This window comes from Pseudomonas defluvii, from assembly GCF_001695625.1.
Lineage (GTDB): Bacteria > Pseudomonadota > Gammaproteobacteria > Pseudomonadales > Pseudomonadaceae > Aquipseudomonas > Aquipseudomonas defluvii.
This window is the reverse complement of record NZ_MBPN01000009.1, coordinates 1-87,805: the sequence shown is the minus strand read 5'-3', so window position 1 is coordinate 87,805 and position 87,805 is coordinate 1. Positions and strand designations below refer to the sequence as shown.

69 protein-coding genes and 1 pseudogene are annotated in these 87,805 nt (G+C 60.7%); 29 read left to right on the top strand and 41 right to left on the bottom strand.

The window, feature by feature from the left end; all coding sequences use genetic code 11:
• Window positions 1-666, top strand: a 666-nt coding sequence (locus EKA13_RS04605; RefSeq protein WP_065758233.1) for a divergent polysaccharide deacetylase family protein, incomplete at its 5' end; no start/stop codon positions are given.
• A gap of 28 nt (window positions 667-694) precedes the next feature.
• Here the strand turns inward: EKA13_RS04605 and EKA13_RS04600 are convergent.
• The 3 genes from EKA13_RS04600 to betT form a co-directional block, all read right to left on the bottom strand.
• The gene (locus EKA13_RS04600) at window positions 695-5,443 is read right to left on the bottom strand and encodes a dermonecrotic toxin domain-containing protein (protein ID WP_065758229.1); all 4,749 of its coding nucleotides are present in this window, start codon (window positions 5,441-5,443) and stop codon (window positions 695-697) included.
• 104 nt (window positions 5,444-5,547) lie between these two features.
• Entirely contained in the window at window positions 5,548-6,288 is a 741-nt protein-coding gene (locus tag EKA13_RS04595; RefSeq protein WP_065758228.1) for a substrate-binding periplasmic protein, read from the bottom strand.
• Between the two features lie 131 nt (window positions 6,289-6,419).
• Window positions 6,420-8,423 carry a choline BCCT transporter BetT gene (gene betT / locus EKA13_RS04590; RefSeq protein WP_065758227.1) on the bottom strand — a complete coding sequence of 668 codons (2,004 nt, stop codon included), beginning with the start codon at window positions 8,421-8,423 and terminating at the stop codon, window positions 6,420-6,422.
• Between the two features lie 423 nt (window positions 8,424-8,846).
• Here betT and betI point away from each other — a divergent pair, with 423 nt between their 5' ends.
• From betI to betA, 3 genes are all read left to right on the top strand, one after another.
• Window positions 8,847-9,512, top strand: coding sequence for a transcriptional regulator BetI (betI, locus tag EKA13_RS04585; RefSeq protein WP_065758226.1), 666 nt, complete (start codon window positions 8,847-8,849; stop codon window positions 9,510-9,512).
• Window positions 9,513-9,541: 29 nt separating this feature from the next.
• Window positions 9,542-11,014, top strand: a complete 1,473-nt coding sequence (gene betB / locus EKA13_RS04580; protein WP_065758225.1) for a betaine-aldehyde dehydrogenase — start codon at window positions 9,542-9,544, stop codon at window positions 11,012-11,014.
• Window positions 11,015-11,092: 78 nt separating this feature from the next.
• Window positions 11,093-12,790, top strand: coding sequence for a choline dehydrogenase (gene betA / locus EKA13_RS04575; RefSeq protein ID WP_065758224.1), 1,698 nt, complete (start codon window positions 11,093-11,095; stop codon window positions 12,788-12,790).
• A gap of 1 nt (window position 12,791) precedes the next feature.
• Here the strand turns inward: betA and EKA13_RS04570 are convergent, their stop codons facing one another.
• Complete coding sequence (locus EKA13_RS04570; RefSeq protein WP_065758223.1) at window positions 12,792-15,008, bottom strand: dermonecrotic toxin domain-containing protein; 2,217 nt, start codon at window positions 15,006-15,008, stop codon at window positions 12,792-12,794.
• 163 nt (window positions 15,009-15,171) lie between these two features.
• Here EKA13_RS04570 and EKA13_RS04565 point away from each other — a divergent pair, with 163 nt between their 5' ends.
• The 4 genes and pseudogenes from EKA13_RS04565 (at window position 15,172) to trxC (ending at window position 22,363) form a co-directional block, all read left to right on the top strand.
• Window positions 15,172-16,914: a potassium/proton antiporter gene (locus EKA13_RS04565; RefSeq protein ID WP_065758222.1), complete on the top strand. Its 1,743-nt coding sequence runs from the start codon at window positions 15,172-15,174 to the stop codon at window positions 16,912-16,914.
• A 40-nt stretch (window positions 16,915-16,954) separates the two neighbouring features.
• Complete coding sequence (gene mscK / locus EKA13_RS04560; RefSeq protein WP_065758221.1) at window positions 16,955-20,302, top strand: mechanosensitive channel MscK; 3,348 nt, start codon at window positions 16,955-16,957, stop codon at window positions 20,300-20,302.
• 58 nt (window positions 20,303-20,360) lie between these two features.
• Complete coding sequence (gene selO / locus EKA13_RS04555; protein WP_065758220.1) at window positions 20,361-21,821, top strand: protein adenylyltransferase SelO; 1,461 nt, start codon at window positions 20,361-20,363, stop codon at window positions 21,819-21,821.
• Between the two features lie 108 nt (window positions 21,822-21,929).
• Window positions 21,930-22,363 (top strand): annotated as a pseudogene (trxC, locus tag EKA13_RS04550) (thioredoxin TrxC).
• Here the strand turns inward: trxC and EKA13_RS04545 are convergent.
• Window positions 22,360-23,133: a ParA family protein gene (locus EKA13_RS04545; RefSeq protein WP_065758219.1), complete on the bottom strand. Its 774-nt coding sequence runs from the start codon at window positions 23,131-23,133 to the stop codon at window positions 22,360-22,362. The pseudogene trxC and the gene EKA13_RS04545 sit on opposite strands and share 4 nt — an antisense overlap.
• Before the next feature lie 53 nt (window positions 23,134-23,186).
• The gene (locus tag EKA13_RS04540) at window positions 23,187-24,089 is read right to left on the bottom strand and encodes a LysR family transcriptional regulator (protein ID WP_065758218.1); all 903 of its coding nucleotides are present in this window, start codon (window positions 24,087-24,089) and stop codon (window positions 23,187-23,189) included.
• 153 nt (window positions 24,090-24,242) lie between these two features.
• Here EKA13_RS04540 and EKA13_RS04535 point away from each other — a divergent pair, with 153 nt between their 5' ends.
• A complete protein-coding gene (locus EKA13_RS04535; protein ID WP_425415159.1) occupies window positions 24,243-25,484 on the top strand; it encodes an MFS transporter in 1,242 nt (413 codons plus the stop codon).
• 122 nt (window positions 25,485-25,606) lie between these two features.
• Here EKA13_RS04535 and EKA13_RS04530 read toward each other — a convergent pair whose 3' ends face one another.
• The 12 genes from EKA13_RS04530 to pilM form a co-directional block, all read right to left on the bottom strand.
• The gene (locus tag EKA13_RS04530) at window positions 25,607-26,695 is read right to left on the bottom strand and encodes an anthrax toxin-like adenylyl cyclase domain-containing protein (protein ID WP_065758216.1); all 1,089 of its coding nucleotides are present in this window, start codon (window positions 26,693-26,695) and stop codon (window positions 25,607-25,609) included.
• 921 nt (window positions 26,696-27,616) lie between these two features.
• Window positions 27,617-27,961 carry a YgiW/YdeI family stress tolerance OB fold protein gene (locus tag EKA13_RS04525; RefSeq protein WP_065758215.1) on the bottom strand — a complete coding sequence of 115 codons (345 nt, stop codon included), beginning with the start codon at window positions 27,959-27,961 and terminating at the stop codon, window positions 27,617-27,619.
• A 109-nt stretch (window positions 27,962-28,070) separates the two neighbouring features.
• Window positions 28,071-29,135, bottom strand: coding sequence for a uroporphyrinogen decarboxylase (hemE, locus tag EKA13_RS04520; RefSeq protein WP_065758214.1), 1,065 nt, complete (start codon window positions 29,133-29,135; stop codon window positions 28,071-28,073).
• Window positions 29,136-29,328: 193 nt separating this feature from the next.
• A complete protein-coding gene (locus EKA13_RS04515; protein ID WP_065758213.1) occupies window positions 29,329-30,747 on the bottom strand; it encodes an FAD-dependent oxidoreductase in 1,419 nt (472 codons plus the stop codon).
• A gap of 32 nt (window positions 30,748-30,779) precedes the next feature.
• Window positions 30,780-35,225, bottom strand: coding sequence for a glutamate synthase large subunit (gltB, locus tag EKA13_RS04510; protein ID WP_065758212.1), 4,446 nt, complete (start codon window positions 35,223-35,225; stop codon window positions 30,780-30,782).
• Window positions 35,226-35,586: 361 nt separating this feature from the next.
• Window positions 35,587-37,230, bottom strand: a complete 1,644-nt coding sequence (locus tag EKA13_RS04500; RefSeq protein WP_065758211.1) for an AAA family ATPase — start codon at window positions 37,228-37,230, stop codon at window positions 35,587-35,589.
• A 16-nt stretch (window positions 37,231-37,246) separates the two neighbouring features.
• Window positions 37,247-38,344: a 3-dehydroquinate synthase gene (aroB, locus tag EKA13_RS04495; RefSeq protein ID WP_065758210.1), complete on the bottom strand. Its 1,098-nt coding sequence runs from the start codon at window positions 38,342-38,344 to the stop codon at window positions 37,247-37,249.
• Between the two features lie 94 nt (window positions 38,345-38,438).
• On the bottom strand, window positions 38,439-38,957 hold the full coding sequence (gene aroK, locus EKA13_RS04490; protein ID WP_065758209.1) for a shikimate kinase AroK: 519 nt from the start codon (window positions 38,955-38,957) through the stop codon (window positions 38,439-38,441).
• A gap of 4 nt (window positions 38,958-38,961) precedes the next feature.
• Entirely contained in the window at window positions 38,962-40,182 is a 1,221-nt protein-coding gene (locus tag EKA13_RS04485; protein ID WP_245704302.1) for a type IV pilus secretin PilQ, read from the bottom strand.
• A gap of 57 nt (window positions 40,183-40,239) precedes the next feature.
• Entirely contained in the window at window positions 40,240-41,181 is a 942-nt protein-coding gene (locus tag EKA13_RS04480; RefSeq protein WP_065758207.1) for a pilus assembly protein PilP, read from the bottom strand.
• Window positions 41,178-41,720, bottom strand: coding sequence for a PilN domain-containing protein (locus EKA13_RS27800; RefSeq protein ID WP_065758206.1), 543 nt, complete (start codon window positions 41,718-41,720; stop codon window positions 41,178-41,180). Before EKA13_RS27800 ends, EKA13_RS04480 begins: the two co-directional genes overlap by 4 nt.
• A complete protein-coding gene (gene pilM, locus EKA13_RS04470; protein ID WP_065758205.1) occupies window positions 41,720-42,643 on the bottom strand; it encodes a type IV pilus biogenesis protein PilM in 924 nt (307 codons plus the stop codon). The genes EKA13_RS27800 and pilM overlap by 1 nt, the downstream gene beginning before the upstream one ends.
• Before the next feature lie 183 nt (window positions 42,644-42,826).
• Here pilM and EKA13_RS04465 point away from each other — a divergent pair, with 183 nt between their 5' ends.
• Window positions 42,827-45,253, top strand: coding sequence for a penicillin-binding protein 1A (locus tag EKA13_RS04465; RefSeq protein ID WP_176717395.1), 2,427 nt, complete (start codon window positions 42,827-42,829; stop codon window positions 45,251-45,253).
• A gap of 325 nt (window positions 45,254-45,578) precedes the next feature.
• On the opposite strand, the gene EKA13_RS04460 is transcribed toward EKA13_RS04465, so the two are convergent.
• The 3 genes from EKA13_RS04460 to rpmE all read right to left on the bottom strand — a co-directional run bounded on the left by EKA13_RS04460 (window position 45,579) and on the right by rpmE (window position 48,067).
• Complete coding sequence (locus EKA13_RS04460; protein ID WP_065758203.1) at window positions 45,579-46,847, bottom strand: malic enzyme-like NAD(P)-binding protein; 1,269 nt, start codon at window positions 46,845-46,847, stop codon at window positions 45,579-45,581.
• Between the two features lie 180 nt (window positions 46,848-47,027).
• Window positions 47,028-47,816 carry a thermonuclease family protein gene (locus tag EKA13_RS04455; protein WP_065758232.1) on the bottom strand — a complete coding sequence of 263 codons (789 nt, stop codon included), beginning with the start codon at window positions 47,814-47,816 and terminating at the stop codon, window positions 47,028-47,030.
• A gap of 35 nt (window positions 47,817-47,851) precedes the next feature.
• Window positions 47,852-48,067, bottom strand: coding sequence for a 50S ribosomal protein L31 (rpmE, locus tag EKA13_RS04450; protein ID WP_065758202.1), 216 nt, complete (start codon window positions 48,065-48,067; stop codon window positions 47,852-47,854).
• Window positions 48,068-48,234: 167 nt separating this feature from the next.
• Here rpmE and EKA13_RS04445 point away from each other — a divergent pair, with 167 nt between their 5' ends.
• From EKA13_RS04445 to EKA13_RS04435, 3 genes are all read left to right on the top strand, one after another.
• Window positions 48,235-50,454 carry a primosomal protein N' gene (locus EKA13_RS04445; RefSeq protein WP_065758201.1) on the top strand — a complete coding sequence of 740 codons (2,220 nt, stop codon included), beginning with the start codon at window positions 48,235-48,237 and terminating at the stop codon, window positions 50,452-50,454.
• Between the two features lie 165 nt (window positions 50,455-50,619).
• Complete coding sequence (gene argS, locus EKA13_RS04440; RefSeq protein ID WP_065758200.1) at window positions 50,620-52,356, top strand: arginine--tRNA ligase; 1,737 nt, start codon at window positions 50,620-50,622, stop codon at window positions 52,354-52,356.
• 1 nt (window position 52,357) lies between these two features.
• Window positions 52,358-53,053, top strand: a complete 696-nt coding sequence (locus EKA13_RS04435; RefSeq protein WP_065758199.1) for an SPOR domain-containing protein — start codon at window positions 52,358-52,360, stop codon at window positions 53,051-53,053.
• Between the two features lie 21 nt (window positions 53,054-53,074).
• Here the strand turns inward: EKA13_RS04435 and EKA13_RS04430 are convergent, their stop codons facing one another.
• Complete coding sequence (locus EKA13_RS04430) at window positions 53,075-53,494, bottom strand: NINE protein (protein ID WP_065758198.1); 420 nt, start codon at window positions 53,492-53,494, stop codon at window positions 53,075-53,077.
• Between the two features lie 155 nt (window positions 53,495-53,649).
• On the opposite strand from EKA13_RS04430, the gene EKA13_RS04425 reads away from it, so the two are divergent.
• The gene (locus EKA13_RS04425) at window positions 53,650-54,273 is read left to right on the top strand and encodes a C40 family peptidase (protein WP_065758197.1); all 624 of its coding nucleotides are present in this window, start codon (window positions 53,650-53,652) and stop codon (window positions 54,271-54,273) included.
• Here the strand turns inward: EKA13_RS04425 and EKA13_RS04420 are convergent.
• The gene (locus tag EKA13_RS04420) at window positions 54,270-55,304 is read right to left on the bottom strand and encodes a type IV pilus twitching motility protein PilT (protein WP_065758196.1); all 1,035 of its coding nucleotides are present in this window, start codon (window positions 55,302-55,304) and stop codon (window positions 54,270-54,272) included. The two genes, EKA13_RS04425 and EKA13_RS04420, sit on opposite strands and share 4 nt — an antisense overlap.
• 65 nt (window positions 55,305-55,369) lie before the next feature.
• Between EKA13_RS04420 and EKA13_RS04415 the strand changes: the two genes are divergently transcribed.
• The 9 genes from EKA13_RS04415 to EKA13_RS04375 all read left to right on the top strand — a co-directional run bounded on the left by EKA13_RS04415 (window position 55,370) and on the right by EKA13_RS04375 (window position 62,030).
• On the top strand, window positions 55,370-56,056 hold the full coding sequence (locus EKA13_RS04415) for a YggS family pyridoxal phosphate-dependent enzyme (protein ID WP_065758195.1): 687 nt from the start codon (window positions 55,370-55,372) through the stop codon (window positions 56,054-56,056).
• A gap of 36 nt (window positions 56,057-56,092) precedes the next feature.
• Window positions 56,093-56,911, top strand: coding sequence for a pyrroline-5-carboxylate reductase (proC, locus tag EKA13_RS04410; protein ID WP_065758194.1), 819 nt, complete (start codon window positions 56,093-56,095; stop codon window positions 56,909-56,911).
• A gap of 10 nt (window positions 56,912-56,921) precedes the next feature.
• Window positions 56,922-57,512: a YggT family protein gene (locus tag EKA13_RS04405; protein ID WP_065758193.1), complete on the top strand. Its 591-nt coding sequence runs from the start codon at window positions 56,922-56,924 to the stop codon at window positions 57,510-57,512.
• A 152-nt stretch (window positions 57,513-57,664) separates the two neighbouring features.
• A complete protein-coding gene (metX, locus tag EKA13_RS04400; RefSeq protein ID WP_065758192.1) occupies window positions 57,665-58,804 on the top strand; it encodes a homoserine O-succinyltransferase MetX in 1,140 nt (379 codons plus the stop codon).
• Between the two features lie 7 nt (window positions 58,805-58,811).
• A complete protein-coding gene (metW, locus tag EKA13_RS04395) occupies window positions 58,812-59,432 on the top strand; it encodes a methionine biosynthesis protein MetW (RefSeq protein ID WP_065758191.1) in 621 nt (206 codons plus the stop codon).
• A gap of 26 nt (window positions 59,433-59,458) precedes the next feature.
• The gene (locus EKA13_RS04390) at window positions 59,459-59,893 is read left to right on the top strand and encodes a DUF4426 domain-containing protein (protein ID WP_065758190.1); all 435 of its coding nucleotides are present in this window, start codon (window positions 59,459-59,461) and stop codon (window positions 59,891-59,893) included.
• Window positions 59,890-60,486 (top strand): RdgB/HAM1 family non-canonical purine NTP pyrophosphatase, encoded by a 597-nt coding sequence (gene rdgB / locus EKA13_RS04385; protein ID WP_065758189.1) that lies wholly within the window; start codon window positions 59,890-59,892, stop codon window positions 60,484-60,486. The genes EKA13_RS04390 and rdgB overlap by 4 nt, the downstream gene beginning before the upstream one ends.
• The gene (gene hemW / locus EKA13_RS04380; RefSeq protein WP_065758188.1) at window positions 60,483-61,697 is read left to right on the top strand and encodes a radical SAM family heme chaperone HemW; all 1,215 of its coding nucleotides are present in this window, start codon (window positions 60,483-60,485) and stop codon (window positions 61,695-61,697) included. The genes rdgB and hemW overlap by 4 nt, the downstream gene beginning before the upstream one ends.
• A gap of 9 nt (window positions 61,698-61,706) precedes the next feature.
• Entirely contained in the window at window positions 61,707-62,030 is a 324-nt protein-coding gene (locus EKA13_RS04375; RefSeq protein ID WP_065758187.1) for a DUF3392 domain-containing protein, read from the top strand.
• 36 nt (window positions 62,031-62,066) lie between these two features.
• Here EKA13_RS04375 and trmB read toward each other — a convergent pair whose 3' ends face one another.
• The 4 genes from trmB to EKA13_RS04355 form a co-directional block, all read right to left on the bottom strand.
• On the bottom strand, window positions 62,067-62,789 hold the full coding sequence (gene trmB, locus EKA13_RS04370; protein WP_065758186.1) for a tRNA (guanosine(46)-N7)-methyltransferase TrmB: 723 nt from the start codon (window positions 62,787-62,789) through the stop codon (window positions 62,067-62,069).
• Between the two features lie 9 nt (window positions 62,790-62,798).
• The gene (locus EKA13_RS04365; RefSeq protein WP_065758185.1) at window positions 62,799-63,593 is read right to left on the bottom strand and encodes a thiazole synthase; all 795 of its coding nucleotides are present in this window, start codon (window positions 63,591-63,593) and stop codon (window positions 62,799-62,801) included.
• A 50-nt stretch (window positions 63,594-63,643) separates the two neighbouring features.
• Window positions 63,644-63,844 carry a sulfur carrier protein ThiS gene (thiS, locus tag EKA13_RS04360; protein WP_065758231.1) on the bottom strand — a complete coding sequence of 67 codons (201 nt, stop codon included), beginning with the start codon at window positions 63,842-63,844 and terminating at the stop codon, window positions 63,644-63,646.
• Window positions 63,845-63,947: 103 nt separating this feature from the next.
• On the bottom strand, window positions 63,948-64,319 hold the full coding sequence (locus tag EKA13_RS04355) for a DUF423 domain-containing protein (RefSeq protein ID WP_065758184.1): 372 nt from the start codon (window positions 64,317-64,319) through the stop codon (window positions 63,948-63,950).
• Between the two features lie 84 nt (window positions 64,320-64,403).
• Between EKA13_RS04355 and mtgA the strand changes: the two genes are divergently transcribed.
• Complete coding sequence (gene mtgA, locus EKA13_RS04350) at window positions 64,404-65,126, top strand: monofunctional biosynthetic peptidoglycan transglycosylase (RefSeq protein ID WP_065758183.1); 723 nt, start codon at window positions 64,404-64,406, stop codon at window positions 65,124-65,126.
• A 149-nt stretch (window positions 65,127-65,275) separates the two neighbouring features.
• Here mtgA and ilvD read toward each other — a convergent pair whose 3' ends face one another.
• Window positions 65,276-67,117, bottom strand: a complete 1,842-nt coding sequence (ilvD, locus tag EKA13_RS04345) for a dihydroxy-acid dehydratase (protein ID WP_065758182.1) — start codon at window positions 67,115-67,117, stop codon at window positions 65,276-65,278.
• 306 nt (window positions 67,118-67,423) lie between these two features.
• Here ilvD and EKA13_RS04340 point away from each other — a divergent pair, with 306 nt between their 5' ends.
• Window positions 67,424-69,106: a DUF4153 domain-containing protein gene (locus EKA13_RS04340; RefSeq protein WP_065758181.1), complete on the top strand. Its 1,683-nt coding sequence runs from the start codon at window positions 67,424-67,426 to the stop codon at window positions 69,104-69,106.
• A 39-nt stretch (window positions 69,107-69,145) separates the two neighbouring features.
• Here the strand turns inward: EKA13_RS04340 and EKA13_RS04335 are convergent, their stop codons facing one another.
• The gene (locus EKA13_RS04335) at window positions 69,146-70,342 is read right to left on the bottom strand and encodes a class I SAM-dependent rRNA methyltransferase (RefSeq protein ID WP_065758180.1); all 1,197 of its coding nucleotides are present in this window, start codon (window positions 70,340-70,342) and stop codon (window positions 69,146-69,148) included.
• A 235-nt stretch (window positions 70,343-70,577) separates the two neighbouring features.
• Between EKA13_RS04335 and EKA13_RS04330 the strand changes: the two genes are divergently transcribed.
• Both EKA13_RS04330 and mutM read left to right on the top strand, forming a co-directional pair.
• Entirely contained in the window at window positions 70,578-71,390 is an 813-nt protein-coding gene (locus EKA13_RS04330; RefSeq protein WP_176717393.1) for an HDOD domain-containing protein, read from the top strand.
• 3 nt (window positions 71,391-71,393) lie between these two features.
• Window positions 71,394-72,206: a bifunctional DNA-formamidopyrimidine glycosylase/DNA-(apurinic or apyrimidinic site) lyase gene (mutM, locus tag EKA13_RS04325; protein WP_065758178.1), complete on the top strand. Its 813-nt coding sequence runs from the start codon at window positions 71,394-71,396 to the stop codon at window positions 72,204-72,206.
• A 6-nt stretch (window positions 72,207-72,212) separates the two neighbouring features.
• Here mutM and ggt read toward each other — a convergent pair whose 3' ends face one another.
• From ggt to EKA13_RS04295, 6 genes are all read right to left on the bottom strand, one after another.
• Window positions 72,213-73,901, bottom strand: coding sequence for a gamma-glutamyltransferase (gene ggt, locus EKA13_RS04320; protein WP_065758177.1), 1,689 nt, complete (start codon window positions 73,899-73,901; stop codon window positions 72,213-72,215).
• Complete coding sequence (locus EKA13_RS04315) at window positions 73,901-74,152, bottom strand: YfhL family 4Fe-4S dicluster ferredoxin (protein WP_065758176.1); 252 nt, start codon at window positions 74,150-74,152, stop codon at window positions 73,901-73,903. Before EKA13_RS04315 ends, ggt begins: the two co-directional genes overlap by 1 nt.
• A 108-nt stretch (window positions 74,153-74,260) precedes the next feature.
• Entirely contained in the window at window positions 74,261-74,740 is a 480-nt protein-coding gene (gene coaD, locus EKA13_RS04310) for a pantetheine-phosphate adenylyltransferase (protein ID WP_065758175.1), read from the bottom strand.
• Window positions 74,741-74,852: 112 nt separating this feature from the next.
• On the bottom strand, window positions 74,853-76,451 hold the full coding sequence (locus tag EKA13_RS04305; RefSeq protein ID WP_065758174.1) for a GMC family oxidoreductase: 1,599 nt from the start codon (window positions 76,449-76,451) through the stop codon (window positions 74,853-74,855).
• 21 nt (window positions 76,452-76,472) lie between these two features.
• The gene (locus EKA13_RS04300) at window positions 76,473-76,964 is read right to left on the bottom strand and encodes a twin-arginine translocation pathway signal protein (protein ID WP_065758230.1); all 492 of its coding nucleotides are present in this window, start codon (window positions 76,962-76,964) and stop codon (window positions 76,473-76,475) included.
• Between the two features lie 59 nt (window positions 76,965-77,023).
• Window positions 77,024-78,460, bottom strand: a complete 1,437-nt coding sequence (locus EKA13_RS04295) for a coniferyl aldehyde dehydrogenase (RefSeq protein ID WP_065758173.1) — start codon at window positions 78,458-78,460, stop codon at window positions 77,024-77,026.
• 154 nt (window positions 78,461-78,614) lie between these two features.
• On the opposite strand from EKA13_RS04295, the gene EKA13_RS04290 reads away from it, so the two are divergent.
• On the top strand, window positions 78,615-79,280 hold the full coding sequence (locus tag EKA13_RS04290) for a TetR/AcrR family transcriptional regulator (protein ID WP_065758172.1): 666 nt from the start codon (window positions 78,615-78,617) through the stop codon (window positions 79,278-79,280).
• Between the two features lie 51 nt (window positions 79,281-79,331).
• Window positions 79,332-80,186, top strand: coding sequence for a sulfurtransferase (locus EKA13_RS04285; protein WP_065758171.1), 855 nt, complete (start codon window positions 79,332-79,334; stop codon window positions 80,184-80,186).
• On the opposite strand, the gene EKA13_RS04280 is transcribed toward EKA13_RS04285, so the two are convergent.
• The 6 genes from EKA13_RS04280 to EKA13_RS04255 all read right to left on the bottom strand — a co-directional run bounded on the left by EKA13_RS04280 (window position 80,183) and on the right by EKA13_RS04255 (window position 87,585).
• Window positions 80,183-81,181, bottom strand: a complete 999-nt coding sequence (locus tag EKA13_RS04280; protein ID WP_065758170.1) for a hydrolase — start codon at window positions 81,179-81,181, stop codon at window positions 80,183-80,185. The two genes, EKA13_RS04285 and EKA13_RS04280, sit on opposite strands and share 4 nt — an antisense overlap.
• 59 nt (window positions 81,182-81,240) lie before the next feature.
• Window positions 81,241-82,683, bottom strand: a complete 1,443-nt coding sequence (locus EKA13_RS04275; protein ID WP_065758169.1) for a M16 family metallopeptidase — start codon at window positions 82,681-82,683, stop codon at window positions 81,241-81,243.
• Window positions 82,676-84,028: a M16 family metallopeptidase gene (locus tag EKA13_RS04270; RefSeq protein ID WP_065758168.1), complete on the bottom strand. Its 1,353-nt coding sequence runs from the start codon at window positions 84,026-84,028 to the stop codon at window positions 82,676-82,678. The genes EKA13_RS04275 and EKA13_RS04270 overlap by 8 nt, the downstream gene beginning before the upstream one ends.
• Window positions 84,029-84,147: 119 nt before the next feature.
• Window positions 84,148-84,741, bottom strand: a complete 594-nt coding sequence (gene rsmD, locus EKA13_RS04265) for a 16S rRNA (guanine(966)-N(2))-methyltransferase RsmD (protein WP_065758167.1) — start codon at window positions 84,739-84,741, stop codon at window positions 84,148-84,150.
• On the bottom strand, window positions 84,741-86,237 hold the full coding sequence (locus EKA13_RS04260; protein ID WP_065758166.1) for a M16 family metallopeptidase: 1,497 nt from the start codon (window positions 86,235-86,237) through the stop codon (window positions 84,741-84,743). Before EKA13_RS04260 ends, rsmD begins: the two co-directional genes overlap by 1 nt.
• Window positions 86,230-87,585: a M16 family metallopeptidase gene (locus EKA13_RS04255; RefSeq protein WP_065758165.1), complete on the bottom strand. Its 1,356-nt coding sequence runs from the start codon at window positions 87,583-87,585 to the stop codon at window positions 86,230-86,232. Before EKA13_RS04255 ends, EKA13_RS04260 begins: the two co-directional genes overlap by 8 nt.
• Between the last annotated feature and the right edge of the window lie 220 nt (window positions 87,586-87,805).

The window sequence follows — 87,805 nt, the reverse complement described above, 5'->3', positions numbered from 1 at the left end:
AACCCGGCACGAGACAGCCGTGTGCTCGCCCTGCCCGGCCCAGTGACACTCGCCGTGATGCCCGACACGCCACATGCCAGCGAGCTTGCTCGCCAGGCTCACCTGGCGGGCAAAACGGTCATTCTGCACATGCCCATGGACCCGGCAACAGGGCCCTATGCCTGGCATCCAGGCATGCCACAGGCTGAACTGATGCGCCGCCTGGACGCCGCCCTGGTCAAGGTGCCCTTCGCGGCGGGCCTGAACAACCACATGGGCAGCCGGATGACCGCAGAGCCCGAGGCCATGGGTTGGCTGATGGATGAACTGCACCAACGCGATCTGTTCTTTGTCGACAGCCGCACCAGCGCCAGGACGGTGGCCGCAGCCAAGGCCCAGGAAAAGGGCCTGGCCAGCGTCTCACGTGATGTGTTTCTGGACGATGTCCGCACCACTGCCGCCATCGCCGCGCAGTTGCAACAGGGCATCGACCTGGCGCACAAACAGGGCTCGGCGGTACTGATTGGCCACCCTTACCCGCAAACACTTGACGTGCTGGAGCGCGAGCTGCCGAAACTGAAAGCCCAGGGCATCACCTGGATTGAAATACACCAGATGATTGCCGAACGCAGCAACCAGGCCATGCCCGGCCATGGCAAACATGGCCGGTACCTGCCCGCCCGCTGAACGCTCCCGCTCGTGCTCCAGGCGACGATCAGTCGAGCTGCAGTATCTTGTCCACGTCAGCCAACGTCACATCGCCCCGGTGGATATTGATAAGGCTTCCGTCATCCCGCGCATTGGCCAACTGATAGCGGCGCCCAAGGTTTCGGTCCTTCCAGGCCTTCAGGTGGCCTTTGACGAACTGCCGACGTGGCGTGGCATTGTCCGGGTAGTGGAGGTGTATTTCCCACAGCGGCTCCAGCTTTTGCGTTCTGATTTCATATTTTTCAATGAAGTCATTGGCATGCCCTTCGACCGGCGTTCGACTCCCTACCCGCGCGATCTGCAGCTTTGCATACTTGTACAGGTACTTCAGGCTCTCGGCCTGTGGCGGGCTCTCCATGTAGAAGGTAATCAAATCCTCGCGGAGGGTATCGGCCGCCTCACGAAGCGCGACGATTTTGCCCAGGTCGCCCTCAGTCAACTGCTCCCCTAGTGCCTCAAGCTGCTGAGCCGCCTCACGGAAATTACGCTCTTCATGCTCAAAAATGTGCTCAAGGCTCTTCAGCGAATCGGTTTTTTTCAGGTAACCACGCAGTTTGCGCAACGCACCTTCACGCCTTTTCAACATGCGATTGGCTTTTTCCCTGGCCAGGCGCAATGCATCAGCAGAGGGCGCACCTTCCTGAGGAGCGGGCAACTCATTGCTGCCTTGCGCCTGCTCAACCACTTCGACCCACTGATCACCATGCTGGTGAAAGCGGCTCAGGCGCTCCCCCGTCACCTTATTACGCTGCTCAACATAGACCTGATCACCCTCGGTCACTTCCTTCCCTACCAGTACGCGCTGGTCATGCGTGGTGATGGTGCGCGATTTGGCGGAAAACTTCGGCGTCGGACGCGGCCTGGCAGGGGTACGGGGTTGATCCAGCTCCTGGGCCCTGATCGCGAGCGCCAAGTCTGTCTCGGCGCTGTGTTTCAAATCCTTCAGCTCCGCCCTGTAGCGCTCCAGCGCGTCGGCACGCACGTTGTCGTACGGGTTTTCCTGAAGAAACTCACAGATCTGTAACGTTGTGTCATAGACTTCAAGGCTACTGTTCAAAATGCTGATTCGATCAGACAGCGAAACGTCCTCCTGCTCCAGGGAGGCATGGGAATACCCTGCACGCTTTAAATCCGAACCGATCAGCAGATGTTCCAGCCACAGGAAGTCATCCGGGTCGGACATCGCAGCCCTGTTCATGACCAACTCGCCAAGGTCGGTCAGGTAGGCAAAGCGAAGCTCTTTCGTGCTGAACAAACGCTCGGCACGCACCTTGGCAACGGCGTCGCTCAACCCCGCCTCAACCAGCAGGCCGTCCAGATGATCGAGTTGCGCCAGGAAGTCCAGGATTTCCTTCTGCTCCTGAATGTTGGTCGTCAAAGCATCGACAAACTGATTGTAATGATCGATTTCAAGCTCACTACGCGGCCATCTGACAACACGCTCACGACTCTCGGCAAGCGTGTCCCAATCGGTGCAAAGGTAAAGCCGTTGGTACAGGGTGGCAGAATCAATGGCCAACTGGGTCAACACCGCGTCAAGGTTCTTGGAGACCCCTGTGCGCGCATAGAACTTCGCGTATTGAGGCTTACCCAAGTCGATAACAATGTCCCTGACTTGCCATTGAATATCCACCATCCGCCGTAGATGCGTGATCTGGTTCTTGTACTGCGCCGCCAGCACATTTTCCCGCTCAAGCTGAAGCGCTTGTACTTTTGCGATGACCCCTTCAAGCACCGTCTTGGCCGGTCCATCAGCGACCTCATGCTTGGCCTTGAAGCCCGCCAGAGTCTTCGCTGCGTTGTCTTTTTCGGCCACCAAACTCCGCGAGGTCTCGATCAGTTTCTCGAAAGCGTCTTTCTCCGTCACGTAGTCTTGCATGGCCTTGCTCATCTGCTCGAGCGTCGCTTCATAATGCGCCTTGTTGGCCTCGGCCAATGCACTGATCTGACGCTTCGGGCCGCCGCCACGCAAGGCCAATCTCAAATCCAGCGCCCATTCATCAGCCGACAGGTGCCGCAACCGCGGGCCACGCTGAAGACGGTAAATGGGGTTGACCACCCAGACCTCCCCTGCCGCCCGGTCGACACGATAGACAGCCCCTGCAACCTTGGCATACAGGTTGTCATCGGTACCATACAGCCCCCGCGCCTCGTCATCCTCGCGATAGCCTCCCAGGTCTGTCATCGGATCCACCTGCCAGCGCCGAAGCTTTTCACGCTGCACTGCGCTCAGGTGGTTCGCGGGGTTGCTCCAGGAAAAATCCAGTGCGGTGCCATTGCCGCCAAGCGTGGCGGTAGTCGAGAACGACTGGTCTTTTTGCACTTTCACCAATGGCACCACATCGCCCTCAAGCCTGCGCGCAGGGCCGGCAATCTCTGGCAAGGCAACAGGCTTGGGCGGCGCGGCCTCACCGGGCGGCGATGAGCGGTGCAACAGGAGCAGGCCCAGATTGAACAGCAAATCAACAATCGCCGCGTCCCGCTGAAACTCATCCCCGCTGCGCAACGCCTTGAAATCCTCGTTCAGACTACTAACCAGTTGAACGACCCAGATAACCACAGCGACAGGACCACGCAGTAGTGGCACTACCGCGCCGAACACCAGCCACGCACCTTTCTTAATCAGTGCCCAACGGCTTTCGGCATTGGACACCGAGTCTCGGTTGGCCAGCTCGACCAACATCCGGGTATTGCCCTCAAAGAGCCGCTCACAGGCCGTTCCCACCACGTCCACCGCAACCAACTGAGCAGGTGCTGACCGTTCCAGCGGCAATAAAGTGTCAATGATCACCCTGGATATGTGCGGCTCGTCGAAACCACCGTTGGCGTAGACTTGACGGGTATCATCACTGAACCAACTGAGGACACTCTCCTGTAACGCTCCCTCTTCCTTGATGGCATCAAACAGCGCCTCAGTGCTGGGGAACTGTAGCAACGGTTGCTCGGTGTCAAGCGGCCGGTACAGCACGCACGGACCTGTTGTCATATCACGGGGAGCAATGACAAAGAAATTGACGACCTCATCCGCGACCTCGCTGTCAGGCTCGCGCTTGAAGGCAAGCGGCCTGATCAACACGGCGGCCTCATCGCCCGTTAAATCATCACTCAGCCCCAGCGTCGCACTCCGCACATAGTTGTAGCCCACTTCACTGAAACCGGCCTGCCCACGGATTTTGGCCTCCAGCGCCACAAGCGGTAAATGCACTTCAAGCTCACGGCAAAACAGCTGTTGTCGATGCTTGAGCTGGGCAGGGTCGCCCAGTAACGCCGCGACGTGCTTGGGGTACACCTCACCGATGTTCACCCGTTGCACCAGTTCATCTATGTACTCAGGCGTCATCCAGGCCATGATCGGCTTGTCGTTCCGATGGCTGATGACCACAGTGCCACTGGGCTTTGAGACCAGATTGCCGATGGCATAGTCGGTAAAGGTCATGGCCTCGTGCCTGATCATGCCAGCTGTACCCAGTTGCCCTTCGGCAATCGCGAACGTCAGTATCAGATCATCCGCAAAGTAGTCGCCGTCCGATGGGTGATCATTCAGTAGCTGATCGCGCAGTGACTGAGCGGTAAAAGCCTTCAAGCTCGGCACATCATAAAGAAATGATTGCCCGCGAGACGTTGCCTGCGCATTGGCCAGCCCCAGCAAAAGGCCCATATAGGCAAACTGATCGGATGCCGAGGCATCACTTAACCAGTCTGGCAGGCTGTCGCTGAGTACGGCCTGTGGCACCACCGTCAGCAGCGCGGTGGGCAGGAAGAACACCGAAGGATCCGTGAGCGCACTAAAGCCTTGCTCCAGCGCCTGCACATCGGCAAATCGACGCGACGCCAACGGCGTCAATGCCTCTAACTGACGATTCAACAGTACACTGGCCTGCACCTCGAACAGGTTTTCTTCAGGCTCATGACAGCTCCAGGTAACCTGAGACACCACGAAACGCTTGGCGACCCACGCATGCAAGGCCTCGGAAAACGCCTCTTCGCGGGTAAACGATTCCACCCGCCCCGAAGGCTGACACCAGAGGAACCTGTCGTGCCCGTCTACCCGAGACTTCAACAGCACGTCACCACTCAGCAAGGCATAGGGACCGGCAGCCCCATCCACATGGATATCAATCAGGTAGGCTTGCGTGCAGTCATTGCCATAGCGCCGCTGTCGACTCATTTTCATCGGTACTTCGACGACTTGGGACAGTGCAGCACGCTCCTCACGCCCTAACTCTGCAGTGGACTGGCTTGCAGTCAAAACGGTCTTGAGCACCTCGCTGAGCCACAGCGTCCGTGGCACCTGTGTGCTGCCCGTCTGCTGCCAGTAATCGACCAAGGCTTGTTGCAAATTGATATGAATCGTCGCCTGCAACTCATTCAGCGACTGAGCCACATCCTCCATGTCCAGACGATTCTTCAGGTCACCCGATTGCATGACTGCGGGGTAGTCATAGCTGAGCCGGTAGGCCTCCTGAGTCTCATTGGCAAATACCAGCGTTTTGCCCTGTGCGAAATGCAGCATGAAGACATCAAGCAGTGACTGGCGCGAATAGAACAGGCGATTCTCACGCCTTTCGGGCACCATCAGGCTGATTTGACTGGCCGAGACCAGGCCGGGGTAGTTCCTGGCGAGGGATGGGTAACGTGCGAAAAGCACCTCAAGCATCCGCCGCTCAAGCACGCTACGCAAGGTAGGGCGCGAGGCGAATTGCAAGGCAACCATCGCCTGAATGTTGATATCACTGGGGTGTAAAGAACCAGACATGCACAACTCCTGTCAGTGCGATAGAACACATACAGGAGCGTAACGTCAGCCTTGTACGGCCGATCAATAACTATCTACCACCAGGCAGAAGCGCCCTTCTCGCCTTACAGATAGCGGGCAAACGTCGCGTCAACAAACCCATCCTCGCGCATCTGCTCCAGTGCCTGCTGAAGCCGACTGACAACTGCGTCCGAAACGCTCGTGTTCAGTGCCAGGTACAACTCTGCACCATTAAAACGCAGCACCGTCTTGAGCTGGTTGATGCCGATCTGGCGGGCCAGGTAGCGACCCGCCGGGTCGCCCGTCGCCCACAGGTCGATCTCCCCCCGGAGCAGCTTCCCGGCATTGTCCTGATCCCGCAGCACGATGGAAGGTCGTAGCCCTTGCTTGCTCAGGTGTTCGGCAATGGCATCGCCCTTGTAGGCGCCTATCCGATAGCCACGAGCGTCTTCCAGGCGTTCCAGGGTGATCGGGCTGCCCTCACGCGCCAGCAGGATCCAGTCATCCGGCCCGATAGGGCCTACCCATTTGAACAGCGCCTCGCGCTCCGGCTGGCGGGCCGTGACAAACACACCGTAGCCTGGCGTATGCAGGGCCAGCTTATAGATACGCTCCCAAGGAAAGCGCAGAGTCATGCTATAGGAGACATCCGCACGCCTGAACATTTCCCGAACGATATCGGCCGCAATGCCTTCGATATTGGCATCCTGAGCGAAGCTCTTGCCGTTCGTGGCCATGTTGTAAGGCGGAAAGTTCTCGGTCAGCAGCACCAATGGCTCGTCTGCACGAGCAACACTGCTGAGCAGGAATACGCTGAAGATCAGAAAAGCAGGAAGCTTGAACATGGCAGGCACCGGGATCCTTGGCGCCTTCAAGAGTGCCGGGCACCTGAGCGGCTGTCCAGCACCGCAGCACACATGAAAAAGAAAGGGCCCTGTTCCTGCGAACAGAGCCCTTGGCTTTCAGCGGATAATGGTCAGCTGTACACCCGACCCAACACCTGGCGATGGCTCTCGAATTGATCGAGTACATCCCGGGTAATCTGCTCCGGCGTGAAGCCCATCAGGTCGTACTCCTGGCTACCGTTATGCAGGTAAACCTCGGCCCGATAGAAGCGTTGCCGTACATCGCTGGCACCGTCAGCCGGCGCTTCGTTTGGCGCGGCCAGGTAGCCATCCAGGCTGACTTCATAGACAAAGGGGTTGCCCTCCTCCATGTCGATCCGCAGGCCCATCGCCGCACGCGACTGGCCCAGGCGGGTCTGCACCTCATAGCCCAGGGTCTTCAGTTGCTCGGCCGCTTCCTTAAGCGCCGGGCTGACCTGCTTGTCCATGAAGCGCTGAACCATGGCCTGGGTCGGCTGAAGGTCCAGTTGGCTCAGGCGCTCGCTGAAGCCGCGACGGCCCCGGGCCGCCAATTCGGCTTGCTCCTGCTCGACCTGAGTGTCCTGTTTCATCGCCTTGAACAGGCCGAACATGAACACCACCAGCACCACGGAGAACGGCAAGCCTGCCAACACCACCATGGTCTGCATGGCTTCAAAATTGCCTGCGAACAGCAGACCGATGGTCACCAGAGTGATGATCGCCGACCAGAGAATACGCAGCCAGTGCGGTGCGTCTTCGTCGACCTGGCCACCCTTGCAAGACAGGTTGGCCATCATGACTGCACCGGAATCGGCCGGGGTCAGGAACAGCACGAAACCGACAAACACGGCCACACCCACGACGATCTTGGCCGCTGGATAGTGCTCCAGCAGTTGATAGATCGACATTGAGGGCTGCTCCAGCGCCGTGCGTCCCAACTCCACCGCGCCCTGGTTGATCACCAGGTCCAGCGCGGTATTGCCGAAGATCGACAGCCAGGCCAAGGTGAAGCCCAACGGAATCAGCAGCACGCCGGCCACCAACTCACGCACGGTACGACCACGGGAAATACGCGCGATGAACATACCCACGAATGGGCCCCAGGAGATCCACCAGGCCCAATAGAACACCGTCCACAGGCCCAACCAGCGCTCCGACTTGGCGCTGTCGCCCTCATAGACGTAGAGGTCGAAGGTCTTCAGGATCACGCCGTTGAGGTAGTCACCCGTGTTCTGTACGAAGCTGTTGAGCAGGTGCAGGGTCGGGCCGTTGAACAGCACGAACAGTAGCAGGCCGCTGAACAGCAGGATGTTCAGGTTGGACAGGCGACGAATACCGTTTTCCACACCCGATACCGCAGCAATGGTGGCCACCGTGCTCATCACCAGAATGACGATCAGCAGGTTGGTCTTGCTATGGTCGATCCCAAACAGGTACTCCAGGCCCGACGATACCTGCATCGAGCCGATACCCAGGTTGGTCACCAGGCCCAGCAGGGTCACGAACATCCCGAAGATATCAACGGTATGACCGGCTGCGCCCTTGACCCAGCGCTCGCCCATCAGCGGGTACAGCGCCGAACGCAGGGCCAGCGGCTGGTTGTGACGATAGGCGAAGTAGGCCACTGACAGACCAACCAACGCGTAGATCGCCCAGCCATGCAGCCCCCAATGCAGGAACGTCAACTGCAGGCTCTGACGGGCCGCTTGCAGGCTGGCCGGAGCGCCCTCTGGCGGGTTGAAGTAGTGATCCAGCGGTTCGGAGGCGCCGAAGTACAGCAGCGAAATACCGATGCCGGAGGAGAACAGCATGCCGGCCCAGGCACCGTAGCTGAAGTCCGGTGTGTCGTCCTTGCCGCCCAGCTTCAACTTGCCGAAGGAGGAAAACGCCAGAACGATGACGAACAGCAGGTAGCCGCCAATCACCAGCATGTAGTACCAACCGAAACTACGCGACAACCAGGCTTGGGCCTGGCCAAGCACACGACCTGCAGTTTCAGGAACCGCGATCAGCAAGGCAGTCAGTACAAGAATCAACAGCGCCGAGGTGAAGAACACCACGCTATTGACCCGGACCCTCTCAACAGGGGTCTTTATCAAAGAGGCAGAACTCATTGCACAGAGGCTCCAGGCAGTGCGAGAAAAAACAACAGAACGACCCGTTACCTGAGCAAATGGTGCAATAGCCACATTGTCTCAGGTGTTATAAAAGCACCTTGGAAAAAACTGTAATCCCGAACGATTGCGTTAAAAAACAGACCGAAAACCCCGACCAGAAGGTTTGCCGCATGGCTGCGTGCCGTTCGGCCGATCTGTTCAATATTCCGCAAAAAACCGTCAACGCCTTGTGTTACGGGGCTTACACGTCATTTTTGGGTGCCAATTTGCGCCAACAGAAGGTCAGAAAAACCTGTCAATGGTGCAGATTGTCGCAGAGCTTATTCTTTGTTGATTGAACGTTCAATCAAAACAAAATAGACTGGCCTTCGCCGAGGCAGCCGCTTGTCGTCTGCCCGCAGGCCTGAGGAGATTTGCAAGATGCCCAAGGTCGGTATGCAACCCATCCGCCGCCAGCAGTTGATCGAAGCCACGTTGATGGCGGTCGATCAGGTCGGCATGGGAGATGCCAGCATTGCGCTGATCGCCCGTTTGGCCGGTGTGTCGAATGGCATCATCAGTCACTACTTTCAGGACAAGAATGGCCTGATCGCAGCGACCATGCGGTACTTGATGAGCGTGCTCACCGAGAGCGTCGCCGCACGTCGGCATGCGCTCAAGGACAACAGCCCGCGCGCCCACCTGCAGGTGATCATCGAAGGCAACTTCGACGCCAGCCAGGTCAACGGCCCGGCAATGAAAACCTGGTTGGCATTCTGGGCAACCAGCATGCACCAGCCGTCTTTGCACAGGTTGCAGCGGATCAACGATCACCGCTTGTATTCCAACCTGTGCTGTCAGTTCCGCCGCGTCCTGCCGTTGCCTGAAGCACGCAGTGCAGCACGCGGGCTGGCAGCCTTGATCGACGGCCTGTGGCTGCGTGGTGCGTTATCCGGAGACGCCTTCGACACCGACCAGGCGCAGCAAATCGCTTACGAATACATGGATCTACAACTGGCAAAACAGACGAGCCCGGACACACACAACCAGGCCTCTGATGCACCGCGCCCGGCGATTGCCACACAGGCAGGAGCGCTGCGCGGATAGCCAAACCACAATGCACTTGCGAGGACACTATGGCCCGTTTCGAACTGCAAAAACTCTACATTGATGGTGGTTATGTCGACGCTGGCGGCGATGCCACCTTCGAAGCCATCAACCCGGCCAACGGCGAAGTCCTCGCCCACGTGCAACGTGCCACCAAAGAAGACGTCGAGCGCGCCGTCGAAAGCGCCGAACGTGGCCAGAAAGTCTGGGCCGCGATGACCGCCATGCAGCGTTCGCGCATCCTGCGTCGTGCCGTCGACATCCTGCGCGAGCGCAACGATGAGCTGGCAGCGCTGGAAACTCTGGACACCGGCAAGTCCTACTCCGAAACCCGCTACGTCGACATCGTGACCGGTGCCGACGTACTCGAATACTACGCCGGCCTGGTACCGGCCATCGAAGGCGAGCAGATCCCGCTGCGCGACAGCTCCTTCGTCTACACCCGCCGCGAACCACTGGGTGTGACCGTCGGTATCGGCGCCTGGAACTACCCGATCCAGATCGCCCTGTGGAAATCCGCCCCGGCCCTGGCCGCTGGTAACGCGATGATCTTCAAGCCCAGTGAAGTCACCTCGCTGACCACACTGAAACTGGCCGAAATCTACACCGAAGCCGGCCTGCCAGACGGCGTGTTCAACGTGCTGACCGGCAGCGGTCGCGAAGTCGGTACCTGGCTGACCGAGCACCCACGCGTTGAAAAAGTATCCTTTACCGGTGGCACCGACACCGGCAAGAAGGTCATGGCCAGTGCTTCGAGCTCCTCGCTCAAGGAAGTCACCATGGAACTGGGCGGCAAGTCGCCACTGATCATCTGCGCCGACGCCGACCTGGATCGCGCCGCCGACATCGCCATGATGGCCAACTTCTACAGCTCCGGTCAGGTCTGCACCAACGGCACCCGCGTGTTCGTGCCTGCCGCTCTGAAAGCCGCCTTTGAAGCCAAGATCGTTGAGCGCGTTGCGCGCATCCGCGTGGGTAACCCGGAAGACGAAAACACCAACTTCGGCCCACTGGTCAGCTTCGCCCACATGGAAAATGTCCTCGGCTACATCGCCAAGGGCAAGGAAGAAGGCGCACGCGTACTGTGCGGTGGCGAACGCCTGACCACCGGTGACTTCGCCAAGGGTGCCTTCGTTGCGCCGACCGTATTCACCGACTGCCGCGACGACATGACCATTGTTCGCGAGGAAATCTTCGGCCCGGTGATGAGCATCCTCACCTACGAAACCGAAGAAGAAGTCATCCGTCGCGCCAATGACACCGACTTCGGCCTGGCCGCGGGTGTCTGCACCAACGACCTGACCCGTGCGCATCGCATCATCCACCAGCTGGAAGCCGGTATCTGCTGGATCAACGCCTGGGGCGAGTCGCCTGCCGAAATGCCGGTCGGCGGTTACAAGCAGTCCGGTGTCGGCCGTGAAAACGGTATCAGCTCGCTGGCTCAGTACACTCGCATCAAGTCGGTACAGGTCGAGCTGGGCAACTACAACTCGGTGTTCTAAGCACCCTTGTAGCCGCGCCCGAGTCGCGAGACCCGGGCGCCATCCGCTCACCTCGTTCACTGCCAAGAGGGTACATTCATGTCCCAAGAATTCGATTACATCATTGTCGGTGCAGGCTCGGCCGGTAACACCCTGGCCACCCGCCTGACCGAAGACGAAGGCGTCACCGTACTGCTGCTTGAAGCCGGCGGCCCGGATTACCGCTACGACTTCCGTACCCAGATGCCTGCCGCCCTGGCCTTCCCGCTGCAGGGTCGCCGCTACAACTGGGCCTACGAGACCGATCCTGAGCCCTACATGGACAACCGTCGCATGGAATGTGGCCGTGGCAAGGGCCTGGGTGGTTCATCGCTGATCAACGGCATGTGCTATATCCGTGGCAACGCCATGGACTATGACGGCTGGGCCAAACTGCCAGGCCTGGAAGACTGGAGCTACCTGGACTGCCTGCCGTATTTCCGTAAAGCGGAAACCCGTGACATCGGCCCGAACGACTACCATGGCGGCGAAGGCCCGGTCCGCGTGACCACGCCAAAGGCGGGCAACAACCCACTGTTCCACGCCATGGTTGAAGCTGGCGTGCAAGCCGGCTACCCGCGCACCGAAGACCTGAACGGCTACCAGCAGGAAGGCTTTGGCCCGATGGACCGTACGGTGACCCCTGAAGGCCGTCGCTCCAGTACCGCACGCGGCTACCTGGACATCGCCAAGAAGCGCTCGACCCTGACCATCGTCACTCATGCCCTGACCGATCGCGTGCTGTTCAACGGCAAACGCGCTATTGGCGTGACCTACCTGCAAGGCGACAGCGAAGAGCGTGTCGAAGCCCGTGCACGCAGGGAAGTCATCGTCTGCAGCGGCGCCATCGCTTCGCCGCAGTTGCTGCAACGCTCCGGTGTCGGCCCGGCCAAACTGCTGCAGAGCCTGGACATTCCGGTGGTCCACGACCTGCCGGGCGTGGGTGAAAACCTGCAAGACCACCTGGAACTGTACCTGCAGTACGCCTGCACCCAGCCGGTCTCGCTGTACCCTTCGCTGCTGTGGTGGAACCAGCCCGCTATCGGTGCCCAGTGGCTGTTTGCCGGAACCGGTATCGGCGCCAGCAACCAGTTCGAGGCTGGTGGCTTCATCCGCACCCGCCCCGAGTTCGAGTGGCCGAACATCCAGTACCACTTCCTGCCGGTCGCGATCAACTACAACGGCAGCAACGGTGTGCAGGAGCACGGCTTCCAGGCCCACATGGGCTCGATGCGTTCGCCAAGCCGTGGGCGCATCCAGGTCAAGTCCAAGGACCCACGCCAACACCCAAGCATCCTGTTCAACTACATGGCAACCGAACAGGACTGGCAGGAGTTCCGCGATGGCATCCGCCTGACCCGTGAGATCATGGCGCAGCCGGCGCTGGACGCATACCGTGGTCGTGAAATCAGCCCGGGTGCGCATGTGCAAACCGACGAAGAGTTGGACACGTTCATTCGCGAGCACGCCGAAACCGCGTTCCACCCGTCCTGCTCGTGCAAGATGGGCACCGACGACATGGCCGTGGTCGATGGCCAGGGTCGCGTACATGGCATGGAAGGCCTGCGCGTGGTCGATGCCTCGATCATGCCGATCATCACTACCGGCAACCTGAACGCCCCAACGATCATGATGGCCGAGAAAATCGCCGACAAGATTCGTGGGCGTCAGCCACTGCCACGCAGCACCGCCAAGTACTACGTGGCCAACGATGCGCCGGTCAAGGGCAAGCCGCTGCGTGAAGTGAAGCAGGCATAAGCTAAGGCTGCGGAAAAAAGCGCTCGACCAGGCTCTGCCCGACGCCCCCCAGGCGTCGGGCATACGCCGCTCGCTGGAACGGCTCCCCGGTACGAAACTCGAACATCGCCTCGTCAGGAGCAACCGACTCAACCCCCTGCAAACGGACTTGAGTGAAGCGAAAATCCGCCCCGACGACCTCGGCAATGTCGAGAATGCGCAGCGGCCGACCCGGCAAGATCAGTGCCTCGGCCTCATGTTCCAGGTCGGAAAAGGCTGCTACGGGCGACGCATAGGCAGGCCCACCAGGCTCCAGAACGAACACCACGGAGCTTTCGTCGAAACGTGCCTGAACGGCACTCCTGTCTTCACGGAACAACTCCCAGAGGGTGTACGGGTTTTCTGTAAACGACGTAAAGTCAGTCGTCAGGAGCACGTCCCCAACCTTCACCTGCCCACGCTTGAGCCATGCACCGGATGTGCCTCTCGCCGCAGACGCAGCGCGATACAGCCGCACCTGATTATCGCAGCCAACCATGCCCAACTCCTTGGATAATGCATGAATCCTGGCCACATTGGCGTCAACCGTGCCTTCCAGCGGCAGGCCGCGCAAGAGGTTGTTGTAGCGCTGCGGCGAATGGCTGTACTGCTTGATGTGACGTGCGCCAAAACCCAGTTCATCGCGGTACACCACATAAGGCTCACCAAACGGATCCAGGTAGTCGCCGCTGGCCGAGACCCGCTCCAGATCGGCTTCAGGCAGGTGCGTCAACAGGCTTCGCTGACGTGCCAACGCCTGATCGGACAGTGCCAGCAATTCATCGGCGGCGGGCCGCATGCAGGCCGTCCAGAACGTAGAGTTGCCGTCAGAGAGCGGCGGTGCCCCCACAGGCTGCGCATCAACCGGGAGCGGCGGCAACGCCACCTGCGGGGCTCGGGTCAATGGTACAGCCTCAGAACCACCCGGTGTACGAACAGCACGCGCTTCACCGTTGAAGGCATCGGCTTCAAGCATCTTGGCATCCAGCAACACAAACAACAGGTCCACAACCGCCAACACCCAACCGCGCCGGCGCTGGCGTATATCGCTCGCGTTGACAGCCTGGTCCAGGTGCAATCCCAGGCTTGCCGCCCCGGCACCGACCGCCGCCAGGGCGAGCGGCCAGCCCAGCGGCGCCAGCGGTGAAACCACACGACTGACAACTCCCAGCCATGCCAGCCATTTGGCCTTGCGCAAGTCACTATTGGCGGTGATTCGTGCCAAGGCAACGGCCTTGAGTTCCTGCTTGGCGGCCTCTCGCAGATGCACAAAGACATCCCCTGCAACGGGCGCGACATCCCAATTGAGCACTCGCTGACCGGCTGATAGACGCTCACACAACACCTTCCCCGCGGCCGGATCAAGGTCAGGAAAGTGTTGCCGAAAACGCTGCCGGCCTGGCTCGTCCGCCACTTGCTCCTTTATCCAAGCATAGAGCTGGTCCTTGCCGGTAAAACGGATCAGGGCAGGCGTCTCGCTGGCCAGGTACAGCAGCAAGGCATTGCTCGGGAGTACCAACCAGAACATATCGCGCGCCACCTGCCCACTGAAGCTGAGGGCGCTGAAGCCGGAGCTCACACCCTCCCCCTGCGACTGGCGCAAGCGCGCGAGCGTTGCCGGGAAGCGGATCGAACCGACTGCCGCACGCAACACCGCCTGTTGCTCGGCGTCGGACAAGCCCTCCTTCTCTCGTGCATGCGCCAATGCTGTCAGAAACTGCGCCCGGGCAAGCAGACAGAAGTTATCGGCATGCTGCGCCCAGAACCGCTCCAGGGTTTGCAGATACACCGACTGCAGGTCGAGCGCCCAGAAGGCCTCCATGACATTTTCAGGTGCCAGACGAACCTCGACACGCTCGTCATAGTGCCCATGGCCAGCGCCCACTCGGTAAAAACCACCGTAGTTGCTGAGCAGGTCGGGATTGAGCTGGTCGTTGAGGGTGAAACGCCGTTGAATCAGCTCGCTCAACGTCATCGACTCGATCGGCGCGCTGTAGTGCGCCCAACCACTGAAGGTTCGGTTGCTGCTGACGGCATTATCAAAGCGGTGCCAGTAGACCTGGTCGGGGTCGAGCCAATAGCCGAGTGCATTTTCGATGATATGGCCTGCGCCAAGCCGGGCCAGGCTATGGATATCGGGATAGGCCACGAGGAAGCCTTGAGCGATGTTCTGCAGAGAAGCGGATGCGAATGACGTCATGATAATTGCCGTATTGGTTGCTGATACGGCATTGCAAACGCTATCAAGCACATCGCGGTGGTAACTATCTAGACAGTTTTCCAAGCGCTCAGGTTAGAATCCTTGGCACGCGACCTGCTTGTTTCTGCACACCTTTCCCGCCGATTGTCCTGGAGTACTGCCTTTGAATGCGACCGCCATCAACAGCCTGTTCTTGATCGGCGCGTTGCTGGTAGGTGCAAGTATTCTGGTCAGCTCACTGTCTTCGCGACTGGGCATCCCCATCCTGGTGATCATCCTCGCCGTAGGCATGGCAGCCGGGGTCGATGGCGGCGGCATCATCTTTGACAACTACCCCACCGCCTACCTCGTCGGCAACCTGGCACTGGCCGTGATTCTGCTCGATGGCGGCCTGCGTACGCGGGTCGCGAGCTTCCGTGTTGCCTTGTGGCCAGCGTTATCGCTCGCGACCGTCGGGGTACTGATTACCACCGGCCTGACCGGCATGATGGCGGCCTGGCTGTTTGACCTGAACCTGATCCAGGGCCTGCTGATCGGCGCCATTGTCGGTTCGACCGACGCTGCTGCGGTGTTCTCCCTGCTGGGCGGCAAGGGCCTGAATGAACGGGTCACCGCCTCGCTGGAAATCGAATCGGGCAGCAACGACCCCATGGCGGTGTTCCTCACCGTGACCCTGATCGACATGCTCGCCAGCGGTCAGACAGGCCTGCACTGGGGCCTGCTCGGGCACCTGGTGCGCGAGTTTGGCATTGGCGCGGTGCTCGGCCTGGGCGGCGGTTGGCTGATGCTGCAACTGGTCAACCGGATCAACCTGGCCGGCGGCCTCTATCCGATCTTGGTGATCAGTGGTGGCCTGCTGGTATTTGCCCTGACCAACGCCCTGCACGGCAGTGGCTTCCTCGCCGTGTACCTCTGCGGCCTGGTACTGGGCAACCGCCCGATCCGCAGCCGCCACGGCATTCTGCACATGCTCGACGGCATGGCCTGGCTGGCACAGATCGGCATGTTCCTGGTGCTGGGGTTGCTGGTCACTCCGCACGACCTGCTGCCAATTGCCCTGCCGGCACTGGGCCTGGCCTTGTGGATGATCCTCTTCGCCCGCCCGCTGTCGGTGCTGGCCGGGTTGCTGCCATTCAAGGCCTTCCATGGCCGCGAAAAGGCTTTTATTTCCTGGGTCGGCCTACGCGGCGCGGTACCGATCATTCTGGCGGTGTTCCCGCTGATGGCCGGGCTGCCCAACGCACAACTGTATTTCAACCTGGCCTTCTTCATCGTCCTGGTCTCGCTGCTGGTGCAAGGCACCAGCCTGCCGTGGGTGGCCAAGCTGCTGAAAGTCACCGTGCCACCTGACCCGGCACCCATCTCCCGCTCTGCACTGGAAGTGCACATCACCAGTGAATGGGAGCTGTTCGTCTACCGTCTGGGTGCTGAAAAATGGTGCATCGGCGCAGCGCTGCGCGAGTTGAAAATGCCTGAGGGTACCCGCATTGCAGCGCTTTTCCGTGGTCAGCAACTGCTCCACCCGTCGGGAAGTACCACCCTGGAGGTGGGTGACCTGCTCTGTGTTATCGGCCATGAACACGATCTCCCGGCCCTGGGCAAGCTGTTCAGCCAGGCACCACAACGTGGTCTGGACCTGCGCTTCTTCGGTGACTTCGTCCTTGAAGGTGACGCAGAACTGGGGGCTGTAGCGGCCCTGTACGGCCTCAAGCTCGACGGTCAGGACCCACACACGCCTCTGAGCCACTTCATCCAACAGAAGGTTGGTGGTGCGCCGGTAGTGGGTGACCAGATCGAATGGAACAACACCTTGTGGACCGTTGCGCTGATGGAGGGGAACAAGATCCTCAAAGTGGGCGTCAAATTTCCCGAAGGAAGTCGCCCCGGCCCGGGCCTGTTCCTCTAAACTCCGCTTTCTTACATCTGCTTGTACGAATTTTCTGCCTATGTCCTTGCGCACGCTTGTCTGCGCAGCCCTGCTGGGGCTGTGCCTTTCTGCAACCTTCGCCTTCGCTGCGGAGCCACCCAACGCTGCCGCTGTTCAGCAAAGTCTCGACAAGATTGCCGAGCGCAAGCTGCCTGAGGCGGAGCAGAAAGCCCTGCGTCAGGTGCTGGAACAAACCCTGGTCTTCCTCAACAGCAAGGATGACAGTGAAAAACGCCTGGCCGCGCTCAAGCAGCAACTCAGCGATGCCCCAAAAAAGACCGGTGAAAACCAGCGCGAACTGGCCAAGCTCAAGAGCAGCAAGGTCATTCCGGTGGCTGAGCGTTATGCCAGCCTTGATGTTCCCCAGTTGGAACAGTTGCTCACCGAACGCACGACCCAACAGAGTGACCTGCAAAAGGCACTCTCCGAAGCCAACAGCCTGACCATTACCTCCCAGACTCGCCCGGAGCGGGCCCAGGCCGAAATCAGCGACAACCAGACACGCAGCCAACAGATCAATACCAGCCTGAAACTGGGCAAAGAAGCCGGGAAGGTGCTGTCGCCAGAACAGCGCAACCAACTCAATGCCGAGCTAGCCGCCCTCAACGCCCTGACCCTGCTACGCCGGCAGGAACTGGCCGGCAACAGCTTGCTGCAAGATCTGGGTAGCAGCCAGCATGACTTGCTGATCGAGCGCGCGGCACGCCTGGAGCAAGAGATTCAGGACCTGCAGACCCTGATCAACCAGAAGCGCCTGGCCCAGTCGCAGCAGACCGTCACCGAACAATCCATCGAGGCGCAGAAAGCCGGGGGCAGCAGTGTTCTGGCCACCGAAAGTGCTGCCAACCTCAAGCTCTCCGACTACCTGCTGCGGAGCACAGACCGGCTCAACCAACTGACTCAGGAAAACCTCAAGACCAAGCAGCAACTTGATGCCCTGACCCAGAGCGATCTGGCGCTGGACGAACAAATCAGTGTGCTCAAGGGCAGCCTGCTGCTGTCCAAGATTCTCTACAAACAGAAACAGTCCCTGCCGCACTTGAAAGTCGACGGTGACCTGGCGGACCAGATTGCCGATATCCGCCTCTACCAGTTTGAGGTCAACCAACAGCGCGAGCAGATCAGCAGCCCGAGTAGCTATGTCGACAAACTGCTGGCCAGCCACCCAGAGGAAAGCGCTACGCCGCAATTGCGCAAGGCGTTGCTTGAAGTCGCGATCACCCGCAGTGACCTGCTTGAACGACTTAACCGTGAACTGAGTGCACTGCTCAACGAATCCATCACCCTGCAACTGAACCAGAAGCAGCTACTGAGCACGGCGCAGAACCTGCGCGCCACCCTCGACGAGCAGATGTTCTGGATCCCCAGCAACAAGCCGCTGGAACTGGAATGGCTACGCAGCGTACCTGAGCGCCTGCAGAAGCAGGTCGTGAGCCTGCCGTGGGCCTCAAGTGTGAGTGAACTGGCTGACGGTCTGGTACAACGCCCGCTGTTGTTCCTGCCGCTGCTGTTGCTGATCGGTGCCCTGCTCTGGCGCCGCAACTACCTGTATGCGCGCCTGAGCAAGGTCCATCGGGATATCGGTCACTTCAAGCGCGATAGTCAGTGGCACACCCCTCAGGCGCTCCTGATCAACGTGCTGCTGGCGCTGCCGATCAGCCTGGCGCTGGCCCTGTGCGGCTTTGCCTTGCAGATCGACGCACGCGGTCAGAATGCCAACCTCGGTGCCGCCCTGCTACAGATTGCCCAAGCCTGGATGGTGTTCTACACCGCGTACCGGATTCTCGCGCCCGCGGGTGTTGCCGAGCTGCATTTTCGCTGGGAGAAACCGCAGGTGGAGTTCCTCCGCAGCTGGATCCGGCGTCTTGGCGCAGTGGTGTTGGCACTGGTGGCCGTGGTGGCGGTCGCCGAGCACCAACCCTCGGCCCTGGCCGACGACGTGCTGGGTATCGGCGTAGTACTGACCTGCTACGCCCTGATGACCTGGTTGCTCAGCCGCCTGCTGCTAAGCAGCCCGAACCATAACCAGGCCTCGCTATTTCGCATGGCCGTGGGGCTGGCCTTCACCGTGTTGCCAATCGCCCTGTTCGTCGCGGTCTGTTTTGGTTACTACTACACCGCGCTGAAGCTCACCGACCGGCTGATAGACACGCTGTATCTGTTGATGCTCTGGCTGGTGATCGAGGCTGCATTCGTCCGTGGCCTGGCAGTTGCCGCACGCCGCCTGGCTTATCAGCGTGCACAGAGTAAACGTCAGGCCGTCAAGGAAGGCCCGGACGGTGAAACGATGATTGAAGAGCCGACCCTGGACATCGAACAGGTCAACCAGCAGTCGCTGCGCCTGATCCGCCTCGCGCTGCTCGGCATCTTCATTGGCGCCCTGTACTGGGTCTGGGCAGACCTGATCAGTGTGTTTGCCTACCTCGACAACATCACCCTCTACGAATACACCAGCGGCACTGGTGCAGCCATGAGCATGGTCCCGATCAGCCTCGGTGACCTGTTGGGTGCACTGGTAATCGTCGGTATCACCTTTGCCCTGGCCAGCAACCTGCCAGGCTTGCTGGAAGTGCTGGTACTGTCGCGGCTGAACCTGGCCCAAGGCAGTGCCTACGCGGCGACCACGCTGTTGTCCTATGCAATTGCCGGGATCGGCTTCGTCACCACGCTGTCGACCCTCGGCGTCAGTTGGGACAAGCTGCAGTGGCTGGTGGCTGCGCTGTCGGTCGGCCTGGGCTTCGGGATGCAAGAAATCTTCGCCAACTTCATCTCGGGGATCATGATCCTGTTCGAACGCCCGGTGCGTATCGGGGACACCATCACCATCGGCAACCTGTCCGGTACCGTGAGCAAGATCCGCATCCGAGCAACCACCATTACCGACTTCGACCGCAAGGACATCATTGTCCCGAACAAGACCTTCATTACCGGGCAACTGATCAACTGGTCGCTGACTGACACCATCACCCGAGTCACGCTCAAGATCGGCGTCGACTATGGCTCGGACCTGGAGCTGGTGCGCAACCTGCTGCTCAAGGCCGCCAACGACAACCCACGCGTGCTCAAGGAGCCGGCCCCGACGGTCTACTTCCTCAATTTTGGCGAAAGCACACTGGACCACGAACTGCGCATGCATGTACGCGACCTCGGTGACCGCAACCCGGCGCTGGATGAGGTCAACCGCGTCATCAACAGCGAGTTCAAGAAAAACAACATCAACATCGCGTACCGCCAACTGGAAATCTACCTGAAAAACATGCAGGGACAGGTGTTCAACATCGCTCCCGCAGAGGATCAGAAGACCGCCGCGCCAATCCCTTTGATCGGCAAGCCGGATGATCTGGCATCAGGTTCCAATCCCGCCTGACTGGACGTCAACGGCCATACCCTTGCAGAATGGTCGGACATTCTCCTGGAGATGGCCGTTGAAAGCCCTCGACGAACTCACCTTCGATAACCGCTTCGCCCGTCTGGGCGATGCGTTCTCCACGTCGGTACTGCCCGAGCCGATTGCCGAGCCACGCCTGGTGGTTGCCAGCGATGCCGCCATGGCCCTGCTCGACCTCGACCCTACCGAGGCCCACTCACCGGTGTTTGCCGAGCTTTTCAGTGGCCATAAACTCTGGGCCGAGGCTGAACCTCGGGCGATGGTTTACTCCGGTCACCAGTTCGGCTCCTACAACCCTCGCCTGGGCGATGGCCGCGGCCTGTTGCTGGGCGAAGTGCGCAATGACGCAGGCGAATATTGGGACCTGCACCTGAAAGGCGCCGGGCAAACGCCCTATTCGCGTATGGGAGATGGTCGTGCGGTTCTGCGCTCTTCGATTCGCGAGTTCCTCGCCTCCGAGGCCCTTCATGCCCTGGGTATCGCCAGCAGCCGAGCGCTGTGCGTAATCGGCTCGAACACGCCTGTGTGGCGCGAAACCCAGGAGCACGCGGCCATGCTGTTGCGCCTGGCACCCAGCCATGTTCGCTTCGGCCACTTCGAATACTTCTACTACACCCGCCAGCCGGAGCAGCAGAAGATCCTCGCCGAGCACGTGCTGAACCACTACTTCCCAGAGTGCCGTGATCAGCCCGAGCCGTATCTGGCGATGTTCCGTAGCATCGTTGAGCGCAACGCCGAACTGATCGCCCATTGGCAAGCCTATGGTTTCTGCCACGGCGTGATGAATACCGACAACATGTCGATCCTGGGCATCACCTTTGATTTCGGCCCCTTTGCATTCCTGGACGATTTCGACGCCCGCTTCGTCTGCAACCACTCGGATGACCAGGGACGCTACAGCTACAGCAATCAAGTGCCGATTGCCCACTGGAACCTCAGCGCCCTGGCCCAGGCCCTGACGCCCTTCATCAGCGTCGAGGCCCTGCGCGAAACCCTTGCGTTGTTCCTGCCGCTGTACGAAGCCCACTACCTGGACCTGATGCGTCGTCGACTCGGCCTGACGCACGCTGAAGACGCCGACAAGGCGCTGATCGAGGGGCTCCTGCAGGTCATGCAACAGGGTGCGGTGGATTACACATTGTTCTTCAGAAAGCTCGGCGACCAGCCCGCAGAAGCGGCGCTGCGTGTGGTTCGCGACGACTTCGTCGACCTCGCCGGTTTTGACCGTTGGTCTGAAGACTACCTGGCACGCATCGCCCGTGAACCGGGCAACAGCGAAAAACGCCGCGCCCGGATGCATGCGGTCAACCCGCTGTACATCCTGCGCAACTACCTGGCCCAACGCGCGATAGAAGCCGCTGAAGCGGGTGACTACAGCGAGGTGCGTCGCCTGCACCAGGTACTCTGCACGCCATTCGACGAACAACCAGGCATGGAGGCGTACGCAGAGCGGCCACCCGAGTGGGGCAAGCATCTGGAGATCAGTTGCTCCTCGTGAGCAACTGCCAACATCAATGAATCAGATGAGAATCACTCGGAGCCGACATTGAAAAAGCTGCGCGTACGCTCCAGATAACCTCTATCGACTCGCTTCCCGGACGCCACCATGACCGACCCGCTGCTGATACCCTGCCCTCATTGCAATGGCCTGAATCGCATCCCGCCGCACGCGTGGGCGACGCCCCGAAGTGCGGACGCTGCAAAGGCGCCGTGCTGCTGAACAAACCGTTTGAATTGAAACAGGGGGACTATGCCAGCCAGATCAAGGGTGATCTGCCACTGCTGGTTGATGTCTGGGCCGACTGGTGCGGCCCGTGTAAATCCTTTGCGCCGATCTTTGAACAGGCGGCCAGCCAGCTAAGCGGGCGCTGTCGCCTGGCCAAGCTCGACAGCGAGGCCAACCCGCAACTGGCTGCGCAGTTGGGTATTCGCTCAATTCCCAGCCTGATCCTGTTCAAAAATGGCCGCGAAGTCGCACGCCAAAGCGGCGCCTTCCCACTCCAGCACTTGCTGGAGTGGCTGCGCAGTCAGGGGATTTAAGCGTTTTCTTCCAGCAGCGAATGCAGTTCAACGAACTGCTGGGTCAACTTGTGCCGTGGTTCCAGATGGATCAACGGCAGGTTGGCCTGATGCGACTCGCGCATCTTCACTGAGCTGTTCAGGTAGACCGGCAGCACCGGCAAGCCTTCAGCCAGCAACTCGTCGAGCATCTGCTGGGGCAGGCTGGCCCGGGCCTGGAACTGGTTGACCACAATGCCCTCGACCTGCAGGTGCTCATTGTGGTCCTCACGCAGTTCCTCGATTTCGGCCAGCAGACCGTATAGGGCCTGGCGCGAGAAGCTGTCGCAGTCGAAGGGAATCAGTACCCGATCGGCTGCAATCAATGCCGATACCGCATAAAAGTTCAGCGCTGGCGGCGTATCGAGATAAATCCGGTCGTAGTCTTCGGACAACTCATCGAGCAACTTACGCAGCTTGTTGATCTTGTGCTTGGCCTCGAGCTTGGGTTGCAGGTCAGCCAACTCCGCAGTAGCGGTGACGACATGAAGGTTGTCGAACGGCGTCTCGTAGATGTCGACCTTGTTCTTCCTGGCAAAGGGGCCGGACGACAATGTCTGCTTGAAGAAATCGGCAATCCCCATGGGGATATCCTCGCCAGTCAGGCCGGTGAGGTACTGGGTCGAGTTGGCCTGGGCATCCAGGTCAATCAACAGGGTTCGGTAGCCTTCACTGGCACTCACCGCCGCCAGGTTGCAAGCAATACTCGACTTACCCACGCCACCTTTCTGATTAAACACCACGCGCCGCATGGAATGACCTCCGTGTATCAGTGAATGACCGAGTATGTGGGCGTGACGGCGGTTTAGCCAGCACCATTGAGCCCTTGGCCCGCCAGCAGCTCGACAAAGGCATGGGCCATGACCGAGGCCGACTCGCGTCGCTGCACCAACCACACAGCGGTAACCGCGTCGGCATCAAGCAGGGTCCGATAGACCACACCGTCAATACGCATGCGCTGAAAAGAGGCCGGCAACACTGACACCCCCAGGCCCGCTGCCACCAAGCCAATAATCGTCATGGCCTCACCCGCCTCCTGGGCAAAGTGCGGGCTGAAGCCCGCCTGCCGTGCCAGGCTCATCAATTGCGCATGCAGGCCACTGCCATAGCTGCGCGGGAAAAATACAAACGGCTCATTGGCCAGCGTCGACAACAACAAGCCACGCTCGCTGCCCTCCGCCAGCGGGTGTGTAGCGCTGAGCACCGCCACCAGAGGTTCACGGAACAACTCCGTGGCGAGCAGGCTCTCCGGCAAGGCCAGCGGGCGCATCAGACCGATCTCGATGGTCTCGTCGAGCAGCGCATCGGCAACATCACGGCTGCTCATTTCCTTGAGGTTCAGGTGCACGGCGGGGAAGCGCTGACGAAAGGCATAAATCGCCTTGGGGATACCCGAATTAATCGGGGCCGAGGTCGTGAAGCCAATTTTCATTTCACCCAGCTCGCCAAGCTGGGCGCGCCGAGCGACATCGGCAGCCTTATCGACCTGAGCCAGCACCTGTCGCGCCTCATCGAGGAACAAGCGGCCGGCTTCACTCAGCTCCACTCGTCGGTTGGTCCGCTCGAACAAACGCGCCCCCAACTCCTGCTCCAGAGCCTGGATCTGCTGGCTCAAGGGTGGCTGGGAGATGCCCAACAGCTGTGCCGCCCGCCCGAAGTGGAGCTCTTCGGCAACTGCAATGAAGTACCGCAAGTGGCGTAATTCCATGACACCCTCAACAGGTCGCAAAACATCTTAAACAGGTCGAACAATATATTGGAAATGATCATTAGCTAGCTATATGCTTTTTTCACTGCCTGACTGGCCGTAGCCCTTCCGAGGTTTACCGTGAAAATTGCTGTTGCTCCCCTCGCCCACGACGTGCCCCCTGCACCCACCACGGACGCAGCCACCACCACTGACCACTGGATCGAAAAGGGCACACCGGCGTTCATGCGCACGGTGCTGGCATTGTTCTGTGGTGGCTTCGCCACCTTCGCGCTGCTGTATTGCGTGCAACCCATGATGCCGCTGCTGTCCCGGGAGTTCTCCATCAATGCGGCGCAGAGCAGCCTGGTGCTGTCGGTGTCGACTGCGCTGCTAGCGTTCGGTCTACTGGTCACCGGGCCTGTTTCAGACCGTATTGGGCGTAAGCCCGTGATGGTTGCAGCGTTGTTCTGCGCTGCACTATGCACAATCGCCAGTGCGCTGATGCCCACCTGGGAAGGGGTTCTGGCGATGCGCGCACTGGTCGGTCTGTCCTTGAGCGGGCTGGCTGCGGTGGCCATGACCTACCTCAGCGAAGAGATCTACCCTCAGCATCTTGGCCTGGCCATGGGCCTGTACATCGGCGGCAATGCCATTGGTGGCATGAGCGGACGCTTGATTACTGGCGTACTGATCGACTTCGTCAGTTGGCACACGGCACTGCTGGCCATCGGTGGGCTGGCACTGATCGCCGCGGTACTGTTCTGGAAAATGCTCCCCGAGTCCCGTAACTTCCGTGCGCGCCCGCTGAATCCTCGCAGCCTGCTGGACGGCTTCACCTTGCACTTTCGCGATGCCGGGCTGCCCTGGCTGTTCCTTGAAGCCTTCCTGCTGATGGGCGCCTTCGTTACCCTCTTCAACTACATCGGCTACCGCCTGCTGGCAGAGCCTTACCACATGAACCAGGCCTTGGTCGGGCTGCTGTCGGTGGTTTACCTGTCGGGCATCTACAGCTCGGCACAAATTGGCGCGCTGGCCGACAAGTTGGGCCGGCGCAAGGTGTTCTGGGCAACCATTGTGCTGATGTTCGGCGGCCTGCTGCTGACCCTGCTCGAACCCCTGCCACTAGTCGTCATCGGCATGCTGATCTTCACCTTCGGCTTCTTCGGCGCACACTCGGTGGCCAGTAGCTGGATCGGCCGCCGTGCCTTCAAGGCCAAGGGCCAGGCTTCGTCGCTGTACCTGTTCAGCTACTACGCCGGCTCCAGTGTCGCCGGCACCGCCGGTGGTGTGTTCTGGCACCAGGGCGGCTGGAACGGCATCGGCCTCTTCATCGGCAGCTTGCTGGTCATTGCCCTGCTGGTGGCACTGCACCTGAGCAAGTTGCCGGCACTGCCAGAAAACGCCAAGGGTTAAGCTACAGTGTGCCCGCGGCAAAATGATAGGAGCCTCCCTGGCACTTACTGCCTCCCCCTTACCGACCTCTCGCACTCCGTCCAGGCCTGTCGCTAAGGTTTTGCTTCAACACTTTTGAAAAATCAAAAACGCCAACGTGGACGAATATCGGCGGCCGAGTTGTTTACCAACTCCTTACCAAACTTATCTTGCGCGAACGCAAGACGCGCCTCACCGCCATACCCTCTAACGCTTAGCCCATTAAAGTCTGCGTCACTCAGATATTTAGTCGCGCAGGCCCCACGCACTGCAGGATTTTGCAGTCGACTCATCCTCGATCCAATATGCGTTCTGACAGCAGCGTTCCAGCGGCTATTGGAATACACATGAAAGCCTCGAATAGCGAGATCCCCAAAGATATCGTGCAAATGACCTCTATTGATCATCCGTGCATTTCCACCCGGGACAAACATCGCCAGCTCTCGATCATTTTCCGGAAATGGGTTGTTCAGTTCAGTACCATGGTTTACGACCGGGTGTTTTCCGCAGCGGGAGTTGATCACACGAATCAAATTCTCCTGAAATCTTGAAAGAACACCCAAGAGGCCTTGATCTGTCACATTAGCGACCGACGCACTGCTGAAGCCGGGCGCTGTATGGTGGGGGCAAATTGCAAAAATGTCATAATCCGCGGTCACCGCAATGACGGCACCCTCATGTTTGTAACCAATGACCATGACAGGCATTTTTTTACCCGCAGGATAGTAATAAACATGGCACCGGCCATCCGCACTTCGCTCACATTCAAAGCGCATCTGCTTTACATTTTTGCGGCTGCTGGCCTGGAATGATCCTCCCATGCCGGCATGGGTAAACAATCCCTTTTTCACGAGTTCTTCGATTCGCGTATACGGGATTATCAACTCAGTTTGACCCACCCCATCTGTGCGCAAAGCGTGTCGCACAGCTTCACGATTCTTAGCTACCTTATCGGGCCCCTCATCGACCACCTTGCTGAGTTCTGAATCGACGCAGATAAAGCCAGACATAGGTCCCCAGTTCGAGCTTTTGGCATGAATATCCAGTTTTTTCGTGCTGTAACCCTCGGCAATCAAACTTGTCGAGTCCTGATTTACGGGACGAACAAAAATGAACGTTGAATATTCACGCGCGAGCGATTGAAAGACATTAATATGGTCACGCGTCATACCACAATCAATTTCTGTAAGCATACTTACCTCTTTGAGCATTAATCGTGCTTAGAAAGCATCTACAATAAAACCAGTCTATTCTTAACTCATGGATCCCCCTTGAACGACGTCATTTAAAGTTGATATCCCCGCCTGACAGGCACACGTATCCCGCAACCCGTAGCCGTTTCCGCGTTACACACAGATTCGGCAGGGCAAATAACGTGACCTGCTACGCGGCGCTTTTTCAGGCTGCAAAAATAAAAGTGCCTATCCGCAAACTTATGCTTAATCACCCGAAAGGGGATGCACAACATTGGCCCGCACGTGAAGCGGGATCTACTTCTGTGTTTCCAACAGGCATCCAACGTTGCGGATCGTGGTGTCTTCAGACATCCGATCAAGGCAATAAAAGAGCATCTTTTTGGCTGGGACAGCCACCAAAGTAATGCATGAGTCAGGCTTAAAGAAAAACACCTGACATAATCAAAGAGAACCCTTTCTTCGCTTGCGAAGACTCAGAGCATCTGTAATATCTCACCTCTGATGTGAAATCTTCTCAGGTAGCGGAAAGCCATTATTCGACATTGATCCGAGCTTATCTGTAGGAAAATTCTCAGACGAGAGCGGATTTACCGTCAGAACCACCTGTTTTTGAGTGGGACAGTTGGATCCATGCATGTAAGAGATATCCCATCCTGAACAGGGTTTACAGATTCATGCTCATGGGCATTTCGCGCCACGCTTTTTACAAGCACAGCCGGGTCTTTGATTCGAGGGCACGCCAGGATCGAGAGGTGATGAAGGCACTGCAGATGGGGGATAAATCTGTGTTGATCTATAACGGGGAGCGGCCCAACTGCCCCTGAAATAAAAAACGCCCGATGCAATGCATCGAGCGTTTTGTGGAAACAGGTGTAAACCTGTATTCAAGAGCAAATGAGGTGCCGTTCCTGCGCAGACTCAGTTCAATACCTCGACCAGATCCACATCGACATCGCGCTTCATCAGGCCCTTGTCGACTTCGCCAGTCAGTTTGACCAGGGTCTTGTCGTTGAAGGCCACTGGCGGCAGGTCTTCGTCGTCGATTTCGACAATGATGTTGCCGGTAGCATCCTTGAACTCGTACTTCTCGTTCTTCAGCTTCTGGGTGATGTGACCTTGCAGCACGGCTGGGGTGTCGTCAGCCGCGTTGTGGGCCTCGGCAACCGTGGCCACCGATTGTGCGCCAGGGCCCGTGTAGCCAGCGGCCAGGGCAGCGGTGCTGAACAGGGGAGCGAGAAGCAGTGCGAGATAGCGGGTGTTCATAAGTGTGATCCAATCTTGGTTTCGATGGGACCAGCATAAGCAGGCACGCTGAATTCAAACTTAATGCAAAACGCCCGGCATTGGCCGGGCGCTTTTTATTCAACAGTGCTTACTGGTGGTACTGCGCCGACAACTCATGAACGGCGTTGATGAAGACACCAGCATGCTCAGGATCGACTTCCGGGGTGATGCCATGGCCGAGGTTGAACACGTGACCGGTGCCATGCCCGTAGCTGGCCAGGATACGCCCCACTTCAGCACGGATGGCTTCAGGCTTGGCGTAGAGTACGGTCGGGTCCATGTTGCCCTGCAGGGCAACCTTGGCGCCGACGCGCTGGCGGGCTTCGCCAATGTCGCAGGTCCAGTCCAGACCAAGGGCGTCGGCGCCAGCATCCGCAATGCTTTCCAGCCACAGGCCGCCATTCTTGGTGAACAGGATGACCGGAACCTTGCGCCCTTCGTGCTCGCGGATCAGGCCACTGACGATCTTGCGCATGTAGGCCAGGGAGAACTCCTGGTAGGCCGCAGCCGACAGGTTGCCACCCCAGGTGTCGAAGATCTGTACGGCTTGTGCTCCGGCGAGGATCTGCCCGTTGAGGTACGAGGTTACAGACTGCGCCAACTTGTCCAGCAACAGGTGCATGGCCTGCGGGTTGTCGTAGAGCATGGCCTTGGTCTTGCGGAAGTCTTTCGACGAGCCGCCTTCGACCATGTAGGTGGCCAGGGTCCATGGGCTGCCGGAGAAGCCGATCAGCGGCACCCGGCCATTGAGCTCACGGCGGATGGTGCTGACCGCATCCATCACGTAGCCCAGGTCCTTCTGCGGATCGGGGATCGGCAAGGCTTCGATGTCAGCCAGGGTGCTGACGACCTTCTTGAAACGCGGGCCTTCGCCGGTTTCAAAGTACAGGCCCTGGCCCATGGCGTCGGGAATGGTGAGGATGTCGGAGAACAGGATCGCCGCGTCCAGTGGATAGCGCTCCAGCGGCTGCAGGGTGACCTCGCAGGCAAACTGCGGGTTCATGCACAGGCTCATGAAATCGCCGGCCTTGGCGCGGCTGGCGCGGTACTCCGGCAGGTAACGGCCAGCCTGGCGCATCATCCATACAGGGGTAACGTCTACGGGTTGCTTGAGCAGGGCGCGCAGAAAACGATCGTTCTTCAAGGCAGTCATGTCGGCATCCGGAAAAAAAGTGGGGGCATTTTCTCAGACACCAACGTAAAAGGCACGGTATGAACCGTGCCTTTTGTCTATCGACCTGCACTAGGTCAATAGATTTTCTAAACTTCATCGCCGGACGAGCTCGCCCCACCACGGTCGCTGTGATGCTGACCCTGTGGGAGCGGGCTCGCCCCGCGATGCTTTTTCAGACGCCCAGGTAGTCCAGGATCCCTTCAGCGGCATTGCGCCCTTCGAAGATCGCAGTCACCACCAGGTCAGACCCACGGACCATATCGCCACCGGCGAAGATCTTCGGGTTGCTGGTCTGGTGCTTGTACGCGCCCTGCTCCGGCGCCACCACACGACCCTGGCTATCGGTCTGGATGCTGAACTGCTCGAACCATGGCGCGGGGCTTGGACGGAAGCCAAAGGCGATCACCACGGCGTCTGCCGGGATGATTTCCTCGGAGCCGGGAATCGGCTCAGGGCTGCGACGGCCACGGGCATCCGGCTCGCCGAGACGGGTCTCGACAACCTTCACGCCCTCAACCTTGTCTTCGCCCACAATGGCGATTGGCTGACGGTTGTAGAGGAATTTCACGCCCTCTTCCTTGGCGTTCTTCACCTCTTTGCGCGAGCCTGGCATGTTGGCTTCGTCACGACGATAGGCGCAGGTTACCGCCTTGGCACCCTGACGGATGGACGTGCGGTTGCAGTCCATCGCCGTGTCACCACCACCCAGCACCACGACCTTCTTGCCTTTCATGTCGACGAAATCTTCCGGCGACTTTTCAAAGCCCAGGTTGCGGTTGACGTTGGCCACCAGGAAGTCCAGCGCATCATGCACGCCCGACAGGTCTTCACCAGGGAAACCGCCTTTCATGTAGGTGTAGGTACCCATGCCCATGAACACGGCATCGTACTCGGCCAGCAGCTGTTCCATGCTGATGTCCTTGCCCACTTCGGTGTTCAGGCGGAACTCGATGCCCATGCCGGTGAAGACTTCGCGACGATTGCTCAACACGGTTTTTTCCAGCTTGAACTCGGGGATACCGAAGGTCAGCAGACCGCCGATTTCCGGGTTCCGGTCGAACACCACCGGGGTTACCCCACCACGCACCAGCACGTCGGCACAGCCCAGGCCAGCCGGACCGGCACCGATGATCGCGACACGCTTGCCGGTCGGCTTGACCTTGGACATGTCCGGGCGCCAGCCCATGGCGAACGCGGTGTCGGTGATGTACTTCTCGACCGAACCGATGGTCACCGCACCAAAACCGTCGTTGAGGGTGCAGGCACCCTCGCACAGGCGGTCCTGCGGGCACACCCGGCCGCAGACTTCCGGCAGGGTGTTGGTCTGGTGCGACAGTTCCGCCGCCGCCAGGATGTTGCCCTCGGACACCAGTTTCAACCAGTTGGGAATGAAGTTGTGCACCGGGCACTTCCATTCGCAGTACGGGTTGCCACAGCCCAGGCAGCGGTGGGCCTGTTCGGCCGACTGCTGGGGTTTGAAGGGTTCGTAGATCTCCACGAACTCTTTCTTGCGTTGACGCAGCAGTTTCTTCTTCGGATCCTTGCGCCCGACCTCGATGAACTGGAAGTCATTACTCAGACGTTCAGCCATGTTTAAACCTCATCAAACTCTTCAGGCGCATATCACTGCGGGTTGGCACGGGTGCTGGACAGCAGGTTCTTCAGGCTCGCAGCCTTCGGCTTGACCAGCCAGAAGCGGCGCACGTAGTCGTCCAGGTTCTCCCAGAGCTCACGTCCCCACTCGCTACCCGTCTCTTCGACATACTCGCCGAGCACGCGCTGCAAGTGGCTGCGGTACGCTTCCATCGCTTCGCCGGTGATCCGCTGGATTTCCACCAGTTCGTGGTTGACCTTGTCAACGAAGCTGTTGTCCTGGTCGAGCACGTAGGCGAAACCACCGGTCATACCAGAACCGAAGTTGTAGCCGGTCTTGCCCAGTACGCAAACGAAACCGCCAGTCATGTATTCGCAGCAGTGGTCGCCAGTACCCTCCACAACCGTGTGGGCGCCGGAGTTACGCACAGCAAAACGCTCGCCGGCAGTACCCGCAGCAAACAGCTTGCCGCCAGTGGCACCATACAGGCAGGTGTTGCCGATGATCGCGCTGTGCTGCGTAGCAAACGGGCTGCCCGCTGGCGGTACGATCACCAGCTTGCCGCCAGTCATGCCTTTGCCGACATAGTCGTTGGCGTCGCCTTCCAGATACATGTTCAGGCCACCTGCGTTCCAGACGCCGAAGCTCTGGCCTGCAGTACCCTTGAAGCGGAAGGTGACAGGCGCCTTGGCCATGCCCTGGTTGCCGTGCAGACGGGCGATCTCGCCGGAAATCCGCGCGCCGATCGAACGGTCGCAGTTGCAGATGTCCAGGTTGAATTCGGCGCCCGCCAGATCCTTGATCGCTGGCAGGGCCATCTCGACCATCTTCTCGGCCAGCACACCCTTGTCGAACGGTGGGTTGCGGTCAACTTGGCAGAACTGCGGCTTGTCGGCCGGTACATGCTCACTGCCCAGCAGCGGGCTGAGGTCCAGGTGCTGCTGCTTGGCAGTTTCGCCCGGGAGCATTTCCAGCAGATCGGTACGCCCGATCAGCTCACCGAGGCTACGCACGCCCAGTTTGGCCAGCCACTCACGGGTTTCTTCGGCGACGTAGGTGAAGAAGTTCACCACCATGTCGACGGTACCGATGTAGTGGTCCTTGCGCAGTTTGTCGTTCTGGGTCGCTACACCAGTGGCGCAGTTGTTCAGGTGACAGATACGCAGATATTTGCAGCCAAGGGCGATCATTGGCGCCGTGCCGAAACCGAAGCTTTCAGCGCCAAGAATGGCGGCCTTGATCACGTCCAGGCCGGTTTTCAGGCCACCGTCGGTCTGCACGCGAACCTTGCCACGCAAATCGTTGCCGCGCAGGGTCTGGTGAGTCTCGGCCAAGCCCAGCTCCCACGGGGCACCGGCGTACTTGATCGAGGTCAGTGGCGAAGCACCAGTACCACCGTCGTAACCGGAGATGGTGATCAGGTCGGCATAGGCCTTGGCCACGCCAGCGGCGATGGTACCGACGCCCGCTTCTGCCACCAGTTTCACCGAAACCAGCGCCTGCGGGTTGACCTGCTTGAGGTCGAAAATCAGCTGCGACAAGTCTTCGATGGAATAGATGTCGTGGTGCGGCGGCGGCGAGATCAGGGTTACGCCAGGTACGGCATAACGCAGCTTGGCGATCAGGCCGTTGACCTTGCCACCTGGCAGTTGCCCACCCTCACCCGGCTTGGCGCCCTGGGCCACCTTGATCTGCAACACTTCAGCGTTGACCAGGTATTCCGGCGTCACGCCGAAACGGCCTGTGGCCACCTGCTTGATCTTGGAGCTCTTGATGGTGCCATAGCGGGCTGGGTCTTCACCGCCCTCACCGGAGTTGGAACGCGCACCCAGGCGGTTCATGGCTTCAGCCAGCGCTTCGTGCGCCTCTGGCGACAGGGCGCCAAGCGAGATACCAGCAGAGTCGAAACGCTTGAGGATCGCTTCCAGTGGCTCGACTTCGTCCAGCGCCAGGGCCTGGTCTGCGACCTTGACCTTCAGCAGGTCGCGGATCATCGACACCGGACGCTTGTCGACCAGCGCGGTGTATTCCTTGAATTTGGCATAGTCGCCCTGCTGCACAGCGGCTTGCAGGGTGTTGACCACATCCGGGTTGTAGGCGTGGTATTCGCCACCGTGAACGAACTTGAGCAAACCGCCTTGCTGGATGGGCTTGCGCGGGCTCCAGGCTTCGGCAGCGAGCAGCTTCTGCTCGTTCTCGATATCAACGAAACGTGCGCCTTTCAGGCGGCTGGCAACGCCACGGAAACTCAGCGCGACCACTTCATCCGACAGGCCAACGGCCTCGAACAACTGGGCGCCGCGGTAAGAAGCAATGGTGGAGATACCCATCTTCGACAGGATCTTCAGCAGCCCCTTGGAGATGCCTTTACGGTAATACTTGAAGACCTCATCCAGGTCACCCAGCACTTCCCCGGTGCGGATCAGGTCGGCCAGCACTTCGTACGCCAGGTACGGGTACACAGCAGACGCGCCGAAACCGATCAGTACCGCAAAGTGATGCGGGTCACGCGCGGTCGCAGTTTCCACCAGGATGTTACTGTCGCAGCGCAGGCCTTGCTCGGTCAGGCGGTGGTGTACGGCACCGACAGCCAGCGATGCATGCACCGGCAGCTTGCCCGGGGCAATATGGCGGTCGCTCAACACCAGTTGAGTCTTGCCACTGCGCACCGCTTCTTCAGCCTGATCGGCAATGTTGCGGACCGCTGCCTCAAGGCCGAGGCTTTCCTCATAGTTGAGGTCGATCAACTGACGCTCGAAACCTGGACGATCCAGGCTCATCAGCGAACGCCACTTGGCGGGCGAAATCACTGGGGAGCTGAGGATCACCCGCGAGGCATGCTCAGGCGATTCCTGGAAGATGTTGCGCTCGGCACCGAGGCAGATTTCCAGGGACATGACGATCGCTTCGCGCAGCGGGTCGATCGGCGGGTTGGTGACCTGGGCAAACTGCTGACGGAAGTAGTCGTACGTCGAACGCACGCGCTGCGACAACACTGCCATCGGCGTGTCGTCACCCATCGAGCCCACAGCTTCCTGGCCTTGCTCACCGAGCGGACGCAGCACTTGGTCACGTTCCTCGAAGGTGACCTGGAACATCTTCATGTACTGCTTGAGCTGGTCAGCATCGTAGCTGGCCACGCCCTGGTCATCGCTCAGGGTTGCCTGGATACGCAGGGCGTTCTGGCGCAGCCAGCGCTTGTACGGGTGACGCGACTTCAGCCGGTTGTCGATGGCGTCGGTGTCGAGGATCTGCCCGGTTTCAGTGTCCACGGCGAAGATCTGGCCCGGGCCGACACGGCCCTTGGCGATCACATCTTCAGGCTTGTAGTCCCACACGCCGATTTCCGACGCCAAGGTGATGTAGCCGTTCTTGGTGGTGACCCAACGGGCTGGACGCAGGCCGTTACGGTCGAGCAGGCATACGGCGTGGCGACCTTCGGTCATGACCACACCGGCTGGGCCATCCCATGGCTCCATATGCATGGAGTTGTACTCATAGAACGCACGCAGGTCAGCGTCCATGGTCTCGACGTTCTGCCACGCTGGCGGAATGATCATCCGCACGCCACGGAACAGGTCGATACCGCCGGTGACCATCAACTCCAGCATGTTGTCCATGCTCGAAGAGTCGGAACCGACGCGGTTGACCAGCGGGCCGAGCTCTTCCAGATCAGGAATCAGTTCGTTGGCGAACTTGGTCCGACGCGCCTGGGCCCAGTTGCGGTTACCCGTAATGGTGTTGATCTCGCCGTTGTGGGCGAGGAAGCGGAATGGCTGAGCCAGCGGCCATTTCGGCAGGGTGTTGGTGGAGAAGCGCTGGTGGAACACGCAGATCGCAGTCTGCAGGCGCTCGTCGCTGAGGTCCGGATAGAAGGCGGCAAGGTCTGCCGGCATCATCAGGCCCTTATAGATGATCGTCTTGTGCGAGAAGCTGCAGATGTAGTGGTCGGTATCGGCAGCGTTGGCCACCGACGAGCGCCGACGCGCACTGAACAGCTTGATGGCGAATTCCTGATCGCTCAGGCCTTCACCGCCGATGAACACCTGCTCGATTTGCGGCAGGCGCTCCAAGGCCAGACGGCCCAGAACGCTGGTATCGATCGGCACCTTGCGCCAGCCCAGCAATTGCAGGCCCGCGGCAAGGATTTCCTTGTCCATGTTGGCGCGTGCCGCCTGCGCCTTGGCATCATCCTGATTGAAGAAGACCATGCCCACGGCGTACTGCTTGGGCAGGTCGCTGCCGAACTGCTCGCGAGCGACGGCTCGCAGGAACTGATCGGGCTTCTGCATCAGCAGACCGCAGCCGTCACCGGTCTTGCCGTCGGCGTTGATCCCACCACGGTGGGTCATGCAGGTCAGGGCCTCGATGGCCGTTTGCAAAAGGTGGTGGCTGGGTTCGCCCGTCATATGGGCGATCAGGCCAAAACCACAGTTATCCTTGAATTCTTCGGGATGGTACAGACCTGTTTTCATAGACACTTTCTCACCAGGTTCGCCTCTCACCAAGGCAAATCTCTTTTTAGTACAACCACTTACCATCCACGCCGAACGAACGCCAGCTTTGCGGGGGCAAAAGGGCAGTCATTGTTGCACAGCGACAAGGTAGCCCACAAATTTGGCGACGAAATCGCGCAAATCTATGTCGCATTTTTGAATGTTTTATAAGCACTGCCGTGATAGCGGCTTCGCTTGAGTCTGAAGCGTTTCAGCCTGGACTGCAATGGCTTTTGGCCGTCAGTCTGGGACAGAAAAGCCTGCCGCGCATGGCGCAGCAGGCTTGACCGAAATTCAGGAGACGCTCAGCAGGTGGCGGGGGTGGTGCCACCGAGCTATTTCAGCGGGTCGCTGCCAGCTCTTGTTGGACGCTGGCAACACTACGAGGCCAAGGTTTACCAGCCTGGACCTTGGCTGGCAAGGCCTTGATTGCAGCAAGTGCGGCATCACGGCTGGCAAAGTTGCCGTAGGTAACGACGAACAGCGGCTTGCCCTGCAGGTTTTTCTTGAAGTAGCGATAGTCGCCACCCTGAGAATTGACATAGGCCTGGGCCGTTGCCTCAGAGCTGGTACCGAGGATCTGGACCACATAGTTGCTCGGCTTTTGCCCGGCGTACCAGTTACCACCGACGGCGGCCTTCGCGACTGGTTTCTCCGCCGGCTTTTCTACCGGTTTCGGCGCCGGCTTGGCTGCGGCGACCTGCACAGGGGCAGGCGCAGGCTTCGCTGCAGGTGCAGGCGCAGGTGCAACCGGCTTGCTGGCAGCGGCGACCGGGGCTTGCTGAGCGTGTGCAGCCGGTTGCACCTGAGTAGACGCTACCGGTTGGGCAGGTGTCGGTGCAGGGCCTGCTGGCACGCCAGCAGGGGGTGCGATGGTCGTCACCGTAGGCGGCTGCAATGCAGTTTCGCCAGCAGGCGTACTTTCATCACCGTCCCCCATGCCCGCCGCTTCAGCCAGCGGACCACGCATCACCGGTTGAGACTGCCCCACCAGTGGCAATGGCATAGGCTGCGAGGAGCCAGCAAATTCGATGGCCGGGCCACCATTGTTGGACTGGGCAGTGCTTGGCTGCCCCTGGCCCAATGGCAGCTGTGCCTGCTCTGCAGGCGCTCCGGGAGGCGTCTGGTCGCCCTTCTTGGGCATCAACACCGCCGCTGCAACGGCGACCACTACCACAGCAGACAACGCCAGTACGTGCTTCTTAGGCATTTTGAACCCCATTGATGGTCGCTTCGCCGTCGTGCGGCTGGCAATCATGGCTTCGATCAAGGCATCCCGGGCAACCTGGTTGATTACGCCAGGCCAACCCTCCGAATGCTCGTGAATATCGGCGATCTGCTCACTGGTCAGCACATTGAGGCCACTTCCGGCACCTTCCAGGCGTTGCTCCAGGTACTCCCGGGTTTCATCCTCGCTGTAAGGCTGCAGCTCAATGATGTGGAAGCGCTCCTGCTCGGCATTCAGCGCATCCAGCCCGGCGATCAGTGACGGCTCACCGAACAGGAACACGTGCGGACGCCCCTCAGGAGTGCCCGCAGCCAGTTCCAGCAAGGCTTGGAGTGCCGACTCGTCGAGTTGTTCCGCATCATCGACCAGCAAATAGACTTCCTGCCCGGTCAGTGCCAACTGCACCACCTGAGCGAGAATCTCTGGAACCTCGGCCTTGGCCAGGTTCAACGACTGGGCGACTTGCCCCAGCACACTGGCGGCATCGCTGGCCCCACGTGCCGAGACCACAATGCTCTGTACGGACTGTTTGTTGGTACTGGCGACCAGGGCTTGGCGCAGCAAGGTCTTGCCGCTGCCCAGTGGCCCGGTGACCACCAGCAATAGTTGACTGTAACGCGCCAGGTGATGGAGCTGGCCCAACACCGGCTTGCGCTGGGCCGGGAAGAATTTGAAACCAGGCACCCGCGCAGCGAAGGGGTCGTGGCTCAACTGGTAATGGCCGAGAAAGGCCTCGTCGGCATGCAAACTAGTCATCGAACTCTTATCAACCTCAAAGCTGGGCCACGATCGCGCGGTAATCCGCGTCCAGCGTGGCCTGAAGAATCTCTCTTGGATAGTCGTCGGTAACCACGGCCTCACCCAACTGGCGCAACAGCACCAGCCGCAGGCGACCGTCGAGTACCTTTTTGTCGACTGCCATATGCTCCATGAAATGCGCCGGGGTCATTTCCTGTGGAGGCACCACCGGCAGGCCTGCGCGTTGAAACAGGCGGATGGCCCGATCTCGGGCCTGCTGACTGATCCAGCCCAGACGCATGGACATTTCCAGCGCCATGACTGTGCCAGCGGCAACGGCTTCACCGTGCAACCAGACACCATAGCCCATGTGAGTCTCGATCGCATGACCGAAGGTATGTCCCAGGTTCAGCGTGGCGCGCACGCCGGACTCACGCTCATCAGCGCCGACCACGGCGGCCTTGGCCGCGCAGGAGCGCTGAATGGCAACGGTAAGCGCGGCTTGATCAAGCCGGCGCAGGGCATCGACATTCGCTTCCAGCCAGCCCAGGAACGGCTCATCGCAGATCAGGCCGTACTTGATGACTTCCGCCAGGCCTGCCGACAGTTCGCGGGCCGGCAGTGTATTCAGGCTGGTGGTATCGATCAGCACTGCATTGGGCTGATAGAACGCACCGACCATGTTCTTGCCCAACGGATGGTTGATACCGGTCTTGCCGCCCACCGAGGAGTCGACCTGCGACAGGAGCGTGGTCGGCACCTGGATGAAATCCACGCCACGCTGGTAGCACGCCGCCGCAAAACCGGCCATATCGCCGATCACACCGCCGCCAAGGGCGATAATGGTGGTCCGACGATCATGACGCGCGGTCAGCAGGGCATCGAAAATCAGCTGCAGGGTTTCCCAGTTCTTGAAGGCTTCGCCATCCGGCAATACCACTGGCAGCACTGAAAAAGCGCCCAATGTACGGGTCAGGCGCTCCAGATAAAGGGGGGCAACGGTCTCGTTGGAAACGATGGCAACCTGCCGACCCGCTATGTGCGGCGCCAGCAACTCGGGCTGATCCAGCAAGCCCTCACCAATGTAGATCGGATAGCTACGTTCACCCAACTCGACCTTAAGTGTCTGCATGTTTCCCCACAATGAACTAGGGCGCGGGAGCAATAGCGCGGCCCGCGCAGTAACGAGGTGCCCTGTCACGGCATGACTGGCCGCCGAGGATAGCCTAACGGGGCGGCAACTTCTCCAGGCGCTCGAGAATATCCAGCACCACCATGCGCGGCGGCCGTTCGTCGGTTTCGACGACCAGATCGGCGATCTCCCGGTACAGCGGATCGCGCAGCTCCAGCAAGGCACGCAAGGTCGCAGCAGGATCGGCGGTACGCAACAACGGTCGATTGCGGTCACGCGCGGTGCGCCCGACTTGCTGTTCAACCGAGGCATGCAGGTAAACCACTCGCCCACCGGCATGCAATGCCCGGCGATTGGCTTCACGCATCACGGCACCACCGCCGGTTGCAAGCACAACGCCATCGGCCTCGCACAGCTCGGCGATCATCGCCTGCTCACGATCACGAAATCCCGGCTCACCTTCCTTGTCGAAGATCCATGGGATATTGGCGCCCGTACGCAGCTCGATTTCCTTATCGGAATCCTTGAACGGCAGACGCAGCTCTTTGGCAAGCAGACGGCCAATGGTGCTTTTGCCAGCACCCATCGGCCCAACAAGTATCAAATTTCGCACAGAATCAACGACTCACAGCAATCGCCTGGTCACTCATGATACGCGGAGTCAGGAAGACCAGCAGCTCAGATTTTTTTTCTTGTACGACATCGCGCTTAAACAGCCGCCCAACATACGGCACATCGCCCAAAAATGGCACCTTATCGACCACTTTACTTTGCACCGTCGAGTACACCCCGCCAATCACGATGGTCTCCCCATCACCCACCTGAACCTTGGCGTTGACCTCATTCTTCCGTATCGGCGGCACCTGAGCCTGGGCATTGAGGTAATCAGGCTCATCCTTGGTCACCTTGACGGCCATCACCACACGGTTGTCCGCCATGATCTGCGGCGTCACTTCAAGCGACAGAGACGCCTCGCGAAAGGTGATCGAGGTGGTGCCATTGGCGCCCGACTCCTGATAAGGCACCTCGGTCCCTTTGAGGATCCGTGCAGTTTCTCGGTCAGCAGTCACCACCTTGGGCTGCGAGATGATCTCCCCGTTACCGGATTTTTCCATCGCAGTGAGCTCAAGGTCCAGCAATTGGCTGTCACGAACCAGCCCCAAGCCGATGCCCGAGCTCGCCCGTTCCGCCCCAAGGTCGACAAAAGGCCGCCCCACCTCACCCGGCCCGTAGAGCGCCACGCCAGCACCCAGGCTCAACTCGCCACCCCAGCGAATGCCAAAGCTTTTCTCGTAGTCGACATTGGCCTCAACGATCCTTGCCTCGATCAGCACCTGACGCACAGGCACGTCCAGTTGCGCGACGAGCTGGCGCAACGCGTCAAGGCGCGCCGAAGTCTGGTTCGCGAGAATCGTGTTGGTGCGTTCATCAATCACGATCGCACCGCGCTCAGCGCCTGCTGCATCCCCTGTGAACAAGCCCAGGTAGAGCTCAGCGATATCTGCCGCCCTGGCATGCGTGACCTGCAACACCTCACGCTGCAATGTCGCCAGACCCGCCAATTCTTCCAGCGGTGCCACCATCAGCACATTACCGTCCAGGCGCCTGCCAAGCCCCTTGCTGCGTAACACCAGGTCCAACGCGTGATCCCAAGGCACGTCCTGCAAGCGCAGGGTGACAGTGCCCTGCACCGCGTCGCTGGTGACCAGATTCAGCTCGGTGAAATCGGCCAGCACCTGCAACACCGAACGCACCTCGACATCCTGAAAGTTCAGCGACAATGGCTCCCCAACATAAGGGCCTGTCGATACAGCCGCACGCAGATCTGTGTCTGCCATGACTAAAAAGAGCACACCAAACACCCAACACCGCTTGCTCATCCATGACCTCCAGTGTCAGCGACCGTCTACTCGGTCTGCCTGCTTCAACACAAGGGTTCGGGGCCGCTCAAGCCAGCCCCTGCCCTCAATGAACACTTGCTCGACAAGCTCCACTTGATGCTCGCTGATGGCCACGACGCGTCCGTGATCAGGCCCCAAGCGATCCTCCAACTGAATACGGTGTATCGAACCCGCCCCTCTTAACAGAGCCACTCTCCCCTGCCGGCCGCGCAGGCTGCCGACCATTTCAAACTGCTCAAGCGCAAGCCGCTCAAGCAGCGTGCGCGACTCAAGTGGCTCAACGGCAGCAAACGGATCTTGTGGCAATGGCGCTGAAGCGTCGGCGATCACCGGCAACAGGGCAGGCTCCAGCGCCTGAGACTGATCACCAGCACGATAGGTACTGGCAAGCAGGCGCAGCTGCAGTTGCCCCGGTGCCTTCGCCTCTGCCGGGGCCAGTTGCAACGACGTCAAGGTGACGATACGGGACAGCCCGGCCAGACCGGCGAGCAAGGCCGTCAGTTGTGGATAAGCGCCTATGGCGTTCAATTCCAGCGGCTGTTCGACAAAATAGGCATGAGGCACCTCATCAAGCAGCTTGAACTGCTCGACCCAAAGCCCGTCGCCCAGCCGCGCGACATCCTCCAGCAACCGTGCAGCATCGCCCTGCTGCAACCGCTGCCTTGCAGACTCAAGACGGTGCTGCAAGGCATCGATCTGCTGGTGATAGCCCTCCGAAAGCGCGGCCTGCACCGACTTTTCGGCAATTTCGCCCCTGAGCGCTACCTCTCGGCCCATGGAGCGCTCAAGATCCAGCAGCCCATCACGTACCTGAACCCCGTAGCCTAACCCTGTCACGGCAGCCAAGGAGGCTGCCAGCAGCGCGGCCTTCGCCCGCCAGGACCAACTGCCCAGCACGCCCCACTCCAAACCGGCAAGCATTGCCAGCCGGCTCATGGCGCAGGCTCCGAATCAGCCAACTGCACGCCCACCAGCAGCTGAAAGGCCACCCCCGTTCCGATCGACTGCACATCCTGCAGCTCAGGCCTCTGCAAGCCCGGTACGGTGCCAAGGTTACGCAGGAAGCGGGCAACCGCTGCACTTGAAGGGGCCAACCCCGAGACGTTCAACTGCGCAGCCTCAAAGAGCAATCCGGTGAGCTGTACACCCTGCGGCACGGCGTAAACCAAACGCTCAAGCACGTCGAATCCCTGGCCCTCCTGCAACACCTCAACGTCCTGTAACTGCTCCAGCAAGGCATCACGTTGCTCTGCCAGATCGGACAGGCGGGCGATCAACTCATCAAGCTGCTCACTGTCTTGTTGCAACCCGGCATTGCGCGCCTCCTGTCCGCTTAGCCGCCGTTCGACCGCACGATCCACCAGGTACACACCTGCGCCCCCCAGCACGAGGGTTGCAACCAGCATTACCTGCAACTGCTTACCCCGTGCCTGGCGCCTGGCCTCGCGCCACGGCAGCAGGTTGACCCGCCGCATCAGTCAAAGCTCCTGCGCGCAAGGCCGCTGGCAATCGCCAGGCAAGGCGCCGCTGCACGCAATGCGCCATCCCGCACACCGGGCATGCCGTCAAAGGGGTCAAGCACCGAGCAGGCAATACCCAACCTCGGCTGCAACTGCTCGGCAAGCGCCGCAATGGCACCAGTACCCACCAACAGCAACTGCTCCGGCATTGATCCGCGGCCACGCTCCAGGCTATCCAGCAACCAGTGGTCGAGCGCACGCACAATGGACTCCAACTGCAGGGCCGCATCCCCGCCCCGTAATTCGTCCCGACGGTGTTCACCGGCCTCGCGCAGATGATGAAAGACAAGATGGTCTGTCTCGACCACTAGCACCGCAGACACCTCACCTGACGCCCGACAGGCAACCCGCTGCAAGGCATGGCTGTCGATATCGACAACCTGTGGGCACAGGCCAGCCAGCGCCAGGACCTCCTCGATCACCTCCAGCGCATCCCAGCGGCATACCGCTACCGCCACATCGAGCGCGCCCGGTGCCTGCGCATTGACACCCATCACTTGAAAGTCGATGGCAGCATCATCGAGCGGGTAAGGGATGCTGCCTGCAAGCTCGTCAGACAAACGGTTAGCCATTTCCGCCTCACCGAGCCCACGCGGCAACGTCACCTCACAACACATGACCGCCGATGCCGGCAGCGACAGTGCGGCATCAACCGCTGTAGCACCACTGCGCCTGAATGCCTGGGCCAACGCCGCTGCGATCACATCAAGCGCCACCATGCGCCCATCGATCACCGCCCCAGCAGCCAGTGGCTCAATCGCCCAGGCGCGCACTGCGCAACCGCCCCCACGACGCTCCAGTTGCACTAGGCGTACGGCAGTAGCGACAATTTCAATACCCAAAAGTGAACCGGCATCCTTGCCGAAACGTCCAAACATTGGCTTTCCCTATTTTTATAGTCACCATCCACCGCGCAGCGCTTGCGCCAGCGGCAATCGAGCACCTTGACAAGAGCTCGCATAACGCGCCGAGGTGAAATTTGCTTATAATGCCCAGCGTTTTTTGACGTCTGCCGGGCCTGTGCTCAACTCACTCCTCTACCTGGACACCCCAAAGCCTTGATACGCCTGCTGAAGTTCTTCTGGTGGTCTTTCGTCGCAGTCATTTGTGCGCTCGTACTCGGTCTGAGCGGCGCGTTTCTGTATCTTAGCCCCAGCTTGCCCTCGGTAGAGGCCCTCAGAAGCATCCAGTTGCAGATCCCCCTGCGGGTCTACAGCAGTGACGGCAAGCTCATCGCCGAGTTTGGCGAAATGCGTCGTTCACCCATCCGTTTTGCCGACATTCCGCCGCATTTCATCCAGGCATTGCTGGCTGCCGAAGACGACAACTTCGCCAATCACTACGGGGTCGACCCGAGCAGCCTGATGCGCGCTGCAACACAATTGATCAAGTCGGGCCACATCCAGAGTGGCGGCAGCACCATCACCATGCAGGTGGCGAAGAACTTCTTCCTGAGCAGCGAGCGCAGCTTCTCGCGCAAGACCAACGAAATTCTCCTGGCCCTGCAGATCGAGCGCGAACTGACCAAAGATGAAATCCTTGAGCTGTACGTGAACAAGATCTACCTGGGTAACCGCGCCTACGGCATTGAAGCCGCAGCCCAGGTTTACTACGGCAAATCGATTCGTGACGTAAGCCTGGCGCAAATGGCGATGATCGCCGGCCTGCCCAAGGCGCCCTCGCGCTTCAACCCGCTGGCCAATCCGGTACGCGCCAAAGAGCGCCGCGACTGGATCCTCGGCCGTATGTACAAGCTTGGCAAAATCGACGAAGCCAGCTACCTGAGCGCGTTGGCTGAGCCGATCAACGCCAGCTACCACGTACCGACCCCCGAAGTGAACGCGCCCTACATTGCCGAGATGGCCCGCGCCGAGATGGTTGGCCGCTACGGCAGCGACGCCTACACAGAAGGTTTCCGGGTGACGGTTACCGTCCCTAGCGACCTCCAGGAAATGGCCAACAATGCCGTACTGGAAGGGCTGCTCGCCTATGACCAACGTCACGGCTACCGCGGACCGGAATCGCGCCTGCCCGGTAAAACCCGAGCGGCATGGCTGCAGGAACTGAACAAGCAACGACCGCTGGGAGGCCTGGAGCCGGCTATCGTGACCCAGGTTGACAAGAGCGGCCTGCATGTCCTGACCCGCACCGGCGAAGAGCTGCCGGTTGCCTGGGACAGCATGAAATGGGCCCGCCCATTCCTCAGCACCAACAGCCAGGGCCGCAGCCCACAACAACCTGCAGATGTTGCCCAGATCGGCGACCTGATCCGGGTGCAACGCCTGAGCAGCGGCATCCTGAAGTTCAGCCAGGTACCCACAGCGCAGAGCGCACTGGTCTCGCTCGACCCCCACAGCGGCGCTATCCGCGCACTGGTCGGCGGGTTCTCCTTCGAGCAGAGCAACTACAACCGCGCCATGCAAGCCAAGCGTCAGCCAGGCTCAAGCTTCAAGCCATTCATCTACAGTGCTGCACTGGATAACGGCTACACCGCCGCCAGCCTGGTCAACGATGCCCCTATCGTGTTTGTCGACGAGTACCTGGACAAGGTCTGGCGCCCGAAGAACGACACCAACACCTTCCTTGGCCCGATCCGCCTGCGTGAGGCACTGTACAAGTCGCGCAACATGGTTTCGATCCGCCTGCTGCAGAGCATGGGCGTCGACACCACGATCGACTACATCACCAAGTTTGGCTTCAACAAACAGGACCTGCCACGCAACCTGTCGCTGGCCCTGGGCACGGCAACCCTGACCCCGATGGAGATCGCCACCGGCTGGAGCACCTTTGCCAACGGCGGCTACAAGATCGCCCCGTACCTGATCGAGCGCATCGAGAGCCGTAACGGCGAAACACTGTTCACTGCCAACCCGGCGCGCGTGCCGCAAGGTAATGAAGACCAGAACGGCATTGCCGCCCCCGAAGCCGGGCCAATCAGCGTCGATACCGCCAACCCTACGACCATGGTGCAAGCGCCAGTGATCGCGCCACGTATAATCGATGGCCGCACCGCGTACATCCTTACCAGCATGCTGGAAGACGTGATCAAGCGTGGCACCGGGCGCAGGGCGATGGTTCTGGGGCGAACCGACCTAGCCGGCAAGACAGGCACCACCAACGAAGCCAAGGATGCCTGGTTCTCTGGCTACAACGCCGACTACACCACCACGGTGTGGACGGGCTTCGACCAGCCCGAGACCCTCGGCCATCGCGAGTATGGCGGCACGGTAGCCCTGCCGATCTGGATCAACTTCATGGGCGCAGCGCTGAAGGACAAACCTGCGCACAGCCTGGCAGAGCCGGAGGGCATCCTCAGCCTGCGAATTGACCCGGCCAGTGGTCGTGCAGCGACACCTAGCACGCCAAACGCCTACTTTGAACTGTTCAAGGCTGAAGACTCACCGCCGTCAGTCAACGAACTGGGCAACAGCAATCTGCCGGGGAGCCCGCTGCCCGCAGATGAAGCGGCTCCGATCGACCTGTTCTGACGCCATAGCAACCGTACTCCTACACCGCAGGAGTACGGCTCTTGCAGGCGACGGCGTCATCGTTGGGGTACAAGCCCTATCGCGGCGCCTGCATCGCAGGCAAGCCTGATCCTACAGAGATGCACTGTTCTGCGCGGATTCCTGTGGGAGTTGGCTTGCCAACGATGCAGGCGCCGCGGCCTCGCTGGCACCGCGCCGATGCCAGCGCAGGCAAGCCTGCCCCTACAGGTGCGGGATGCAGGCTTGCCCGCGATGGCTTCTACGGCGCACAAAAAAAGCCCCGGTGCTCACGCGCCGGGGCTTTTTGCTGGAGCGCTACAACGGCTTAGCCGTTGAACACGTCATCCACGCTTTTCAGCGGGTAGTTCTTCGGATACGGCAGGGTTGCTACACCAGTCTCGATCGCAGCCTTGGCCACAGCATCGGAGATCACGGTGATCAGGCGAGCATCCATTGGCTTCGGAATGATGTACTCACGACCGAACTCCAGCGCGATACCGCCGTAGGCGTCGCACACTTCCTTCGGCACTGGCAGCTTGGCCAGCTCACGCAGGGCGTTGGCAGCAGCGATCTTCATCTCTTCGTTGATGCGCTTGGCGCGAACGTCCAGGGCACCACGGAAGATGAACGGGAAGCCCAGTACGTTGTTGACCTGGTTCGGGTAGTCCGAACGGCCGGTGGCCATGATCACATCGTTGCGGGTGGCGTGAGCCAGTTCCGGCGAGATCTCTGGATCCGGGTTGGAGCAGGCGAACACGATCGGGTTGGCCGCCATGCGCTTGAGGTCTTCAGCGCTCAGCAGGTTCGGGCCGGACAGGCCTACGAACACGTCAGCGCCTTCCAGCGCTTCGGACAGGGTGCGCTTCTCGGTAGCGTGAGCGAACACCGCCTTGTACTGGTTCAGGTCGTCACGGCCAGCGTGGATAACGCCAGTACGGTCAACCATGAAGATGTTTTCGATCTGCGCACCCATGCTCACCAGCAGCTTCATGCAGGAGATGGCAGCAGCGCCGGCGCCCAGGCAGACGATTTTCGCCTCGCCCAAGGTTTTGCCAGCGATTTCCAGGGCGTTGATCATGCCCGCAGCGGTCACGATCGCAGTACCGTGCTGGTCATCGTGGAATACCGGGATGTCGCACTGCTCGATCAGAGCACGTTCGATCTCAAAGCACTCTGGCGCCTTGATGTCTTCCAGGTTGATACCACCGAAGGTGATGGAGATACGCTTGACGGTGTCGATGAACGCCTGTGGGCTTTCCGAGTCGACTTCGATGTCGAACACATCGATACCGGCGAAACGCTTGAACAGAACACCCTTGCCTTCCATGACAGGCTTGGAAGCCAGAGGGCCCAGGTTACCCAGGCCGAGGATGGCAGTGCCGTCGGAAATGACTGCTACCAGATTGCCCTTGCCGGTGTACTTGTAGGCCAGCTCTGGATCGCGAGCGATTTCACGTACCGGCTCGGCGACGCCCGGGCTGTAGGCCAGGGCCAGGTCGCGAGCAGTCGCAGTAGGCTTGGTGAGCTCGACGCTCAGTTTCCCCGGACGAGGCTGAGCATGGTATTCGAGAGCGGCAGTTTTCAAATCTGACATGATGGGCATTCCGCTTTTACTGTTCTGACGAGCCGCCGAGGATACGCAAAGAGCAAGGGGCCGACAAGACTGCCCGGTCACTAGTGTCAAGGCCTTTAACCTACGACTTTCAGCCAAGAGCCGCGTCCTGCAAGGCTTTCAGTGTGTACAATTTATTTTAAAAATGTCCACAATTTTTACTTAATCAACCCGCTCGAGCATGCTTGGGTCAGTCAGCGGCAGCAACCAACGCGCCTGCCCCGATTTCAGCCCGCCTTTGCGGGAACGATCCAGCACCCAACCCCGTGCTTCGACCTTGCGCCCCTTGAGACCCTCAAAAAAGGACGATGGGAAGTCACCCTGCAAGCGCGGGCTGACCTGAAGCACCAGTCCCTCGTCGATTTCGATCCAGACGCCGCCACGGTTACGCTCAATGCCCCGAACCCGGCCAGTAATCAGCGCAAAGCCCGACTGTTCGATTTGCCCGGCAGTACGCACTGCAGGTGCGCGCCAAAGCCCCAGCCCCGCCTGGCGAGCCACTCGCTCGGCGTCCTGCTGGCACGTCACCAGCGCAACGTTAGGCGCCACTGCCACGCGATAGCCCAAGCCTTCAGCCAACAACTGCGCCTCAATATTGTCGCCATTGCGTGTGTAGATATGTGCAAGTGTACGCCCATACTTGTCGCGACCTTGCACGCCGGGCTGCAGGCCAATACGCCCGCCACTGGCCTTGACCAACGCTTGCAGGCGTTGCCGGGCAGCTTCGGCAAACGGTTCACTGCTGCGGCCTTTGCGACCGATTTCCGGGGCATTTACCCCAATCAGGCGCACGCTGCGCCCATCCTCCAGACGCACGGTATCGCCATCGACCACCTGCGTGACGCTGACCGACTGTACGCCGGCCGGGGCAGGACAGAACGCCAGGGCGACGCCCTGCCAAATCGCGCCCATAAAAAAGGCGCCCACGAGGGACGCCTTCTTCAGCAGCATTGACAGGCCCACAGGGGCTAGCCTTGCGCGCAATCTTACTTCTTGGCACCGAACATGCCGAAGCGATCGGCGAACTTCTGTACGCGGCCGCCAGTGTCCAGTACTTTTTGCTTACCGGTGTAGAACGGGTGGCACAGCGAGCACACGTCGAGGCTCAGTGGCTTGCACAGAGTCGAACGGGTTTCGATGACAGCGCCGCAGCTGCAGGTGGCAGTAACGGCTTCGTATGTTGGATGAATTTCTGGCTTCATGGTCACTTCCTCGACTGCGTGCCGCCATCCAACACCATTGTTGAATACCGCACGTAATTAGGCGGCGAATAATACCAGAGCCGACGGTCGACGCAAGTTGTCGCTTGCACCGGCGGTCGTCTGCTAGGCTCGGCGGTCCAGGAATCCCCCTTCAGAGAAATTACCGCGTGTCCGACGTCATTCTGCGCCTTGCTCTGCCCTCGCCCCTGCGGCGACTGTTCGACTACAGGGCCCCAGCGAGCATGGCCCGCGTCGAACTGACACCCGGCATGCGCATTCGTGTGCCATTCGGTCGGCGCGAAATGATCGGCATCCTGGTGGAGGTCTGCGACCACAGTGACGTCCCAGCCGACAAGCTCAAGCCCGCCATCGCGCTGCTCGATCCGGTCTCTCCACTGCCGCCAGCCTTCTTCAAGCTGTGCCTGTGGACCGCGCAGTACTACCAGCACAGCCTGGGCGACACCTTCAGCTGGGCGCTGCCGGTGTTTCTGCGCCAGGGTGAACCGGCCGAAGCGCGGCAGGAGCGCTTCTGGCAGATTGCACCTGGCGCACGCCTGGACGACCCGCGCATTGCCCGGGCACCACGCCAACGCGAAGCATTGTCGACCCTGGCCCAGCACCCGCACGGCGTCGCCCACGGCCTGCTCGGCAAACTGGGCCTGAACAAAGACAGCCTTGACCTGCTGCTGAGCAAAGAACTGGTGCAGGTTGAAGTACGCCGCCATGCGCCGCAACAGCGCCATGAGCATTGGCTGGCACAACCGGAACTGCCGCTCAACGAGGAACAGCACGCCGCCTTCAACGCCGTGCGAGCCGGTTTCGACAGCTTCCACGCCTTCCTCCTTGCTGGTGTCACCGGCAGCGGCAAGACCGAGGTTTACCTGCAACTGATCCGTGAAGCCCTGGAAGCCGGCAAACAGGCGCTGATTCTGATCCCCGAGATCAACCTTGGCCCACAGACCCTGGCCCGCTTCGAGCAGCGCTTCAATGCCCGCATCGCCTTATTGCACTCCGCGGTCAACGATCGCGAACGCCTGGATGCCTGGCTGGCGGCCCGCGATGGCGAGGCCGACATCATCATCGGCACCCGTTCAGCCCTGTTCACCCCCATGAAGAACCCGGGGCTGATCATCATTGATGAAGAGCATGACGGCTCCTATAAACAGCAAGAAGGCCTGCGTTACCACGCACGCGACCTGGCACTGGTACGCGCTCGCCAGGAAAACATCCCGATCGTGCTGGGCTCCGCCACGCCATCGCTGGAAAGCCTGCACAATGCCTACACGGGTCGCTACGGCCTGCTGCGCCTGAACCACCGCGCCGGAGGTGCCCAGGCACCGCGTTTTCTGCGTCTGGACGTCAAGAGTCGCCCACTGGATAGCGGCATCAGCGGCCCGATGCAACAAGCCATCGGCCAGACACTCGCAGCGGGGCAGCAGGTACTGGTGTTCCTCAACCGCCGAGGCTTTGCCCCGACACTGCTCTGCCACGATTGCGGCTGGATGTCCGAGTGCCCGCGCTGCGATGCGCGGATGACCGTTCACCAGCGCTCCGGCGAGTTGCGCTGCCACCATTGCGGCTATGAAGAGCGCATGCCTCGCCAGTGCCCACAATGCAACAAGGTCGACCTGCGCCCGGTCGGCGCCGGCACCGAGCGCGCCGAAGAACGCCTGAGCATCCTGTTTCCGGACTACCCGGTGCTACGCGTCGACCGCGACAGCACCTCGCGCAAGGATGCGATGAACCAGTTGTTTGCCACCATCCAGCGCGGTCAGCCGTGCATTCTGGTCGGCACCCAGATGCTGGCCAAGGGTCACCACTTCCCGAGGGTCACGCTGGTTGCCATTCTCGATGCCGATGGTGGACTGTTTTCCGGCGATTTCCGCGCCAGCGAGCGCATGGCCCAGTTGATCGTTCAAGTTGCGGGCCGCGCAGGGCGCGCAGAAGAGCCCGGCAGAGTCATTATCCAGACCCACCTGGCCGACCATCCACTGCTGGTGCAACTGACCGAACAAGGCTACTTCGCCTTTGCCGAGCAGGCCCTGAGCGAGCGCCGTGCAGCCGGCCTGCCACCCTTCGCACACCTTGCCCTGCTGCGCGCCGAAGCCCACAAGCCGGGGCAGGCCGAGGGCTTTCTCGATGAAGCCTGCGCCGCCGCCGAACAACTGCTGGCCGAGCACAACCTGCATGGCATCGAGCTGCTCGGGCCAGTACCTGCGCCAATGGAGCGTCGGGCCGGTCGTTACCGCGCACAGTTGCTGCTGCAGGCCAACGCACGCGCGCCGCTGCATCGGCTGATCAATGCCTGGCTGCTATTGTTGGAACACATGCCCAGCGGGCGGCAGGTACGCTGGTCGCTGGATGTGGACCCGGTCGACCTCTACTGACCCATCCGGCCTCATCGTCGACGAGGCCGGTTTGAGTACGTATTGCAGAGGATCGAACGCAAGACAGCCCCAAAGGTTGGCAAGCTCGTGCCAGCAACGGATAATGTTCAGTTTTTCCACCTGCGCATCCAAGCGCCGCCGCGCTTGCGGTCGAAAGAGAATCCCATGAAAGACACCATTCGCCAGCTGATCCAGCAAGCCCTCACCCAACTCGTCACCGACGGTGTGCTGCCTGAAGGGCTTACGCCGGCGATCCAGGTGGAAAACGCCCGGGACAAGACCCACGGCGACTTCGCCAGCAATATCGCGATGATGCTGGCCAAGCCGGCCGGCATGAAGCCACGCGACCTGGCCGAAAAAATCATCGCGGCCCTGCCCGCCGATGCCCAGGTCAGCAAAGTGGAAATCGCCGGCCCCGGCTTCCTGAACTTCTTCCAGAATACCCAGGCCCTGGCGTCACGCCTCGACGCCGCGCTGGCCGACAGCAAACTTGGCGTACAGAAAGCCGGCCCACAACAGAAAGTGGTCGTTGACCTGTCGGCACCCAACCTGGCCAAAGAGATGCACGTTGGCCACCTGCGCTCGACCATCATCGGCGATGCCGTCGCCCGCGTACTCGAGTTCCTCGGCGACAACGTGATCCGGCAGAACCACGTCGGCGACTGGGGCACCCAGTTCGGCATGCTGATGGCCTATCTGGAAGAAAACCCGATCACCAGCGACGAGCTGTCGGACCTGGAAAACTTCTACCGCGCCGCGAAAAAGCGCTTCGACGAGTCCGAAGCCTTCGCCGACCGCGCGCGCGGCCTGGTGGTCAAGCTGCAAGCCGGTGACGCCGAATGCCTGAAGCTGTGGACCCGCTTCAAGGACATCTCGCTGTCGCACTGCCAGAAGACCTACGAGCAGCTCAACGTCAAACTGACCATGGCTGACGTCATGGGCGAAAGCGCCTACAACGACGACCTGATCAACGTGGTCAACGACCTCAAGGCCAAGGGCCTGCTGGTCGAAAGCAACGGTGCCCAGTGCGTATTCCTCGAAGAGTACAAGACCGCCGACGGCGACCCACTGCCGGTGATCGTGCAGAAGGCCGATGGCGGCTACCTGTACGCGACCACTGACCTGGCAGCCGTGCGCTACCGCAGCAACGTCCTCAAGGCCGACCGCGCCCTGTATTTCGTTGACCAGCGCCAGGCACTGCACTTCCAGCAGGTGTTCGAAGTCGCCCGCCGCGCTGGCTTCGTCGGTAACGACATGATCATGGAGCACATGGGCTTCGGCACCATGAACGGCGCCGATGGCCGCCCGTTCAAGACCCGCGACGGCGGCACGGTCAAGCTGATCGACCTGCTCACCGAAGCCAAGGAACGTGCGTACACCCTGGTCAAGGAAAAGAACCCGCAACTGGCGGAAGATGAACTGCGCGCCATCGCCCAGGTTGTCGGTATCGACGCGGTGAAATACGCCGACCTGTCCAAGCACCGCACCAGCGACTACAGCTTCAACTTCGACCTGATGCTCAACTTCGAAGGCAACACCGCGCCTTACCTGCTGTACGCCTACACCCGCGTGGCGGGCGTATTCCGCAAGCTGGGCAAGGACTTCAGCGAAGTTGACGGCCATATCACCCTGCAAGCCGCCCAGGAACACGACCTCGCGGCGCGCCTGGCGCAATTCGGCGAAACCCTGAACAACGTTGCTGAAAAAGGTACGCCGCACGTGCTTTGCAGCTACCTGTACGACGTCGCCGGCCTGTTCTCCAGCTTCTATGAGAACTGCCCGATCCTGGCCGCCGAAACGGCCGAACAGCAACAGAGCCGCCTGCGCCTGGCCGCACTGACCGGTCGCACCCTCAAGCAGGGCCTGGAACTGCTGGGCCTGGAAACCCTGGAGCGCATGTAAGGTGGCAGCCAAGAAAAAGCCCGCCCCCAAGCGCGGCGCCAGCCGCTATCAGGCACCGGAGAAGAAACCGATCCCCGGCTGGCTGTGGCTGGCTGTCGGCCTGACCGTGGGCGCGTTCATTGTCTTTCTGATGAAGCTTGATCCGAGCACCGACGAGGTCAAGCGGAGCAAGCCCGAACAGCAGAAAGCCGAGCGCGCTGCCGAAGCGAACAAGACACCGCCCAGCCCACAGCAACCGGTGAAGCCGAAATACGACTTCTACACCTTGCTGCCAGAGTCGGAAGTCATCGTGCCGCCGGAAGCCGTACCGGAGAAAACCCCGCCGGTACCCGCCCAGCCACAGCAGCCGGTGACACCGGCTGAAGCCGCGAAGATCGACACCGCCAGGGCCCAGGCCGCACTGCTGGGGCAAACGCCGCCACCGCCACCTCCCGTGGTGAAACCGGCAGCGACCACCCAGTTCTTCCTGCAGGCCGGCTCGTTCCGCAAGCAGGCTGACGCCGACAAGGTCCGTGCGCAGATCATCCTGCTCGGCCAGGCCGTGCAGGTCGAGTCCGGCATGGTCCGCGACGAAACCTGGTACCGCGTGCTGGTGGGCCCGTTCAGCAACCGCGAACAATTGACCGTGGCCCAAAAGCAGTTGGCCGGTAGCGGCTTCAACAACCTGCTCTTGCAGCAGCGCCAAAACCGCCAGTAAGCCCCCTCGCCCAGCGGCGCCTTAGCGCCGTTGGGCGTTTCTCAGCGACACCTGGTCGTTCAGGGTCCAGAAGTCGTACAGCACGCCCACCAGAAACAGACCGCCCGTCACCAGGTAGATCAGGCCACTGATCCATTTGCCCTGGTACATGCGATGCACGCCAAACACCCCAAGAAACGTCAGCAGAATCCAGGCGATGTTGTAATCCAAAGGCCCAGAGTGAAAGCGCAAGTCGGCTTCACGGTCCATCGACGGGATCAGGAACAGGTCGATCAACCAGCCGATGCCGAGCAACCCCAGGGTAAAGAACCAGATTGTGCCTGTGACTGGCTTGCCATAGTAAAAGCGGTGCGCACCGAGAAAACCGAAGCACCACAGCAGATAGCCTACAACCTTGCTGTGCGTGTCATGGAAGGGTGGGCTCTGTTGATAACTGTTCATTCGTAGCCTCAGCGGGTTATGTGAAAATTTTCTAAACAAAAATGTGACTTTTCAGTAGCAAGCCGACGTATGGTGCCGTCGAAATCGACCAACGGGGCAGATCCGCGCAAAAAAGCTGTTATAAAGTTGCGCGCTAACCAACAAGAGCCCTGCCTATGCGTCCCCTTTTCAAGACATGGCTGACTATTTGCTTATTATTGCCCCTGGCCGCCCACGCCACCAATCGTGAGCAACGTCTTCCTAATGGCTTCTCTGGCTATACCGCCAATGCCACCGGCGTACACGCCAACAAAGGTTCGGCATCACCGATCCACTATGCCAACCGTAGTGCAAAACCGACAAAATCAACGGCCAACCTGTCGGCCAAGCAAAGCAGCGATGTGCTGAGCCGCGCCGTCAACGCGCTGGGCACCCCCTATCGCTGGGGTGGCAGCAGCCCAAGCAAAGGCTTCGACTGCAGCGGCCTGGTCAAGTACGCCTTCAACGATATCGATGAAGTCGACCTGCCTCGCACCTCCAACGCCATGGCCAGCGGCCACGGCATCAAGGTCGATAAAAAAGACCTGAAACCGGGCGACTTGCTGTTCTTCAACATCAAGAGCCGCAAGGTCAACCACGTTGCCATTTACCTGGGCAACGACCGCTTCATCCATGCGCCACGCACCGGCAAGCGCGTCAGCATTGATACGCTGAACAAGCCTTACTGGCAGAACCATTATGTGGTTGCAAAGCGCGTACTGCCCAAGGACCAGCAACAGCTGAACCTGGCCAAGCGCTAAAACCCACCGGGCGCGCATCCCACCGCCCGGCGCGTATCAGCACTGATCTCCCCCCTTGCCATCAGACCCTGCAGACAACTGTCCAGGGTCTGCATGCCCAGCGCCCCGCCGGTCTGGATTGCAGACTGGATCTGCACCACTTTCCCCTCCCTGATCAAATTGCGAATCGCCGGCGTCGCCAGCATGATCTCGTGCGCGGCCACCCGGCCACCACCTGGTTTGCGCACCAGCACCTGGGAGACCACCGCCTGCAGGGACTCCGCCAGCATCGCGCGCACCAATTGCTTTTCCTCGGCAGCAAATACATCGACGATCCGGTCAACGGTTTTCGCTGCCGAGCCCGTATGCAGGGTGGCCAGCACCAGATGCCCGGTTTCGGCCGCCGTCAGGGCCAGGCGAATCGTCTCCAGGTCCCTCAATTCCCCCAGCATGATCACATCCGGGTCCTGACGCAGGGCGGCCCGTAGCGCCGCCGCAAAACTGTGACTGTGACGCTGTACCTCACGCTGGCTGATCCGTCCACGCACCGGGCTGTGGATAAACTCGATCGGGTCTTCGACCGTGAGAATATGCAGGGCGCGCTCGCGGTTCAGGTGATCAATCAAGGCTGCCAGGGTGGTGGACTTTCCCGAGCCGGTGGGCCCGGTCACCAATACAAGCCCACTACGCAGTTCGGCGATTTGCCGGAAAACAGCCCCCAGCCCCAACTCAGCCAGGCCACGCACCGATGAGGGGATCAACCGGAATACCGCCCCCACGCCCTGCAACTGCTCGAAGGCATTTACCCTGAAGCGCCCTACCCCCGCCATGGCAAAGGAGAAATCGAGATCCTGAAGGGTTTTGAAATCCTTTTTTTGCTGATCCGTCATGATTTGCGCGATTAACGCCCGCGCCTGATCAGGCTCAAGCGGCGGCAAATCCAGTCGCAGCATCTCGCCATCCAGGCGGATCATTGGCACATCACCCGCAGCCAGGTGCAGGTCCGAGGCCCCCTCCTTGACAGCAAGGGCCAGCAGTTCAGTCACATCCATAAGACTCCCCAAACACCGCCAAGCAGGTAGAATGCCGCAGACCCAAAGAGCCGCTGGCATCGATCATGTCCACCATAGCAGACAACATTTCCACCCTCGCCGAGCGCATCCACCGTGCCGCCGAGGCTGCCGGGCGAGATCCGGCCAGCATCAAGCTGCTGGCCGTGAGCAAAACCAAACCTGCCGCCGCCGTGCGCGAAGCCTTCGCTGCAGGCCTGCGCGACATGGGCGAGAACTACCTGCAGGAAGCCCTGGGCAAACAGGCCGAATTGACCGACCTGCCCTTGACCTGGCACTTCATCGGCCCCATTCAGTCGAACAAGACGCGCGCTATCGCCGAGCACTTCGACTGGGTACATTCCGTGGATCGCCTGAAAATCGCTCAACGCCTTTCCGAGCAGCGCCCTGAATCGCTGGAACCATTGAACATCTGTATTCAGGTCAATGTCAGTGGCGAAGACAGCAAGTCCGGCTGCACCCCGGAGGAACTGCCCGCGCTGGCCGCTGCTATCGCGGTGCTACCACGGCTGAAGCTGCGTGGCTTGATGGCGATACCCGAGCCCACCGAAGACCGCACCGCGCAGGACGCAGCCTTTGCCAAGGTACGCGACCTGCAGGCCAGCCTGGGCTTGCCACTCGACACGTTATCCATGGGCATGAGCCACGACCTGGAGTCGGCGATTGCACAGGGTGCAACCTGGGTGCGCATCGGTACCGCGCTGTTTGGCGCCCGTGACTACAGCCAACCCTGACCCTGCTTTACTCACCTTTTTCGACAAGGACCTGACATGAGCAAGACTCGTATTGCCTTTATCGGTGCCGGCAACATGGCCGCCAGCCTGATCGGCGGCCTGCGCGCACAGGGCCTGGAGGCTGCGCAGATTCGCGCCAGCGACCCTGGCGCCGAACAACGCGCCAAAGTTCACGCCGAACACGGCATCGAGATGTTCGCCGACAATGCCGAGGCCATCGACGGCGCCGACGTGATCGTGCTGGCCGTCAAACCGCAGGCCATGAAAGCCGTTTGCCTGGCCCTGCAACCCAACCTCAAGCCAAACCAGCTGGTCGTCTCGATTGCTGCCGGCATCACCTGCGCCAGCATGAACCAATGGCTTGGCGCCCAGCCGATCGTACGCTGCATGCCCAACACCCCAGCGCTACTGCGTCAGGGCGTCAGCGGCCTGTTCGCCACCGCCCAGGTCAGTGCCGAACAGCGCCAGCAGGCCGAACAACTGCTCTCGGCCGTAGGCATCGCACTGTGGCTGGAACAGGAACAGCAACTGGACGCCGTTACTGCCGTATCCGGCAGCGGCCCGGCCTACTTCTTTCTGCTGATCGAAGCCATGACTGCAGCCGGCGAGAAACTTGGCCTGCCACGTGAAACCGCAGCACGCCTGACCCTGCAGACCGCACTGGGTGCCGCGCAAATGGCAGTTACCAGTGATGTCGACGCAGCTGAATTGCGCCGTCGGGTGACCTCGCCAGCCGGCACCACGGAGGCGGCGATCAAGTCCTTCCAGGCTGATGGATTCGAAGCGCTGGTGGAAAAAGCGCTGGGCGCAGCTGCGCACCGCTCGGCCGAACTGGCCGAACAACTAGGCAACTAAGGAGCCGAAGATGATCGGACTGAACACCGCTGCAATCTACATTCTGCAGACCCTCGGCAGCCTGTTCCTGCTGGTCGTGATGCTGCGCTTCATCCTGCAGCTGGTTCGCGCAGACTTCTACAACCCGCTCAGCCAGTTTGCCGTACGCGCCACCCAGCCGCTGCTCAAACCGTTGCGCCGGATCATCCCCAGCCTGTTCGGCCTGGACATGTCGTCATTGCTGCTGGCACTGGCCGTGCAGCTGCTGCTGATGGGCCTGACCTTGTTGCTGGCCTACGGCACCACCGGCAACCCGGTACAGTTGCTGATCTGGTCGATCATTGGCGTCACCGCGCTGTTCTTGAAGATCTTCTTCTTCGCCCTGATCGTCAGCGTGATCCTGTCCTGGGTCGCACCGGGCAGCCACAACCCTGGTGCCGAACTGGTCAACCAGATCTGCGATCCGTTCCTGGCCCCGTTCCGTCGCCTGCTGCCAAACCTCGGCGGCCTGGATATTTCGCCGATCCTGGCGTTCATGGCGCTGAAACTGATCGACATGCTGGTCATCAACAACCTGGCAGCCATGACCGCAATGCCAGAGATCCTGCGCCTGCTGGTCTGATTTCAGGCCTGACGACACCACGCCCACAGAGGCGGCCTTGCCGACGATGAATTCACATGGCTTCGTCGGCAAGGCCAGCCATCTACCACGCGGCTTGCCCCCCACCCCAGCGGTCTTTAGACTTACGCCTCATTTAAGCGTGAGCAGGGTCGATGTCCACTGTCTTTCCCGAAGATTCGGTCGGTCTGGTAACACCGCAACTGGCGCACTTCAGCGATCCCCTGGCCTTGGCCTGCGGTCGTTCGCTGGCCGCCTACGACCTGATGTACGAAACCTACGGCACACTCAACAGCAGCGCGAGCAACGCCGTGCTGATCTGTCATGCCCTGTCGGGGCACCACCACGCGGCGGGCTACCACAGCGCCGACGACCGCAAGCCCGGATGGTGGGACAGTTGCATCGGCCCCGGCAAACCTATCGACACCAACCGTTTCTTCGTCGTCAGCCTGAACAACCTAGGCGGCTGTAACGGTTCCACCGGGCCAAGCAGCATAAACCCGGCGACCGGCAAGCCTTTTGGTGCCGAGTTCCCGGTGCTCACCGTGGAAGACTGGGTACACAGCCAGGCACGCCTGGCCGACCGGCTTGGCATCAGCACCTGGGCGGCGGTCGTTGGCGGCAGCCTCGGCGGCATGCAGGCGCTGCAGTGGACCATCAGTTACCCCGAGCGGGTACGCCACTGCCTGACCATCGCTTCGGCACCGAAACTCTCGGCACAGAACATCGCCTTCAACGAAGTGGCGCGCCAGGCCATCCTGTCCGACCCGGAGTTCCACGGCGGTTACTTCCAGGAGCACGGGGTAATCCCCAAGCGCGGCCTGATGCTGGCGCGCATGGTCGGGCACATTACCTACCTGTCCGATGACTCGATGGGCGAGAAGTTTGGCCGCGAACTGAAAAGCGACAAGCTCAACTACGACTTCCACAGCGTGGAATTCCAGGTTGAAAGCTACCTGCGCTATCAGGGCGAAGAATTTTCGGGGCGTTTCGACGCCAACACCTACCTGTTGATGACCAAGGCCCTGGACTACTACGACCCGGCCGCCGCCCACGGGGGTGACCTGGCCGCGACCCTGGCCGGCGTCAAAGCCGATTTCTGCGTGATGTCGTTCACCACCGACTGGCGCTTCTCGCCCGCCCGCTCGCGGGAGATCGTCGACGCACTGATGGCCGCGAAGAAAAACGTCTGCTACCTGGAGATCGATGCACCACAAGGCCACGATGCCTTCCTGATCCCGATCCCACGGTACCTGCAGGCCTTCTCCCGCTACATGAACCGCATTGCCCTCTGAGGACCCCATGAGAGCCGATCTGGAAATCATCCAAGACTGGATCCCCGCTGGCAGCCGGGTACTCGACCTTGGCTGCGGTAATGGCGAGCTACTGGCTTCGCTGCGCGCCAACAAACAGGTAACCGGCTACGGCCTGGAAATCGACCCCGACAACATCGCCGAGTGCGTGGCCAAGGGTGTCAACGTCATCGAACAGGACCTCGACAAGGGCCTGGGCAACTTTGCCAGCAACAGCTTCGATGTCGTGGTCATGACCCAGGCCCTGCAGGCTGTCGAATACCCGGACCGGATTCTCGACGAAATGCTGCGGGTCGGTCGCCAGTGCATCATCACCTTCCCCAACTTCGGTCATTGGCGCTGCCGCTGGTACCTGGCGACCAAAGGTCGCATGCCGGTGTCGGACTTCATGCCGTATACCTGGTACAACACGCCGAACATCCACTTCTGCACCTTTGAAGACTTCGAGGCGCTGTGCCGCGAGCGCCGGGCACAAGTACTCGACCGCCTGGCAGTAGACCACTTGCACCGCCACGGGTGGGCAAGCAAGCTTTGGCCTAATCTACTAGGTGAGATCGGCATTTACCGTGTCAACAGCCCGGGCCTGCAGGAACATCAGGTCGCGGTTTAACCCCGCCCTTTTCGAGGAGTACGATCATGCGCCGTCTAGTCCTGTTTCTATGCAGCCTGTGCCTGGCCATCCCGGTCCTGGCTGCCGATGCCGCCAAGCCCGAGCGCAAGGAAGTCTTCGGTGATGTGACCGTTCACTACAGCGTCTTCAACTCCGGCTTCCTGCAACCGGCGACGGCCCAGGCTGCTGGCCTTGTACGCAGCAAGAACCAGGGCGTGCTGAACATCACCGTTCTCAAGGACGGCAAGCCCAGCGCCGCCTCGGTCAGCGGCACGGTCAGTGACCTGACCAGCCGCAAGACCGACCTGACCTTCAAGCAGATCAATGATCAGGGCGCGACGTACTACATTGCCCAGTTCCCGGTGCAGCAGCCAGAAACCTATACCTTCACGGTCACTGTCGGTGCCGCTGGCAAAACCAACAGTTTCAGCTTTAACCAGGAAGTATTCCCAGGCGAATGATGACTTTTCCACAGCTCGTATTGGCCAGCCATAACGCCGGCAAACTGAAAGAACTCCAGGCCATGCTCGGCGACTCGGTTCAACTGCGTTCAATCGGTGAATTCAGTAGCGTAGAGCCCGAGGAAACCGGCCTGTCGTTCGTTGAGAATGCCATCCTCAAGGCCCGTAATGCGGCGCGTATTTCCGGGTTGCCGGCGTTGGCCGACGATTCAGGGCTGGCCGTGGACGCCCTCGGTGGCGCCCCAGGCATCTACTCGGCACGCTACGCCGATGGCCAGGGCGACGCAGCCAATAACGCCAAGCTGCTCGACGTTCTCAAGGACGTTCCGCACGACCAGCGCACGGCCCAGTTCGTTTGCGTGCTGGCACTGGTACGGCACGCTGACGATCCGCTACCCATTCTCTGCGAAGGTCTCTGGCACGGTCGCATCCTGACCGAAGCCAGCGGTGCCAACGGCTTTGGTTATGATCCGCTGTTCTGGGTGCCGGAACGCAACTGCTCGAGCGCCGAGCTGAACCCGATCGAGAAAAATCAGCTGAGCCACCGTGCTCGCGCCATGAGCCTGCTGCGACAGCGCCTGGGCTTGGCATGACCGAGCATTCACCAGCACAGCCTCTGCACCTGAGCGAGGCTGGCTTCAGCTCCCAGGCACCTCGGCTGGCGCTGCCACAGCTGCCACCCCTTGCGCTGTATATCCACATCCCCTGGTGCGTGCGCAAATGCCCGTACTGCGACTTCAACTCTCATGCGGCCAGTGCCGAGCTGCCGGAAGAGGCCTATGTCGACGCACTCCTGGCCGACCTTGAGCAGGAGTTGCCTGCCGTCTATGGCCGGCCGCTGAGTTCGATCTTCTTCGGTGGTGGCACCCCTAGCCTGTTCAGCGCACAAGCACTGGGCCGGTTGCTGGCCGGTGTCGAACAGCGCATCCCGTTCGCCAGTGACATTGAAATCACCCTGGAGGCCAACCCCGGAACGTTCGAGCAGGAGAAGTTCACCGCCTACCGGCAACTGGGCATCAACCGCCTGTCGATCGGCATCCAGAGCTTCCAACAGGCCAAGCTCGAAGCCCTGGGGCGTATCCACAACGGTGAAGAAGCCGTGCGTGCGGCCGACATGGCACGACGGGCCGGGTTCGACAACTTCAACCTGGACCTGATGCACGGTTTGCCCGATCAGTCCCTGGATGACGCCCTGAGCGACCTGCGCCAAGCCATCGCCATGGGCCCGACCCACCTGTCCTGGTACCAGCTGACCCTGGAGCCGAACACGGTGTTCTGGAACCAGCCACCGGTGCTGCCCGAAGACGACATCCTCTGGGACATCCAGGAAGCCGGCCAGGCCCTGCTTGCCGAGCATGGCTACGCCCAGTACGAAGTGTCCGCCTACGCCCAACCCGGGCGTGCTGCGCGGCACAACCTGAACTACTGGAGTTTCGGCGACTTCATCGGTATTGGCGCGGGCGCCCATGGCAAGCTCAGCCACCCGGACGGGCGCATCGTGCGCACCTGGAAGACTCGCCTGCCCAAGGACTACCTGAACCCGGCCAAAGCCTTCAAGGCGGGTGAAAAGCTGTTGCCCGTAGACGAGCTGCCGTTCGAGTTCCTGATGAACGCCCTGCGCCTGACTCAAGGGGTGGACGCGGAGCTGTTCAGCCAGCGTACCGGGCTGCCGATGGAACAGTTGGCGGCGGCACGTCGCGAAGCCGAACAAAAGGGACTTTTGCAGGTCGAACCGACGCGACTGGTAGCCACGCCACGCGGCCAGTTGTTCCTCAACGACCTGCTGCAGTATTTCTTGACCTAAGGATTGCGAATGGACTTGGTACTCGACCTGCTCTCAACCGTTTCCCGCTGGAGCCGCAGTAACCTGTCGGAGATTTCCTTGGCGCTGGTCGGCTGCCTGCTGGTGCTGTTCGGCACGGATATCAAGGGCTGGATCGAACAACGGATCGGCAATCTGGCGGGCGCCTTGCGCGTCCCGTTCATGGCCCTGCTGTGCCTGATCGGCAGTGGTGCAGCGCTGATCTATGCCACACCCTGGGTGGTGCGCGGCCTGAGCCAGTTCAACAACTATGCCCTGGCACCGGTACTGCTGGTGGTACTGGTGCTGATCGGCGTTGTCGCCGACCGCCGCTGACCTGCAGGAGCCGGCAGTGCCGGCTCGCGCAGAGGCTTACGCCAGCTTCTCGAACTTCAAGTCCCAGACGCCATGCCCGAGCCGCTCACCGCGACGCTCGAACTTGGTAACCGGGCGCTCTTCAGGACGCGGTACGCATTTGCCGTCTGCTGCCAGGTTGCGGTAACCCGGTGCAACGTTCATGACTTCCAGCATGTACTCGGCATAGGGCTCCCAGTCCGTGGCCATGTGCAGCACACCACCGACCTTCAGCTTGCTGCGTACCAGTTCGGCGAATGCCGGCTGAACAATGCGCCGCTTGTGGTGACGGCTCTTGTGCCAAGGGTCCGGGAAGAACAGCAACAAGCGATCAAGGCTGTTGTCGGCCACGCACTTGTTCAGCACTTCGATGGCATCGCAGTCATACACCCGCAGGTTCTTCAGGCCCTGGGTCAGCACGCCATTGAGCAGCGCACCGACACCCGGCCGGTGCACTTCGACACCGATGAAGTCCTGTTCAGGCGCAGCAGCGGCCATTTCCAGCAGGGAATGGCCCATGCCGAAACCAATCTCCAGCGTGCGCGGAGCGGCGCGACCGAAAACCTGGTCGAAATCCACCGGGCTGTCGCTCAGCGGCAGGACAAACAGCGGCGCGCCCTGGTCCAGGCCACGCTGCTGGCCTTCAGTCATGCGGCCGGCACGCATCACAAAACTCTTGATGCGGCGGTGTTGACGCTCTTCGCCTTCAGTAGAGATCGGCGGTTGTTGCGATTCAGTCATCGGGGGCTCTTACTTGATCAGACCATCCAGCGGCGACGAGGCGCTGGCATAGAGTTTTTTCGGCATACGACCGGCCAGGTACGCCAGGCGGCCGGCAACGATTGCATGTTTCATGGCCTCGGCCATCATGATCGGCTGCTGAGCATGGGCAATCGCCGAGTTCATCAGCACGGCCTCGCAACCCAGCTCCATGGCAATGGTCGCGTCCGACGCGGTACCGACACCGGCATCGACCAGCACAGGCACCTTGGCTTCTTCCAGGATGATTTGCAGGTTGTACGGGTTGCAGATACCCAGGCCGGTGCCGATCAGGCCCGCCAGCGGCATCACGGCAATGCAGCCAGCTTCGGCCAGTTGCCGGGCGATGATCGGATCATCGCTGGTGTACACCATCACGTCGAAACCGTCCTTGACCAGCACTTCGGCGGCCTTCAGGGTTTCGATCACATTGGGGAACAGGGTCTTCTGGTCCGCCAGTACTTCCAGCTTCACCAGGTTGTGCCCATCGAGCAGTTCGCGGGCCAGGCGGCAGGTACGCACGGCTTCGACGGCGTCATAGCAACCGGCGGTGTTCGGCAGGATGGTGTAGCGGTCTGGCGGCAGCACGTCGAGCAGGTTCGGCTCGCCCGGGTTCTGGCCGATGTTGGTACGGCGCACGGCGACGGTGACGATCTCAGCCCCCGAGGCCTCGATGGCCAGACGGGTTTCTTCCATGTCACGGTACTTGCCGGTACCCACCAGCAGGCGCGACTGGAAGGTACGGCCAGCCAGGGTGAAAGGCTTGTCGCTACGAACATTGCTCATCGGAAATCCTCTTGGGGGTTGAGGGGCTTGCAGGTGAATCGCGGGGCGGCCTAGCCGCCACCAATGGCGTGGACGACTTCGACCTGATCGCCTTCGCGCAGGGCGGTGGCGGCGTGCTGACTGCGCGGCACGATATCCAGGTTGAGTTCCACTGCAATCCGGCGGCCGACCAACTCCAGCCGGGTCAACAATGCCTCGACGGTCGTACCGTCAGGCAGCTCATAGGGTTCACCGTTCAATTGAATGCGCATGCGGACGGCAGCCATTATTTTCAGGGGGCCAGCATTCTAGCCCCGATCCACGCGGATGACCAAGGCAAAGCAGCGCCATTCGTCCCGGTTTTCGACCGATCAGTCAACTCAGGCGCCAGGCGGCAAGCCCCAGGCACAACCAGCCCGCGAGGAACGCCACACCGCCCAGTGGCGTGATGATGCCCAACTTGCCGACGCCGGTGAGTGTCAGCAGGTACAGGCTGCCAGAGAACAGCACGATACCCAGGCTGAACAGGCCGCCGGCCCAGCCCACCAGGCGCCCGGGGAGCTGCGTGGCAAGCAACGCTACCGCCAGCAGGGCCAGGGTGTGAATCAGTTGATACGTGACCCCGGTTTGAAAGATCGCCAGGTACTCACTGCTCAAGCGTGCTTTCAGGCCGTGCGCGGCAAAGGCGCCAAGGGCGACACCGGTAAAACCGAAAAAGGCAGCGAGCAACAAGAAACTACGAAGCATAAGACAACTCCCAGTCAGGACCATGGCGAGGCAGAGGGTCTGTATAATGGCCCGCTCCATCGGTTCGGCCAAGCCATCTCTCCTATGCTGTCATCCCTACTGCGTCGCCTCACTCGTGCCCTGCTCTGGTTCGCGGCCGGCAGTGCCCTGCTGGTGCTGCTCTTTCGCTGGGTGCCGCCACCGGGCACTGCACTGATGGTCGAGCGCAAGGTTGCCTCCTGGTTCAACGGCCAACCGATAGACCTGCAGCGCGACTGGCAACCCTGGGAACAGATCTCTGACGATCTGAAAGTGGCGGTGATCGCCGGAGAAGACCAGAAATTCCCTGAGCATTGGGGCTTCGATTTCACGGCAATCCAGGCCGCGCTGGCCCACAACGAACGTGGTGGCAGCATCCGCGGGGCCAGTACGCTGAGCCAGCAGGTGGCGAAGAACCTGTTTCTCTGGTCGGGGCGTAGCTGGTTGCGCAAGGGGCTGGAAGCCTGGTTCACGGCGCTGATCGAAGTGTTTTGGTCGAAAGAGCGCATCCTTGAGGTGTACCTCAACAGCGCTGAATGGGATGACGGGGTGTTTGGCGCACAGGCCGCCGCCCGACACCACTTCGGTGTCAACGCCCGTAACCTGTCCCAGCAACAGGCCAGCCTGCTCGCTGCCGTGCTGCCCAGCCCACGCAAATGGAGCGCCAGCCACCCCAGCAGCTACGTCGCGCGACGTGCCAGCTGGATACGCCAGCAAATGCGCCAGTTGGGCGGCAGCAGTTACCTGAGCTTGCTCGACAGCCGACGTGCGGCGCCCTGGAATCAGTAAGCCGCTGCCCTGTATCACGGGCAAGCCAGTTGCCACACGATGTGAACAAGGCCATGCAGTACAGGTCGCCCTATTGAGCAAACGCCTGAAAAACAAAAGCCCCTGGCCTTTCGGTCAGGGGCTTTGTTTGTAGGGCTTGGCGCAGCGCCTTACAGCCCGTCGAGCAGGGCCTTGTTGCGTACCGCACCCTTGTCGGCGCTGGTGGCCAGCAGGGCGTAGGCTTTCAGCGCAGTGGTCACTTTACGTGGGCGCACTTCAACCGGTTTCCAGCCTTTCTTGTCCTGCTCAACCCGGCGTGCAGCCAGTTCGGCGTCGTCCACCAGCAGGTTGATCGAGCGGTTCGGGATGTCGATCAGCACTTTGTCGCCATCACGTACCAGGCCAATTGCACCACCGGCTGCCGCTTCTGGCGAAGCATGGCCAATCGACAGGCCCGAGGTACCGCCAGAGAAACGACCGTCGGTCAGCAGCGCGCAAGCCTTGCCCAGGCCTTTGGACTTCAGGTACGAGGTCGGGTAGAGCATCTCTTGCATGCCCGGGCCGCCTTTCGGACCTTCGTAACGGATGATGACGATGTCACCTTCCTTCACTTCGTCCGCGAGGATGCCGCGTACCGCGCTGTCCTGGCTTTCGAAGATCTTCGCGTTGCCTTCGAACACGTGGATCGACTCATCGACGCCGGCAGTTTTCACCACGCAGCCGTCCAGGGCGATGTTGCCGTAAAGCACAGCCAGGCCGCCTTCTTGCGAGTAGGCGTGCTCAACGCTGCGAATGCAGCCGTTTTCACGGTCGGCGTCGAGGGTTTCCCAACGGGTCGACTGGCTGAAGGCGGTCTGGGTCGGAATACCGGCCGGGCCCGCGCGGAAGAAGGTATGCACCTCGGGGTCATCGCTCTGGGTGATGTCCCACTTGGCGATGGCATCGGCCATGGTCTTGCTGTGTACGGTCGGCAGGTCGGTATGCAACAGGCCACCACGGGCCAGTTCACCGAGGATGCTGATGATGCCACCGGCGCGGTGCACATCTTCCATGTGGTACTTCTGGATGTTCGGCGCCACTTTGCACAACTGCGGCACTTTGCGCGACAGGCGATCGATGTCGCGCAGGTCGAAGTCGATTTCGGCTTCCTGAGCCGCGGCCAGCAGGTGCAGGATGGTGTTGGTCGACCCACCCATGGCGATGTCCAGGGTCATGGCGTTCTCGAACGCCTTGAAGCTGGCAATATTGCGCGGCAGAACGCTCTGATCGTTCTCGCCGTAGTAACGCTTGCACAGCTCGACGATGGTCCGGCCAGCCTGCAAGAACAGTTGTTCGCGGTCGCTGTGGGTGGCCAGGGTCGAGCCGTTGCCCGGCAGGGCCAGGCCCAGGGCCTCGGTCAGGCAGTTCATCGAGTTGGCGGTGAACATGCCGGAGCAGGAACCGCAGGTCGGGCAGGCGCTGCGCTCATACTCGGCGACCTTTTCATCGGAGGCCGAGGAGTCGGCTGCGATGACCATGGCGTCGACCAGGTCCAGGCCGTGGCTGGCCAGCTTGGTCTTGCCGGCTTCCATCGGGCCGCCAGAAACGAAGATCACCGGGATGTTCAGGCGCAGGGCGGCCATCAGCATGCCGGGGGTGATCTTGTCGCAGTTGGAGATGCAGACAATGGCGTCGGCGCAATGGGCGTTGACCATGTACTCGACCGAGTCGGCAATGATCTCGCGGCTTGGCAGCGAGTAGAGCATGCCGTCATGGCCCATGGCGATGCCATCATCGACCGCGATGGTGTTGAATTCCTTGGCCACGCCACCGGCGCGTTCAATCTCACGGGCGACCAGTTGACCGAGGTCCTTGAGGTGGACGTGGCCCGGTACGAACTGGGTGAACGAGTTGGCAATGGCGATGATCGGTTTCTTGAAATCGTCGTCTTTCATACCCGTGGCGCGCCACAGGGCGCGTGCGCCGGCCATGTTGCGGCCGTGGGTGGACGTTTTCGAGCGGTAATCTGGCATGGAGCACTCCTGGCGGCTAAACAGGTAACAAAAAGGGGAGTGAGCGTCTCTTGTCCTTTGCACCGAAGGCAGGTGGCCGCTGGTGCGGATGAAGCCGAGAACGCCGCGGGATCGCCGTGCGCTCGGCCAGAGCTCATAAACCCGCCGGGGATGACTGGCGATGAATAGGCCGATTCTACACGGCTGGCCGCGGGAAGGAATGGCGCTATAGCGGGTTGGTGCGTCAGCGGTGCCTCCAAGGGGAAAATCTGGCGGCACTTGGTTAGACTGCCGCCCTTCGCAGCTCCCCCGGCAAAAGGACTTGGCATGCCCGCGTTATCCCCTTCGTTGTATTTCTATCTGCTCGTTGGCGCCCTTCAGGGGCTGTTGCTCTTGAGCGCACTTTGGCTGGAGATCCCCTGGATCAGCACCATGCTGGTGACACTGGCTACCGTCGGCGGGATCAACCTGCAACTGCTAGGGCGTTCAGTACTGCAGCGTGGTACCTGGGTACTGGTTGCACTGATGACACTGGTGATGACAGCGATCAGCGGCTGGGTCTTTTCCGAAAACGGCTCGCAGTGGTTGCAAGGGTCCTGGGTGGTCTGCGCGAGCCTGCTGGGCTACATCGGCTGCGCCTTCATCGCCAGTTGGCCAACCCGTGAAGGCCGCTGGCCACGCTATGAAGACCTGTTCAGGCATGCCTGGAACAACATTTTCATCGTGCTCCTCGCCCAGCAGCTGATCATGGTGGTGATGCTGCTGGTGCTGTTATGTGGTGCGCTGTTCAAGATGCTGGGCGTGCCGCAGGTCAAGGCGGTGCTCGAGTCACCACTGTTCCTCGCGATCGCCTTGACACTGGTGTTTTCCCTCGGCATGCGCATAGGCCGCGAGAAAGAGACGGTCATTGGGCTGCTGCGTGGCGTGCTGCTGGCGGTGTGCCGCTTCCTGCTGCCATTCGGAGCACTGATGACCGTGCTGTTCATCCTGACCTTGCCATTCAGTGGTCTGCAACCGGTCTGGGATACCGGTTCTTCGACCCTGATCCTGCTGTGCCTGGTGGGGCTTAACCTGTTTCTGGTCAATGGTGTGTTCCAGGACGGTCACGACAGCGCCCCATACGCCAGAGGCTTGCGGCTTTTGGTGGAGTTGTCCCTGCTGTGCTTGCCGGTGCTGGTCGTACTGGCAGGCTACTCGACCTGGCTGCGCATTGAGCAATACGGCCTGACGCCACAGCGCTTCATGGCGATCCCACTGCTGCTGGTCGCGCTGCTGTATAGCCTTGCGGCGGTGTGGGCGGTTGTTCGCCGGCAGTCGGTGTGGCTGGGGCATCTGCGTACCAGCAACCCGCCCATTGCCCTGTTTGGCTGCGTGGTGTTGGTACTGGTGCATACGCCACTGGTGAGCCCTGAGACCTGGAGCGCAAAGCACCAGGTGCAACGCCTGCTCAGCGGGCGTACAGCGGTGGCGGACTTCGATGCCTGGACCCTGCGTTACCGGCTTGGTGCGCCTGGAATCGAGCAGCTCGAATGGCTCACGGCCGAAGTGGACCGCGGGCAGATTCTGGACGCTCAAGGGCGCGAGCAGCTGCGTGAGATTTTGAAAGAGCCGACCTACCGCTCGAACTCGGCAGAATTTGACGGCCGTGATAACGCCTTGAAGATCGAGTGGGTCGGCAATACCGAGGACGGTGTCGAGACGATGCTGAAAGGCGCGTTCATCGGCATGCATTGCCAGGGGGCTGGTTGCGTACTGCACGCCATGGACCTGAACGACGACGGTCGCAACGAGGTGCTGCTCGTGTCCAAGGAGGAATGGGCGTTCAAGGCTTACATTCTGGAGCGTGATGAGCACGGCGAGTGGCGAGCGGCTGCAGACCTGGAGGGGCAGGACGACCCGGCGCGCGTGATCGAGTTGATCCGCCAGGGTGCGCTAAAGCCGGTCAAACCACGCTTTAACACGTTCAACATCGACGGTGTGGAACTGAGCGCAGTGCCAACGCAAGACTAGGTGTTGGGCTGCCGAGCAGCCCAACACCGGCACCGCATGTTAGCTGTTAGGCAGCAAACGGCAGGTCAGGCTCTTGATGTAGCGGGTTTCCGGAATCGCCGGGTGTACCGGGTGATCCGGGCCCTGGCCGCCACGTTCCAGCAACTGGATGTTGCGGTCCAGGTGGCGGGCGCTGGTCAGCAGAATGTTCTGCAGGTCGTCTTCAGGCAGGTGCATCGAGCACGACGCGCTGACCAGGATGCCGTCCTTGGTGAGCAGGCGCATGGCTTGCTCGTTCAGGCGACGATAGGCGCCCTCGCCGTTCTTCAGGTCTTTCTTGCGCTTGATGAACGCCGGTGGGTCGGCCACGATCACGTCGAAACGCTCTTCGGCAGCTTTCAGTTCTTTCAGTGCTTCAAATACATCACCTTCGACGCAGGTGACCTTCTCGGCAATACCGTTGAGTGCAGCGTTACGCTCAACGCCGTCCAGGGCAAAGCCCGAAGCGTCGACGCAGAACACTTCGCTGGCGCCAAAGGCACCGGCCTGCACGCCCCAGCCACCGATGTAGCTGAACAGGTCGAGAACACGCTTGCCTTTGACGTACGGCGCCAGGCGCGCACGGTTCATGCGGTGGTCATAGAACCAGCCGGTTTTCTGGCCTTCCATCACCGGCGCTTCGAACTTCACGCCGTTTTCTTCCAGTGCAACCCACTCAGGCACCAGGCCGAATGCGGTTTCCACGTAGCGGTTCAGCCCTTCGGCATCACGTGCGGCGGAGTCGTTCTTGAACAGGATGCCACTTGGCTTGAGCACCTGGATCAGCGCAGCAAGGATGTCGTCGCGGTGCAGTTCCATGGTGGCCGAAGCCAGTTGCACGACCAGAATGTCGCCGAAACGGTCGACCACCAGGCCCGGCAGCAGGTCGGAATCACCGTAGACCAAGCGGTAGTAAGGCTTGTCGAACAGGCGTTCACGCAGCGACAGGGCCACATTCAGGCGGTGCACCAGCAGCGACTTGTCCAGCGGCAGCTTGGCATCACGCGACAGCAGGCGAGCACAGATCAGGTTGTTCGGGCTCATGGCGACGATGCCAAGGGCTTTACCGCCCGCGGCTTCCAGCACGGCCTGATCACCGGCCTTGAAGCCATGCAGCGGGGTCGCGGCGACGTCGATTTCGTTGCTGTAAACCCATAGATGGCCGGCGCGCAGGCGGCGGTCGGCGTTGGCTTTGAGGCGAAGGCTGGGCAGGGACATGACGTCGCTCCGGAAAAAAGAGCGGGAGTATAACGCGTCGACGAGGTTCAACGCGTGGCCGAGGATAAATAGCCGCCAAGTGGTGAACCGAGGTGGCAATTAGTTGCAATTGAGCCATCTGCCGGTGTTCCTTGGGCGCAGGGCAAGGTTAAAATCGCCGCTCAGCCCCGAGTGTGTACTTATGTCCCAAGAGCTCTCCTCCGAACAGATTCAGCAGGCCCTGCAGGGCATCAGTGTGCCGCCCCAGCCGCAAATCATGGTTGATCTGCAAATGGAGCAGTACATGCCTGATCCAGACCTGGAGATGATCGCCAAGCTGATTTCCCAGGATCCGGGGCTTTCTGGGGCACTGCTCAAGCTGGTCAACTCAGCGCATTTCGGCCTGACCAACAAGATCGCTTCGATTCAGCGCGCGGTGAATCTGCTCGGTAGCCGTTCGATCATCAACCTGATCAATGCGCAGTCGATCAAGGGCGAGATGAGCGATGAAACCATCGTCACCTTGAACCGTTTCTGGGACAACGCCCAGGACGTGGCCATGACCTGCATGACCCTGGCCAAGCGCTTGGGCTCACAAGCGGTGGACGAGGCCTATGCCCTGGGGCTGTTCCACGACTGTGGCATCCCGCTGATGCTCAAGCGTTTCCCGGAGTACATGAGCGTGGTCGAAGACGCCTACGCCAGCGCCGGGCCCGGCCAGCGGGTGGTCGATACCGAAAACCAGGTGTTCAACACCAACCATGCCGTGGTCGGCTACTACACCGCCAAGTCGTGGCGCCTGCCGGAACACCTGAGCAATGCCATTGCCAATCATCACAACGCCCTGGCGGTATTCAGTGATGAAACGGCGCGTAACAGCCAGTTGAAGAACCTGCTGTCGATCCTGAAGATGGCCGAGCATATTTGCGCTTCGCACCGGGTGCTGGGTGGCCAGAGCGAAGACCATGAGTGGAACACCATCAGCCATCTGGTGCTCGATTACGTCGGCTTGCCTGAGTACGACTTCGAAAACCTCAAGCAAACCATCCGCGACCTGGGTGGGCATTGATCGATGCCTGAATTGCCAGAGGTCGAAACAACACGACGCGGGATCGCGCCCTATCTGGAAGGTCAGCGGGTCAAACGGGTGATCGTGCGTGACCGGCGCCTGCGCTGGCCGATCCCCGAAGACCTTGATGTTCGCCTCTCAGGCCAGCGTATCGTCAGCGTCGAACGGCGGGCCAAGTACCTGCTGATCAACGCCGAAGTCGGTACATTGATCAGTCACCTGGGCATGTCCGGCAACTTGCGGCTGGTAGAAATCGGCCTGCCAGCGCTCAAGCACGAGCACGTGGACATCGAACTGGAGTCCGGGCTGGCACTGCGTTACACCGACCCCCGGCGCTTTGGCGCGATGCTCTGGAGCCTCGACCCACTGCACCATGAACTGCTGATCAAGCTGGGGCCTGAGCCGCTGACCGATCTGTTTGACGGTGAGCGCCTGTTCCAGCTATCGCGGGGACGCTCAATGGCGGTCAAGCCATTCATCATGGACAACGCGGTGGTGGTGGGCGTCGGCAATATCTATGCGACCGAGGCGTTGTTTGCCGCCGGCATTGACCCTCGACGCGAAGCGGGGAGCATTTCCCGGGCGCGTTACCTGAAACTGGCTATCGAAATAAAGCGAGTCCTGGCCAGTGCCATCGAGCGTGGCGGTACCACCTTGCGTGACTTTATCGGTGGCGACGGCCAGCCTGGCTATTTCCAGCAGGAACTGTTCGTTTACGGGCGCGGGGAAGAACCGTGCAAGGTGTGTGGCAGCACCTTGCGAGAAGTACGCCTCGGGCAGCGCGCCAGCGTGTACTGCCCGCACTGCCAGAGCTGAGCCGCCTCAGCGTGGGCTGAATACCTCGGAGGTGCCCAGCCCGCGTGGATCGCTGGCCGCCTCCAGGGTATGCCCGGCCTTGTCCCAGAACAGCACCTGTTGATTGCCATAGGCGCGGCCCACGTCCTTGAGCGTGTAACCACGCGCCTGCAACTCGCGCTGCTGCTCGGCACTGAACGCCCCTGGCTCGTGTTCGACCACGTCCGGCAGGTACTGGTGGTGGTAGCGCGGTACCGCTGGCCACGTGGCCACGGGCCGGCCATCAAGAAACGCCATGACCGATAACAGCACCATGCTCGGGATGCGGCTACCGCCAGGCGTACCAAAGGCGGCGAACTGGCTGGGGCTCTCGATAAACGTGGGGCTCATGCTCGACAGCGGGCGCTTGCCAGCGGCTACCGCATTGGCCTGGCTGCCGGCCAGCCCGTAGCTGTTGCTGCCGTTGGGGTCTGCTGCAAAGTCGTCCATTTCATTGTTCAGCACCACACCCGTACCTGGGGCACTGTAAGCGGCACCAAACGGCAGGTTGACCGACAAGGTAGCCGCTACCGCATTGCCTTCGGCGTCGATCACCGCGAAATGAGTGGTGTGGTCGCCTTCGCGCCAGGCCGGCGCTGGCGGCAAATCGGCACTGGGGGTCGCCTTGTAGGTATCAATGCCATCGGCCAACCCCTGCAGGTAACCGCGCGAAAGCAACTGGGGGATCGGGCTACTGACGTAATCCGGATCGCCCAGCAGGCCACGGTCTCGGTAGGCGCGGCGCAGCACTTCAAGCACGTAATGACTGCGCTGTACGCTGTCGGCGCTCTGCCAGGGCAGGCGCTGAAGCATGGCCAGGCTCTGTGCCAGGGCCACACCACCGGCAGACGGCGGTGGTGCGCTGATCAGCTCGCGGTGCTCGGCCAGCGGGTAGCGCAACGGTTCACGGTGAACGACGCGGTAGTCGTTCAGGTCGTCCTGGCGCCAGATACCGCCTGCACCCTGCACGCCACTGAGCAGTGCCTTGGCCGTGGCGCCGGCATAGAAGCCGTCATGACCCTGCTCGGCCAAGCGTGTCAGGGTGACGGCCAGTTCAGGTTGGCGGATGAACGTACCCAACGCCGGGACGTCACCGTCTTTCAAGAACAAGCGCGCACTTTCCGGGTCGTCACGCAGGGCAGCCAGGCGCATCTGGGCACGGTCGCGGTAAACCCGGTCGACAGCAAAACCCTGATTGGCCAGGCGAATGGCCGGCGCCAGCGAGCGGGTTAGCGGCAGCCTGCCGTAGTTGGCAGCGAGGTCGGCCAGCGCGGCAGGCAGGCCTGGAATAGCGGCAGCCAGCGGCCCATTGATCGACAGGCCCGGTTGAACCTTGCCGTCCTTGAGGTACAGGGTCGCAGTCGCCTTGCCCGGCGCACGCTCGCGGGCATCGATGAACTGATAGCGGACCGGTGAGCCGGGTTGGCGCAGCAGGAAGAACCCACCGCCACCCAGCCCAGAACCATAAGGCTCAACCACCGCCAGGGCAGCACTCACGGCAATTGCCGCATCGAACGCGTTACCGCCTTGCTCCAGCATTTCCCGGGCGGCTGCCGTGGCTTCCGGGTGCGGGCTGGCAATCGCCGCACGCCCCGGGCCGTCGGCCAAGGCCTGCGTGGCACACAGCGCCAGCGCGGCGCCAAGCAACAGTGAGCGAAGCGCGGCGCTACCGGGCATCAGGCCTTGCCGGTGATCTTGCGGTACTTGATCATCAGTTCTTCATGGGTTTCCGGGTGGGCTTCATCCAGCGGGATGCAGTCAACCGGGCAAACCTGTTGGCATTGCGGTTCGTCGTAGTGACCGACGCACTGGGTGCACAGGTTCGGGTCGATCACGTAGATCTCTTCGCCCTGGGAAATAGCGGCGTTCGGGCACTCGGGTTCGCAGACGTCGCAGTTGATGCAGTCGTCGGTGATGATCAGGGACATGGGGACTCCGGCCTGGGCATCTGGCCCTGGCATGTGAAAACCAATGTGCGTAATTGTGCCGCATTAGCGCCCGCGATGCACGCGGGCGCTCGGTTCAGGCCGGAAGAATCACTTCTTGAAGCGTTGGGTCAGGGCGTCGGCCACCGCTGGGTGAACGAACTTGCTGATGTCTCCACCCAAGGCTGCGATTTCACGCACCAAGGTGGAGGAGATAAACGAATAGCGTTCGGAGGGCGTCAGGAACAGGCTCTCGACATCCGGCGCCAATTGGCGGTTCATGTTCGCCAGCTGGAACTCGTACTCGAAGTCGGACACTGCGCGCAAACCTCGCAGGAAGACATTGGCTTGCTGCTCCTTGGCAAAATGCGCCAGCAGCGTGGAGAAGCCAATGACTTCAACATTGGGCAAATGACGGGTGACCTCGCGCGCCAACTCGACCCGTTGTTCCAGTGGGAACAGCGGGTTCTTCTTGGGACTGGCGGCAACCGCGATAATCACGTGGTCGAACAGGCGCGAGGCGCGTTCGACCAGATCGCCATGGCCCTTGGTAATAGGGTCGAATGTCCCTGGGTACAACACTCGGTTCATCGCGTCGTCCTGGCAGGAGTGCGTTGGGGAGTCGGATGGTAGCGCAGCCTCTGCAGTCGGCCAAGTCGCATGCACAGGCTGATGGCACTATAGACAGCATGAATAAGGCTTGTCACCCGCCTTTCGACAGGCGCTTGGCCAAGGCATCGCTGAGCCTGGCGCTCAGGCCATACACCGATAACTGTGGGTTGGCGCCAATGCTGGTGGGGAACAACGAGCCGTCGTGAATCGACAGATTGGCCAATTGATGATGCTGGCCAAGGCTATTGCACACCGCCTGGCGCGGGTCTTCACCCATGGCGCAGCCACCCATGACATGGGCGCTGCCCAAGCGGACAAGAAAGCGTTCGAGGTTCAGGCCGTCGATCATCAGCCGGGCTTCGGCCAGGCTTTTCACGTAATGCGCGTCACTGTGCAGCGGCAGAACCGCCTCGGCACCAGCTGCGAACTGGATCTCGGCCATGCTGTGGAAGGCGCGACGCAGGCCATCCCAGGTGTAGTCGGATATCGAATAGTCGAGCACGGGTGAACCATCATCACGCAGCGACACCTCGCCACCGACACTCTGTGGATGGAAGCCGTCACGCATGAGGGCCAGCATGACATGGGTGTTCGGCAGTTGCGCCATGCGCAGGGCATTCTCGCGGCCAAAGTGACCTAGCAGGGTACTGGCAAGTGCCGGGTGCAGGGGCGGCACCTCCAGCTTGTAGGCCATGGGCCCGGTAACGCCATCGCGCCATTGAAAATGGTCGGAGTAGATCGACTGAGGGGCGCCGTAAAACGGGTTCACGGTGTCCTTGAACTGCGCGGCGCTGAAATTGACCAGGTGCAAGAAGGTGCGCTTGCCGAGACGCTGATGTGGATCTGGCGCATCGGAGCGCAACAACAAGGCCGGGCTGTTGATACCGCCACCGGCCAGCACATAGTGCTGCGCCTTGATGGTGATGCGCCGGCCCGTGGGCGAAACGCAGCGGCTGTCCATGGCCACACACTCCAACTGCGCGATACGTTCGCCGTTATGCACCAGCCGCTCGGCACGGGCCAGGTACAGCAGCTCGCCGCCGCGCTCCAGCGTCGCCGGAATACTGGTGACCAGCATCGACTGCTTGGCGTTGACCGGGCACCCCATACCGCAATAGCCCAGGTTCCAGCAGCCACGCACATTGCGAGGAATGACCTTCCAGGCGTAACCCAACTGCTCACAGCCGCGGCGCAGCACCTCATTGTTGGCATTCGGCGGCATGGCCCAGGGTTCAATGCCAAGGCGCTTTTCCATGCGTTCGAACCATGGCGCCAGTGCTTCGGCACTGTGGCCTTTGACCCCGTGCTCGGTGGCCCAGTGGTCCAGGGTTTGCGCCGGCGTGCGAAAACTTGAGGTCCAGTTGATCAGCGTCGTGCCACCGACCGCCCGGCCTTGCAGGATGGTAATGGCGCCGTCCTTGCTCATGCGGCCGATGCCCTCCTGATAGAGGTTGGCATAGGCCTGGTCTTCGAGCAGGTGAAAGTCGCTACTGGTCTTCAACGGCCCCTCTTCGATCAGCAACACCTTGAGCCCGGCAGCGCTGAGCAACTCGGCGGTGGTGGCGCCACCGGCACCGCTGCCGATGATGGCTACATCGGCTTCCAGCGTCAGATCCTGGCTCAGTGTCGAACCGTCGTAGGTCTTCCAGCCGCGGGCCAGGCCTTCGCGGAACAGATCGGGTACGGGCATGTCGGTGCTCTGGATAAGGGGTCAGATTTTCGGCGGGCCGGGGTAGCCACAGTCGGCCCACGCATCGGGCAGGCTGTACCACGCCATCTGTAACAGTTGAAGCAGCGAGCCATGCCCCATGCGTAACAGGTCGAAGGTGCTGTGCTGCCATCGTTTCAGAAAAGCCTGGATCTGCTCGCTACTTGCCTGATCCCACGCGCCCCATACGCCGGTGAGCGGGCCTCGGGTCAGGGGCAGGCTGAGCACATCGAGTAGCTGCCGAGTCAGTTTCAGCATGGCTGGGGAGAGGGAGGCGAGCTTGTCATCCAGGCTGCGCAGCACCGCCTCCACCACGTGCACTGCAGCCGTGCCTTCCAGAACCACGGGGATCAGCGCCCGCAACATCGGCAGGTCGCTGTCGCGCAGTACCTGCAAGCCCTTGGCCGACGGCGCCGGTGTGCAACCACCCAGCCCAACCGTGGCAAGTAGCGCGGTGGCGCCGAGCCCCAGCTTGAGCAGACTGCGCCGGTTCAGTGTGTGCAGGTCAGGCAGGCATGTCGTCATTGTTATTGGGCCTGGAAGTGATCGCCGGATTAACGGATGAACAGTTTGTACACCAGCTTTTGCAGGGCCTTGCCATAAGGCGGGTAGATCAGCCGCGCCGCATTCAATCGCTGCTTGACCAGCACCGCCTTGGCCTTGCTGAAGGTCAGGAAACCATCATGCCCGTGGTAATGGCCCATGCCAGAAGGGCCGACGCCACCGAACGGCAGGTCATCCTGAGCAACATGCAACAGGGTGTCGTTCAGGCACACCCCACCGGAGTGCGTCTGCTCCAGCACGCGCTGCTGTTCTCGGCGGTTATAGCCGAAGTAATACAGCGCCAGCGGGCGGGGCCGCTGGTTGACGTAGGCCAGGGCATCGTCAAGCTGGCGATAGGGCACAACGGGCAACAGCGGGCCGAAGATTTCGTCCTGCATGACCCGCATGTCGTCGTTGACCTGCAGCAGCACGTGAGGTGCCAACTGCCGGCCCTCGCTGTGCTCCCCGGGGTACAGGTCGAGCACCTGTGCGCCCTTGTCGCGCGCATCGCTGAGGTAGTCGTTGAGCCTGGCCAACTGGCGCGTGTTGATGATGGCGCTGTAGTCCGGGTTACCTGCGATCTGTGGATAGAACCGCTGTACCGCCTTGCGGTAGGCGTCGACAAACCCGGCCAAGCGCTGTTCAGGCACCAGTACATAGTCCGGGGCAACACAGGTTTGCCCGGCATTCAGGGTTTTGCCAAAAGCAATCCGTTCGGCTGCAGCCTCCAGTGGTACATCCGCCGAGACGATCGCCGGGGATTTACCCCCAAGTTCCAGCGTCACGGGGGTCAGGTTTTGTGCGGCGGCCTGCATGACCTTGCGCCCGATGGAGGTCGCGCCCGTGAACAACAGGTGGTCGAACGGTAAGTGCGAGAACGCCTCGCCAACCTCGGCCTCGCCCAACACCACACTGACCAGGTCATCGGGAAAGACCTTCTGCAGCAGGCCTTTGAGCCGTTCGCCAGTGGCCGGCGTGGCTTCGCTAAGCTTGAGCATCACCCGGTTGCCAGCTGCCAGAGCGCCGGTAAGCGGGCCTATGGCAAGAAACAGCGGGTAGTTCCAGGGCACGATCACCCCGACTACGCCCAATGGCTGGTACTCCACCCGCGCACGGGCAGGCTGGAACGCCAGGCCGACCGGGCGCCGAGCTGCTTTCATCCAGCGCTGCAGGTGTCGCTCGGCATGGCGCAGGCCCTGAACACTGGGCATCAGTTCGGCCAGCAGGGTTTCATCGGCACTGCGCGTGGAAAAATCGCAGCCAATCGCCTCGACCAGTTCGTCCTGATGCTCCAACAGCGCCAGGCGCAGGTGCTTCAACCACTGCCGACGCTGGGCCGCAGGCGGCATCGGGTTACCGGCAAAGGCCTGTCGTTGAGCGGCAAAGGTCGCGTTCATTGCATCAAGTGCAGTGGCTAGCGGTAGCGTACTGGCAGTGTCGACGGTCATGCAGTGCTCCACGACAGGGGCAATATGAATAGAGCTAATGCTCTAATATTGCACTGTTGTACCAATTTTAAAAGCCTCTGGCCGGGTACATCCTGCGGTCGATAAACCGTAAGATGGGCCTAATCATTCAAGCTCATGTTTTGGGAGCTGACCCATGGCCCCACGAATCAATACCCGCGAACGCATCGTGCAGAACAGCCTGGAGCTGTTCAACCAGCAAGGCGAGCGCAGTGTGAGTACCAACCACATCGCCGCTCACATGGAGATTTCGCCCGGAAACCTGTACTACCACTTTGCCAACAAGCAGGAAATCATCGCCGTATTGTTCACGCAGTACGAAGAACAGGTGGACAGCTTCCTGCGCCCGCCCGAAGGGCGGATGGCGACCGTGGAAGACAAGCGCTTCTACCTCAAGGAATTGCTGGCCGCGATGTGGAACTATCGCTTCCTGCACCGCGACCTTGAGCACCTGCTCGACAGCGATCAGGAACTGGCCTCGCGTTACCGCCGCTTTTCTCAACGCTGCCTGCTGCAGGGGCAGGCGATCTATCGCGGTTTCGTCGAAGCCGGCATCGTTGCGATGGACGCCGTACAGATCGAGTCGCTGACGCTCAACGCCTGGATCGTGCTGACCTCCTGGGTGCGGTTTCTCTGCACGACCCGCGAGCATTCCGCGCACCTGAGTGAGGAAGCGTTCAAGCGTGGCGTTTATCAGGTGCTGGTACTTGAGCTGGGCTTCGTCACCGCCCAGGCGCGCCCGGCAGTGGATGCCCTGTGTGAAGAATTCTACGTTTCGCTGAACAAGGCACTGGAGCAGTGACGCCCCCAGCCTTTGCTACTCACCCCTAGTTTGAACAATAAGGAGATGGTCATGCCCCTCGCGCAACTGATGAGCCCTGAGCAACTGGCCGAACGGCTCGAACAGCCAAAGCTGGTGGTGCTCGATTGCCGCTTTGCCCTGGACGATGTCGATTACGGTCAGCGCAGTTATGCCGGAGGGCATATCGCCGGTGCGCATTTCGCCGATCTGGAGCGCGACCTTAGCGGCCCGGTGGTCAAGGGCGTGAGTGGACGTCACCCGCTCCCCCAGCCAGGGAGGTTGATTGAACGCCTGCAAAGCTGGGGCGTGGATAACGACAGTGACGTCGTGCTTTATGACGATGGCCCGGGCGCCTTTGCCGCGCGAGCCTGGTGGCTGTTGGCCTGGCTGGGCAAGCGCAGTGGCGTCTACGTGCTCGACGGCGGGCTCAAGGCCTGGCACGCCGCAGGGTTGCCGTTGAGCCTGGACCCCGCAGAAAAACGAGAAGGACATTTTTCCGGCAAACCGGATCAGGCCATGCTGGTTTCGGCGCAGCAACTGAACAAACGTCTGGGTTCACCGGAACTGACCTTGCTTGATGCCCGTGCCTTGCCGCGTTTCCGTGGCGAAGTAGAACCTATCGACCCGGTCGCAGGGCATATCCCGGGCGCCCAATGCGCAGCCTTCACCGATAACCTGGGCGCTGATGGCCGTTTCCTGCCGGCCGAGCAGTTGCGCCAACGCTTTGCTGCTGTTCTGGGCGCGCGTCAGCCAGAAAACCTGGTGGCCTATTGCGGTTCAGGCGTGACCGCCTGCCATAACCTGTTTGCCCTGTGCCTGGCCGGTTACCCGCTGGCAACGCTGTACGCCGGCTCCTGGAGCGAGTGGATTACCGACCCGCAAAACGCTGTCGCCACCGGCGATTAAGCACCGCTGGCCAACCACTGCGGAATGCGCCGCTCCAGGTAATAGCCGGGGTGGCGCAGGCTCCCGTCGATAAAACCGACATGCCCACCGTGGGCATGCAGTTCCAGAGTGGTCTGCGTCGACAGCTCGTTGTTACCCGGCAGGCTGTGGCGAAACACGAAGGGGTCATCGCTGGACTGGATGATCAGCGTTGGCGTCCGATTCTCCCCGAGAAAGTAACGGCTCGATGAACGCCGGTAATAGTCATGGGCGTCGGCAAAGCCGTTCAGCGGCGCAGTGACCTTGCCGTCAAAATCCCAGAACGTGCGCAAATGCTCCAGTGACCCCAGGCGCTCGATAGCCGACAAACCCTCCTGATGGCCGTGGCGCTGGAAATGCCGCTGCTTGTCTTTCACGTAAGCCCGCATCGCGCGCATGAAATGGGCTTGATACACCCGCGAAAAGCCCTGGCCAATTCGGTCGGCACACTGATCCAGGCGAAACGGTACCGAAACCGCCACGGCGGCTTGCAAAGGGCAGGACGTGCCGGTTTCCCCAAGGTACTTGAGCAGTATGTTGCCACCCAAGGAGTAACCGACAGCGTAGAGCGGTGCGACGGGACGTTGAACCTGCACATGAGTAATGACTTCGGCCAGGTCCTCGCTGGCGCCAGAGTGGTAGCTGCGCGGCAACAGGTTCGGCTCGCCTGAACAGCCTCGCCAGTTCACCGCAACACTGCCCCAGCCCTGCTCCGCGAGTGCCTGCTGCAAGCCGAGGATATAGGGCGATGATGAGGACCCCGTCAGGCCATGTAGCAGCAGTACCTGGGGAGCATCAATGCGGTGCGGGCCGTACCAGTCCAGGTCGAGAAAATCACCGTCCTTTAACCAAAGTCGCTCACGGCTGCGTGACGGCTGGGCGAGCTTGCGCCATAGCGGTCCCCACAAGGTTTGCAGATGGGGGTTGCCCAGCCCGGGGGCTGGGCGAAATACGGGTGTATTGAGGCTCTGGGGCAACTTCGATTCCTCTTCTGGCGTCAACTAAGTTGCCACAAACCATAATCGTTGTACCGCCACTATTCGTCGGCTTGTGTAATCAACAATAGCTCGGGCAACGGCTCCTGAGGCACCTCGGGACCAACACTGATGAACACCGACTTCTTAAGGTCTAAGTTGCGATTTACGGCAAGCCTGACAGCCTCTGGCGTCAAGGCGAAAGCCTCTTCCTGTTGCCGCTGAATGTAATCAAGCGGCCTACCGTTGAAGCCTATGGCAGAAATTTTCCGCACCGCGAGGGCGTTGACCGAAATTGAGTTGAGCGCTTCGCTACGAAATAGCTGTCTGGCCAGGTCCAGCTCTTCCTGGGTGGGGCCGTTACGCAGGAATGTCTCCAGCATCTCACTGACCAACGCTTGAGAAGCCTCGTTGTAGCGAGGCTCTACATCCCATTTGATCTGCAACGAACCGCCTGCCTTGAACGGCATGAACGTGGCCACAACACCATAGGTCAGCCCACGTTTATGGCGCAGTTCATTCGTCAGACGTGCGTTGGGATGGTTGCCCAATAAAATACTGGCAATCTCCATGGCAACGTAATCCGGGTCGTCTAGCGTGACGCTCGGAAATGCCAGCATGACATCGGTTTGTGCATTCGGGCGCTCAAAATGCAGAACCTCAGGCTCAGCTTCTGGCGTACTGGCAATCGGAGGTTGAGCCGGCCCCTCGGGCAGCGCCTGGCTAACGGTTTCGGCAATGGCCTTGGCCTCCTCCAGCGCCAGATCACCGATCAGTGAAATGACCATGTTCTGGGGGGTGTAGGTCTGGCTATGAAACCTGTGCAAGGCTTCGCGGGTAACCGCTGCAATACCCTCTGGCGTGCCCCCTGACGGCTGGGCGTAGGGGTGGCCACGAAAGAGCTGGGCATATAACTCGTTCTTCAGGAAAAACGGCATCCAATTGTTGTCATCGTTCAACTGATTGAGCATCTCCCCTTTCAACCGCTGCAACTGAGTGGCGCCCAGTGCGGGCTTGCCAACCACCTCGGCGAACAGCTCAACCAGCGGTATACGGTGCTCGGCAGCGCTCAGGCTGCGCAGCGAAACAGAGACAGAGTCCGCCTCGTAACGGGTCGAGAACTTAGCGCCGTGCCGCTCGAACAGTTCGGCAATTTCGTCGGTGTTGTAGTCTTTGGTTCCTTCGTTGAGCATGCTCACGGTAAGCGCTGATAACCCGGGCGTGTCGCCATCCCGGACGCTGCCGGCATCAATCTTCAGCACCAGATCAAACATGGGCAGGCCAGGCGAATGCACGAATAGCACCTGAGTGCCTGCGTCGGTACGCCAGGTCTGAATGTCCTGCTTTATCTCGGGGTGGCTGAGCAGATCAATCTCGTGAGGCGAGGTAAGCCCACCGAACAGTTCGTCCGTTGCTGTTGCGGCGGTAGAGGTCATCAGGGTGAAGAGCGCAACGCTTAGTACGCCAATCACGCCATGACGCATACGTGCCTTGAGGTTATTCATGGTCGGCCTCCTTGGCCTGCAGATGGGCAATGGTCAAACGCTCACGCGTCAACAGGCTTTGGGCGGCGTGCTGAACATCCTCGGCGGTAACAGCTTGCAGTGCCTGGATTTCGTCGTTGAGGTAGGTCAGCGGTAAACCGCTGCCGACGAACTCGCCGATGGCGTCGGCCTGTGCACCCAATTCGTCGCGGACATACACCTGCGAAGCGATCAAACGCGCTTTGGCACGTGCCAGTTCGGCTGCTGTAGGTGGCGTGGACTTGAGTGCTTCGAGCATTTCCCAGATCCGCATTTCGACGTCAGCCAATGCGGGCTGGGTGGCCGGGTTTGGGAACGCATCCAGCGTCAGCAGTGTGTCGCCGCGCCGGTAGGGCTCGTAGGAAGACTGTACATAGGACAGCATTTTTTCATGACGGATCAGTTGGGCGTTCATGCGTGAACTGAAGCCTTCCGTGAGTATCTGAGGAATCAGGCGCAATGCCAGGGGCAGATGAGGCGCTTCAGCCGTTGCAGCACTGGGGACGTTAAAGGCCAGTATCAGGCCAGGCTCCAACTGGGGCAGGCGCAGGTCCAGGCGACGCTCGCCCACGCTACCCTGCTCGCGAGGCACTTTCTTCACCGGAGTGTCTCGGCGCGCAATGGCGCCGAAATAGCGCTCAACCAAGGGTTTAAGCGTTTCAAGGTTTACGTCACCCACCACCACAAGGGTGGCGTTGTTGGGGACATACCAGTCGCGATACCACTGCCGCAGCTCCTCGACGCGCATCTGTTCAAGGTCGTTTGCCCAACCAATTGTCGGCGTCCGGTAGCTGCTCTGTGCATAGGCGTGGGCCTGGACCCGTTCCTGAGCCAACATGATCGGCGCGTTGTCCACGCGGCGGCGGCGCTCAGCCTTTACTACCTCGATCTCACGCGCATATTCCGTTGCGCCCAAACGCGCAGTTTCCATCGCGTCAGCGGCTGCCTCCAGGGCGATTGCAAGCCGGTCGCTGGGCAAGGTCTGGTGAAAAACCGTGGCGTCATGTGTAGTGAAGGCGTTTTCCGTGGCCCCGATGCGGCCGAATATCTTTGCAATCTGGCCGGGGCCGATTTTGCTGCTGCCCTCGAACATCAAGTGTTCCAGTGCATGGGACAATCCCGATTGGCCGGGGTATTCGTAGCTGGAGCCGACGTGGTACCACAGCTGCGATTCAACGAGAGGGGCACGGCGATCTTCTCGCAAAATAACCTGCAGGCCATTGTCGAGGGTGAAGTGCTGCAAGGGGGCGGGTTCACTGGCCGTTGCCAATAGCGGCAGGCCGGGGGCAAGACAGGCGAGCGCCCATCGCAAGGTTTTTTTGATCATGGGAAGTACTCCATAAAGTGGCATCAATTGCCGGAGTAGCTTCTGTGTTCTGCCAAAGGGGATGGGTGTAGATAGTTATTGAGGTGTCAGGCCCGCCGAGCGGCGGGCCTGATGTGCGATCAGCTGCGCTGCCACAACGCGTAGTGCACCTGGCCGGCCTTTTTCTCCCGGTGCAACCGCCAGTTGCCGGGCATGTGCAGGCTCGACGGCGCGGTCTCACTCTCGGTGTAGATCCACGCGCGTGGCGCCAGCCATTGGCGCTCTTCAAGCAGGCTGCAGGTCGTGCTCAGCAGGTCCTGGTGAAACGGCGGATCGAGAAACACCACATCAAAGGGAGCACCTGGCTCGCCCTGCAGGTAACGCTGGGCGTCACTCTGGATCACCTGGCCAAGCGAGCAACGCAGGAGTTCCAGGTTCTGCTTGAGGCTGGCAATCGCAGCCGGATTGTTGTCCAGCGCTACCGCAGAGGCGGCACCGCGCGACAACGCCTCAAGGTACAACGCCCCGCTGCCACTGAAAGCATCCAGCACACGCGCGCCTTCGATGTAGGCAGCCAGCCAGTTGAACAGGGTTTCTCGCACCCGGTCCGGGGTCGGGCGCAAGCCTGGGCCGTCGGGGAAATTCAGACGACGGCTACGCCATTCGCCGCCAATGATGCGCAGTTGGCCCTGGCCATTGTGGGCACGGGCCGGTTTTGCGGATGGACTGGCCATTAATGCTCCGGAACACCGAGCGGTTGCTCGGCGGGTTTGTCTGTAGGGGGTGGCAAAGGCTTTTGCGGCACACTCGGCCCCGCCGTAACGATGACCATCTTGTCAGCCACCAGGTGCTTGTTCAGCGCCGCCTTGACCTGCTCGGTGGTCAGGCTCTGGGACTGCTGCATGTAGTCTTCCAGGTAGGTCAGCGGCAGGTTGTAGAAGCCGATAGCGCCCAGTTGGCCAACGATACTGGCGTTGCTGGCATTGGACAGCGGGAAGCTGCCGGCCAACTCACGCTTGGCGTCGTCCAGCTCTTGCTGGGTAGGGCCGGTTTTCAGGTAGTCACGCAGAATGTCCTGAACCAGTTTCAGGGTGCCCTCGCTGAGTTCGGCGCGGGTCTGCAGGTTGATCAGGAACGGCCCACGTGCCTGCATCGGCGTGAACCCGGAGTACACCCCGTAGGTCAGGCCGCGTTTTTCCCGTACTTCGCTCATCAGCCGCGTGCCGAATGTACCGCCACCCAGGATCTGGTTACCCAGCATCAGCGCGGCATAATCCGGATCGTTGCGGTCGATGCCCAATTGGGCGAGCAGCAGGTGGGTCTGCTTGGACGGGAAGTCGATATGGCTGGCGCCCGGCGTGGGCTCGCTCGGCTCGGCGACTTTGGCCAGTGCCGGGCCTTTAGGCAGCGCGGCAGATACCTGGGCAGCGATCTTTTCGGCGTCTTCGCGGCTCAGGTCACCCACCAGTGCGATCACGACGTTACCTGCGGCGTAGGCCTTGGCATGGAAAGCACGCAGTTGTTCGACGGTAATCGGGGTAATGCTCTTGGCATTGCCATCGCTCGGGTGAGCGTAGGGGTGGCTGCCATAGAGGCGTTCGAACAGTTGCTGGCTCGCCAGTTTGCCGGGGTTCTGTTTCTGGTACTCGAAACCCGCCAGCAACTGGTTCTTGATTCGCGCCAGTGCATCGCTCGGGAACGTCGGCTTGCCGACCACCTCAGCGAACAGTTTGAGCGCAGGCTCACGCTTGCTCGTGCTGCTCAGGCTACGCAAAGTGGCAACAGCCATGTCGCGGTAGGCGCCGTTACCGAAATCGGCCCCCAAGCCTTCGAAACCTTCGGCAATGGCACTGACGTCCTTGCCGGCAACGCCTTCATTGAGCATGGCATTGGTCAGGGTCGCCAAGCCAGGGGCATCGCCATCCTGGCTACTGCCTGCAGCGAAAGTCAGGCGCAGGTCGAACATCGGCAGCTCGCGGGCTTCGACGAACAGCACCTTGGCGCCCTCAGCGGTGTTCCAGGTCTGGATATCCAGTTGGCGGCGACTCGGCGCCTTGTCGTCGAGCTCAGCCAGCGACTGCAAGGTATTGCTTGGCTTTGCCGCCGGTTGTTCTGCGACTGCAGCGTTATCGGACTGGGCAGGGCGGGCCAGGAAGAATGCCAGCAGTGCCACCGCCAGCAGGATACCCAGGCCCATCAGGGTGTAACGGGGAGTCGTGCGCTCACTCATGAGCCTTTTCCTCGGGCAATACGTGGGCGATGCTCAGGCGCTCGCGGGTGAAGTAGGTGCTCGCGGCCTTCTGGATGTCAGCCGGGGTCACGTTTTTCAGCTCGTCCAGTTCGTTGTCGATCAACTTCCAGGACAGGCCAACCGTCTCCAACTGGCCAATGGTGGTGGCCTGGCTGCTGATAGAGTCGCGGTTGTAGACCAACCCAGCGATCACTTGGGCTCGAACACGCTCAAGCTCTTCAGCCGACGGCGGCGTGGTCTTCAGCTCTTCGAGCAGCTTCCAGATACCGGCCTCGACGTCGGCCAGGGTCTTGTTCTTCTGGGTATTGGGCGTGGCCGAAATCACGAACAGGCTGTCACCACGGGCAAAGGCGTCGTAGTTGGTAGACGCCCCGGAAACCAGTTCCTGCTCACGCTCGAGGCGGGTAGACAGGCGGGCGCTGTAGCCCCCATCAAGCAGGGCCGAGATCAGGCGCAGGGCGTGTACGGTACGCGGGTCCTTGGCGGTTGCCAGGCTCGGTACGTTGAAGCCGTAGATCAGGCTCGGCAACTGGGTGCGCACATGCAGCGTCAGCTGGCGCAGGCCAGGCTCGGCCAGTTCCAGCGGAAGCTTGGCCGAGGGCACCGGACGCTTGGGAATACCACCAAAAAAGCGCTGGGCGAGGGTTTTGACCTCGTCCGGGGTGACGTCGCCGACCACGACCAAGGTGGCGTTGTTCGGCACATACCAGGACTGATACCAATGGCGCAGGTCTTCGACGGTCATGCGCTCAAGGTCGGCCATCCAGCCGATGGTCGGTGTGTGGTAGCCACTGGCCGGGTAAGCCATCGCGTTAAACCGCTCGTACGCCTTGGCAGTCGGCTGATCGTCGGTGCGCAGGCGGCGCTCTTCCTTGATGACTTCGATTTCACGGCTGAATTCGTCGGCAGGCAGGCGCAGGCTGGCCATGCGGTCGGCTTCCAGCTCAAAGGCCACCGGCAAACGGTCGCGGGCCAGCACCTGGTAATAGGCGGTGTAGTCATCGCTGGTGAAGGCGTTTTCTTCGGCGCCCAGGTCACGCAGGATGCGAGAAGCTTCGCCAGGGCCAAGTTTCTCGCTGCCCTTGAACATCATGTGCTCCAAGGCATGGGACAAACCGGTCTGCCCCGGCGTCTCATAGCTGGAGCCCACCTTGTACCAGACCTGCGAAACCACCACGGGCGCGCGGTGGTCCTCGCGCACGACCACTTTGAGGCCGTTGTCGAGGGTGAACTCGTGAGTGGGCTGCGGATCGGCGGCAAAGGCCGCGAACGGCAGAATAACTGTGCTGAGCAGCAGGCCAGTGGCACGGCGGGCTAGAGCATTCATTCGTTGTTCAACCTGTAGGACTGCCCGCTTGGTCTTAGCGTCTGCGGGCGAGGAGGTGCTAGGATACTGATCCGGTTGCCAGACGACCATGCCTGTCGGGGTTCAAGCCCGAAGGCTTCTCGACAAAATGTGCGCATGAACAAGCCGGTTTAAACATAGTCTGTTCTGCGTTGAAAGAATTTTTTGAGGCGCCACAGTGGCGCATCGCTACCCTGAGATA

Excerpts from the sequence above, each read along its gene's own strand:
- betA (WP_065758224.1), top strand. The coding sequence starts at position 11,093 with ATGTCCCAAGAATTCGATTACATCATTGTCGGTGCAGGCTCGGCCGGT.
- EKA13_RS04460 (WP_065758203.1), bottom strand. The coding sequence starts at position 46,847 with ATGTCAGATTTGAAAACTGCCGCTCTCGAATACCATGCTCAGCCTCGT.
- hemE (WP_065758214.1), bottom strand. The coding sequence starts at position 29,135 with ATGACTGCCTTGAAGAACGATCGTTTTCTGCGCGCCCTGCTCAAGCAA.
- EKA13_RS04255 (WP_065758165.1), bottom strand. The coding sequence starts at position 87,585 with ATGAATGCTCTAGCCCGCCGTGCCACTGGCCTGCTGCTCAGCACAGTT.
- betI (WP_065758226.1), top strand. The coding sequence starts at position 8,847 with ATGCCCAAGGTCGGTATGCAACCCATCCGCCGCCAGCAGTTGATCGAA.
- EKA13_RS04425 (WP_065758197.1), top strand. The coding sequence starts at position 53,650 with ATGCGTCCCCTTTTCAAGACATGGCTGACTATTTGCTTATTATTGCCC.
- rpmE (WP_065758202.1), bottom strand. The coding sequence starts at position 48,067 with ATGAAGCCAGAAATTCATCCAACATACGAAGCCGTTACTGCCACCTGC.
- EKA13_RS04600 (WP_065758229.1), bottom strand. The coding sequence starts at position 5,443 with ATGTCTGGTTCTTTACACCCCAGTGATATCAACATTCAGGCGATGGTT.
- EKA13_RS04530 (WP_065758216.1), bottom strand. The coding sequence starts at position 26,695 with ATGCTTACAGAAATTGATTGTGGTATGACGCGTGACCATATTAATGTC.
- metX (WP_065758192.1), top strand. The coding sequence starts at position 57,665 with ATGTCCACTGTCTTTCCCGAAGATTCGGTCGGTCTGGTAACACCGCAA.
- EKA13_RS04290 (WP_065758172.1), top strand. The coding sequence starts at position 78,615 with ATGGCCCCACGAATCAATACCCGCGAACGCATCGTGCAGAACAGCCTG.
- gltB (WP_065758212.1), bottom strand. The coding sequence starts at position 35,225 with ATGAAAACAGGTCTGTACCATCCCGAAGAATTCAAGGATAACTGTGGT.
- EKA13_RS04315 (WP_065758176.1), bottom strand. The coding sequence starts at position 74,152 with ATGTCCCTGATCATCACCGACGACTGCATCAACTGCGACGTCTGCGAA.
- EKA13_RS04340 (WP_065758181.1), top strand. The coding sequence starts at position 67,424 with ATGCCCGCGTTATCCCCTTCGTTGTATTTCTATCTGCTCGTTGGCGCC.
- coaD (WP_065758175.1), bottom strand. The coding sequence starts at position 74,740 with ATGAACCGAGTGTTGTACCCAGGGACATTCGACCCTATTACCAAGGGC.
- rdgB (WP_065758189.1), top strand. The coding sequence starts at position 59,890 with ATGATGACTTTTCCACAGCTCGTATTGGCCAGCCATAACGCCGGCAAA.
- EKA13_RS04270 (WP_065758168.1), bottom strand. The coding sequence starts at position 84,028 with ATGATCAAAAAAACCTTGCGATGGGCGCTCGCCTGTCTTGCCCCCGGC.
- EKA13_RS04485 (WP_245704302.1), bottom strand. The coding sequence starts at position 40,182 with ATGGCAGACACAGATCTGCGTGCGGCTGTATCGACAGGCCCTTATGTT.
- ilvD (WP_065758182.1), bottom strand. The coding sequence starts at position 67,117 with ATGCCAGATTACCGCTCGAAAACGTCCACCCACGGCCGCAACATGGCC.
- EKA13_RS04305 (WP_065758174.1), bottom strand. The coding sequence starts at position 76,451 with ATGCCCGTACCCGATCTGTTCCGCGAAGGCCTGGCCCGCGGCTGGAAG.
- hemW (WP_065758188.1), top strand. The coding sequence starts at position 60,483 with ATGACCGAGCATTCACCAGCACAGCCTCTGCACCTGAGCGAGGCTGGC.
- EKA13_RS04285 (WP_065758171.1), top strand. The coding sequence starts at position 79,332 with ATGCCCCTCGCGCAACTGATGAGCCCTGAGCAACTGGCCGAACGGCTC.
- mtgA (WP_065758183.1), top strand. The coding sequence starts at position 64,404 with ATGCTGTCATCCCTACTGCGTCGCCTCACTCGTGCCCTGCTCTGGTTC.
- EKA13_RS04570 (WP_065758223.1), bottom strand. The coding sequence starts at position 15,008 with ATGACGTCATTCGCATCCGCTTCTCTGCAGAACATCGCTCAAGGCTTC.
- EKA13_RS04405 (WP_065758193.1), top strand. The coding sequence starts at position 56,922 with ATGATCGGACTGAACACCGCTGCAATCTACATTCTGCAGACCCTCGGC.
- pilM (WP_065758205.1), bottom strand. The coding sequence starts at position 42,643 with ATGTTTGGACGTTTCGGCAAGGATGCCGGTTCACTTTTGGGTATTGAA.
- EKA13_RS04355 (WP_065758184.1), bottom strand. The coding sequence starts at position 64,319 with ATGCTTCGTAGTTTCTTGTTGCTCGCTGCCTTTTTCGGTTTTACCGGT.
- EKA13_RS04295 (WP_065758173.1), bottom strand. The coding sequence starts at position 78,460 with ATGACCGTCGACACTGCCAGTACGCTACCGCTAGCCACTGCACTTGAT.
- thiS (WP_065758231.1), bottom strand. The coding sequence starts at position 63,844 with ATGCGCATTCAATTGAACGGTGAACCCTATGAGCTGCCTGACGGTACG.
- trmB (WP_065758186.1), bottom strand. The coding sequence starts at position 62,789 with ATGACTGAATCGCAACAACCGCCGATCTCTACTGAAGGCGAAGAGCGT.
- EKA13_RS04595 (WP_065758228.1), bottom strand. The coding sequence starts at position 6,288 with ATGTTCAAGCTTCCTGCTTTTCTGATCTTCAGCGTATTCCTGCTCAGC.
- metW (WP_065758191.1), top strand. The coding sequence starts at position 58,812 with ATGAGAGCCGATCTGGAAATCATCCAAGACTGGATCCCCGCTGGCAGC.
- EKA13_RS04415 (WP_065758195.1), top strand. The coding sequence starts at position 55,370 with ATGTCCACCATAGCAGACAACATTTCCACCCTCGCCGAGCGCATCCAC.
- rsmD (WP_065758167.1), bottom strand. The coding sequence starts at position 84,741 with ATGGCCAGTCCATCCGCAAAACCGGCCCGTGCCCACAATGGCCAGGGC.
- mscK (WP_065758221.1), top strand. The coding sequence starts at position 16,955 with ATGTCCTTGCGCACGCTTGTCTGCGCAGCCCTGCTGGGGCTGTGCCTT.
- aroB (WP_065758210.1), bottom strand. The coding sequence starts at position 38,344 with ATGCAGACACTTAAGGTCGAGTTGGGTGAACGTAGCTATCCGATCTAC.
- argS (WP_065758200.1), top strand. The coding sequence starts at position 50,620 with ATGAAAGACACCATTCGCCAGCTGATCCAGCAAGCCCTCACCCAACTC.
- EKA13_RS27800 (WP_065758206.1), bottom strand. The coding sequence starts at position 41,720 with ATGCGGCGGGTCAACCTGCTGCCGTGGCGCGAGGCCAGGCGCCAGGCA.
- EKA13_RS04515 (WP_065758213.1), bottom strand. The coding sequence starts at position 30,747 with ATGGCTGAACGTCTGAGTAATGACTTCCAGTTCATCGAGGTCGGGCGC.
- EKA13_RS04335 (WP_065758180.1), bottom strand. The coding sequence starts at position 70,342 with ATGTCCCTGCCCAGCCTTCGCCTCAAAGCCAACGCCGACCGCCGCCTG.
- EKA13_RS04375 (WP_065758187.1), top strand. The coding sequence starts at position 61,707 with ATGGACTTGGTACTCGACCTGCTCTCAACCGTTTCCCGCTGGAGCCGC.
- betB (WP_065758225.1), top strand. The coding sequence starts at position 9,542 with ATGGCCCGTTTCGAACTGCAAAAACTCTACATTGATGGTGGTTATGTC.
- EKA13_RS04260 (WP_065758166.1), bottom strand. The coding sequence starts at position 86,237 with ATGAGTGAGCGCACGACTCCCCGTTACACCCTGATGGGCCTGGGTATC.
- EKA13_RS04390 (WP_065758190.1), top strand. The coding sequence starts at position 59,459 with ATGCGCCGTCTAGTCCTGTTTCTATGCAGCCTGTGCCTGGCCATCCCG.
- EKA13_RS04540 (WP_065758218.1), bottom strand. The coding sequence starts at position 24,089 with ATGGAATTACGCCACTTGCGGTACTTCATTGCAGTTGCCGAAGAGCTC.
- EKA13_RS04420 (WP_065758196.1), bottom strand. The coding sequence starts at position 55,304 with ATGGATGTGACTGAACTGCTGGCCCTTGCTGTCAAGGAGGGGGCCTCG.
- EKA13_RS04525 (WP_065758215.1), bottom strand. The coding sequence starts at position 27,961 with ATGAACACCCGCTATCTCGCACTGCTTCTCGCTCCCCTGTTCAGCACC.
- mutM (WP_065758178.1), top strand. The coding sequence starts at position 71,394 with ATGCCTGAATTGCCAGAGGTCGAAACAACACGACGCGGGATCGCGCCC.
- EKA13_RS04365 (WP_065758185.1), bottom strand. The coding sequence starts at position 63,593 with ATGAGCAATGTTCGTAGCGACAAGCCTTTCACCCTGGCTGGCCGTACC.
- EKA13_RS04430 (WP_065758198.1), bottom strand. The coding sequence starts at position 53,494 with ATGAACAGTTATCAACAGAGCCCACCCTTCCATGACACGCACAGCAAG.
- ggt (WP_065758177.1), bottom strand. The coding sequence starts at position 73,901 with ATGCCCGGTAGCGCCGCGCTTCGCTCACTGTTGCTTGGCGCCGCGCTG.
- EKA13_RS04480 (WP_065758207.1), bottom strand. The coding sequence starts at position 41,181 with ATGAGCCGGCTGGCAATGCTTGCCGGTTTGGAGTGGGGCGTGCTGGGC.
- betT (WP_065758227.1), bottom strand. The coding sequence starts at position 8,423 with ATGAGTTCTGCCTCTTTGATAAAGACCCCTGTTGAGAGGGTCCGGGTC.
- EKA13_RS04500 (WP_065758211.1), bottom strand. The coding sequence starts at position 37,230 with ATGACTAGTTTGCATGCCGACGAGGCCTTTCTCGGCCATTACCAGTTG.
- EKA13_RS04455 (WP_065758232.1), bottom strand. The coding sequence starts at position 47,816 with ATGCTGCTGAAGAAGGCGTCCCTCGTGGGCGCCTTTTTTATGGGCGCG.
- EKA13_RS04275 (WP_065758169.1), bottom strand. The coding sequence starts at position 82,683 with ATGAATAACCTCAAGGCACGTATGCGTCATGGCGTGATTGGCGTACTA.
- EKA13_RS04545 (WP_065758219.1), bottom strand. The coding sequence starts at position 23,133 with ATGCGGCGCGTGGTGTTTAATCAGAAAGGTGGCGTGGGTAAGTCGAGT.
- proC (WP_065758194.1), top strand. The coding sequence starts at position 56,093 with ATGAGCAAGACTCGTATTGCCTTTATCGGTGCCGGCAACATGGCCGCC.